Annotated in this window: 110 protein-coding genes, 1 tRNA gene, 3 rRNA genes, 2 pseudogenes and 1 riboswitch (2 of these 117 running past the window's edge); of the genes and pseudogenes, 61 read left to right on the top strand and 55 right to left on the bottom strand. The window is 40.4% G+C overall.

The genetic code is table 11. The features are described from left to right. The 3 genes and pseudogenes from IPZ59_RS05525 to IPZ59_RS05535 form a co-directional block, all read left to right on the top strand. Window positions 1-722 carry the 3' portion of an N-acetylglucosamine kinase gene (locus tag IPZ59_RS05525; RefSeq protein WP_236138884.1) on the top strand. The gene continues 121 nt to the left of window position 1, outside the view, so only the last 722 of its 843 coding nucleotides appear in the window; its start codon lies beyond the left edge, outside the window; the stop codon is at window positions 720-722. After that, entirely contained in the window at window positions 719-1531 is an 813-nt protein-coding gene (murQ, locus tag IPZ59_RS05530; protein WP_236138885.1) for an N-acetylmuramic acid 6-phosphate etherase, read from the top strand. The genes IPZ59_RS05525 and murQ overlap by 4 nt, the downstream gene beginning before the upstream one ends. A gap of 508 nt (window positions 1532-2039) precedes the next feature. Beyond that, window positions 2040-3206 (top strand): annotated as a pseudogene (locus IPZ59_RS05535) (pseudouridine synthase); the annotation flags it as partial. Window positions 3207-3283: 77 nt separating this feature from the next. Here the strand turns inward: IPZ59_RS05535 and IPZ59_RS05540 are convergent. From IPZ59_RS05540 to IPZ59_RS05575, 8 genes are all read right to left on the bottom strand, one after another. Continuing rightward, complete coding sequence (locus IPZ59_RS05540) at window positions 3284-3643, bottom strand: hypothetical protein (RefSeq protein WP_236138887.1); 360 nt, start codon at window positions 3641-3643, stop codon at window positions 3284-3286. Between the two features lie 220 nt (window positions 3644-3863). Beyond that, window positions 3864-4451 (bottom strand): hypothetical protein, encoded by a 588-nt coding sequence (locus IPZ59_RS05545; RefSeq protein ID WP_236138888.1) that lies wholly within the window; start codon window positions 4449-4451, stop codon window positions 3864-3866. Window positions 4452-4780: 329 nt separating this feature from the next. Continuing rightward, window positions 4781-5260, bottom strand: coding sequence for a DUF4252 domain-containing protein (locus IPZ59_RS05550; protein WP_236138889.1), 480 nt, complete (start codon window positions 5258-5260; stop codon window positions 4781-4783). Between the two features lie 8 nt (window positions 5261-5268). Continuing rightward, window positions 5269-5793 carry a hypothetical protein gene (locus IPZ59_RS05555; RefSeq protein WP_236138890.1) on the bottom strand — a complete coding sequence of 175 codons (525 nt, stop codon included), beginning with the start codon at window positions 5791-5793 and terminating at the stop codon, window positions 5269-5271. Window positions 5794-5836: 43 nt separating this feature from the next. Further along, entirely contained in the window at window positions 5837-6355 is a 519-nt protein-coding gene (locus tag IPZ59_RS05560) for a DUF4252 domain-containing protein (protein ID WP_236138891.1), read from the bottom strand. 5 nt (window positions 6356-6360) lie between these two features. Beyond that, a complete protein-coding gene (locus IPZ59_RS05565) occupies window positions 6361-6786 on the bottom strand; it encodes a hypothetical protein (RefSeq protein ID WP_236138892.1) in 426 nt (141 codons plus the stop codon). Continuing rightward, window positions 6783-7211 carry an RNA polymerase sigma factor gene (locus tag IPZ59_RS05570; protein ID WP_236138893.1) on the bottom strand — a complete coding sequence of 143 codons (429 nt, stop codon included), beginning with the start codon at window positions 7209-7211 and terminating at the stop codon, window positions 6783-6785. Before IPZ59_RS05570 ends, IPZ59_RS05565 begins: the two co-directional genes overlap by 4 nt. Window positions 7212-7478: 267 nt before the next feature. Continuing rightward, window positions 7479-7551 (bottom strand) — tRNA-Phe (locus IPZ59_RS05575). 103 nt (window positions 7552-7654) lie between these two features. Between IPZ59_RS05575 and IPZ59_RS05580 the strand changes: the two genes are divergently transcribed. The 4 genes from IPZ59_RS05580 to IPZ59_RS05595 all read left to right on the top strand — a co-directional run bounded on the left by IPZ59_RS05580 (window position 7655) and on the right by IPZ59_RS05595 (window position 11001). Then, a complete protein-coding gene (locus IPZ59_RS05580) occupies window positions 7655-8989 on the top strand; it encodes a 4Fe-4S dicluster domain-containing protein (protein WP_236138894.1) in 1335 nt (444 codons plus the stop codon). Window positions 8990-9110: 121 nt separating this feature from the next. Beyond that, the gene (locus IPZ59_RS05585) at window positions 9111-9902 is read left to right on the top strand and encodes a (Fe-S)-binding protein (protein WP_236138895.1); all 792 of its coding nucleotides are present in this window, start codon (window positions 9111-9113) and stop codon (window positions 9900-9902) included. Between the two features lie 152 nt (window positions 9903-10054). After that, entirely contained in the window at window positions 10055-10237 is a 183-nt protein-coding gene (locus IPZ59_RS05590) for a hypothetical protein (RefSeq protein WP_236138896.1), read from the top strand. Window positions 10238-10506: 269 nt separating this feature from the next. After that, window positions 10507-11001, top strand: a complete 495-nt coding sequence (locus tag IPZ59_RS05595) for a DUF4143 domain-containing protein (protein WP_236138897.1) — start codon at window positions 10507-10509, stop codon at window positions 10999-11001. Here IPZ59_RS05595 and IPZ59_RS05600 read toward each other — a convergent pair. Beyond that, the gene (locus IPZ59_RS05600; RefSeq protein WP_236138898.1) at window positions 10998-12047 is read right to left on the bottom strand and encodes a diaminopropionate ammonia-lyase; all 1050 of its coding nucleotides are present in this window, start codon (window positions 12045-12047) and stop codon (window positions 10998-11000) included. The two genes, IPZ59_RS05595 and IPZ59_RS05600, sit on opposite strands and share 4 nt — an antisense overlap. A 396-nt stretch (window positions 12048-12443) precedes the next feature. Here IPZ59_RS05600 and IPZ59_RS05605 point away from each other — a divergent pair, with 396 nt between their 5' ends. Together IPZ59_RS05605 and IPZ59_RS05610 are read left to right on the top strand one after the other, a co-directional pair. After that, entirely contained in the window at window positions 12444-12935 is a 492-nt protein-coding gene (locus IPZ59_RS05605; RefSeq protein WP_236138899.1) for a hypothetical protein, read from the top strand. 49 nt (window positions 12936-12984) lie between these two features. Continuing rightward, window positions 12985-14913: an OmpA family protein gene (locus IPZ59_RS05610; protein WP_236138900.1), complete on the top strand. Its 1929-nt coding sequence runs from the start codon at window positions 12985-12987 to the stop codon at window positions 14911-14913. A gap of 367 nt (window positions 14914-15280) precedes the next feature. Here the strand turns inward: IPZ59_RS05610 and IPZ59_RS05615 are convergent, their stop codons facing one another. Together IPZ59_RS05615 and IPZ59_RS05620 are read right to left on the bottom strand one after the other, a co-directional pair. After that, entirely contained in the window at window positions 15281-15808 is a 528-nt protein-coding gene (locus IPZ59_RS05615; protein ID WP_236138901.1) for a hypothetical protein, read from the bottom strand. Window positions 15809-15936: 128 nt separating this feature from the next. Next, window positions 15937-16539 (bottom strand): DUF2179 domain-containing protein, encoded by a 603-nt coding sequence (locus tag IPZ59_RS05620; RefSeq protein WP_236138902.1) that lies wholly within the window; start codon window positions 16537-16539, stop codon window positions 15937-15939. 123 nt (window positions 16540-16662) lie between these two features. Here IPZ59_RS05620 and IPZ59_RS05625 point away from each other — a divergent pair, with 123 nt between their 5' ends. After that, window positions 16663-16836 carry a PLDc N-terminal domain-containing protein gene (locus tag IPZ59_RS05625; RefSeq protein ID WP_236138903.1) on the top strand — a complete coding sequence of 58 codons (174 nt, stop codon included), beginning with the start codon at window positions 16663-16665 and terminating at the stop codon, window positions 16834-16836. A 1178-nt stretch (window positions 16837-18014) separates the two neighbouring features. On the opposite strand, the gene IPZ59_RS05630 is transcribed toward IPZ59_RS05625, so the two are convergent. Continuing rightward, window positions 18015-18908 (bottom strand): TIGR01777 family oxidoreductase, encoded by an 894-nt coding sequence (locus tag IPZ59_RS05630; RefSeq protein WP_236138904.1) that lies wholly within the window; start codon window positions 18906-18908, stop codon window positions 18015-18017. Window positions 18909-19004: 96 nt separating this feature from the next. Then, a riboswitch (Fluoride riboswitch) is annotated at window positions 19005-19071 on the top strand. A gap of 44 nt (window positions 19072-19115) precedes the next feature. On the opposite strand from IPZ59_RS05630, the gene IPZ59_RS05635 reads away from it, so the two are divergent. From IPZ59_RS05635 to IPZ59_RS05660, 6 genes are all read left to right on the top strand, one after another. After that, window positions 19116-20414 carry a voltage-gated chloride channel family protein gene (locus tag IPZ59_RS05635; protein ID WP_236138905.1) on the top strand — a complete coding sequence of 433 codons (1299 nt, stop codon included), beginning with the start codon at window positions 19116-19118 and terminating at the stop codon, window positions 20412-20414. Window positions 20415-20443: 29 nt separating this feature from the next. Beyond that, a complete protein-coding gene (locus tag IPZ59_RS05640) occupies window positions 20444-23251 on the top strand; it encodes a M16 family metallopeptidase (protein ID WP_236138906.1) in 2808 nt (935 codons plus the stop codon). Window positions 23252-23519: 268 nt separating this feature from the next. Then, on the top strand, window positions 23520-24137 hold the full coding sequence (pnuC, locus tag IPZ59_RS05645) for a nicotinamide riboside transporter PnuC (protein ID WP_236138907.1): 618 nt from the start codon (window positions 23520-23522) through the stop codon (window positions 24135-24137). Continuing rightward, window positions 24130-24654, top strand: a complete 525-nt coding sequence (locus tag IPZ59_RS05650; RefSeq protein WP_236138908.1) for an AAA family ATPase — start codon at window positions 24130-24132, stop codon at window positions 24652-24654. The genes pnuC and IPZ59_RS05650 overlap by 8 nt, the downstream gene beginning before the upstream one ends. 137 nt (window positions 24655-24791) lie before the next feature. Next, window positions 24792-25859 (top strand): fatty acid desaturase family protein, encoded by a 1068-nt coding sequence (locus IPZ59_RS05655; RefSeq protein ID WP_236138909.1) that lies wholly within the window; start codon window positions 24792-24794, stop codon window positions 25857-25859. Between the two features lie 1729 nt (window positions 25860-27588). Next, window positions 27589-27966, top strand: coding sequence for a GxxExxY protein (locus IPZ59_RS05660; protein WP_236138910.1), 378 nt, complete (start codon window positions 27589-27591; stop codon window positions 27964-27966). A 345-nt stretch (window positions 27967-28311) separates the two neighbouring features. Here the strand turns inward: IPZ59_RS05660 and IPZ59_RS05665 are convergent, their stop codons facing one another. The 6 genes from IPZ59_RS05665 to IPZ59_RS05690 all read right to left on the bottom strand — a co-directional run bounded on the left by IPZ59_RS05665 (window position 28312) and on the right by IPZ59_RS05690 (window position 31761). Beyond that, window positions 28312-28785: a hypothetical protein gene (locus IPZ59_RS05665; RefSeq protein WP_236138911.1), complete on the bottom strand. Its 474-nt coding sequence runs from the start codon at window positions 28783-28785 to the stop codon at window positions 28312-28314. A 4-nt stretch (window positions 28786-28789) separates the two neighbouring features. Continuing rightward, window positions 28790-29383 (bottom strand): hypothetical protein, encoded by a 594-nt coding sequence (locus tag IPZ59_RS05670; RefSeq protein WP_236138912.1) that lies wholly within the window; start codon window positions 29381-29383, stop codon window positions 28790-28792. A gap of 54 nt (window positions 29384-29437) precedes the next feature. After that, the gene (locus IPZ59_RS05675) at window positions 29438-30196 is read right to left on the bottom strand and encodes an SDR family NAD(P)-dependent oxidoreductase (protein WP_236138913.1); all 759 of its coding nucleotides are present in this window, start codon (window positions 30194-30196) and stop codon (window positions 29438-29440) included. 81 nt (window positions 30197-30277) lie between these two features. Beyond that, window positions 30278-30730: an RES family NAD+ phosphorylase gene (locus IPZ59_RS05680; protein WP_236138914.1), complete on the bottom strand. Its 453-nt coding sequence runs from the start codon at window positions 30728-30730 to the stop codon at window positions 30278-30280. A 10-nt stretch (window positions 30731-30740) separates the two neighbouring features. Then, a complete protein-coding gene (locus IPZ59_RS05685) occupies window positions 30741-31229 on the bottom strand; it encodes an antitoxin Xre/MbcA/ParS toxin-binding domain-containing protein (RefSeq protein WP_236138915.1) in 489 nt (162 codons plus the stop codon). A 55-nt stretch (window positions 31230-31284) separates the two neighbouring features. After that, entirely contained in the window at window positions 31285-31761 is a 477-nt protein-coding gene (locus tag IPZ59_RS05690; RefSeq protein ID WP_236138916.1) for a GNAT family N-acetyltransferase, read from the bottom strand. A gap of 110 nt (window positions 31762-31871) precedes the next feature. Between IPZ59_RS05690 and IPZ59_RS05695 the strand changes: the two genes are divergently transcribed. After that, window positions 31872-32660 carry a type III pantothenate kinase gene (locus IPZ59_RS05695; RefSeq protein WP_236138917.1) on the top strand — a complete coding sequence of 263 codons (789 nt, stop codon included), beginning with the start codon at window positions 31872-31874 and terminating at the stop codon, window positions 32658-32660. Here IPZ59_RS05695 and IPZ59_RS05700 read toward each other — a convergent pair. Next, window positions 32636-33322: a peptidoglycan DD-metalloendopeptidase family protein gene (locus tag IPZ59_RS05700; protein WP_236138918.1), complete on the bottom strand. Its 687-nt coding sequence runs from the start codon at window positions 33320-33322 to the stop codon at window positions 32636-32638. The two genes, IPZ59_RS05695 and IPZ59_RS05700, sit on opposite strands and share 25 nt — an antisense overlap. A gap of 126 nt (window positions 33323-33448) precedes the next feature. On the opposite strand from IPZ59_RS05700, the gene IPZ59_RS05705 reads away from it, so the two are divergent. Then, entirely contained in the window at window positions 33449-34396 is a 948-nt protein-coding gene (locus IPZ59_RS05705) for a pyridoxal-phosphate dependent enzyme (protein ID WP_236138919.1), read from the top strand. 56 nt (window positions 34397-34452) lie between these two features. Here the strand turns inward: IPZ59_RS05705 and IPZ59_RS05710 are convergent, their stop codons facing one another. The 5 genes from IPZ59_RS05710 to IPZ59_RS05730 all read right to left on the bottom strand — a co-directional run bounded on the left by IPZ59_RS05710 (window position 34453) and on the right by IPZ59_RS05730 (window position 39869). Next, a complete protein-coding gene (locus IPZ59_RS05710; protein WP_236138920.1) occupies window positions 34453-35229 on the bottom strand; it encodes a DUF3050 domain-containing protein in 777 nt (258 codons plus the stop codon). Between the two features lie 311 nt (window positions 35230-35540). Next, window positions 35541-36989, bottom strand: coding sequence for an aldo/keto reductase (locus IPZ59_RS05715; protein ID WP_236138921.1), 1449 nt, complete (start codon window positions 36987-36989; stop codon window positions 35541-35543). A gap of 23 nt (window positions 36990-37012) precedes the next feature. Beyond that, window positions 37013-38452, bottom strand: coding sequence for an APC family permease (locus tag IPZ59_RS05720; RefSeq protein ID WP_236138922.1), 1440 nt, complete (start codon window positions 38450-38452; stop codon window positions 37013-37015). A gap of 77 nt (window positions 38453-38529) precedes the next feature. Continuing rightward, window positions 38530-39207, bottom strand: coding sequence for a hypothetical protein (locus IPZ59_RS05725; RefSeq protein ID WP_236138923.1), 678 nt, complete (start codon window positions 39205-39207; stop codon window positions 38530-38532). Continuing rightward, window positions 39204-39869, bottom strand: coding sequence for a hypothetical protein (locus IPZ59_RS05730; protein ID WP_236138924.1), 666 nt, complete (start codon window positions 39867-39869; stop codon window positions 39204-39206). The genes IPZ59_RS05725 and IPZ59_RS05730 overlap by 4 nt, the downstream gene beginning before the upstream one ends. A 169-nt stretch (window positions 39870-40038) precedes the next feature. Between IPZ59_RS05730 and IPZ59_RS05735 the strand changes: the two genes are divergently transcribed. After that, a complete protein-coding gene (locus IPZ59_RS05735) occupies window positions 40039-42972 on the top strand; it encodes a DEAD/DEAH box helicase (protein WP_236138925.1) in 2934 nt (977 codons plus the stop codon). A gap of 44 nt (window positions 42973-43016) precedes the next feature. Beyond that, window positions 43017-43871, top strand: coding sequence for a formyltetrahydrofolate deformylase (gene purU / locus IPZ59_RS05740; RefSeq protein WP_236138926.1), 855 nt, complete (start codon window positions 43017-43019; stop codon window positions 43869-43871). A 267-nt stretch (window positions 43872-44138) separates the two neighbouring features. Here purU and IPZ59_RS05745 read toward each other — a convergent pair whose 3' ends face one another. Both IPZ59_RS05745 and IPZ59_RS05750 read right to left on the bottom strand, forming a co-directional pair. After that, window positions 44139-45278 carry an ATP-binding protein gene (locus tag IPZ59_RS05745; RefSeq protein ID WP_236138927.1) on the bottom strand — a complete coding sequence of 380 codons (1140 nt, stop codon included), beginning with the start codon at window positions 45276-45278 and terminating at the stop codon, window positions 44139-44141. 215 nt (window positions 45279-45493) lie between these two features. Continuing rightward, window positions 45494-46075, bottom strand: a complete 582-nt coding sequence (locus tag IPZ59_RS05750) for a hypothetical protein (protein WP_236138928.1) — start codon at window positions 46073-46075, stop codon at window positions 45494-45496. A gap of 304 nt (window positions 46076-46379) precedes the next feature. On the opposite strand from IPZ59_RS05750, the gene IPZ59_RS05755 reads away from it, so the two are divergent. Genes IPZ59_RS05755 through IPZ59_RS05770 form a run of 4 tightly spaced genes read left to right on the top strand, consistent with a single transcriptional unit; the run spans window position 46380 to window position 51531 of the window. Further along, complete coding sequence (locus IPZ59_RS05755) at window positions 46380-46940, top strand: sigma-70 family RNA polymerase sigma factor (protein ID WP_262912259.1); 561 nt, start codon at window positions 46380-46382, stop codon at window positions 46938-46940. Window positions 46941-46992: 52 nt separating this feature from the next. Beyond that, complete coding sequence (locus IPZ59_RS05760; protein ID WP_236138930.1) at window positions 46993-47961, top strand: FecR family protein; 969 nt, start codon at window positions 46993-46995, stop codon at window positions 47959-47961. Then, window positions 47955-50570 carry a TonB-dependent receptor gene (locus IPZ59_RS05765; RefSeq protein ID WP_236138931.1) on the top strand — a complete coding sequence of 872 codons (2616 nt, stop codon included), beginning with the start codon at window positions 47955-47957 and terminating at the stop codon, window positions 50568-50570. The genes IPZ59_RS05760 and IPZ59_RS05765 overlap by 7 nt, the downstream gene beginning before the upstream one ends. Beyond that, on the top strand, window positions 50554-51531 hold the full coding sequence (locus tag IPZ59_RS05770) for a DUF4249 domain-containing protein (protein WP_236138932.1): 978 nt from the start codon (window positions 50554-50556) through the stop codon (window positions 51529-51531). The genes IPZ59_RS05765 and IPZ59_RS05770 overlap by 17 nt, the downstream gene beginning before the upstream one ends. Window positions 51532-51618: 87 nt before the next feature. On the opposite strand, the gene IPZ59_RS05775 is transcribed toward IPZ59_RS05770, so the two are convergent. Beyond that, on the bottom strand, window positions 51619-54030 hold the full coding sequence (locus tag IPZ59_RS05775) for an ABC transporter permease (protein ID WP_236138933.1): 2412 nt from the start codon (window positions 54028-54030) through the stop codon (window positions 51619-51621). Between the two features lie 378 nt (window positions 54031-54408). Further along, a complete protein-coding gene (locus IPZ59_RS05780) occupies window positions 54409-54804 on the bottom strand; it encodes a DUF2846 domain-containing protein (RefSeq protein ID WP_236138934.1) in 396 nt (131 codons plus the stop codon). Window positions 54805-54942: 138 nt separating this feature from the next. On the opposite strand from IPZ59_RS05780, the gene IPZ59_RS05785 reads away from it, so the two are divergent. Continuing rightward, the gene (locus tag IPZ59_RS05785; RefSeq protein ID WP_236138935.1) at window positions 54943-55533 is read left to right on the top strand and encodes a hypothetical protein; all 591 of its coding nucleotides are present in this window, start codon (window positions 54943-54945) and stop codon (window positions 55531-55533) included. Between the two features lie 175 nt (window positions 55534-55708). Here the strand turns inward: IPZ59_RS05785 and arsB are convergent, their stop codons facing one another. The 4 genes from arsB to IPZ59_RS05805 form a co-directional block, all read right to left on the bottom strand. Next, window positions 55709-56737, bottom strand: coding sequence for an ACR3 family arsenite efflux transporter (gene arsB / locus IPZ59_RS05790; protein ID WP_236138936.1), 1029 nt, complete (start codon window positions 56735-56737; stop codon window positions 55709-55711). A 145-nt stretch (window positions 56738-56882) separates the two neighbouring features. Then, window positions 56883-57494: a low molecular weight phosphatase family protein gene (locus IPZ59_RS05795; RefSeq protein WP_236138937.1), complete on the bottom strand. Its 612-nt coding sequence runs from the start codon at window positions 57492-57494 to the stop codon at window positions 56883-56885. A 102-nt stretch (window positions 57495-57596) separates the two neighbouring features. Beyond that, complete coding sequence (locus tag IPZ59_RS05800) at window positions 57597-58139, bottom strand: DUF6428 family protein (RefSeq protein WP_236138938.1); 543 nt, start codon at window positions 58137-58139, stop codon at window positions 57597-57599. Window positions 58140-58334: 195 nt separating this feature from the next. Next, window positions 58335-58664 carry an ArsR/SmtB family transcription factor gene (locus tag IPZ59_RS05805; protein ID WP_236138939.1) on the bottom strand — a complete coding sequence of 110 codons (330 nt, stop codon included), beginning with the start codon at window positions 58662-58664 and terminating at the stop codon, window positions 58335-58337. A 396-nt stretch (window positions 58665-59060) separates the two neighbouring features. Between IPZ59_RS05805 and IPZ59_RS05810 the strand changes: the two genes are divergently transcribed. The 8 genes from IPZ59_RS05810 (at window position 59061) to IPZ59_RS05845 (ending at window position 65031) form a co-directional block, all read left to right on the top strand. Continuing rightward, window positions 59061-59369, top strand: coding sequence for an ArsR/SmtB family transcription factor (locus IPZ59_RS05810; RefSeq protein ID WP_236138940.1), 309 nt, complete (start codon window positions 59061-59063; stop codon window positions 59367-59369). Window positions 59370-59374: 5 nt separating this feature from the next. Then, on the top strand, window positions 59375-59608 hold the full coding sequence (locus tag IPZ59_RS05815; RefSeq protein WP_189584304.1) for a thioredoxin family protein: 234 nt from the start codon (window positions 59375-59377) through the stop codon (window positions 59606-59608). Between the two features lie 12 nt (window positions 59609-59620). Next, window positions 59621-60607 carry a permease gene (locus IPZ59_RS05820; RefSeq protein WP_236138941.1) on the top strand — a complete coding sequence of 329 codons (987 nt, stop codon included), beginning with the start codon at window positions 59621-59623 and terminating at the stop codon, window positions 60605-60607. A gap of 111 nt (window positions 60608-60718) precedes the next feature. Next, window positions 60719-62023 (top strand): FmdE family protein, encoded by a 1305-nt coding sequence (locus IPZ59_RS05825; protein WP_236138942.1) that lies wholly within the window; start codon window positions 60719-60721, stop codon window positions 62021-62023. Window positions 62024-62030: 7 nt separating this feature from the next. Next, entirely contained in the window at window positions 62031-62756 is a 726-nt protein-coding gene (locus IPZ59_RS05830) for an acetolactate decarboxylase (RefSeq protein WP_236138943.1), read from the top strand. 20 nt (window positions 62757-62776) lie between these two features. Next, the gene (locus tag IPZ59_RS05835) at window positions 62777-63214 is read left to right on the top strand and encodes a DinB family protein (protein WP_236138944.1); all 438 of its coding nucleotides are present in this window, start codon (window positions 62777-62779) and stop codon (window positions 63212-63214) included. A gap of 238 nt (window positions 63215-63452) precedes the next feature. Further along, complete coding sequence (locus IPZ59_RS05840) at window positions 63453-64649, top strand: GTP-binding protein (protein WP_236138945.1); 1197 nt, start codon at window positions 63453-63455, stop codon at window positions 64647-64649. A 154-nt stretch (window positions 64650-64803) separates the two neighbouring features. Then, on the top strand, window positions 64804-65031 hold the full coding sequence (locus IPZ59_RS05845) for a hypothetical protein (RefSeq protein WP_236138946.1): 228 nt from the start codon (window positions 64804-64806) through the stop codon (window positions 65029-65031). A gap of 72 nt (window positions 65032-65103) precedes the next feature. On the opposite strand, the gene IPZ59_RS05850 is transcribed toward IPZ59_RS05845, so the two are convergent. From IPZ59_RS05850 to IPZ59_RS05865, 4 genes are all read right to left on the bottom strand, one after another. Continuing rightward, window positions 65104-65340: a CobW C-terminal domain-containing protein gene (locus tag IPZ59_RS05850; protein WP_236138947.1), complete on the bottom strand. Its 237-nt coding sequence runs from the start codon at window positions 65338-65340 to the stop codon at window positions 65104-65106. Window positions 65341-65413: 73 nt separating this feature from the next. Further along, complete coding sequence (locus IPZ59_RS05855) at window positions 65414-66019, bottom strand: hypothetical protein (RefSeq protein WP_236138948.1); 606 nt, start codon at window positions 66017-66019, stop codon at window positions 65414-65416. Window positions 66020-66024: 5 nt separating this feature from the next. Continuing rightward, entirely contained in the window at window positions 66025-68427 is a 2403-nt protein-coding gene (locus IPZ59_RS05860; protein WP_236138949.1) for a TonB-dependent receptor, read from the bottom strand. Between the two features lie 196 nt (window positions 68428-68623). Next, a complete protein-coding gene (locus tag IPZ59_RS05865; protein WP_236138950.1) occupies window positions 68624-68983 on the bottom strand; it encodes a hypothetical protein in 360 nt (119 codons plus the stop codon). 158 nt (window positions 68984-69141) lie between these two features. Between IPZ59_RS05865 and IPZ59_RS05870 the strand changes: the two genes are divergently transcribed. After that, window positions 69142-69510 (top strand): hypothetical protein, encoded by a 369-nt coding sequence (locus IPZ59_RS05870; RefSeq protein ID WP_236138951.1) that lies wholly within the window; start codon window positions 69142-69144, stop codon window positions 69508-69510. Between the two features lie 126 nt (window positions 69511-69636). Then, window positions 69637-70320: a carbonic anhydrase gene (locus IPZ59_RS05875; RefSeq protein WP_236138952.1), complete on the top strand. Its 684-nt coding sequence runs from the start codon at window positions 69637-69639 to the stop codon at window positions 70318-70320. 93 nt (window positions 70321-70413) lie between these two features. Here IPZ59_RS05875 and IPZ59_RS05880 read toward each other — a convergent pair whose 3' ends face one another. Next, window positions 70414-72090, bottom strand: coding sequence for an amidase (locus tag IPZ59_RS05880; RefSeq protein ID WP_236138953.1), 1677 nt, complete (start codon window positions 72088-72090; stop codon window positions 70414-70416). Here IPZ59_RS05880 and IPZ59_RS05885 point away from each other — a divergent pair. Together IPZ59_RS05885 and IPZ59_RS05890 are read left to right on the top strand one after the other, a co-directional pair. Next, on the top strand, window positions 72082-72603 hold the full coding sequence (locus tag IPZ59_RS05885) for a hypothetical protein (RefSeq protein WP_236138954.1): 522 nt from the start codon (window positions 72082-72084) through the stop codon (window positions 72601-72603). The genes IPZ59_RS05880 and IPZ59_RS05885 overlap by 9 nt on opposite strands. 231 nt (window positions 72604-72834) lie before the next feature. Beyond that, window positions 72835-73193: pseudogene (locus IPZ59_RS05890) on the top strand (GxxExxY protein). A 279-nt stretch (window positions 73194-73472) separates the two neighbouring features. On the opposite strand, the gene IPZ59_RS05895 reads toward IPZ59_RS05890, so the two are convergent. The 3 genes from IPZ59_RS05895 to IPZ59_RS05905 all read right to left on the bottom strand — a co-directional run bounded on the left by IPZ59_RS05895 (window position 73473) and on the right by IPZ59_RS05905 (window position 75796). Then, the gene (locus tag IPZ59_RS05895; RefSeq protein WP_236138955.1) at window positions 73473-73790 is read right to left on the bottom strand and encodes a hypothetical protein; all 318 of its coding nucleotides are present in this window, start codon (window positions 73788-73790) and stop codon (window positions 73473-73475) included. Window positions 73791-73801: 11 nt separating this feature from the next. Continuing rightward, on the bottom strand, window positions 73802-75202 hold the full coding sequence (gene fumC / locus IPZ59_RS05900; protein WP_236138956.1) for a class II fumarate hydratase: 1401 nt from the start codon (window positions 75200-75202) through the stop codon (window positions 73802-73804). 102 nt (window positions 75203-75304) lie between these two features. After that, the gene (locus IPZ59_RS05905; RefSeq protein WP_236138957.1) at window positions 75305-75796 is read right to left on the bottom strand and encodes a hypothetical protein; all 492 of its coding nucleotides are present in this window, start codon (window positions 75794-75796) and stop codon (window positions 75305-75307) included. Between the two features lie 193 nt (window positions 75797-75989). On the opposite strand from IPZ59_RS05905, the gene IPZ59_RS05910 reads away from it, so the two are divergent. Continuing rightward, entirely contained in the window at window positions 75990-77153 is a 1164-nt protein-coding gene (locus IPZ59_RS05910) for a 6-bladed beta-propeller (RefSeq protein WP_236138958.1), read from the top strand. Window positions 77154-77347: 194 nt separating this feature from the next. On the opposite strand, the gene IPZ59_RS05915 is transcribed toward IPZ59_RS05910, so the two are convergent. Continuing rightward, complete coding sequence (locus IPZ59_RS05915) at window positions 77348-77728, bottom strand: RidA family protein (protein WP_236138959.1); 381 nt, start codon at window positions 77726-77728, stop codon at window positions 77348-77350. 145 nt (window positions 77729-77873) lie between these two features. Here IPZ59_RS05915 and kynU point away from each other — a divergent pair, with 145 nt between their 5' ends. Beyond that, complete coding sequence (gene kynU, locus IPZ59_RS05920) at window positions 77874-79160, top strand: kynureninase (RefSeq protein ID WP_236138960.1); 1287 nt, start codon at window positions 77874-77876, stop codon at window positions 79158-79160. Between the two features lie 24 nt (window positions 79161-79184). Beyond that, on the top strand, window positions 79185-80543 hold the full coding sequence (locus tag IPZ59_RS05925) for an FAD-dependent oxidoreductase (RefSeq protein WP_236138961.1): 1359 nt from the start codon (window positions 79185-79187) through the stop codon (window positions 80541-80543). A gap of 316 nt (window positions 80544-80859) precedes the next feature. Here IPZ59_RS05925 and IPZ59_RS05930 read toward each other — a convergent pair whose 3' ends face one another. From IPZ59_RS05930 to IPZ59_RS05940, 3 genes are all read right to left on the bottom strand, one after another. After that, window positions 80860-81480 carry a thioredoxin family protein gene (locus tag IPZ59_RS05930; RefSeq protein WP_236138962.1) on the bottom strand — a complete coding sequence of 207 codons (621 nt, stop codon included), beginning with the start codon at window positions 81478-81480 and terminating at the stop codon, window positions 80860-80862. Window positions 81481-81485: 5 nt separating this feature from the next. Continuing rightward, the gene (locus tag IPZ59_RS05935) at window positions 81486-81977 is read right to left on the bottom strand and encodes a TlpA family protein disulfide reductase (protein ID WP_236138963.1); all 492 of its coding nucleotides are present in this window, start codon (window positions 81975-81977) and stop codon (window positions 81486-81488) included. A 441-nt stretch (window positions 81978-82418) separates the two neighbouring features. Next, on the bottom strand, window positions 82419-83330 hold the full coding sequence (locus IPZ59_RS05940; RefSeq protein WP_236138964.1) for a M28 family peptidase: 912 nt from the start codon (window positions 83328-83330) through the stop codon (window positions 82419-82421). A 72-nt stretch (window positions 83331-83402) separates the two neighbouring features. Here IPZ59_RS05940 and IPZ59_RS05945 point away from each other — a divergent pair, with 72 nt between their 5' ends. Next, window positions 83403-84389, top strand: a complete 987-nt coding sequence (locus IPZ59_RS05945; protein WP_236138965.1) for an NTPase — start codon at window positions 83403-83405, stop codon at window positions 84387-84389. A gap of 72 nt (window positions 84390-84461) precedes the next feature. On the opposite strand, the gene IPZ59_RS05950 is transcribed toward IPZ59_RS05945, so the two are convergent. The 4 genes from IPZ59_RS05950 to IPZ59_RS05965 form a co-directional block, all read right to left on the bottom strand. Beyond that, on the bottom strand, window positions 84462-84719 hold the full coding sequence (locus tag IPZ59_RS05950) for a DUF6952 family protein (protein WP_236138966.1): 258 nt from the start codon (window positions 84717-84719) through the stop codon (window positions 84462-84464). Next, window positions 84700-85014 (bottom strand): thioredoxin family protein, encoded by a 315-nt coding sequence (locus IPZ59_RS05955; RefSeq protein ID WP_236138967.1) that lies wholly within the window; start codon window positions 85012-85014, stop codon window positions 84700-84702. The genes IPZ59_RS05950 and IPZ59_RS05955 overlap by 20 nt, the downstream gene beginning before the upstream one ends. Before the next feature lie 81 nt (window positions 85015-85095). Next, the gene (yjjX, locus tag IPZ59_RS05960) at window positions 85096-85668 is read right to left on the bottom strand and encodes an inosine/xanthosine triphosphatase (RefSeq protein WP_236138968.1); all 573 of its coding nucleotides are present in this window, start codon (window positions 85666-85668) and stop codon (window positions 85096-85098) included. 69 nt (window positions 85669-85737) lie between these two features. Continuing rightward, window positions 85738-86445 carry a YebC/PmpR family DNA-binding transcriptional regulator gene (locus IPZ59_RS05965; RefSeq protein ID WP_236138969.1) on the bottom strand — a complete coding sequence of 236 codons (708 nt, stop codon included), beginning with the start codon at window positions 86443-86445 and terminating at the stop codon, window positions 85738-85740. A gap of 144 nt (window positions 86446-86589) precedes the next feature. Between IPZ59_RS05965 and IPZ59_RS05970 the strand changes: the two genes are divergently transcribed. From IPZ59_RS05970 to serS, 10 genes are all read left to right on the top strand, one after another. Then, window positions 86590-87933 (top strand): NAD(P)/FAD-dependent oxidoreductase, encoded by a 1344-nt coding sequence (locus IPZ59_RS05970; RefSeq protein WP_394800731.1) that lies wholly within the window; start codon window positions 86590-86592, stop codon window positions 87931-87933. 161 nt (window positions 87934-88094) lie between these two features. Beyond that, a complete protein-coding gene (locus IPZ59_RS05975; protein WP_236138971.1) occupies window positions 88095-88304 on the top strand; it encodes a hypothetical protein in 210 nt (69 codons plus the stop codon). A gap of 84 nt (window positions 88305-88388) precedes the next feature. Next, window positions 88389-89156, top strand: a complete 768-nt coding sequence (locus IPZ59_RS05980) for a helical backbone metal receptor (protein ID WP_236138972.1) — start codon at window positions 88389-88391, stop codon at window positions 89154-89156. A 152-nt stretch (window positions 89157-89308) separates the two neighbouring features. Then, window positions 89309-90658 carry a Gfo/Idh/MocA family protein gene (locus IPZ59_RS05985; protein WP_236138973.1) on the top strand — a complete coding sequence of 450 codons (1350 nt, stop codon included), beginning with the start codon at window positions 89309-89311 and terminating at the stop codon, window positions 90656-90658. A gap of 2 nt (window positions 90659-90660) precedes the next feature. Next, complete coding sequence (locus IPZ59_RS05990; protein WP_236138974.1) at window positions 90661-91419, top strand: 3-keto-disaccharide hydrolase; 759 nt, start codon at window positions 90661-90663, stop codon at window positions 91417-91419. Then, window positions 91416-92018, top strand: coding sequence for a 3-keto-disaccharide hydrolase (locus IPZ59_RS05995; protein ID WP_394800732.1), 603 nt, complete (start codon window positions 91416-91418; stop codon window positions 92016-92018). Before IPZ59_RS05990 ends, IPZ59_RS05995 begins: the two co-directional genes overlap by 4 nt. Window positions 92019-92546: 528 nt before the next feature. Then, a 16S ribosomal RNA gene (locus IPZ59_RS06000) occupies window positions 92547-94069 on the top strand. A 154-nt stretch (window positions 94070-94223) separates the two neighbouring features. After that, window positions 94224-97104: ribosomal RNA gene (locus IPZ59_RS06005) — 23S ribosomal RNA — on the top strand. A 167-nt stretch (window positions 97105-97271) separates the two neighbouring features. Continuing rightward, a 5S ribosomal RNA gene (gene rrf / locus IPZ59_RS06010) occupies window positions 97272-97383 on the top strand. The 16S, 23S and 5S rRNA genes sit together here, the layout of an rRNA operon. Before the next feature lie 1361 nt (window positions 97384-98744). Then, window positions 98745-100016 (top strand): serine--tRNA ligase, encoded by a 1272-nt coding sequence (gene serS / locus IPZ59_RS06015; RefSeq protein ID WP_236138975.1) that lies wholly within the window; start codon window positions 98745-98747, stop codon window positions 100014-100016. Between the two features lie 54 nt (window positions 100017-100070). Here serS and IPZ59_RS06020 read toward each other — a convergent pair whose 3' ends face one another. After that, window positions 100071-100712: a GDSL-type esterase/lipase family protein gene (locus IPZ59_RS06020; RefSeq protein ID WP_236138976.1), complete on the bottom strand. Its 642-nt coding sequence runs from the start codon at window positions 100710-100712 to the stop codon at window positions 100071-100073. Between the two features lie 324 nt (window positions 100713-101036). Between IPZ59_RS06020 and IPZ59_RS06025 the strand changes: the two genes are divergently transcribed. Then, window positions 101037-102197, top strand: coding sequence for a hypothetical protein (locus IPZ59_RS06025; RefSeq protein ID WP_236138977.1), 1161 nt, complete (start codon window positions 101037-101039; stop codon window positions 102195-102197). 91 nt (window positions 102198-102288) lie between these two features. On the opposite strand, the gene IPZ59_RS06030 is transcribed toward IPZ59_RS06025, so the two are convergent. Together IPZ59_RS06030 and IPZ59_RS06035 are read right to left on the bottom strand one after the other, a co-directional pair. Continuing rightward, window positions 102289-102609 (bottom strand): DUF6787 family protein, encoded by a 321-nt coding sequence (locus IPZ59_RS06030; RefSeq protein ID WP_236138978.1) that lies wholly within the window; start codon window positions 102607-102609, stop codon window positions 102289-102291. Between the two features lie 7 nt (window positions 102610-102616). Next, window positions 102617-104359, bottom strand: coding sequence for a M14 family zinc carboxypeptidase (locus IPZ59_RS06035; protein WP_394800733.1), 1743 nt, complete (start codon window positions 104357-104359; stop codon window positions 102617-102619). A 200-nt stretch (window positions 104360-104559) separates the two neighbouring features. Here IPZ59_RS06035 and IPZ59_RS06040 point away from each other — a divergent pair, with 200 nt between their 5' ends. Beyond that, window positions 104560-105150 (top strand): hypothetical protein, encoded by a 591-nt coding sequence (locus tag IPZ59_RS06040; RefSeq protein ID WP_236138979.1) that lies wholly within the window; start codon window positions 104560-104562, stop codon window positions 105148-105150. Window positions 105151-105467: 317 nt separating this feature from the next. Here IPZ59_RS06040 and IPZ59_RS06045 read toward each other — a convergent pair whose 3' ends face one another. Further along, window positions 105468-105890: a nucleoside-diphosphate kinase gene (locus IPZ59_RS06045; protein WP_236138980.1), complete on the bottom strand. Its 423-nt coding sequence runs from the start codon at window positions 105888-105890 to the stop codon at window positions 105468-105470. 191 nt (window positions 105891-106081) lie between these two features. Here IPZ59_RS06045 and IPZ59_RS06050 point away from each other — a divergent pair, with 191 nt between their 5' ends. The 4 genes from IPZ59_RS06050 to IPZ59_RS06065 are packed head-to-tail and all read left to right on the top strand — an operon-like array spanning window position 106082 to window position 109141. Beyond that, window positions 106082-107122 (top strand): DHH family phosphoesterase, encoded by a 1041-nt coding sequence (locus IPZ59_RS06050; protein WP_236138981.1) that lies wholly within the window; start codon window positions 106082-106084, stop codon window positions 107120-107122. Then, window positions 107109-108044: an FKBP-type peptidyl-prolyl cis-trans isomerase gene (locus IPZ59_RS06055; RefSeq protein WP_236138982.1), complete on the top strand. Its 936-nt coding sequence runs from the start codon at window positions 107109-107111 to the stop codon at window positions 108042-108044. The genes IPZ59_RS06050 and IPZ59_RS06055 overlap by 14 nt, the downstream gene beginning before the upstream one ends. A gap of 3 nt (window positions 108045-108047) precedes the next feature. Next, entirely contained in the window at window positions 108048-108599 is a 552-nt protein-coding gene (locus IPZ59_RS06060) for an FKBP-type peptidyl-prolyl cis-trans isomerase (RefSeq protein WP_236138983.1), read from the top strand. Further along, window positions 108596-109141: an FKBP-type peptidyl-prolyl cis-trans isomerase gene (locus IPZ59_RS06065; RefSeq protein ID WP_236138984.1), complete on the top strand. Its 546-nt coding sequence runs from the start codon at window positions 108596-108598 to the stop codon at window positions 109139-109141. The genes IPZ59_RS06060 and IPZ59_RS06065 overlap by 4 nt, the downstream gene beginning before the upstream one ends. A gap of 11 nt (window positions 109142-109152) precedes the next feature. On the opposite strand, the gene IPZ59_RS06070 is transcribed toward IPZ59_RS06065, so the two are convergent. Further along, window positions 109153-109758, bottom strand: coding sequence for a methyltransferase family protein (locus IPZ59_RS06070; protein WP_236138985.1), 606 nt, complete (start codon window positions 109756-109758; stop codon window positions 109153-109155). Window positions 109759-109848: 90 nt separating this feature from the next. Here IPZ59_RS06070 and IPZ59_RS06075 point away from each other — a divergent pair, with 90 nt between their 5' ends. Together IPZ59_RS06075 and deoC are read left to right on the top strand one after the other, a co-directional pair. Next, window positions 109849-111057 carry an NAD(P)-dependent oxidoreductase gene (locus IPZ59_RS06075; protein ID WP_236138986.1) on the top strand — a complete coding sequence of 403 codons (1209 nt, stop codon included), beginning with the start codon at window positions 109849-109851 and terminating at the stop codon, window positions 111055-111057. A gap of 7 nt (window positions 111058-111064) precedes the next feature. Then, the gene (gene deoC / locus IPZ59_RS06080) at window positions 111065-111724 is read left to right on the top strand and encodes a deoxyribose-phosphate aldolase (protein WP_236138987.1); all 660 of its coding nucleotides are present in this window, start codon (window positions 111065-111067) and stop codon (window positions 111722-111724) included. On the opposite strand, the gene IPZ59_RS06085 is transcribed toward deoC, so the two are convergent. After that, window positions 111699-112904, bottom strand: a complete 1206-nt coding sequence (locus IPZ59_RS06085) for a Na/Pi symporter (RefSeq protein WP_394800738.1) — start codon at window positions 112902-112904, stop codon at window positions 111699-111701. The two genes, deoC and IPZ59_RS06085, sit on opposite strands and share 26 nt — an antisense overlap. Before the next feature lie 306 nt (window positions 112905-113210). Here IPZ59_RS06085 and IPZ59_RS06090 point away from each other — a divergent pair, with 306 nt between their 5' ends. Together IPZ59_RS06090 and IPZ59_RS06095 are read left to right on the top strand one after the other, a co-directional pair. Further along, the gene (locus IPZ59_RS06090) at window positions 113211-114344 is read left to right on the top strand and encodes a hypothetical protein (protein ID WP_236138989.1); all 1134 of its coding nucleotides are present in this window, start codon (window positions 113211-113213) and stop codon (window positions 114342-114344) included. A gap of 55 nt (window positions 114345-114399) precedes the next feature. Continuing rightward, a complete protein-coding gene (locus IPZ59_RS06095; protein ID WP_236138990.1) occupies window positions 114400-114843 on the top strand; it encodes a nucleoside deaminase in 444 nt (147 codons plus the stop codon). 46 nt (window positions 114844-114889) lie between these two features. Here the strand turns inward: IPZ59_RS06095 and tenA are convergent, their stop codons facing one another. Then, window positions 114890-115343: the 3' portion of a thiaminase II gene (gene tenA, locus IPZ59_RS06100; RefSeq protein ID WP_236138991.1), read on the bottom strand. It continues 203 nt past the right edge of the window; 454 of the gene's 657 nt are visible here — the last part of the coding sequence; the start codon falls outside the window, past its right edge — the gene reads right to left on this strand; it ends in the stop codon at window positions 114890-114892.

Consider the following 115343-nt stretch of genomic DNA (forward strand, 5'->3'; position numbering starts at 1 on the left):
TGGCTCAGGAGCTTAGAGTTGATTTTTTAATTAATTTGAATGAATCAGTTGAGTTGATTTTTTATTACGGCGCTGGGTGTACATCCCATAAAAATAGGATGCATGTGGAGTCAGCTTTGAGGAGCATTTTCAAAAAAGCAGAAATATTTGTGGATCACGATTTGATGGCTGCAGCACGGGCGACCTGTGGTAGTAGACCAGGCATTGCTTGCATCTTGGGTACTGGATCCAACTCTTGTGATTATGATGGTGAATTGATCGTAGCTAAGAGACCTGCACCCGGGTATATTCTTGGGGATGAAGGAGGAGGTGCTTATATTGGGAAAAAGTTTTTGGCTGATTTCATTCATGAAGAAATGCCAAAGAAGATACGGGATATGGTCATAGATAAATTTCAACTGGATAATATGCAAATCATTGAACAGGTATATCAGCGTCCTTTCCCGGGTCGGTATATGGCAAGCTTTTGTAGATTTATATCTGAGCACAAAAGTGAACCCTATTGCTACATGTTATACTATCAATCATTTGTCGAATTCTTCCAAAAGCATATTATGAAGTATGATGACTATAAAAAAAAGCCGGTAAATTTTGTCGGTTCTATAGCATTTTACAACAGTGATATCCTTCGAAGTGCTGCATATGACCATGATATTCACGTAAATTTGATATTGGAAGGCCCTATCTCTGGTCTTGCCTTGTACCATCAACAAATACTATGACTACAACAGAAAGTGCATCCTATTACGATAATTTAGAGCAAATGGAGATTTCCGAACTGCTCAAAAATATTAATCAGGAGGACCATAAAGTCCCTACTGCTATAGCCAAAACTATCCCCACATTAGAGAAATTGGTGGCAGCTATAGTGCCAAGAATGGAAAAGGGAGGTCGATTGTTCTATATTGGGGCAGGTACGAGCGGCCGCTTGGGGATCTTAGATGCCTCCGAATGCCCTCCAACCTACGGTGTCCCTCATGATTGGGTAGTGGGGATTATTGCAGGTGGAGATACTGCCATTCGAAAAGCCGTAGAGCATGCGGAGGATGATCCCAAACAAGCTTGGCTAGATATTCAAGCTTTTGGTTTCAACCCGCATGATACCATTGTAGGGATAGCAGCTTCTGGGACGACTCCTTATGTGATCGGTGGAGTCCAAGAAGCGAGGAATGCAGGCTTACTTACAGCTTGTATCACATGTAATTATCATACACCCTTAGCAGAAGCCGTCCATGTTCCTATCGAGGTAGTAGTAGGCCCTGAGTTTGTCACAGGTAGTACACGGATGAAGGCAGGTACCGCTCAAAAATTGGTATTAAACATGATTTCTACTACTGTGATGATCAAGCTAGGCAGGGTCAAGGGAAATAAAATGGTGGACATGCAACTTTCCAATGAGAAATTAGTGAAAAGAGGAACTAAAATGATTGTAGAGGCAACAGGTTTGGATGAATCCGTTGCAAAAGAAGCTCTTCTGACCCATGGTTCTGTCCGAGCGGCCGTTCAGGCATTTTACAACAAAGTAAATTAATCCAAACATTTTATCTACCTTTGCAGTCCATTTGCCTTAAGCTCTTGTAACTGAAAGTGAATGGGTTAAATTAATCCAGCAGAGATGCTGCATCTATATGAAAAGAGATAATAACAAAAGGCCATCTGGGGATGGTCAGGGTCGAAGAGGCTCAAACGGGGATAGTGCTAAAAGAAATTTTTCCAAAAGCAATTCCTCAGACAAACGTTTCAGTGATCGGAATTCAAATTCAAAGAAATCTGATAGTTTAGATCAACATTCATTTTTTAAGAAAAAAGCAGAAGGGCAAGAGAATTCTTATCCCAAAACTAGAGGAGGGGATGAGGGTGAGTCTAAAAAGCCCTACGGTAAATCTTCCGAAAAAAAGACCTACGGAAGAGCTTCTGATCGATCAAATGATGGGAAAAAATCTTTTTCTAAGTCAGGTGAATCTAAATCATATGGTAGTTCAGATGATAAAAAACCATTTGGACGTACAGATGAAAAAAAGTCCTATGGAAGGTCTGATGCGAAGAAAACCTATAGCAAATCTGATGGTGATAAGCCTTATGGCAGATCAGATGAGAAAAAAAACTTCAGTAGATCAGACGAAAAAAAGCCATACGGTAAGTCAGGTGAACGAAAGACTTACGGAAGAAGTGATGATAAGAAGTCGTTTGGAAGGACAGATGAGAAGAAAACTGAGGAAGGGAAAAGCTATTCTGCTTCCAGAGAATCAAAATCATATGGAGATAAGCCTTCTTTCAAGAAAGATGGAACTGTAGAAAAGCCTGAGGGTAAGGCAGTTTACAGAGGAAGAGGAAAAGATGAAAAACCGGTTTTTGATTGGGTCCCTAAGGATGACTCCTCCACTGAAAGACCTAGGAAAAAAAGATTCAAAAATCCATTTGAAAAAGGAGCTCCTTCCGAAAGACCGGAGTACAACTTTGAACGTTTGGAAAAAAATCATAACAGGGAAAAAAAATCTGATGACATTCGGTTAAACAAATACATTTCTAATTCAGGGATTTGTAGCAGAAGAGAGGCCGACGAACTTATTACCAAAGGTGAGGTGAAAGTCAATGGTCAAGTCATTACTGAGCTAGGCTATAAAGTTGCCTTGACAGATAAAGTAACGTATAAGGGGAAATTAATCAATCCTGAGAAGCCGGTGTACTTGCTGTTGAACAAGCCAAAAGACTTTATTACTACTACGGAAGATCCTATGGAGCGTAAGACAGTAATGCATTTGGTATCTAATGCATGTGAAGAGCGGGTGTTTCCAGTAGGAAGGTTGGATAGGAATACAACAGGGTTACTACTATTCACCAATGATGGGGAATTAGCGGCCAAATTATCCCATCCATCTAACCAAATCAAAAAGATCTATCAGGTTACGTTGGACAAGCCAATCACCAAAGGTGATGAGGAGGCTATACTAGAAGGCTTAACTTTGGAAGATGGAGAAGTGCAGGTAGATGATATGCAAGTGCTATCAAAAGACCGGACTATTTTAGGTTTGGAAATCCATGTTGGTAAAAATAGAATAGTTAGAAGGATATTTGCACACCTCGGCTATGAAGTTATAGGACTAGACCGAGTGATGTATGCAGGTTTAGATAAAAAAGATTTACCAAGAGGTAGATATCGATTTCTTTCTGAAAAAGAAGTAATCCGATTGAAATTTTTCTTATAAAATAGTAAGGCTGTCCCACTCGAAAAGGACAGCCTTTTTTAATTTACTTTTATTTCAACTGAAATTAGCAACTCGGATTAAAGCTGAAGTCTTTGGGAAAAACCATCATCTGTTTTTAAAATGACTTCAATCTTACTTCTTGAATTTACTCCTTTAATTTTGTAACGCTTCAAAAATCCGGTGCTATTCTCGACCTGATATTCATGAACCAATTTGTTGTTTTTATAGACATGTACCGTCATATCTTTAGGAAGTAGCGTGTTCACTTTCAATCGGAATTGGTTGAAGTCTATTTTTTCTAATTGCGAAAACACAACAGGTTGAGTGCTTTTGGCTGTAACATTTGGTATTGCACGAACATTTGCTTTGCCATCATCAGCAGTAAATAGGGGTGCGCTTAAGGATAAAGTGCAAATTAACAGAATGATAGTTTTCATAATTTTTTGAGTTTAGTTGGTTTGTCAGTTAATTTATTTGTGTACCATGAGTATAAAATAAACTAAAACAGTTGGTTGTTGATTAATAATTACGGTTGTATGGCTTTATAGTTTAGAATTGACTATCAAAGGTTTATATGCCTTATATAAATTTTGTTAATGAAAAAAGCCCCGAAATCAATCGAGGCTTTCATTAACATAGCAAACTTTCTTCACAAAATTATTTCACGGCTATCAGTTGAGAAAAACCATCTTCAGTTCTAACCAAGAATTCAACTTTTGCTCTAGGGTTCAGATTTTTAATTTTATACACTTTTTGAAACCCTTTGCTATCTTCAATATTTTCCTCGTGAATCAATCTGTTGTTTTCAAATACATAAACAGACATGTTTGAAGTCAATAAAGAATTTACCAATAATTTAAATTGATTATTTTCCGTGCGTTCAACTTTTGAGAAAACAACAGGCTTATTTATTTTTGGAGTTAAATCAATGAATTTTTGACCAACTAGATCAGTGCCATCCAGTACATCCATTCTATAAATACCTGGTCCTAAGTTGGAGAAATCGTAATACTTAGAAAAGGCTTGTTTTGTATTGATAACATCTCGCTGAATCATAGTACGGTTTTCATTATAGATTCTAACGACAAGGGTACTAGCGGTATTTTCTCCATACAATAGCTGTAGCTTGCCTTTTTCAATTTCCCTCAAAGAAACTGCACTTTTTTCTGGATTCCCTGATCCAGGATTTGCAACGGTAACCATACTTATCAGCATGGCAAACACCAATGAATACATTGTCTTCATAATAATAGTTTAATAGGTTTAATAAGTTTCGATTGGAATCGTCCTTGTAGTGGGGACGGGTTATTTGGGGGGACTTGTCAACTTTCTTGTCTTGTTAACGCTACAAAGTTGGAGGAAGTTTCAATTGAATACAAATAATTTAAAAAAAATATTGATTCATTAATAATATGGTAATGAATACTCGCTTTTGTTGCAAAATAAAAAATACTCTTTCTCCGCAATCGGTTTCCCAGAAAAAAATTAGTTCTTTGCAGAGGGCTTTACCAAAGAAAATTTTTTTCACTCACCGGCTACGAAATCGTATACCGGTAAGTGAAATTCTATGCTAATCAATTAAAATTTTTGCTTAGGGAAGCCAAAGAAGCACTGTCAAAGTCTCCTACTAGTTCAAATACCATGTGTTCTCCACTGTCTCCGGCTACCAATACTACCACATCTTTGATGCGATTGGATCCTTTGGTAAATACTTGGATATTGCTCGTTCTCTTTCCTGCCTCTATCATCAATTCAAAATTTTCTTTTTCAAGCCCTTTCGCCAATGCTCTTAACTCATTTGAAGCATTGGATGAAGGAAGTTTGAACATTTTGATGCGTTCTAAGGAGTTCGAGAGTAAGTTGGCCCCCTCATCATTTAATTCAATATTCATCCCTTTGGCAAAATTCATAAAGTTGCCGCCTAAATCAAGATGGAAGAAATCCGGGTTGGATTGATACTTTTGATACATATTGGCTACAGATTTACTCTGAGCAAAGCTCCTTTGCACAACTAGCAAACCGAGAATCAAGAGTAATATAAGATGTTTTTTCATAGTTGGTATTAGTTAGTAAGTGTTTCCTTTAATTGAAATTGAAGTCTGTCTTTTTCTTGTATAGCTGGCTTATATTTGAAGTACATCAGTTCATACTTTGTTGGTGTAGTTGCAAGGAAGTATACTTCTTCTTTTTTTGCTGAATTATTGGAGACCATGTAAAAAATTTCCTCTCCATTTATCTGTTCAAAAACCGATTCAAAATTGCCAGCAGTAGTTGTATTTAGTTTTTCCATAAGCATTTTTCCAGAAATCTGTTCTTTCAGATAAACGGCAGACTGCATCTGTTCAAAATTATTAAAATCGATTACCAACGCTGTGTTTTCTTCAAATGACAGCTTGTAGGATATTTTCATTTCCAGATTACTCATTCCAGGAATTATTTGATCACTTTCAAAAGGCCATAGAACCTTTATTTCCACAGGTGTGACTAGGTTTTCATTAATTGCTTCATAAGGATTGATCTGAGCTTGAAGAGTTGGGATAACCGCCATCAATATCAGTGAAGTCAGGATAAGCGCTTTATTTTTCATGGGGTTTTTAGTTATTCTATTTTATTTCACTCGTGTTTCTACGTTATTTCCCTTTGTACTTTTCCATCCCAGGGATACTTGTCTTATCCGCGAGAATATTCAAATCCTGGTAAGTAAAATTCCCTAGCATGCTCATTAATGTGAAACTTTCTTTGGAACCCGTAATCATTAATAATTCTCTCACACGACCATTTTCTTCCCGCACCATAAATTTGACGCTTGCGTCTTTGTCTTGTACGTCCATCAGGTCTTCATATTTATTTTTGGTCAATGTGCCCATGGCTTCTTGGTAGAATGATTTCCCATTAACTTTGTCAGCGGATAAAATTCGAATCCCCCGGATTTTGGAAATCAAGTCCCCTAGGTCTTTGGATTCTTGGTCAGAAACCTTATCCGACTTCAAAAAACCACCTGCCATTTGCATCATTTTTGGGCTTATATATACCCTTGAAAACCGATCATCTTCCATATATTTAGAAAAGAACTTGACGATGGCATCATCTTGTGCTTGCACAGATCCCATGAGGAAGAGGCAGAAAATTGCAAAGAAATATTTTTTCATATGTTCTATTTTTCAGTATCAAATAAATTAATGGGCGCTTGTAAGTGACGCAGTTCGTGCAAAACTTCCATGCTTTCACTTCCTTTTTGCATATTTTCTTGAATAAGTGATAGCGCTGCAATCACCTGTTCGTATGCCTCTCGTTCTGCTTTTCCTTGTTGATGCTGAAAGATTCCATAAGCCACACTTACAACGAAAGCTATACTCGCAGCATATCCTAGCCATGGTCTTTTCCAGATAGGTATGCTTATCATAGGTTGCTCAGGATTTTTTCCGTCTATTTGAGAAAACTCATAGATCCCCAAGAAAAATTCCTTGGCAGACTCATACCCATCAACTTGTCTCAGAAGCAGTTTCAGCTCTTTTTCTTCTTCCAAGCTCGTTTCTCCCTCCCAATATTTATGTATCAATAAGTCTATCCGTTCTTTCATTTCTTTCCCATTAAGTAGACTTTCAATTGCTGTCTTGCTCTAAATAAATTGACTTTTACTTGTTCCAAACTGATATCCAAGTAGCTGCCTATTTCTTCGTAGGTTAACCCCTCTACTTCCCTCAGCTGAAATACTTCACGTTGCTTATTTGGAAGTTTATCCATAAACCTAAGTACCATTTGGATTCTATCAGTCCGTTCATCTTCATCAGTTTTTGCAGGATCTTCTAGATCCAAATCCCCCAGTGAATCGATTTTCCTAGTTGAACGAAAGTGCTGCATGCTTTCATTTTTCAAGGTCTTTACCATCCATGCCGTAGGGTTATCCATACTTTCTAAGTCATTTTTCTTGACCCAAGCCTTTTCGAAAACTTGCTGTAACACATCATTTGCAACCTCTCGGTCCTTGACCCAGAGATACGCCATCCGATAGAGCTTGCTCTTTAAAGGCCAGATATGTGTTTCAAAAAATGACTTCATTCAGGAAGATGATACATAGGATGTAGAAATGTTACAGAAAAATGCGAAAAAATTATCAACTTAGAATGAATTTAAATTATTCCTTGAAAATAGTATGCAAGCAGACTATTTTGTATTTTGCGACAGTTATATTAGAAGAGAAATGAACAGGTGTCAAGTGAAAAATTTAGAAAGCCTAGAAATGAAAAAAGTCCCGAATTGCTTCGGGACTCGTGGTGATGAGTGGGCTCGAACCACCGACTCACGGATTTTCAGTCCGATGCTCTACCAGCTGAGCTACATCACCGTCTGATAAAGTGATGCAAAGGTAGGAATAAGAAGTTTTCTTGCAAATCATTTCAATAAAAAATTTATCATAAACCCAATCAAAAAACGCTAAAACGAACAATATGAGTATTTTACCTCAACTCCTATTTATCCTAATTTTAGGTGTGGCAGGGTACATTTTGTACAAACGTGTAACCTTTCTGCGCCGAAACATCTTTTTGGGGAAAAGAGAAACCCGAAATGATCAATCAGACAAGCGTTGGCAAACCATGTTACTGGTCGCCTTTGGACAACAAAAAATGTTCAAACGATTTGTACCTGCTTTTCTGCACTTGTTGATTTATGTGGCTTTTGTGGTTATTAATCTCGAAGTCCTAGAGTTCATCATTGATGGTCTAACTGGCTCTCATAGAATTTTTGCTCCTTTCTTAGGGGCAGCATATGGTGTAGCCATGAACATGTTTGAGTTTTTGGCCATCGCTGTATTGGTTTCTTGTGTGGCTTTCCTCATTCGTAGAAATGTGATGAAGGTGGAGCGCTTTACTAAACCTGAAATGAAAGGCTGGCCGGCTATGGATGCCAATTTGATTTTGGTGATCGAAATTATCTTGATGTTTGCCATCCTAACCATGAATGCTACAGACCAATTGTTAGCTGAGAGAGGTGTTGAAAAATACACCTTATTAAATGGATTGGTATTTAGTAGCCTGATTCAGCCGCTATTCGCAAGCATGAGCGATGGGGCTTTGATTGCAATTGAGCGTTTTGCTTGGTGGTTTCACATTGTAGGCATTTTGGCTTTTGCGATTTATGTAACCTATTCCAAGCATTTGCATATCTTCCTTGCTTTCCCGAATACCTGGTACTCCAACTTGAAGCCCAAAGGTGAAATGCAAAATATGGATGAGGTAACCAATGAAGTCAATATGATGTTGGGTATCGCAACTGAAGCAAGTGCTGAACCACCGGCAGAAATCGGAAGATTTGGCGCAAAAGATGTCAATGATCTCAGTTGGGTGAATGTCATGAATGCCTACAGCTGTACCGAATGTGGTCGCTGCACCTCAGAATGTCCGGCGAATTTGACTGGTAAGAAACTTTCCCCACGTAAAATCATGATGGATGTCAGAGACCGTGCTGATGAAGTGGGTAAGAGCATCGACGCAGGAGGTCCTGGTCTTGAGGACGGCAAATCATTATTAGGAGATTATATCACCAAAGAAGAAATCAACGCATGCACTTCCTGCAATGCTTGTGTGGAAGCCTGTCCTGTCAATATCGACCCACTGTCCATCATCCTGCAGATGAGAAGATACGTGGCTATGGAAGAATCCGGTACTCCTGCTCAATGGAATGCCATGTTCCAAAATATGGAAACCTCCTTCTCCCCATGGAAATTTGCCCCTACGGATCGATTCAACTGGGCAGATCAGGTGAAAAGTGAAGAAATAAAATAGATGCGAGAGTTTAGAAGCGAGAGATTAGAAAGTGTACTCTAATTTCTTGTTTCTCGTCTTTGTTGTCTCGCTTCTCGTCCCTGCTTGTAGCAGGCAAGTCTAATCTCTAAATGTCTAAAAAATGTCAACATATAAAGTTCCAACAATGGCCGAAATGGCCGCTTCCGGTGAAACCCCTGAAATCTTGTTTTGGGTAGGATGTGCCGGTTCTTTCGATGATCGATACAAAGCCGTCACACAGGCTTTTGTCAAAATATTAAATAAAGTAGGGGTAAGCTTTGCCGTACTTGGCCCTGAAGAAGCTTGTACAGGAGATCCTGCCAGACGCGCAGGAAATGAATTCCTTTTCCAAATGCAAGCTGTTGCCAATATCCAAGTGATGAATGGTTATGAAGTAAAAAAGGTGGTAACTGCCTGCCCTCACTGCTTCAACACGATTAAAAATGAATATCCTGCTTTGGGTGGAAATTATGACGTAATTCACCATTCACAGTTTCTGCAAGAACTGATCAACCAAGGCAGAGTTGTCTTGCAAGGTGGGGGAGAATTCAAAGGCAAAAAGATCACCTTCCATGATTCCTGCTACTTGGGTCGTGCCAACGATGTCTACGAAGCGCCACGTGATGTGATCAAAGCCTTGGATGTGGAGTTGGTAGAAATGAAGCGTTGCCGTACCAAAGGTTTGTGTTGTGGCGCTGGTGGTGCACAGATGTTTAAGGAACCAGAGAATGGAAAAAAAGATATCAACATCGAGCGTACCGAAGAGGCGTTAGCTACAGGAGCGTCTGCGATTGCCGTTGGCTGTCCATTTTGCTTGACCATGATGACTGATGGAGTGAAAAATAAGGAGCGTGAACACGATGTGAAAGTCTATGACTTGGCAGAGATGATTGCCAAGGATATGGGGATTTAAGAGTTTACGCTAAGGTTTAAACCCGGCAGGTTTTTAAAACCTGCCGGGTTTTTTGTGACATTTTCATGAATACCACTCATTAAAAGGCTTAATTACTTGTGCCTTAAGAGCCCAGCAAGTATTTTTATTGTGTACTAAAAAAAATTAGCCTAATGAAGCTCATTCTTTTTATCCTACTTCCCATGTTTGTTCCCTTGTTTATTCGAAGGCTCAAGTTTCTTTCCTTAGCGATACAATCAAGTCAGCAATCCTATATGAAAGCTCAATTGGCTTCCTTGTTACTTTTTCTAGTAGTTGCCAGTGTTCTTGCCGTCTTCATGGTGACTGTTTTTTAGCTAGGGATAATTTACCCTTATTTTGTCACAAGAAATCCTCAAAACTACCCTTATTCTGTTACAAATTTTTATAAAATTTACCCTTACTTTATTACACGAAAGACAAAAAAAAATGCCCTTACTTTATGACAAACACTTAGATTGATGAGTTTTAATAGGCAGATTTTCAGTAAATTGATAGAATGGAAGGATTCTTCCAATAGAAAACCTTTGGTACTCAGAGGAGCGAGGCAGTTTGGCAAAACTACATTGGTCAAAAGTTTTGCGGCTTGATACCCCCTGTACAATCGGATGTAAAAAAATCTCCAAGACTTCAATTCTTAGACACGGGTTTAGTCAATTATTCTTTAGGAATTCAAGGGCAACTATTGAAAATGGACGAATTAAGTGCCGCATTCAAGGGTGCACTGATACCACACTTGGTTACGCAAGAAATAATTTCAATACAGGATTTAACAGACCAAAAACCTAACTTTTGGACGCGTGCGAAAAATCAATCCAGCGCAGAGGTAGATTTGGTGTATCCTTATGAGGGTAAGCTAATTCCTATCGAAATCAAATCAGGTGCAACCGGCTCTTTGAGATCATTGCATCAATTCTTAGATGCAGCAGCCCACAGCTATGCGATTCGGGTATATGCAGGAAAATTGGAAGTCATAGAAACAAAAACTCCTGCGGGGAAACCCTACAAACTACTCAATTTGCCCTATTACTTAGGAACTCAGATTGAACAATATGTTGCTTGGTTTATAAAAAATCACTAGCGACCTACGATTGTATCAAAACTGTCGGTATCCGTATCTGCTTCAGTGTTGAAGAATAATATGTTGCTTTCCTCTGAGATTTGTAAATGATTTTTCAACACCTCAAAAGCTGGCTCTTCCATCAAAGCAAGAAAGCCTGCCAATCCAGCTGCCCCAGATTCTCCCGCCACAATACTTGGGTCACTCCCTGTTGAGTGATAAAGCAGTTGCATGGCTTTTTGAGCATACTCATCAGAAATTGATAAACAGGCATTTGCACCTGCTTGGATAATTTCCCAAGCACTCAAGGATGGCAATCCACAATTGAGCCCAGCCATGATTGTTTCAAAAGAGCATTCGGGTAGGATTCTTTTTCCTGCTTGAAAAGAAGCCCACACTCCATTGGCTTCCAATGGTTCTACTAACACAATTTTTGGCCTCCTTTTCCCATAGCGGCTGAGATAGTAATAAATGCCGGATGCTGCCCAGCTTCCTACCCCTGCTTGTAAAAACACATAGTCTATCGAGGGATCAGGTAATTGATGAATGCTATCTTCGAGTTCTTTGAAGTGAGTTAGATAACCCGCCATGATGTAAGCAGGGATTTCTTCGTATCCTTCCCAGGCTGTATCCTGAACTAAGGTCCAGTGATTTTTCTGACAAAGCTTTTCTGCTTCTACACATGCATTGTCATAAGTACCGTTGATTTGAATGACTGTAGCTCCTTCTGCTTCTATCGCTTGTATGCGCTTGGAGGTTGTATCTTTTGGGACAAGAATGACCGACTCCTTACCAGCAATTTTTGCAGCCCACGCCACTGCTCTCCCATGATTCCCATCTGTAGCTGTACAAAAGGTTTGAATATTTGGATTTTCCTGCAAGATTTTATGGATGGCAAAGGAAGCACCTAGGGCTTTAAATGCTTTCAAACCAAATCGCTGACCCTCGTCTTTAATCAAGATATTCTCGACACCAAATTGTTTTGCTAATCTAGGTAACTCAATTAATGGAGTTGGATAATAATTAGGTAAGCTTTGATGGTAAGTCAAGGCCTCGCTTTTTTCCATGATTTTTGTTGTCATTGATTTGGGTATCAAGTCTTTTGGCTGGTTGATAAAAAAAGGAAGCATAGGATAGTTTTTATTGAATTATGAATCAAGGTACAAGAAACTACGGAAGCAAAATTTTAAACACAGATAAAAAATCAAGATACTCACAGATTTACACAGTTTGTTTGCTGACGCAAAGTTTCTCTTCACCTTCATTTTTTTCAAAAAAGAGTTCACGGAACGGCGCCAAGAATGAACGCAGCGGACGCAACAGTTGAGTTAAATTCTAAAAATATAGCGTTTTCTTTACTCCAAACTAAACCGTTGTCAGTCGACTGTTGACTGTGGACTTTTCAAACCAAGAACTATTTTTCCCAAAATCAGCTTATTTTAGCAAATTATTACACTACTACTATGTATTTGGAATTTGAACAAATGCCAGAATATGCTCGGGTCTGGGTGTATCAGGCAGACAGGAAGTTTACAGCAGAAGAGAAAACTTGGATTTCGAGTAGATTAGAAGCTTTTTGTGCACAATGGAATACCCATGGCTCTATGATGCCCACATCATTTGAAATTTTCTTTGACCAGGTTATCGTCTTGAGCGTAGATGAAAGTAGACTTGGAGCAAGTGGATGTTCGATAGATAGTTCAGTTCGTACCTTGAAAGAAATTGAAGATAGATTTGGAGTGAATCTCTTAGATCAGGGCAAAGTTTCTTATCAGGTTGGAATAGATAATCTTGCGGTTACTTCAGCGTTTCAAATAAAAAGTCACATTCAGGAAGGAATGCTAACTTCTGAAACCCTTATCTTGAATCCTCTCGTTAAAACAAAGGAAGATTTGGGTAAGCAATGGTTGATTAAAGCAAAAGAAAGTTGGCTAAACAAATACTTCTCGAATTAATTATAAATTATGTTTTATATTTAGTCCTGCGAAAAATCTCAAGCAATCAATGAAGGCAATAAACCTGTTTTACAGTCTGCTACTGTTTTTGGTAGTTTCATCCTGCACCTCTGTTATGCAAAAAGGATTGAATCAGTATTCGGCAGGTGAATATCAAGTAGCCTTAAATACCTACACCAAGGTTTTGGAAAAAGACCCAGACAATGCTGCAGCTAATTTATACGTAGCTGAAAGCTACCGCCTATCCAATCGTATCGAACAAGCGATTCCCTACTATGAAAAATTGGTTGAGAAGGAAGAGACCTTTGATAATTTGTATAAGTTAGGTAGGGCCAAGAAGAGTGTAGGAGATTATACAGGGGCTAGGGAAGCTTTCGAAAAAGCAAGAGATCTGACACTGGATGACAATCATCAGAAATTATTGGCCTTAGACCTAAAAAATCTTGACGAGATCGAGGCGATTGAAGATTACTTTCCCTACCTAGAGCTTGAAAATTATCGGTTGTTAAATACCCCTCAAGCTGATTATGCTCCTTTTGTTAATGGGGGCCACTTGTATTTTTCTTCAGGAAGACAGAGCTCGGCGGTGTATAAAGGTACAGGCACTCCTTATCATAAATTATTTCGTACTCGAATAGAAGGGACAAGAGTAGATGTCCAAAATGTGCAGGCTTTACCAGAGTTTAGAAATGAGGAAGGTCTCAATCAGGCAGCCTTAACCATGACTCCCGATGGCAATACCATCATCTATGCTAGAGGGAATTCTACATCCAATAAAGATTTGCCAGAAGTACAGTTATTTGCTTCTTATTTTAGAGGCGGGGGATTTACTCAGCCGATTTGGATGCCAGTGAATGAGGATGAGTTTTGGCACAATACTTCGCCTATGATTAGCCCGGATGGCACTGAGCTTTATTTTGCATCGAATAGGCCTGATGGACAAGGTGGATTAGATCTATATGTAGCTACCCGATTGGCTAATGGTGATTTTGGAAATGCAAAAAACCTGGGACCTCAAATCAATACCCCTGGAAATGAAATGTTTCCTTACCTTGCTCCTGATGGAAAACTCTTTTTTGCATCGGACGGCCACCCTGGGTTTGGAAAGTTGGATTTGTTTGTAGCCGAGCGGACAGATAAAGGTTGGGAAGTGAAAAATCTTGGATCAAATGTCAATACAATTAAGGATGATTTCGGTCTATTCTTTACCAAGTATCCTACGGAGGGCTTCCTGAGTTCGGATAGAGAAGGGGGGATTGGAGATGATGATATCTATGTCTTTGAAGACAAGACTCCCAAACCAAAAATTATCAATGTATTGCTAAATGTAACTACGCTTGAAAATAAAGAGGATGGCACAACAGCTACTTTACCTCAAACACGCGTAGTCTTGTATGATGCGGCCAATAAAAATATGGGAGGAGATTTCTCCAACCAAAATGGGCGTCTACGATTTACTTTAGCGCCGGATGCAAACTTCACAATTATCGCGAGCAAATCGGGTTACTTCTCTAAAAGTATTACCTATGACACTAGAGGTAAAACTCCACGCGTAGAAGATTTGGTCCAAGAAGTGACCAATATTACCTTGGATACGACGATTGTGTTAGATCCATTGATTTTGGAGCGTTCGATCGTGTTAGAAAATATCTACTATGATTTGGATAGAGCTGAAATCAGACCGGATGCAGCATTGGAGTTGGATAAGTTGGTGCAGATCTTGAAGGATAACCCAGCTATTCGCATTGAGCTGAGTTCGCATACCGATGATCGAGCAACGGATGCGTACAACAATAATCTTTCTCAAAGACGTGCTGAGTCTGCTGTAGCATATCTTGTGTCAAAAGGAATAGACGCTGATAGATTGGTAGCCAAAGGATATGGTAAGCAGCAGCTCATCATCCAAAATGCGAAAACTGAAGAAGAGCATCAGGTCAACCGACGAACTGAGTTTAAGGTTATTGAGATTAAACAATAGGTTATTAAAATATCAGACAAAGGGGTGTTTACGAAAGTAAATCCCCTTTTTTATGGGCACAAAGGCAAGGTTCACGCGAATTTGTCTGTCGACAAACAGGAGCTCAAAGGCGCAAATTTTTTATGCTACCAAGGCACGAAGGCGCAAGGGGAGGTTTTTCGCTAAAGCAAGTTAGTTGATATGGATTAATTAGGGTCGTTTTGTCAAGCTGAATGCTATTGTAGAATGCGGTTTACCCGCTATTTCTTTGGTTACTTGGCGTAAGGCTTTGCTCGCTTTGCGGTTAATTAACTTCAGTTGGTTGGGAAAAAGAAAAAAAGGGGGGTCTTCCCCCTTTAGATTTCTTGAGCTGCAATATCAGCTTGGTTTACTTTCTTAACCGAATATTTCTGGTCAAAGAAATACCGATATTTTGAATGTTTTCCTGACTAGCTTCTTGAATTAAAACAACGTTGTAATATGCAAAAATATTCCAGTTATCTCCATGATAACCTGCATGTGGTCTTGCCATAATCCCTCCCTTGGTATTGGAAGAATTAATGATAAATGAATACCCAGCATCAATACCAGTAAAAAAACCAGTGGAAGCAGGGTAATATCTATACATAATTGCCAAAGGTATTTCGCCAATATCCTTGATGGTACTTTCAGATGAAAAATAATTGGAGTAGCCGGATTTGATACCGATGCCGGAAGATTTGGTTTCTAAGAATTGCAAACTAGCATCTAATCCTAATACAAAAGAACTTTGGATTGTGGAAAAGGGAACTCCTGCATTGATACCTACTTTAAACCATGTATTCTCGCTACTTACTTTTGAAAGATCTGGACTTTGTGCAAATGCTTTGCTTGTTATTAATATCAAAATCAATAACGTATAACTTAATTTTCTCATTTAAGTAAGGTACGTCTTTAATCATCAACAAAAGCTTTTTATTTTTTTGCTCGTTGCAAACCTTTGCTCCCCATGCCAAAAATTAAAATCAGCGTCCAATCTGCTCAATCTCCTATATCCGCGAGAGCTTACTTTCGGAGTCTACTCCACACCTTAGTAGTAAATCGAGGGCGATCTTCCATGACGTTTAGATCGTCTTCACTTACCCGCTTCACGCTTTCGATTGTGTAAAATGCTTTGTCATTAAGGGATCTTACTTTATCGATATATGCCTGGAGATCCTCTCTTTTCATGACCGTAAATAATAAGTTCACTTTTCCGTAGCGACCCTCTGCACCTACGCTGGTGAATCGGAAGTTCTTGTCCTTCATATAGTCAATCAACTCAGGCATGGGGGTAGGGGTAATTACGCGCACGAGTACTCTTCCTAAAGCTAATTTTTCTTCCAAAGTCATCCCCACAAATGTTCCCATAGCAAAGCCGCCCGCATAAGCGATGTAGGACATAGGGTTGTTGATGTTTTGAAAAATCTGGCCTATGGCCAACAACCAAATCATCGCCTCAAAGAAGCCTAAAATAGGCGCAACTTTCTTTTTTCCTGATAGTACAAACATGATCCTCAGGGTATTGATAGATACATCCATCACCCGTGCACAAAAAATCAATAGGGGCATGATGACAAAATCAAAAATTTCTTTGGGGATACCTAGGCTTAGAAAGTACTCTTGCATGGGGCTTCATTCATAGTGAATTGCAAAGGTACGGGCTTATTCTTAGGAGTAAAAATGGGCTCCAAAAAATTTGATTATATTACGCTTATGCTTTAATTGGCATAATACTAAATTTTAAAGCAAATGTTTGGACTAGGAATTATAGGCTTTTTGATTTATGCCTACACTATTTATGATGTTGTTACTGGTAGGTTTGGCAACTCTTCCGATAAGATTGTATGGATTTTAATTGTAATATTTCTTCCTCTATTGGGTACCATTTTATGGTTTCTGTTTGGTAGAAAAGGAAGGCTTTAATGAGGAAAACCACTATTCTAGGGTTTCGACCCTAGGATAGTGGTTTCTTGGATTTTTCCTCGCTACGTTCGCAGCGTATTCGCCACGAACGCAAGTTTTTTTTGATACGCCCCCAATATCCCATTATCCAAATATCAATCAATATCTTTTTTACCAATGATTTTCACAGATCACCACAGATCCTTCGCTGACGCAAATCGGTATTGGACCAGGATCCACTATTTCCATTTATTTCCACCTTATTTCACCTTATTTCAAAATACTAGTTCACGCCAAGCCCGCTACGAGTATCGCCACGAGCGCAAAGATTTTTTTTGATATGCTCCTCCAATATCTATAAATATCAAATATCAATGAATATCTTTTTTCACCACTGATTTTCACAGATCACCACAGTTGCTTTGCTGACGCAAATCGATATTGGACCAGGATCCACTATTTCCATTTATTTCAACCTTATTTCAAAATACTAGTTCACGCCAAGCCCGCTACGAGTATCGCCACGAGCGCAAAGATTTTTTTTGATACGCACCCCAATATCCTATTATCCAAATATCAATCAATATCTTTTTAAGCCACTGATTTTCACAGATCACCACAGATGCTTTGCTGACGCAAATTATTATTTGGCCACAATCCAATATTTCAATTTATTTCAATTTATTTTCACCTTATTTCAAAATACTGGTTCACGCCACGTCCGCTACGATTATTGCCACGAGCGCAAAGATTTTTTTTGATACGCACCCCAATATCCTATTATCCAAATATCAATCAATATCTTTTTAAGCCACTGATTTTCACAGATCACCACTGTTGCTTTGCTGACGCAAATCGATATTGGATCAGGATCCACTATTTCCATTTATTTCAACCTTATTTCAAAATACTAGTTCACGCCAAACCCGCTACGAGTATCGCCACGAGCGCAAAGATTTTTTTTGATACGCACCCCAATATCCTATTATCCAAATATCAATCAATATCTTTTTAAGCCACTGATTTTCACAGATCACCACAGATGCTTTGCTGACGCAAATTATTATTGGGCCATAATCCAATATTTCAATTTATTTCCACCTTATTTCAATTCAAACCGTGATCGTAATATCCACCAATATCCACCAATATCCATCAATATCCATCAATATCCCCCAATATCCATCAATATCAACAGATTACTGATAAATCTTCTCCAAGGCTGTGTCCAAATCAGGATACCTGAATTTAAACCCTTCTTGTTCGATTTTTTTAGAGGAAACTTTATTGCCACCTAGGACCATTTGGGCCATTTCGCCTAAAGCTAGCTTCAATCCAAATCCAGGAACTCCAAAATTCACAAATAATTTGCGGACTTTCTTGGCGGCTTTTTCAGTGAGTTCGGCGTTTGTAGCAGGTTTGGGGCCTACTGCATTGTAGATACCCTGTACTTTTTCATCTTCCAAGGCAAAGACAAACATGCGTGCCAGATCATCAATCTGAATCCAACTCATCCATTGGGTTCCCGAACCAAGAGGTGCTGCCACAGGTGGCTTCATCATTTCTTTGAGTGCGCCTCCATTTTTATCCAACACTATACCTATCCTGAGCATGATTGTTCGAAGGCCCAATTTCTCCATCATTTTCACCCGGTTTTCCCAAGCAATTACTACTTGAGCCAAAAAATCTTTTCCAGCCTCACTTTCTTCGACCTGTGTAGCATCGCCTGTATTGAAGCCATAATAACCAACCGCCGAAGCTGAGATAAACACTTCAGGTTTAGCAGTAGCTTTTTCTATGGCATTGTAAAGCATTTGAGTGGATAGAGTTCTACTCTCCAAAATTGCTCTTTTACGGGAGTCGGACCAGCGCTTATCCGCTACACCTTCACCGGCTAAGTGCAAGATTGCATCAGCCCATTCGATGGCTTCAGCATCCATTGTCTGTTTGTCCACATCCCAAAAAAATGATTTTTGATTGTTTTTATCTGGACTTCTACTCAACCAAGCTACTTCAAAGCCTTTTTTCTCTAAGAGTTGGGTAATTTTTTTACCGACAAGACCGGAGCCTCCTGTGATGAGGATATTTTTCATATGCATGGGTGTTACAGCTTTAATAATGCGTTTTTGCCAATGATTGTTTCTATTTTACTTAAAATTTAAGCATTTCAAGTAAAAACTTCTATTTTTGTTGTCAATGGTGATGGGGTTCCACCAGTAACCGCACATGTTCAGTGCTGATGACTCCTACTCTAACGAACAAATCGACTGGCCGTTTGGCCATAACCCATTTATTTCTTTATGTTGGAGAGGAAAAAAGTATTATCACCGATCAGATCTTTCGTATTTACCGAGTTTTTGCCAAATTTTCGGTTTCTTTTGAAATGGCTGCTGATAGCAAGTGTTGTGGGTTTTGTTGCGGGTTCCGCCTCAGCTTTCTTTTTAGTTTCCCTAGAGTGGGTGACCAACTATCGTGAGGCGCATGTTTGGATCATAGCATTTCTACCCATATCCGGCTTACTCATCGGCTGGAGTTATTACCGCTTTGGTGCCTCTGTCAGTAAGGGCAATAATCAATTGTTGGAGGAATTTTATCAACCCACCCAAACCATCCCCTTACGAATGGCACCTCTTGTACTGTTTGGGACTTTAGCTACGCATTTGTTTGGTGGATCGGCAGGAAGGGAAGGTACAGCAGTTCAGATGGGAGGAGCCATTGCCGATCAATTGAACAAATGGTTTACGCTGACGAAGGAGGATAGAAAAATTTTGATCACCATAGGTGTTGCCGCTGGTTTTTCTTCTGTATTTGGTACACCGTTAGCGGGAGCAGTTTTTGCCTTGGAATGGCTGATTGTGGGAAGGATTCGCTATGAGGCAATTTTGCCGGCCTTTATTGGAGCATATGTGGCAGATTATGCCTGTGCTGAGTTTTGGCAGGTGCATCATACACAGTATGCTATCACGGAGGTTCCTGCTATTTCGATGGTGAATTTCTTATGGTTGATTCCAGCGGGTATACTCTTTGGCTTGGCGGGCAGATTATTTGCAAAGGCCTGCCACTTATGGGGAGATGTATTTCAGAAATACATCAGTTACCCGCCATTAAGACCTGTGGTTGGTGGGGTCTTGGTGGCATTGATTGTCTGGGCCTCGGGTACGACCAAGTACATTGGTTTGGGAGTGCCTACGATTGTGGATGCATTTGAGCAAACCCTGCCTTGGTACGATTCTTTGGCCAAGATCTTTATGACTTCACTGACACTAGGTGCAGGATTTAAAGGCGGAGAAGTGACCCCTCTATTCTTTACAGGAGCGACCCTCGGTAATGCCTTGTCCATGATCATTCCCTTGCCCATGTCCTTGTTGGCAGGAGTGGGGTTTGTAGCGGTATTTTCAGGTGCAACCAATACGCCTTTGGCATGTACACTGATGGGTTTGGAGCTTTTCGGTACAGAAGCAGGTATTTTTATAGGATTGGGCTGTGTGTTGGCCTATTTATTTTCGGGTCATGCGGGGATTTACAATTCTCAAATGATTGGTAGTCCTAAAAATTTGAAGCAGGCCGAAAGGAAAGGGAGAAGGATTGGGGAAAGTTAGCTATTTTTAAGCATCCAATTTAAAAAACCATGAATTTCAAAAAGCTGGGATTGTTGATAAGCAGCTTGCTTATCGTCCAAACATTCGTTTTTGCACAAACTAATTTGCAGCAAGAAGTACCCCTCGATCCACGCGTGCGAACAGGTACTTTACCCAATGGCTTGGTCTATTATATCCAACAAAATCCAAAGCCTGCCAATAAAGTAGAACTTCGCTTAGCAGTCAATGCAGGTTCTATTTTAGAAGATGAAGACCAATTGGGATTGGCGCATTTTACCGAGCATATGGCTTTCAATGGGACCAAAAATTTTGAAAAAAATGAGTTGGTTTCTTACCTACAATCCATTGGTGTTTCTTTTGGAGGAGATTTGAATGCGTATACTGGTTTTGATGAGACAGTTTACATTTTACCGATTCCTTCGGATGACCCTGCTAAGTTGCGCTCGGGTTTTCAGGTATTGGCGGATTGGGCTGGTGGTGTCTTGATGAAAGATGAGGATATCGATGGTGAACGAGGCATCATCGTGGAAGAATGGAGGACAGGACAGGGCTACAGTCAACGGATGCGTGACCAATACCTTCCCTTCTTACTACACGATTCCAAATACGCAAATCGATTACCAATTGGAAAGATGGAAATTGTGGAAAACTTTGCATACGAAACCATCCGGCGCTTTTACAGGGATTGGTATAGACCTAATAACATGGCTGTAGTGGCAGTAGGGGATGAAGACCCGGATAAACTGGAAGCATTGATCCAAGAGTATTTTTCGGGCCTGACTAATCCGGCCAATGCTCCGGAACGAACTGCTTTTGAAGTGCCCGTGCATGAAGAAACCTTTGTGGCAATAGTGACCGACGATGAGGCACCGGGGATTCAGCTCCAATTGTTTTACAAACACAAGGCCCTACCCACTCAGACGATTCAGGATTACAAAAACTTTTTGATGCGGACCATTTATTCTGGCATGCTTTCCCAGCGTTTGGATGAAATCAGACAAAAGCCTGACGCTCCATTTATTTTTGCAGGAACGGGCTATGGTAATTTTGTACGCGATTTAGATTACTTCTCAGCAACAGCGGTAGTAGCTCCTGGTAAAACGGCAGCCGGGATTCAGTCCTTGATAGAAGAGAATGAACGGGTAGCCAAACATGGTTTTACCCAGGCTGAATTAGATCGGGTGAAAGTTAGCTTGCTCAACAGTGCCGAGCGTGCATATAAAGAAATGGATAAGGCAGAGTCTCGAGCCATCGTAGGGAGGTATGTCAATCATTATTTGGAAGGAAGTTTTGCCGAAGGGGAAGCTTGGAAGTATGAGTTTTACAAAGAAATCTTCCCTCAAATTACCCTTAAGGAAATCAATGCGCTTGCAAAGGAGCTCGTACGTGACGATAACCGGGTAGTTGTCGTAATGGCACCAAGTAGTCAAGCGGAAACGCTTCCTTCGCAAAAGGAGGTTGTGGCCTTATTTGATAAGGTATCTCAATTAGACTTGTTGCCTTATGAAGAAAAATTATTGGCAGCCCAATTGATTTCGACTCTTCCTACTCCTGGTAAAATTACCGAGGTAGTTGCCCATGACCAAGTCGATATTCAGGAGTTTGTATTGTCCAATGGAGCGCGCGTCTACGTCAAGTCCACAGACTTCAAAAACGATGAAATCATTTTCTCCATCAGAGGCAATGGAGGTGTTTCTGTATTTGGAGATGAAGATCATTACAGTGCAAGTTATGCCGGTGTCATGGTCAATATTATGGGTGTGGGAGATTTTTCACCTTCTGATTTGAGGAAAATGTTGGCGGGTAAGACTGTTTCCGTTACTCCAAACATTGGGACATATTCCCAAACGATTTCGGGTGCTACCAGCCCCAAGGATTTGGAAACAGCCATGCAACTGATCCATTTATATTTTACAAGTCCTCGAAAAGATGCGGAGCTTTTCCAGGTTTATGTGGATAACCAAAAGTCGCAACTGGCATCTGCACAAGTTAATCCTGATTTTCAGTTTAGTGTGGCACTTAATAAGTTGATTGCCAACAATAATTTGAGAGCATTGAGTATTTATGATCCGCAAGATTTTGATAAAATCAGCATAGATAGAGGACTCGAGATCTATCGAGATCGATTCAGCAACGCAGCAAATTTTGACTTTTTCTTCACGGGGAATATTGATGTAGAAAAGTTTCTTCCAATGGTTGAGCAGTATTTCGCAAGTCTAGCAGGAGATGCTTCAAATGTGGATAACTTCAAAGATTTGGGTATCCGCCCACCAAAAGGTCGTACAGAAACCATTCGGGTAGGAACGGATGAGAAAAGTCAGGTAATTTTATTCTTCTCAGATGAACGAACGTATGACCGAGCGTTAGCCACAGATGTTTCTTTCTTAGGTGAAATTTTAACTATCAAATTAATAGAAAATCTACGGGAAGAAATCGGTGGTGTCTATGGTGTAGGTGCCAGTGGAAGTATGAGTAATCAGCCAGTTGGGCAGTTGAGTTTTTCAATTTCTTTCCCATGCAGTCCCGATATGGTTGAGAAACTTACAGCAGCTGCTTGGGCAGAAGTAAAGAAAATCCAAGAAGAAGGGCCTAGCATAGAAGACTTGGAGAAGGTGAAGGAAAAGCGTAGGATATCCTATCAGGAAAATCTGAAAAGAAATTCCTATTGGAACGGGCAAATGGTGGCTGCAAAGCAATATGATTTTCTATTTGAAAGTCTTTTGGAAGCAGGGAAAAGTATTGATGCAGTTACTCAGGAACGTGTTCAGCAAATTGCTCTACAATTGCTTACCAAAGAAAATTTATTGGAAGTAATCAAATTGCCTTTAGAAAAATAGTGGTTTCATTCCGCTAAAGCATTTATGAGTTAGAGTGGTTGAAGGTCGCGTATTTTTCTCGTTACTTCAACCACTTATAGTTAACTACTTTCACGCCAATAGCTAAGCATATGACTCTATTCATTATATTTTTATGCATCTGTTGACTGTGGTCAATTATCCGCAATAGCCTAGCTTTTATTAGTTTGAAACTAGCGTTATTGCGGATAATCAGATTCTTTTGAGTATTTTTTCTATCATCTTCCCAATTTTTACCTTATTTCGCTGTATGGATATACAATGGATTTGGCAGGGTATTTTGGAAGGCTTAGCTGAAATGACCTGGTTGGAGGCAGTTGCTGTTTTTTTTGGGATTGCTTCAGTTTTTTATTCCATCAAAAAAAATATCTTGGTTTTTCCAACTGGGATGATTTCAACCATTATCTATGTGTATATCTGCTTGAAGTATAAGCTTTACGCAGACATGGGTATCAATGCGTATTATTTTGGGATGTCCATCTATGGCTGGTATCTTTGGAGTAGACCTAATGATGGGAAAGAAGATTTACCGGTTACTTGGCTATCCACAAAAGGAATTATTCAGTCCGTTGGCTTATTTTTGATTTCTTACGGAGTACTTTATACAGTGTTATCCAACTTTACCGATTCGGATGTTCCTTATTGGGATTCATTTACAACCTCTTCGGCATTTGTAGGTATGTGGTTGATGGCCAAGAAAAAGGTAGAGAATTGGATTGCTTGGATTATCACAGACATTGTTTCTGTACCGCTCTATTTTTATAAAGGACTTATGTTGACATCTTTTCAATTCTTATTTTTCACCGTGCTTGCTACTATAGGGCTCATTGAATGGATGAAAACCGTTAAAAAAATGCAGCATGCTTAAGAAAGTGGTGATCATCGGTCCTGAATCTACCGGGAAAAGTACATTGGCTCAACAGTTGGCAGCATACTTTCAATGTCCATGGGTTCCTGAATTTGCCAGAGAATACTTGGATGCCTTGGATAGATCTTATACGTTTGGGGATTTATTACCAATAGCAAAAGGTCAATTAGACTCAGAAGATCAATTGGCAGAGCAAGCAAAAAATATATTGATCTGTGATACTGATCTGCATGTGATCAAGGTCTGGTCGGAGCATAAATATGGTAAGCTAGATGCTTGGGTCGACGAACAGGTTCAGAAGAGAGTTTACGATTTATACTTACTTACGGCTATTGATATTCCTTGGGAAGAGGATCCGATGCGAGAACATCCCGATCCAGCGATGCGAGAATACTTTTGGAATCTTTATTTACGCTTAATTGCTCAAACAGGGATTCCGTATGAAGTGATAGCGGGAGATATGGATGTACGTCTTGAAAAGTCCATAAATGCTATTGAGCACGTATTGAAGGAATAAAGGGCTAGCTATTTTATAAAGACTGGAAAAAAATAAGCTTGGAATTATCTAAAATTGTTTTAACTTTATTGCAGAATGGGTTATAACATTTTAGTTTATTTCTCATTCTGAGTAACAATTTATCCCCTTAAGTACCCATGCGTCCCCCTCGATTTAGTGCCGCGTCTTCCTTTCACGCCGATTTGAAAGAAAGGATTAAGAACTACTTTGCTGAAAAAAATCTTAGCCCTACAGGGAATTTCTCTCTGTACTTCAAGGCTATTGTAATGGTAGTTGCGTTTATTTTCATTTATGTTCACTTGGTGTTTTTTACACCATTTTGGCCATTTGCAATTTTTGAATCCATTATCCTGGGTGCTTTGACAGCTGGTATCGGCTTCAATGTCATGCATGACGGAGCCCATGGAAGTTTTAGTAGAAAAGGCTGGGTCAACGAATTGGCAGGGATATCTATCAATTTCTTAGGCGCCAACGTTTTCATGTGGAAAACCAAGCACAACGTGGCACACCATTCTTTTACTAATGTAGAAGATCATGACGATGATTTGAATGCCGGTGTTTTTCTACGTTTAGGCCCTGCGCAAAAGCGGTATAAATTGCACCGTTTTCAACACAGATATTTCATCTTTATTTATTCTATCCTGTATTTCTATTGGGTGTTTTTTACTGATTATAAAAAATACGTCACCAGAAAAGTAGGTGAAACGCCTATCAAGAAAATGAATTTTATGGAGCATGTTTCCTTTTGGGGCTTCAAAGTTGTGCACTTGTTTCTTTTCATATTCTTACCGATCTACATGGTTGGCTTCTTGCCTTGGTTGGTTGGCTTCTTGCTATTAGGGTTGTCCACAGGGGTGATTATGAGTGTGGTGTTTCAATTGGCCCATGTATTGGAAGAGACGTCATTTCCTACCCCTCACGTAGAGACAAATAAGTTGGAAGATGACTGGGCGGTACATCAGCTGAAAACTACCGCGAATTTTGCTACTCAAAATAAAGTTTTGTCATGGTTTATCGGTGGACTCAATTATCAAATTGAGCATCATCTCTTTCCACACATATCTCATATTCATTATCCCGCCATTTCTCAAATCATTAAAGAAACCTGCAGGGAGTATGGAATTCCTTACATTGAACATCCAAAAATGAGAATTGCTTTTGCCTCCCATGTCAACCATTTAAGGCATTTAGGTAAAATGGATTGATAAGTTTTAGCCACTTACAAACGGCCTGATTCTCTTTGAAGGGTCAGGCTTTTTTATTGCTTTTGAGAGAGAGAAAAAGCTGTGGAGATTTGTGTTGATCTGAAGAGATCTGTGTTTGAAATTTTGACACAGATTTGGGAATGGATTTCCGCTGATTGACACAGATTTTATTGGCTGTCGCCAAGGAGTGGTGGATAGGAAGATGTTGGTTTATTTTGGGATTTTGTTGCTTTTGAGAGAGAGAAAAAGCTGTGGAGATTTGTGTTGATCTGTAGGTATCTGTGTTTGAAATTTTAACACAGATTAAATGGTGATTTTCACAGATTTACACAGTTATTTTGGCTGTCGCCAAGGGATGATGGATAGATAGATGTTTTGTTTGAGATTTTGTTGCTTTTGAGAGAGAGAAAAAAAGCTGTGGAGATTTGTATTGATCTGTAGGTATCTGTGTTTGAAATTTTAACACAGATTAAATGGTGATTTTCACAGATTTACACAGTTATTTTGGCTGTCGCCAAGTGGTGATGGATAGATAGATGTTTTGTTTGAGATTTTGTTGCTCTTGCGAGAGAGAAAAAAAGCTGTGGAGATTTGTGTTGATCTGTAGGTATCTGTGTTTGAAATTTTGACACAGATTTGGGAATGGATTTCCGCTGATTGACACAGATTTTTTTGGCTATCGCCAAGTGGTGATGGATCGGAAGATGTTGGTTTATTTTGGGATTTTGTTGCTTTTGAGAGAGAAGAAAAGCTGTGGAGATTTGTGTTGATTGGTAGGTATCTGTGTTTGAAGTTTTGACACAGATTTGGGAATAGATTTCCGCAGATTGACACAGATTTTTTTGGCTGTAGCCAAGGGATGGTGGATAGGAAGATGTTGGTTTATTTTGGGATTTTGTTGCTTTTGAGAGAGAAGAAAAGCTGTGGAAATTTGTGTTGATCTGTAGGGATCTGTGTTTGAAATTTTGACACAGATTTGGGAATGGATTTCCGCTGATTGATACAGATTTTTTGGCTGTCGCCAAGGGATGATGAATAGGAAGATGTTGGTTTATTTGAGATTTTGTTGCTTTTGAGAGAGAGAGAAAAAGCTGTGGAGATTTGTGTTGATCTGTAGGTATCTGTGTTTGAAATTTTGACACAGATTTGGGAATGGGTTTCCGCTGATTGACACAGATTTTTTTGGCTGTAGCCAAGGGATGGTGGATAGGAAGATGTTGGTTTATTTGAGATTTTGTTGCTTTTGAGAGAGAGAAAAAAAGCTGTGGAGATTTGTGTTGATCTGTAGGTATCTGTGTTTAAAATTTTAACACAGATTAAATGGTGATTTTCACAGATTTACACAGTTATTTTGGCTGTCGCCAAGTGGTGATGGATAGATAGATGTTTTGTTTGAGATTTTGTTGCTCTTGCGAGAGAGAAGAAAAGCTGTGGAGATTTGTGTTGATCTGTAGGTATCTGTGTTTAAAATTTTAACACAGATTAAATGGTGATTTTCACAGATTTACACAGTTATTTTGGCTGTCGCCAAGTGGTGATGGATAGATAGATGTTTTGTTTGAGATTTTGTTGCTCTTGCGAGAGAGAAGAAAAGCTGTGGAGATTTGTGTTGATCTGTAGGTATCTGTGTTTAAAATTTTTACTTGACTATGGTCTTATGCTTTGATTAAGTATTTACTTAGTCGACTATTTGGATAGAGGAATGTTGTTTACTTTTTATTTTGGTAACATGGATGATATAAATGACATTTCAAGACAGATAATTGGAAAGGCTTACATGGTTTACAATACCTTAGGTCCGGGTTTTTTGGAGAAGGTGTATGAGAATTCCTTGGCTTATGAATTGAAAATGAGCGACTTGTCCGTCTCTCAACAACAGCCTATAAATGTCTATTATGAAGAGCAACTGGTAGGTATTTATAACTGTGATCTATTGGTGGACAATAGAATTCTTGTAGAAATCAAGGCTATCAAAGAACTGGAAAAAATCCATTTTGCTCAAGTTTTAAACTACTTGAAAGCATCTGATTTGAACCTTGGACTATTAATCAACTTTGGTCCGGAAGGTATAAAAGTGAAACGGATAGTAAATGGGTGGGTAGTCTAGGAGTTAGACACAGATTAAATTATGATTTTCACAGATTGACACAGATATTTTGGCTGTCGCCAAGTAGTGCTCAGCTAATATGTTAATAATGGGTTTATTTTTGATTGCTGGACTGCTGGAGAAAAGACTGTGAAGATCTGTGTTGATCTGTTCAGATCAGTGTTTAATATTTTGACACAGATTTTATTGTGGTCTTCACAGATTTTTTTGGCTGTCGCCAAGGGGTGGTGGATAGATAGATGTTGGTTGATTTAAGGTTTTGTTGCTCTTGCGAGGGAAAAAAAACTGTAAAGATTTGTGTTGATCTGTAGAGATCTGTGTTAAGATTCTATCTACAACTGTGGCTTATGTCGCTTTTTTGGGAAGGGGAGCAAAGAAGTTTACTTGTTTGATATGCTGGGATAGCTGATTGATGGTGTCGATGAGTTCGAAGATATTTGTCGATTGAAAGGGATAGAGTTCAATGCGGTTTTTACCGTCGGTATCTTCCATGAGTTTGAGAGAATATTTTTTGCTAAGTGTGGATAAGTTGGAAGGCAGTTTTTGTGGGCCGTTTTGTAGGCTTAATCCTGTGCTCTTGAAACCAAATGTTTTTTTTTCTGAAATGTAATTTTTACGAATATACTCTTTATCAAAGCCTTTGTCATAGACAGACAAAAACCCTACGGAGGGGTTTTTCAAAGGGAACTTATAATCTAAAATCAAGCGAGGGCGAATGACTACGTAATGAATTACACCATCTACGTTGTAGATATCTAGGCGGAGATTGTTCTTCTGGCATAGGAATTTCCAGAGAGTCTCCAAACGAAACAGATCCATGGCTTTACTTGGGTTTATTGATCAGCCTAAAATAGTCGGAAAAAACGGTTTTTAGAATATCCCGCTCTTTTTCTTCTTCCAATATGGAGACCCATTCGTCTTGAACCTTCATTTGTAGCTGCACTCCTTCCTCAAATTTTTGAAAATATTCCATTGCAAAATTGAAGTGATCAAATTTATTGCCTCCATAAAAAGTAAGTTCTGAAGTAACCTCTTCAGCTGTAGTGAATCTCAGTTGCAAGGGTAACTCCTCAGGATAAGGCTCGATAAAAATGTAAGCCTCATCTACAACACGATTTAAAAAAATAGCAAAATTCAACGTCGGTAGTTCCTGTGATTTTTCCCGCTTTCCATGCCGGTAAATATTCATCTTGGCATCGTTTCTTCCTTCCAAGTCATAAGAACTTGCCCGTACATTTCGAAAGTACAACCTGTCGGCATCTGTAATCCTCATTTCCGAAGGCTCCAAACCAGAGTTATTGGCTCTTTTTTCATTGAAAAAAGACATGATAAACACAAATACCAGTGTTCCTATCCCAAAAATCTTTAGGATACGAATCAATTCAGGAGAAAAGGTCTCAGATTGTTTAGAAGCCATATGCTAGTAACAGTGGTCACTTTCCAAAAGTTTTGCTAAAACCCTAGAATGGCATCAGTGCACATACGAACCTGCATTGATATCGATGGTGCAACCCGTCGCATGATCTGCCAACCCCGAACACAGTAAGGTAACCATCGGGGCTATATCTTTTGGCTCGGTTAATTCTTTCAGCGCAATATCATTTAACGCATATGCCTCTCCATACTGATCCATAAAATCCTGAGCCATGTCGGTGCGCGTAAAACCGGGTGCAATGATGAAAGCTTTGATGCCGGATTTGCCATAGTAGCGTGCAATGGAGCGTGTGTAACTCACTATCGCTGCTTTGGAGGCAGCATAAGCAAGGTAATCCGGAGTATCTCCGCGGAATGCTGCTCTAGAAGAAATGTTGATAACTCTCCCTTGTTGGTTTGTAGTGGCATGTTCAATAAATTCTTTGGTGATGATCGCCAAGGCATTGATATTGACATTCATGGTTTGCAGCCAAGCATCTGTCCAATCATCAGTTGGGGCATTGTCAGGTATGGAGATTGCGATCCCTGCATTGTTGACAACTGCATCAATCTTTCCATAAGTTTCCGTCAATCCTCTAAACCAGCCTTTTACTGCATTCAAATCTGAAAGGTCACAAGGCACTAAATAGCTTTTGCCTACTAAGGATTCTTGAAGCTTTTTGGCCTCCGCTTCATTTCGATTGTAGTGCAGTAACAATTCTGCTCCTGATGTGGATAACTGTTCGGCTATTCCTCTTCCAATACCTCTGGAAGCTCCTGTCACCAAAATTCGCTGACCTTTCAATGATACATGCATAAGAATGTGGGTTGATTTTTCTGTCTGTAAGTTAAAGAAAAGGATTTACTTGTTTCAAATACTTTTCCACAAGTAAGCATACTAAACCAAAAAGTTAACCGGTTCTATTCCGATCAAATCCACCTGCTGCAAAAAATCCGGATGTAATGGATTCACTAGTAAGTTATGTTCCTGTGGATAATTCACGAAGGGTATCCTGCAAGAAGGCACTTTCAATGCAATAGAATCTTTTTGCTGAGCCCAATAAGTTCCCATATATTGAGTGCTTTTGGGATGGGGTCTATGTTTCCAATCTTCTGGAAGATCTGTGCTATCTACAAAGGGAACTTCCGCATGTACATCAAAAATAACCAAGGACCATTGGCTTTTTGTAACCACTGGTCCTCGAATACTTAGCAATTCCAGAAAATTGAGAGATGTATGGCTACAAGCATAGATCAAGGGGGTTCCGTATTGATTCCATCTTCCTGAACCCGGACCGTAACCTAAGGGTGTTCTCCCCGGTAGATTCTCAATAAGTCTGTAGTATCTCAATGTGGATAAATCAAAATACTGTACCCCAAGACATGGCATCCAATGCCTGATCCACCAAATCTATCCCCCGTGGATGCAATAAGATATCCACAGGCTTTTGAGAGCCTAAAGCCTCATTGATGGTATGAAGCCAAGTGGAAAACAACTCCTCTGATCCAAATATGCGAATACCTTTGGCAACTATCTTATCCATATCCTTGATACTTTTGGTGAGCAACTTGGTCAATAAACGATCATCTTTCTTCCAACGTACTAATGTGCTCGGGTCTACCTCCATCAATACAGCAATCTCTGCTTGGGTATATTGGAAATAATCAAACAAAACCATGGTCTCCGATAGACGAAAACGCTCCTCTACCAAAGACGGCTCTGCGACTGTAGCGTATCCTAAATCTTGCTTGAAAAAATAGTGCTCCTCACTAGCCTCCTGAAAGGATGAGATGCCCTGACTATCGGAAAGTCGTGAGGGAAATGAATATTTTTTTGATGAATACGCCATACACAAATTTAACCAAAATTATCTTAATTGCAAAATTTTATTATTGTATTTACAATCATTTAAGTATCTCTCTAATTTGATAATCCTGTAGGTTACAGTTGATCCACTCTCCATCAAGGTCAGCGCCGTATTTCTTATAAAAATTAATGGCGGGTTCGTTCCAATCCAGTACTTGCCATGTCATTCCAGAGCATCCATCATCCAAACATTTTTGCATGGTTTGGTCAAATAGCAGCTTTCCTGCACCATTCCCCCGTTCGGATTCTGTCACGACAATATCTTCTAGATACAATCGCTTCCCTTTCCAAGTACTGTAGCGATAATAATAGATGGAGATGCCTATGATTTCTTGAGTAGCTTCTTTGATAGCAACATAAAATCCAAAAACAGGCTGAGGTCCAAAGCCATCCTGTTCCATTTTTTCCACAGTGTTGATAACTTGTTCTGGGGCTTTTTCATATAAGGCAAGCTCTTTTACCAATTCCAATACCCTTGGCAGGTCCTCAATTTTTCCTTTTCTGATCTGATACATAGTGATTGATTTTGGTTGAAGGTGGGAAATATTTGAAAAAAATAAAAGTCTGATTGCATAATTGGAGGCATTCATACCTGATGGATGGCTTTTCTTTCTAACTTAGGGCCATGTTTTGTTCAATTGATGCAGGTAATTCCAATATTGTTTTTGGCTTTTATGACGAAGTCAAGAAGTCTTGGATTCACGAATTTCGAGTAAAGACGTCTAAAAAACTCACTGTGCTAGCATTAGAAAAAGCTGTACACTTATTTTTTCTAGAAAATGACATCAAAATTGACGAATTGTCGGGCGTTGGAATTTCCTCTGTGGTACCGGAAGTCAATCAGGTGCTACAACAATTTTGCTCAGAATACCTTGGAAAATCTTGTTACCTGATTGCTGCGGATTCTTATCCTCTATTATCCGTGAAAACAGGACGTCCCAACGAAATAGGCTCCGATCTGATGTGTAATGCATTTGCTGCATTTGAACGGATGGCTGGTCCATGTATTGTGGTAGACTTTGGCACAGCCCTTACTTTTACGGTAATAGGAGAAGATGGGCAGATTTTGGGTGTGAATATTGCTCCTGGGTTGAAGACCGCTATCAAATCTTTATTTTCCAATACTTCCAAACTTCCAGAAGTAGCCCTTCAATTGCCTGATTCCTTACTCGGAAAAGATACCGTGCATGCCATTCAAGCAGGAGTATTGTATGGCTATGTAGGCCTAGTCAAGGAAATGCTCAAAGGCATCCAATTGGAATTGGGGTACCGCTGTCATATCATAGCTACAGGTGGCTTATCTTCAATTCTTACCTCTGTTCAGCAAGAGTTTGATTTAGTAGACCGATATTTGACAGTTGATGGAATTCGCTTGATTACCTTAGCCAATCAAATTAAAAAAGGAATTAGATAAGCAGGATCTGGACAGATGGCCTGAAATTTTTCTTGTTCTCTGTGTGAGCAAACTCCTGGAAAGTCCCCCCAATTTCCCATCATATCCCACATGAGTTGGAAGTGCAAGTGTGGAGGCCAGTCACCATTTTCGGGAAAAGGGCCTATATGCGCTATTTTTTCTCCTGCCTTGATGACTTGTCCTGTGTGGATATCCCTCAAGTCTTCCAGACAAAGGTGGCCATAAAGGGTGTAAAGTTTTTGATCGTTGATTTCATGTTCCAGAATGATGGTAGGACCATAATTACCAAAGCCGGCATTATCCTGAAAACTGTGGATAACTCCATCTAAGGGAGCGAAAAGGGGCGTGAGAGGAGCAGCCCAAATATCAATGCCCATGTGAATATCTCTAAAATCCTCCGCTGCGGTAGCGAAGACCTGACTTCTGCTGTAAATAGCCCGGTGTTCGAAATAACCACCGATCCCAAATGCCTTCCCTTGTTTCCTGAGTTCATCGAAAACAAAAAAATTAAATGCTTCGGTATTTGATAGATCAACTGTTCTCAAGCGTTCATTGCTAGGTGAAAAATCCAATTGGGCAGTATTTTCCAAGGTAAGCGCTTTGCCTAAAACAGGATATACACTGGTATTTGCAAGAAATTGTTTGATCGAAGGATATTCCATGGACTCAAAATTAAAACAAGATGGCTTGAAACAGTTGCCACTACTGTAAAAAATTGTACCTATAGCCCTTCTCTCGTACAAGATGTACCCAAGTATTTTGTAATTTTCAGCACTAATTTGATACCTATGGAATTTCCAAGTTTGGCGGCTATCCAAGCAGCACATGCACGCATACAGCCCTTCATTCACCATACTCCCATCCTGAAATCAGATGCCATTAATGAGCTTGCTGGCTGTGAGATTTATTTCAAGTGTGAAAATTTTCAGAAAGTTGGGGCTTTCAAAGCAAGAGGTGCTGCCAATGCTGTGATGAAGTTGACTCCAGAGCAAAAGGCAAATGGTGTAGCCACCCATTCTTCAGGTAATCATGCAGCAGCCTTGGCGCGAGCTGCTACGGTAGCGGGTATTCCTTCTTACATTGTCATGCCTTCTAATGCTCCCGAAATCAAAAAGAAGGCAGTCAAAGGATATGGAGGTGAAATTATCGAATGTGAGCCCAACTTGATGGCTCGAGAAACTACCTTGCAAACGGTGGTTGAAAAAACTGGGGCTACGTTCATCCCTCCTTACGACTTTATGGATGTGGTGGAGGGACAGGCAACCTGTGCCTTAGAAATGTGGAGCGAAGGTATAGCTTTTGATACGATCATGGCTCCTGTCGGTGGAGGTGGCTTGCTAGGAGGAACTGCGCTGACTACCAAGTATATTTCGCCAACCACACAGGTGATCGCTGGAGAACCCGCAGGTGCTGATGACGCCTATCGTTCGTTTCATGCCAAAAAACTGATACCTATGGAGGGCCCAAAGACTATATCTGATGGCTTGTTAACTTCCTTAGGCAAAATTAATTTCGAAATCATCATGGAACATGTAGACGACATCTTGACGGTCAATGATGATGAAATCATCGAAGCCATGCGCTTGATTTATGAGCGGATGAAAATTGTTATCGAGCCCAGTTGTGCTGTTCCTCTTGCCGCATTGTTAAAAAATAAAGAACGTTTTACTGGTCAGAAAGTGGGAATTATTTTATCCGGAGGTAATGTGGATTTGGCCAAACTGCCATTTAAATAAAAATAGCGCATGTTAGTGCGCTATTTTTATCTTGTGTAAAATTTAATTTATCTCAATTAAACTGTCTGAAGGATCTGCTCATGTATACCATCCCATAGGACTTTACGGACTTTCAATGCTTCGATAGCAGCTTGTGTGGTTTCCTCCCACTTTACAGGATCGTTACCGCAAAGGTCTTCCAGCATGCGCATTGCCAAAGGTCCATGATGGTCTTCGTCTAAATGGATGTGTCTTTCAAAGTAATATTCTAGGGTTTGCAATTCACCTGGTTTGGTTTGAATCAGGTCATTGACAAGTTTTCTAAACATATCGGGAATTAAATCCTCTCTTCCCAAGGTAAAGGAAGCCGCTATTTCATGTGCTTTCCCTTTTTCAATTAATGCAAAGTTCGTCAAGAGGAATTGTTTGGTGCTTTCAGGGATTTCCATCCACATCAATAAGTTTCGGAAGTCTTTTCCAAAATCCAAATCTTGTATCAATCGATCGATTTTCTGTGTATTGGCCCCCGCTTCTTTCATAGCAGTAAGATACAGTTCAAAATGACTGCAATACCCTCCTTTTCCATCCTCATCCGACTCTTCAGCCAATACGATATCGTTAATCAAACGGGTTACCAAGGGATTACCAGAGGGTCTCCACGGCAGACTGCTTCCCGTCAATCGAAGTTGCAAAGCCTTCAACAAGCTCATAAAGTCCCATACAGCATAGACATGTTGTTCCATGAACAGCTGAAAATCTTCCAAGGTCTTCATGTCTTGATAAATCGGATGTGCAAGCAACTCTTCTCTGTGTGGCGCTATGGCCTTCATTAAGTTTTCAATATTCGGATTCATATTTCAAGGGGTAATTCCAGTTGTAAACCTGAAATACGGAAAAATGATTTCCAAAGGATGAGACTTTGGGCACATTTTTCGAGGAATTGAAATAAACGGTATCACTTCTACAATGAAATGCAGAGGGATTCAGCTAGTTCAACCAATTTTACTTAACTATAGTACCCGAATACTCACCTTAAAGAGACTGTTTCTCGCCACGATCGCAACGAATAACGCAACGCACACAAAGTTTTATTTCAATTTATTTCCACCATATTTCTACGTTATTTCAATCTTTGTTGCCGAACACTATCCCAATAGCTAACTTCTTACAAAACAGCATCCGCCTCGATTTCCACCAAATACCCATCTCCAACCAATTTTGCCTCTACCAACGTATTAGCAGGCTGAATATGGCCAAATTTTTTCCCATGAGCACGGGCAACTGGCTCCCAATCCAGAATGGAATTGACAAAAATTCTTGTCCGGACTACATCTTCCAACTTTCCCCCCAGGGACTCAATGGCTGCTTCGAGTTTATCTAAAACAAAAGCTGCTTGTGCCCCTGCGTCCGACCCTCCAATAAGCAGGGAACCGTGCGTAGCAGTCGTACCGGATACAGCTATGGTGTTTCCCTTTCTTACAGCTCTACAATACCCTGCCATTGGTTCCCAAGGAGTACCGCTAAATACTTTCAAGGATTGATTGGGGCCCTCCACTGCTTCAAAAGTTTTTGGAATATACTCTAAATGGTGGCTGAGATCCCCGGAAGCAGTCAAGAATGGTGGCTTGCGATATTCGTCTCCACAATCCCCTGGAATAGGTTTCAGCAATTCCCTTGCGGTGGATAAGTCACGTTTGTCAACAGCATCCAGTTCAAATTCGAATAGCCTTAAAGTATCGTTTATATGCGCACTCTCACCCAATCTAGCACCAATAATCACCCCTGCCACATAAGGTCTGTCCATGATATACTTGGTAGCTACATTAGCGATCGATGCTTGATGTTTTTTCGCCACTTCATGCAAAATATCCAAGGCTTGCTGATAGGCCTGCCAACCTCCTGCCGCATCTATGAAGCGCTTATACTTCATCTGTGACCAAGTAGCAGTTGTGGATAAGTTTGGTTCAGGACTATTGAGCCATTTGTTGCTCAAAAATCCACCAGCCAAAGTTCCATAAGCCAATAATTTGACACCATAGGAATTGCAGACAGTGGACATTTCCAACGATGCCCGCTCATCCAAGATCGAATGAGAAACCTGATTACTAACTAATGGAATACCTGAAGCACAGGCAATCCTTAGGTGGGCAGCATCAAAATTGGTAACGCCCAGTTGCCCTATCAATCCCTCTTCCTTCAACTCTTTCAACCAAAACAGCTGATCCAACCAAACAGGATCCAGATAATTCCATGCGTGGTATTGAAGCAAGGGTATTTGGTCCAATTGCATACGCTCCAAGGCAAGTTCAACAGCAGCTTTGGTTTCTTGAAAGCTTGATTTCCCCGGTTTAGGTACCCATTTGGTGAAGAAAACAGCATTTTTTCCAAGTGGATGCTTTTGTCGGAAAGTTCCTGCAATAACCTCAGCCGATCCGTAATGGTCAGCCATATCGAAGGTGGTCAGCCCAGACTCCAAATAGGGCGCCATGTGAAGACTCGTAGTCAACGGATCCAACACGTTTCCTGAGCGTTCCAAATCTGCGATTTGCCATAATCCTGTCAAGGCTCTTGAAATTGTCAATCCTGGAGCTAATTCTGTGTATAAATTTTGCATGGTGTTGGGTTGTATGCTAATGTTCAGTGAATCTTTTTGAGCTTTCTAAATTTAAGGAAGAAAATCAAGGAGGCAAGTATCATGACCAAAATCCAAACATAGGTGGAGTGAAAATACCAGGCCTCGACTTCGGTAATGAGATCCTTGTAGGTGTGGACAACCAGAAAAAAACTTAGGGTAGCGACACCAGTCCAAGCTATGATTTTACGTGTGGATACGTTTTTGGCAAGAAGGAGTTTGGATGAAATGGAGGGATTAATGCTGTCAATTTTTGCCAAGGTGAGACAAATCAACAGAAAATTGACCATCATAGAAGTCACCATGATATCGATACCCAAAAAGAAATTGCCTGCGAAATGACTTCCCAATACACCCACGCTTGCAACAATTCCACTTAAGATTAAGGCATTGTATGGAGTTTGGTTGGTAGTATGCAAGTTTGACAAAGTTTTGGGAAAAATCCCATCTTCAGACCAAGCGAAAACTAACCGTGATACCGAGAGCAACATCGCGGGCAGATCGTTGATCAATGCTACTGCCGCGCCTGCCACAATCAATAGGATGAGGTAATCAGGTAAAAGTGGTGCAAGGAGCCCAGGGGCGGTGATGTCCCGCTGATTGGCTTCCTGTGCTACATATTCCCATGGAATGGTATTATAAACAGCCATGGTGAATAATACATAGTATAGCCCCACAATTCCAATTGTCAAGCCTATGGCGACGGGTAAATTCCTTCCCGGATTTTTAGCTTCACCCCCTGCCTGTGCAATGGAATCAAAACCAATAAAACTCGCAAACAAGAGTGCTCCTGCTGAAAGGAATGTGGATAACTTAAAATCGGAGGATTTCTCCATCAGAGGAAAGCTGCCTGTTTTATCCACAACTGCTTGTGTGAAATCATCTTGATTGAAGAAAAATCCGGTGATGATGACCACTCCTCCCATTCCAAACATCAATACCATTAAGGGGATAATTGACTTTTGGTAGGATTGAAGACCGCGGATATTTATCCACACATAGGTCCAAATCAAGGCTAAGGCCAGTCCTATCCTGACCAATCCTGTTTCCAGGCCTAGAGCTAAACCTTCCCATTGAAGTGCTTCGGCAATATCTCGTAGAAAGGGTATAGTAACATACGCTACCACTCCAATTACAATAGATAATCCAAACCACTGGGAAAATGAGGCTACAAATCCCAGATACGGATGCAGACCTCGACTAGCATAAATATAACTTCCACCTGCTTTGGGCATGCCGGTCGCAAGGGCAGCATAGGCATATGCTGCGAAAAGTGCCGGGATGGCTGCAAACAAAAACGCAGGCAACACCCAGGCTCCTATACCAGGTACGTGTTTTTGAATCATAAATGGCACTACATTGATGGAAGCTCCCAACATGGAGCATACACCTGTGGCCACCAAACCAGTGAGTCCAAGTTGTCTTTGGAGAGTTGTGTTACCCATGTACCGATATTCTAAGCAAGCAAAATCTTAAAAGTTTGATTCAAATCAAAGCCATCCCACCATGTATTTCTAGGGATTTAAAAGACAAAATTAAAACCTATGCCAATGGCCTGTCCGAAAGAAAAGCCAATTCCTCTATTGATTTGTTTATCGGGCTCAGGTCGACTATCGAGGGCAGGGAAATCAATTTCTTGTCTATTGATTGTAAGGAAGGGTACAGCTATTTCTAGGCTCAAATTAGGTAGCATCCAATAATGTAATCCCACAGATAATCTGCCTTCGTAATTTTTCACCGTTTGATTGGTTTGTACAGTAGTGGTAGTATTATTTTCAAATCGTTGCTCCCACCAAGAATATCCTATTCTTCCTTCTGCAAAAATTTGGAGATTTTCATCCATATCGAAAAACCCTCGGGTAAATATACCCAGCCCATTACTATCCACCCAGTCTTGTGAGGATGTTGGAATAACTCCGGAAGTTAATTGTTCACTAGCGAATTTTAATCTAGCAAAGTTGACATCAACGCCCACTAACCACTTGTCGCTTAGCATATATCCTAATCTTGGAGAAAAATCAATACTTCGGGTAAAATTCGAGCTTTCATAAAGTACACTGGAAGAAGTAGAAAACCCATCATTAGAGATTCCTACACTTGCATTTACTTGACCGCTGATTAGCCATAAGCCTTTCTCAACCTGTGCCATAGAGGATGCTAACAATCCAAAGAAAATCAAGATCAAAAGTATGTATCTCATCTCGGCTTGCTGATAAAAAAGTTAAAACCCAAGGATAAAAAATTACCATTCAATCCTGTAGAAAATGAATGTACACGTTCTTTTCGTTCACCAGTTCCTTGCGGAGTTTTTGAAATTTCAAATAGGTAATTCAATGGATTGACAGCTCCCTCTATGGCAATCCACCTTCTTGGGAAGTAAGTAATACCAGCTCGAGTGTTCAAGCTTATCCCGCTATTTTTGCGTAAGATCGGATTATTTTCAAATTGAATAGTTTCAAATGTTCCAAAGGTGTAGGCTACCCCTGCTTGAAGATGAAAAAATACTTGTTCATTGATTGGTATAAATTTCCTAGTGAAGATTCCCGCTTGACCTGACCTTTGATTTTGTTGATTGATGTTAGCTCCAGTTTGGTTGTTTGTAAGTGTTGAGTTAGAACTCTGAAATCCAATATTCCCACCAAGTACCCAGTTCTTTTTAAAGAAATATCCAATGCTCGGTTGTATAGCATATGTGTTCGAAGTAGACCGGGTATCAGGAAAATTGGCAGAACCAATCCTAAGATTGTTGCCTGAGCTTAAGCTCACCTGCCCACCAATCATCCAAATTCCTTCTTCTGTTTGGGCAGATAGGCTTGCTGTGATAAGGAACAATAAGAGTAGACTTACTAAATTTTTCTTCATGCAACAATGATAAGCAGATTCAACTACATAAAAAATAGTTGATTGAACTTCTGCCTTTAAGTTGCCATCCTTTTTTATTTTCTTGATTTATTCCGTATTTTTCGAACTAGTTTCAATTGAAAAAACCCAAGTAAACTCATTTTCAGCCTCTTTGTGAGGGATTCAGCCTATGAAAGTTTCTGCCGAGCAACCTTTTGAGATTGTTTATTCCCTGTTTAGTCATGAGTTTTTAGGACTATTGTTTGAGTCTTTTGCCGTGCAACTGGATGAAAAAGGACGTTTGTCGTTTGCTTATCAAAATATCTCCCATGTCAATGCCAAAGAATTTGCATCGGGCTTGGATGCAATGGACTACAAACTCATCCAGTGGATGGATGACATGCAGCAAGATGCAGTAGTGAAAAAGTTTAACACAAAAAAGCTGAAAGCTAAGGAGTACCTCAGGAAGGTTTATGATCCAAAAACTGGAAATAAGGTAATTCAAGAGCAAATCGACATTAAATTAGAGCATATACGCGCCAAGATTTTAGAAAAACTTCAAGGAAAAAGGCTGTTTGAAATGGGGAATGATGGTAACCCTACTTGGCGGGAGATTGAAATCATGCCAGAGAAGGCTTCCGTGTTATTTCATTTTCGAAGAAATGAGGATAATACACACTATTTCCCAACAATCAAATATGCAGGTGAAAAGCTTGAGTGGCAATATAGAAATGCTTATCTGATTTGTCATGAACCTGCTTGGATGGTTTTGAATGGACAACTATATAGTTTTCAAAAAAATATTGACGGCCACAAGCTTCAACCATTTTTGAACAAGAAATTCATTGTCATCCCCAAGTCGGTGGAAGAACAATATTATAAGAAATTTGTCAAGCAGCTTGTTACTTCTTTTGATGTGTATGCCGTAGGTTTTGATATCAAAGTGGAGCGGTCTGCTCCTATTCCTTTTTTGTGTTTGTCAGAATTGGCAACAGCCCCTAAAAAAGATTTGTTTGGGAATGACATGGGTGATCAAGAGGAAGATCGAATCGTATTTGATCTTCAGTTCAATTATGGAGAATATACCTTCCGTGCTGAAAATAAGGTAAGTACAAATGTTGAGGTAGAAAAAATTGAAGACAATTATATTTTTCACAAAGTAATTAGAGATCTCTCCAAAGAAAAATACTATACTGATTTCCTGGATAAGTTGGGTCTTCAAGTGAAAAATGGTCGAATCTCCCAACCAAAGTCCATTGCTTTTGGATGGATCAATGCTAATAAATCTGTCATTGAAGACTTGGGAATAAGTATCAAACAAGCAGTCAATGCACAGGGGAAACGCTATTTTATTGGATATGCGCATATTTCGGTAGAAGTAAAGGAAAACATCGATTGGTTTGATGTAAATGCATTGATAAAGTTTGGCCCTTTTTCCATCCCCTTCCAAAAAATAAGGAAAATTTTATTGCAAGGTAAGACTGAGTTTGAGTTACCAAATGGGGAAATTGCTGTCATTCCACACAGTTGGTTTGTCAACTATTCGGAAATGTTTGCTTTTATGGAGGACTCTCAAGTAGAGGATTCAGAAGGACAGATGATTCTCAAAAAGCATCACATTTCATTAGCTCAGCAATTACAAGAGGATAATTTGGTACAACTGACTTTGAGTAGAAAGTTGGAAAAATTGCGTGATTTCAGTCAGATAGAAGATTACCCTTTATCCCCATTATTCAAAGGCAAACTAAGACCATATCAAAAGGCTGGGTATAATTGGTTACGTTTTCTCAACGAATACAAGTTTGGCGGTTGCTTGGCAGATGATATGGGGTTGGGTAAAACTGTTCAAACCTTGGCTTTGTTAGCCCATGAAAAAGAAAACAACCCTGGCAGCACCTCTCTCTTGGTCATGCCTACTTCACTGGTATATAACTGGGAGTTGGAGGCTAAAAAGTTTACTCCGAAACTCAAAATTCTGACCTATACAGGGACGCACCGAATCAAGGATAGCAAGCGATTTGCCAAATATGATTTGGTATTGACGTCTTATGGTATTACCCGTATGGATGTAGATGTCTTGAAAGAGTTCTACTTTAATTACATCATATTAGATGAATCTCAGGCGATCAAGAATCCAGGGAGTATTATTTCAAGGGCTGTAAATGAATTGCATTGCAGGCAACGACTGATCTTGACAGGTACACCTGTAGAAAATGGAACTATGGATTTGTGGTCCCAAATGAACTTTATCAATCATGGATTGCTTGGAAGTCAGGGTGTATTTAAAAAGCAGTTTTTGCTTCCGATAGAAAAGCATAGCGATGTCGAGAAAGCAAGCAAGTTACATGCCATCATCAAGCCGTTTATTTTGCGGAGGATGAAATCTCAAGTCGCTACTGATTTGCCTGAAAAGGTCATCAATGTCAAGTACGCGACGATGACTCCTGAACAAGAGGAAGCCTATGAGCAAATAAAGAGTTATTATCGAGAAAAAATTGTTTCCGAAATGGGACTGCCAGGGATGAAAAATCAGCAATTCACTTTATTGCGAGGATTGACACAGCTTAGACAGATTGCCAATCACCCTAAGCTAACCGATAAGGACTATTCAGGAGATTCAGGGAAGTTGGAAAACATTATTCACATGGTGCGCGAGACGGCTTCGGAGGGGCATAAAGTGCTGATATTTAGTCAATTCGTTAGGCATTTGGCGATAGTTCGAGAATTTTTAGATCAAGAAGGAGTCAAATATGCCTATTTAGATGGTATGACAAAAGACAGACAGGCACAAGTGCAATCTTTTCAAGAGGATGATTCTGTAAAAATATTCCTGATTTCTCTAAAAGCTGGTGGTGTTGGGCTTAATTTGACCAAGGCAGAATATGTCTTTTTGTTGGATCCATGGTGGAATCCTGCGGTAGAAGCACAAGCTATTGACAGAGCTCATCGAATTGGACAACAAAATAAGGTTATCATCTATAAGTTTATTACTAGAAATACTGTAGAGGAGAAGATTATGGCCCTGCAAGAACGAAAAATGGCATTGGCAGGTGAGTTGATCAGTACGGAAGAAAGTTTTATGAAGAGTCTGAGTAAAGATGATATTGAGGCGCTCTTGGAGTAGTGAAAATTAAATTAAGTTTAGGTATAATTTTTATGATGTAAATTATGAACAAAGCAATCATCACCATTCAATGCCAAGACCAGAAAGGAATTGTGGCAACTGTATCTGATTTTTTATATAATTATCAGGGCAATATTTTGGAAGTAGATCAACATGTAGACGAGGAGGTCGGCATGTTTTTTATGCGGGCGGCCTGGGAATTGGATAGCTTTGCCTTAGCAAAAGAGTCCATAGAAAGCGCCTTTAGGGAAGAGGTGGCAAACAAGTTTGGGATGAGCTTCGACTTGTACTTCAACACCCAAAAGCCTCGGATGGCGATTTTTGTTTCCAAACTCAGTCATTGCTTGTTCGATATCCTTAGCCGATATTATAATGGACAGTTTGATGTAGAGATTCCGTTGGTCATTTCTAATCACTTAGATCTTAAGAAAGTTGTTACGGCTTTTCGTATTCCTTTTTACCACCTACCAATGGATAAATCCAATAAAGCATCGGTAGAACTGCAACAAATTGAGTTATTGAAGCAGCATCATGTTGACTTTGTTGTCTTAGCGCGTTACATGCAGATTTTGAGTGGAGATTTTATCAAGACTTTCCCTAATCAAATCATTAACATCCACCATTCCTTTTTGCCAGCTTTTGTTGGGGCCAAGCCTTATCATGCGGCTTATGAACGAGGGGTGAAAATTATTGGCGCTACGGCGCACTATGTAACAGAGGAACTTGACGCGGGCCCCATCATAGAGCAAGAAGTTGCCCGTGTCAGACACCATAATTCTGTAAGTGATTTGGTTCAGATTGGTCAGGATGTAGAAAAGGTCGTACTCTCCAAGGCAATCAAGTACCATTTGGAGCGAAAAGTATTGGCTTACCGGAATAAGACTGTTATCTTTTATTGATCAATACGATTATCCGCAATTGCATCAGAGTAAATAATATACAGCGTGTTGCGGATAATCGACCACTGTCTACGGTCTACAGTAAACATGTCCCCTCATGAAATAGGTTGACAGGTCATTGACCGAAGACCGAATGGTGTGGACAATCAGTTTGATCAAAATTCTAGTTATATAAAATACATTTTCTAAAAATTAGGCCTAAAATTTAGATTATAATCGAAAAATTAGGCCTAATTTTTAGAATAGGACAAACTGATTTTATTCAACTTACTCTAAACCAAGGAATACCTCAAAGTTTGTTTTGGAAACGACCGCCGTACTATGTTCAGGATATGTCTGTAAAAAGGAAGATGGAAATCTGGCTTTCTGTTCTTTCCATTTGAATTCGAAGGCATGTAACATACCATCCACTTCCTCTATATAGTCAATTTCAGCCTTGTCGTGTGTCCTCCAGAAGTAAGAATTGACAAATCGTCGCTCGTAATGATTCAATTTCATGCGCTCTGCCATGAGAAAGTTTTCCCAAAGTGCGCCTTTATCCAAACGCATTTCAGGCAAAGCAAAATTACTCATCAATACATTCCGAATGCCATTGTCATAGAAGTAATACTTTTTGCCTTTTTTGATTTCATTTCTTAGGTTTCTACTAAAGGCTGGGAGTTTAAAGATTACAAACGCTTTTTCGAGCATATCGAGATACTTCTCCACCGTTGCCGTATCAATATTCCCTACTGTTTGAGCCAGTTCATGGTAGCTTACTTCACTCCCAACCTGAAAAGCAAGCGCTTTTAGCAACTTTTCTATATGGTTGGGCTTCCGAATGTTTTCAACTTTTAAGACATCCTTATACAAGTAACTTTGAGCAATTTCAATCAGCACTTCCTTTTCTTGACCTGGGTTAATGATCACTTCAGGATAGGTGCCATACACAAGGCGTGTATCCAGAAGCCTTCTACTTTCAATAAGTGAAGTATTTTGCACTAGTTCACGATAGCTTACCGGGAACAGCTGATATGTTTTCTTTCGTCCGGTTAGTGGTTCCGCGGTCTTATCTTGTAATTCAAATGAGGAAGAACCCGTAGCAATTACTTGAATGGGTAACTTACTATCATAAACTAGTTTCAGCTTTTTACCTATATCATCAATCTGCTGTGCTTCATCAATGATGATCAATTGATTTTTCGGTCCCATTAAGTTTATCAATTGGGAGCTGGTTTTTGCAGAATTAAAAGCTTCCAAAATATCAGATTCATCGGCATTCAGCCAAGCAGTTGGCACATTGAATTTGCTGACCAAAGATTCCAATAAGGTTGTCTTACCCACCTGTCGGGCACCAAAAAGTAAAATCACCTTTCCTTGAAAGCAATTTTCCTTGATTCGTTGCAATAGCTCTCTTTGTAACATCATTGCTTGCTTAAAGCTACGAATTTACAATAAATTCAAGAAAATCGAAAAATTAGGCCTAAAATTTAGATTACAATCGAAAAATTAGGCCTAAAATTTAGAATTAGAAATGAAAGTCTTTGTCCCTTCCTGAAATTACTTGGTACTTTTTTAATTGTTATTCATTTGTTTTCAATCTTCTTGGTACTTTATACTTGGTACAATTTCCCAATTCCCCACTATTTTCTACTAGGCAACGTACCCGAAAAAGAAACTCCGACGGAATTTCCAGAGAAAACTTCTCCCTGTTGATCTTTATAGCTCATTGGTGTATAAGTCAACGCGACCCACTTATATCCAAATTCAAATCGCGGGTTAGCCGTACTTGTATAAGACACATCTGGGAAAAAGCCATCTCCTCTTAATTTTGGGTTTAAATGAGTAGTAATACCAACCCCAATGCGAAAGTCATCATTGATTTTCCAAAATGGAGTCAAATGAACAGGAAACCTTAAAAACATAATGTTTGCATCATCAGCTGCTGTAGGAGTCCACTTTAAACTTATGGCAGAGCGAACCATAAACTGCTTTAAGTTGGCAAATTGAAATTCGCCCCCTACGCCAAGATTGATGCCTTGCCCGGCCCGCATCTTTTGATCACTACCATTGGTGAAGAATACTTGCAAGATTTCATCACCACCCCAATCGAAACCCACATCAATTAGAAATTTAGCGGTAACTGGTTTCTCAACGTTTTGTGAGAATACCTGTGTTGCACTAAATAAAAGTGCAACGCACAAAGCAATAGATACTTTTTTCATGTAGTTGTAATTGTTTTTTAGGTTGATAGAGGTTGTAATCGGCGAATAAAAATCAGGATAAATAGATAAAGAATTCTCTTTCTAAATTTCGGATGATTCTTTCGAAAGCTATCGAGAAATTTAATCATTTTCAATAGGCATATGTCAAATTATTTTTACCTGTAAAGGTCTAAGATCAACTCCCTATTTCCTCGGTTTTTGAAGAGTTTGGTTAGCTTAAAATTGTCCCATTGCTTCGGTTTTGGGTATATGACTTAAACAATTCCATTGTTTTTAGCTTATTGATTGATAATGAGCCAAAATAATGGGAAATAATAAACAATCGCCCAATCAATCTACGGTTTTTGACCAAAAAACCTTTCGAAAATTTTTTGAAGCTCATTTCAATTCAGTCTACATGAGACTTTTTTTTCTGTTGAATAACCAAGAGGAAGCCGAAGAACTCACGCAGGATATTTTTATCAATATATGGAGGAGGAGAAGCGAGTTGTTGCACGTCGAAAATTGGAATGCTTACCTACTGAAAGCAGCCACATTTAAAGCGATAGATTATCGAAGAAAAAGGAAGGAAAACATTATTTACCGTGATCAGCTGGACCTTTGCGAAATAGTACAAGAAGAAATGGAACAGTCAAGTGAGGAGGATCGATTGGACTTATTGCAAAAGGAGATCGATTTACTTCCTGATCGTTGCCAAATAATATTCAAGCTCAGTCGCTATGAGCAAATGAGCTACGCCGAGATCGCCAAAAATCTGGATATCAGCCCCAAAACAGTAGAAAATCAAATTGGTAAAGCGCTCAAAATTTTAAGAGAAAAGCTACTTCCACAACTATTTTTCGGATTGCTACAAATTTTTCAGTAACCCGATGGGGGTTTTGAAGCCACTTCTCGACTTATAGGGAAAGAGGAAAGCAATGGAACCCACAGATGAACAATTGGCAAGATGGCTCGAAAGTCCGAGTCAGGATGATATCCAGGATTTACAGGAATGGCTGGACAAAAGCCCTGAGAATCTTCAGAAATGGGAGAGCTACCAAATGCTTTGGCTAAATTCAGCAAACTTGCCTTCCAAGGTTCCATTGCCTGACAGGGAAAGGATTTGGTCAGGAATTGAAGCAGATATTAGAGAAAGAAAAACCTTTACGATTTCAGGCTTTTTCAAATATGCAGCCGCCGCGGCTGTCATATTGACGATTTCTGTATCCGTTTTCCTTTCGATTTCATCCAAGCAGGAACATTACATTGCAAGCAATGGATCCATGGAAATTTGGTTGTCTGATAGTTCCCTCGTGGTATTGAAGGAAGGATCTGAATTGAAAGTTTCGAAGGACTATTTGGTGGAGGAGCGAACGGTTTTTTTGCAAGGCGATGCATTTTTTGAAGTAAAAAGAAATGAACAAAAGCCATTTTTGGTCCAAACTGAATCACATTTTGTCAAAGTATTGGGAACATCCTTTTTGGTCCAATCGACTCAGCCGGAAGAAGCCACAGTCTCTGTTTTCTCCGGTAAGGTTAAATTTGGAGTCCCTGCAGGTCAAAGCAGTATCCTGACAAAGGATATGTCATTGACCATTTTGGGCGATCAGTTCATAGAAAAGAAAAAAAGCGCCAATGACCTTGCTTGGTGGACAGGAGAACTGAAGTATGACAATGCGCCATTGTCTCAGTTTGTCGCAGACATGGCCTATAATTTTGGAATTGAGGTAAAGGTCTCGGCTACTTCTTTGATGGGCTGCGAACTCACGGCCAAGTTTGAGGGATTGACTCCCGATGAGATGGTGCAGGCTGTGGCCATGACCTTTAGAAGCCAACTGAGACAATCCTCCCAATCAAGTGTGGAAATGCAAGGTGGAAATTGTGAAACGGGAGGTGCCTCATGGTAAGGGTATTCTTGATTTTCGCTCTCTGTTTTTTGTCTTTTTGGGCCAATGCTCAGGAACGTATGCGTTTGAATGGACAATATTCCTCTGAGCAACTGATCGAAAGTATAGAGCAGCAGACGCCTTTTCGGTTTGTCTACCAAAGCCAAATCCTCCCAAAAGGGAAGGTGATCACACTAAATTTTGAGCAGGCTAAACTCGAGGAAGTCCTTGCTTTTTGGACAGCTGCCCTGCAATTGGAATATAAGATTCAGGGGAACCTGATAGTATTGTCACCTGCCTCACCCTCCAGAAGAATTCTCAGCGGCTATGTGATCAATCAGGGTGATGGAGAAAAGCTCATCGGTGCCAACATTCAGGTTTTGGGTACAGGAATCGGAATTACTACCAACGAATATGGCTACTTCGCACTATCCATTCCACAGGGCAACTACATGATAAAGATTTCTTATGTGGGTTTTCAGACCTTGACCGAAGAGATTGCTTTATTCCAAGACACTGCCAAGAATTTCCAGCTTCAAATTGCCAATGTGCTATTGGATGAGGTATCCGTAGTCTCGGTGGAAGACAAGGTGGAGGAAATTCAGATGAGTACCTTCAAGGTAAATATGGCCTTGGTCCGAAAGCTGCCTGCAATCGGCGGAGAGGTCGACCCCCTGCGGATTCTTCAACTGCTTCCGGGAGTGCAGTTTGGTACCGAAGGCACCTCGGGATTCAATGTACGTGGAGGCTCTCAGGATCAAAATCTGATTCTGTTGGACGGCGTGCCTATGTACAATGTCTCCCATCTTTTTGGCTTTCTCTCGGTATTCAATGCCGATGCAATTCAGAATATGGACTTGACCAAAGGAGCTTTTCCTGCTAGATATGGAGGAAGACTTTCCTCCGTCTTGGACATCAGCATGAAAGAAGGCAGTAAGGAAAGGATCTCGGGGAATGTCGGACTCAGTACCTTTGCCTCAAAGTTCTTTTTGGAAGGACCTTTGGCGGGGGAGAAAATGACCTTTATGGTTTCGGCCCGGAGAAGCTTTCTGGATCCTATTTTGATTCCTATTACCAGAAGGCAAAAAATCGAAAATGGTGCCAGCGGAGGCCAAAGCAATTATTCCTTTTACGATATCAATGCCAAGGTCAATTACACCTTTTCTGCCAAGGATCGGATCTACCTGAGCATGTATCAGGGAAATGACCGATACAGTGACAATACCCTAAGAATAAGCACCTTCGGAAACTCCAGAGTAGAAAGTGAACAAGATGTCAAACTTGGTTGGGGCAATCAGGTAGCCTCTTTGCGATGGAACCATGTCTTTCAACCAACCCTTTTTTCAAATATCAATCTTTTTACGAGCAGGTATCGGTTGAATAGTGTTTCGGATAATTATGTAGAAATCAGATCAGGGAGTGAACGGATATTCAGTGAGGACTTTTCGGACCAGCTATCCTCTATCCGGGATTATGGAGGAAAAATTGATTTCAGCTATTTCCCAAACCCAACCCACTTTGTGAAATTTGGCGGACTTTTACTCAGACATCGATTTGTAAATCAGTTTCAGTCCAACTTCTCCATCACTCGCAACACCCAACGGGAGGAGGATTCTTCCAGCTTGAGGGAAGAAAATAACGCATGGGAGGGATTTGTTTTCGTGGAGGACGAGATTACGATCAACCGACAGTTGGGGGTCAATGTCGGTATCCATGCCAGTAATTTTTGGTCGGGTGGGGTAAGTTATCCTTCCATTCAGCCTAGGGCTTCCATTCGATGGGCAATCAATGAATCAAACGCCATCAAAGGAGGGTTTGCAAAAATGACCCAATACCTCCACCTCCTGACCAACAGTGGCATAGGGCTGCCAACAGATCTTTGGCTGGGGTCCAGCCCGGAGATAGGCCCACAAAATGCCAATCAGTGGTCATTGGGGTATACCAAAACGTTTTCCAGAGGGGTTGATTTTACGGTAGAAGGTTTCCACAAGAAAATGCAAGGCCTACTGGATTTTAAAGACGGGGTAACATTTTTTATGAATACGGGAAGCACCAGTGAGAAGGTGACCAGCGGAGATGGATTAGCCAAAGGGGTGGAAATGATGCTTCAAAAGCAGGTGGGGAAAACACAGGGTTGGATATCCTATACTTGGTCAAAATCGGACCGAATTTTCCAAGAAATCAATAACGGGGAACCGTTCCCGTTCATTTTCGACAGAAGACATGATTTTTCAGCCTTGATCAATCAGCAAGTTGGTAAACGATGGAACCTCAGTGCCACTTGGATTTACCTGACAGGAAGGGCGGTGACCTTGCCCATTTCTACCTTTGTTGAAAATGTAGTGATCCCGGGCGATAGGATAGGAAATAATGCAGATCTCATTGAGTACAGTGCCCGAAATGCCTATCGCTTCAAGCCCTATCACCGATTGGATATTTCTGCCAATTACGAAAAAATCACCACATGGGGAGGGCACCGCTTTTCAGTCAGTGTGTATAATCTATATAACCGACAAAACACCTTCTTCCTATCCCAAGATCCTGGAGCAGCATCTGACGGATCTATTCAACTCATAGACAATCCCCTATTTCCACTTATCCCCGGTTTTTCTTATGGAATATTCTTCTAGTGTCATCCGAAATTTAGTAGCGCTTGGGTTGCTTTATGCGACCAGTTCCTGCCTGTTTGAGTCTCCTTCCCCAATTGAAATCATTGATTCCCAAAAGAAATTGGTAGTCAATGGTCATATCAGCCCCGATGTACCTTTGCTGATATCCGTGACCAATAACATCCCATTTACCACTGCCATGTTTGCCTTGCAGAATATTCCGGATGCCAGAGTAGAACTTTGGGAAGGAGGCAGGAAGTTGGAGGAGGGGGTGTTTCAACCTTCAGCAACTGTCACTGTGGGCTTGCCTGAAATTGAAAAAAAGTTTCCAAATCATTTTGCTTACAGGGCCTTTTTTGCATTTGAGTCCGTGCCTGAGGCAGGTAAGTCCTATTCGCTCAAAGTCAATGCTCCCGGATATCCGGCTGTGGAAACCACGGATCGGGTCCCTGAGAATGCAGCAGAGGCACCCACATTCCGAATCCTATCCATCAACAGGTCCAATGGCCTAATCACAGTAGAAGTGGATTTAGAGCTTTTGGATGAAAAAAATTACTTCCATTTGCAGTTTTTTGTCAGGACAAACGGATTTAATGACGTTGAACAAGTTGAACAAGTCAAGGTGGTGTTGGACAACGAAGGATTGTTAAATGTCGATAATAATGGTGTGGCCTTCGAAGGAGGGCTAAATTCAGGTATTATGTATAATCCCAACGTCTTTGGATCAAAAAGCAACAAGCGAATCATCGTGTTGGAATATTTATCGGTTATTTTCTTCCCCGAGATTCAATTTGAACTAAGTGCAGAAATACGGACCATCAGCAAAAGCTACTATGACTATTATGTGGCTGTAATCCAGCAAAAATATTATGGTGACTACCCGTTTGTTACCTCTATTAGGATTCCTAACAATGTGCAGGGTGGCTTGGGTAACTTTTCTGCCTTTACAGCTAGAAAATCAGGATGGGTGGATTTGAGATAATGCTAGGATAGTATTTTACTTATGAAAGCCCTTACCTGAGCAAAATGCTTTACACTTTGCCCTGGAGGCTTTTCAAATATTTCAGGACTATTCTGTTTTCAAGCTTTCCACAGGGTTTTCTTGTGCCGCTTTATAAGCCACAGTTCCTACCAATATACTGACGACCATAAGGGTGATAATGCCCACTACCACAAAAACCCACTGTTGAATCGAAATCCGATAAGCAAAATTGGAAAGCCAGGAATCAGCAGCCCAATAGGAAAGGGGCCACGCAATGAGTAGTGCCAGGCCCACCATCCCGATGTATTCCTTACTGGTACCGCGTACAATGGAAAGAGCCGAAGCGCCAAGAACTTTCCGGATACCGATTTCTTTTCTCCTTGCCAAAGTCAAAAACAAAGTGACGCCGATTATGCCAATTCCTGCCAGAAAAACAGCTATTGCATTAAAATAAAACAGCAAGTCAGCAGTGCGATTGTCTTGTTGGTAAAGGGATTCCAAGTTTTCAGAAAGAAATTCCAGTTCCAATGGAAATGATTCCTTTAGCTTAGCATAGACAGATTCAACTGCTGCAACTACTTCTTTTTCTTTGGCAGGATCATAGGACACTATACTTCTTCCATCCATCACCAAGTTTTCCTGAACTGTCAAAAAATAAGGTTCCATTCGCTCATGAAGAGAAAATAGATGAATGTCTTCAAAAATACCGGCAATTGTAAACGGTATGCCTGATTGACCTGTTTCTTCATTGGTATAGTCAGGTTCAGTAATCACCTGTGTCCCGATCAGATCCTCAGGAAGAACCCCCTTTACTTTGGCAAATTTTTCTGCCGCTGTTTTGTTTATCAAAGTCAACCTGCCCATAGGAATTTCGGTAAGCGTGGATTGGATCTCATACGCTTTCAATCCCTCTTGGTCAAGATAAAGTTGATTGGAATCGTCAAAAACCGTTTCTAACCCTTCTATGCTATAGGTGCCCTGATTAAATGTCTGTATTCCAAAGGAACTTCCATTTCCGACAGCGAGTACCCCAGGTATTTGTCTCAGTTTTTGCTGAAAAAATCCCAAATTCCCTTGGGAGGTGTAAGCAAAGAGAAGACCCTCTTTTTTATACCCAACATCCTTTTTCTTTACAAATTCGATCTGTTTGGAAATCAATAAGGACACACTTGACAACCCTATTAGTATTACCAATTGACTAATAATCATATACTTTCTTCCAAAAAAAGTCTGAAAATTCAGTTGATTCAAGTCCCCCTTAAATAAACTTACCACACTTCTCATTCCCAAATACAAAGCAGGGATCAAGCTTGCCAAAAATCCAATTGCGATGGCCAAAGCAATTAATCCCATAAAGGTAAATGGGTCTGAAAAGAGATTTGGAGAGATGGCCGTTCCCATCAATACATTAAAATATGGAACAGATAATGAAACCAAAACTGCTACAAATGGAATAGATATCAGGGATAATAGAATCCCTTCCAAAAAAAACTGAAAAGCAATCGTTTTACTCTGAGCGCCTATTGCCTTTCGGATTCCAATAGATTTGCCGGCTTTGGATTTGATCGCAAGAGTAAGGTTGGCAAAATTAAACAATGTGATCAACAGAATCAGGATCGCAAAAAATCCGATCAGGGAGATATATTGTTTGTTGCCAGGGGTTTTTGATTCATACAATATATTTGAATTCAAATGTATGTCTTTGATAGGCTGAAGAAAGTGCCCACCATACAATCCATCCTGGGATAACCTCGGGTTAAAGGATAAAATGGTGGCGTTTAATTGCTTTTCTACTTCGTTGGGATTAGCGAGAGGATCAGCTTGCACATAGACCCTGCTTCCCCAATAATTAATCCGGTCAGTGCTCAATGCAAGATTAAACCTAAAATGGGTATTTGCCGGAACATCCTCAATTACAGCTGCCAATTCATAAGGATCAGTGCCGACCAAGATCAAACTTCCAATCAAGGCATCTTGGGTATGAAAACCTGCACCGAATAATTTCTCTGCCATGGAAGCGCTCAACAATACTTTTTTATTTCCTGAAGAAAAGTTTTCAAGGGTGCCCAATTTTGCTTTCCAAGAAAACATCTGAACAAAGCCCGCCGGCGTATTGGTACTTAATATATCAGACGAGGCAATTTGTTTTTCACCGGCTTTAATGAATTCTGAATAAGGAGAAATGATGAATTGGGAAACATCCTTTACCCCCATAGATGATTTCAATGTTTCTGACTGAAGGACTTGGTCTTGAGGAGAAGAATCAGTCCAGGAAGGAAATCCGATTATGCTGTAATCTTGGGAGCGATAAGTCCTGACCAGCCTATAAATATTCCCCGAATCATTGTGAAAGCTTTCATAGCCTGTTTCAAAACGGATATAAGCCATTCCCATATATGCCACAAAGAGTCCAGAAACTAAACTCAATAAAATGAGAAAAGTGAATTGCCTATTTCTGAGATAGCCCCTGAAGGCGATTTTAATATAATTTCTAAGCATATCCAGTCAAATTAACGGCATTTTATCCCAACCTTCTCCAATTCTATGCCATATGAATATGCTTTATTTTAGTCAATAAAGCCATTTATCAATCTAATCTGTGAAAATCTCCGAACATTTTTGAACGTATTCGGACAAAATAGAAAAATGAATTTGAATAAAAGTTTACAGCTGTTTATGATTTACTAGGGGAAACCATTCCTGAAACACACTACCCATGGAGTTTGCACGAAACAATCCTCCAAATTCATCTGTAAATTCTTTGGTAGTGTAAGCTGTACAAGCCTATGTATATGCAATTTCAATGTAGGAATCTGAGGTGTTTTCTAACTTGACATTATCTCCAGGTCTCCTACATTGAACTTTTAAAGACATTCTTTATTTTTCAGAAGACCCTATCATTTCTTTCCCTTCTTCTTCGGATATTAGATTACAATAAAACTTCCCTTTTCCAAAGGCTTTTGTTTTTGTCGTAAGGGTAATATAATAAGTTTGGCCTGCATCAATGTTCAATGAGAGAACTGTTTCAGGGTCTGGCTTGATTTTCCCTCTGTATTGGGTGTGAATTTCATAGGCACCCGGGTCAATTTGATGAACAGAATACTTTCCCTCGCCCAACTTGCTGATTAATTTTTGATTGAAATAGGTGTAGTAGGGGACAAAATCATCAAGTCCATCAGGTCTTAACAAGTAAACCGTGGCTTTTTCACTTTGAGCCTGGATTTGAAATTGGACTGCAAAAATCAAGGCTAATAGGTAAATAGTTTTCTTCATAATTTTAAGAATATCGTACCGAAATCTAACGAGAAATCATAGCATTGACAATAGCCATTTGTTAATCATTCTTAACCAACTTTTTAATTAAAGAATGCGTAGTTACTTTTAGTCTTTAAACGTAAATTTCCAGAGAACATGAACAAATCCCTACACATCTCGCTCATTTGTATCCTATGCCTATTGCCAATTATAAGTTTTTCACAGGATAAAGCATCTAAAATCCACTATTCGTTTGGAGGGGGAACTACCATTGATAATAATAATTTGCTTTGGGGTTTGAATATGGGAACTGAATTGAATTACCGATTGGCCAAACGTTTCTCGTTAAATACAGGCGTGTCCTTTTTTCAGTCTTTAGGAAATTTCGAAAACAATCCATTATCCGAGATTGATCAATCCTCCGGGATTTTTATTAGCCCAACTTTACGATACGACATCATTCAAAAAGACTCTGGTTTTAAGTTAGCTTTTGGCGCCGGTCCTTCTTTGCAACTTGGAGGCGAGTCTGTTAGGGTAAGAAACTTCTTCAATCCCCAAGACCCTATCCCTTTTACGATCATCAACAAGTACCAACGTGTCGGTTTATTGTTGGAATTGGAGGCCGAGTGGAAATCAAAGAATCCTAATGTTCGAAATGCAGTAGGGATTTCTGCTTATGGAGCTGATGGCTTTTTCCCGTGGTTTATCGGTGCTACATACAAAGTACGATTTCAGGCAGGGAAGTAAATTTAAAATAAGGTTGAAATAAAGTTGAAATAAATTTGAAGAATTTGCACAATTTATTACAATAAGCATCTTTTGTTATTCAATGAAACTGTTCATTAAATGGTATGAGATAGCTTAATTCCTATTTATTTCACCCATTTATTTCCACCTTATTTCACAAAGTATATTTCAATCCTCAGTACCTCCACTTATTCGCCAAACTAACCAAATGTAGCATCACGGGTACCTCTACAAGCACACCCACGACAGTGACCAATGCTGCGGGACTATCCAACCCGAATAATGCAATCGCAACCGCTACCGCCAACTCAAAGAAATTGCTTGCACCGATCATGGAGGCTGGTGCACATACAGCATGTCTAAGTTTGAGTTTTCTTCCACCGTACCAAGCCAAGAAGAAGATAAAATAGGTTTGGATAATCAGTGGGATAGCGATTAGTAAGATGATCAATGGGTTGTTCAAGATATTGGGTCCTTGAAAGGCGAAAAGTAAAATCAAGGTCAGGAGCAATGCAATAATGCTAACTGGTTTGAATTTGGGGAGAAATTGGTTTTTGAACCATTCCTCTCCATTCTTACCTACCAAAATTTTGTTGGTAATGATCCCTGCAACTAATGGAATGACTACAAAAATCACTACGGATGCAACCAACGTTTCATAAGGAACAGTCACATTGGTAATCCCCAACAGAAAACCCACTAAAGGCACGAAGGCGACTAAAATGATTAAATCATTCACAGAAACTTGCACCAAGGTATAATTAGGATCTCCGTCTGTGAGGTATGACCAAACAAATACCATAGCTGTACATGGGGCCACTCCCAAGAGGATAGCACCAGCGATATACTCCCCAGCCATGTCAGGATCTATGTAAGCTGAATATAGCTGGTCAAAGAAAATCCATGCGAAAAATGCCATGGTGAATGGCTTGATCAGCCAGTTAATTACTAATGTCCAAATCAAACCCTTCGGTGCTTTGCCTACTCCTTTGATACTACCAAAGTCAATTTGTAACATCATGGGGTAGATCATCAACCAGATCAAAATAGCAATTGGTAGATTGACATTGTAAATCTCCAAATCAGACAAGACCGAAATATCTTCCCCAGCCAAATGACCGATCAGGATTCCAACTCCAATACATAAGGCAACCCATAAGGTCAGGTATTTTTCGAAAAAGGCGATTTTTTTGGTTTCTGACATTGCTCTAAGTTTTATTGGCAACTGTTTTTATCATTCATTGTATTTATCCACTCACTGATACTTATCGATATGAGCTCCGCGATATTGATAGATATTTGGTTTGGTCCAGAAACAATATCAATCAATATCCAATATCTACCAATATCTATTTTTTAATTTTCGAAAAGACAAATAACATCTCTGAACAAATCTGTAATGATCTTGTATCATACATCTCAGCCTCCTTTTCCGTATCATCAAAGGCTTTTGGATCTTCATAGCGCACTGGGATTCTTGCTTCCGCACCGGGAATAAATGGGCAGTTTTCATCTGCATGGGAGCAAGTCATCACAGCGGCAAATCCTTTGGGAGTATTGGCAGGGTCATCATAGACTTTGCTGAAGTTAACAATGGGATCCTCATCATCTGAAAAGGAAACAAAGTATTTCGGATTACCCTCTCCTTCGCTGCTGACCTGAAAGCCAAATCTCTTGATAGAGTCCACGGCTCGTTCATTGAAGGCAGTGACTTCCACTCCACCAGAGAAAGCGTTCATGTCTATGCCATGATAAGCTCCGGCTACTTTTCCCCAAATCTGTGAAAACTGACTTCTACGGGAATTGTGAGTACAGATATAGTTCAGGTTGATTTCTTCCTTCTGATCGATTTTTTGTTGGACATAGTCAATGAGTACCTGAAGAACAGCTTTGCGTTCATCGGATATCGGCAGCGTTTGCGCTTGCTCGATGTAGGTTTGGAGAGTAGGGTATAGATTCATTTCTTTAGAGTCAAGAGGCAAGAAGCAAGAATCAAGACACAAGAGACAAGACGCTAGAGTTGAAAGTATGTCTAATCTCTCGCTTCTCGTCTCTCGCATCTCCTAGCAACATCCCGATCCAGGTTCGCAGCTGTTGGCTGCTTGGAGGGAGGCTAGGGAAACACGGATTTTTGGTTTGTCGGTGACAGGTCCGCAACAAGCGGCCGCCTTTTCCTCGGGTGTCGTAGCCCGATCTTTGGCTTTGCAGGTAGTTTGATCAGGCGTGAGTTGCACGATTAGCGCATTTCCTGTGTCTTTCAAGTGATGGACTGGTAGCACGGCAGTTGGGAATACTGAATTACCATACTCAAACTTGATCTCTGCATCTGGATAAGTTTCCCTTACACGATTGACCACATCAAAAATTTTCATAGCCTTGCTAGTGTCTACTGCATGATTCGGCTCGGGGATTTCATTTTCCCATAATTGCACATGCACTTCTGACCATTGGTTGCGGATACCGCCACAATCCACGGTATCGAAGTTCACATTTTTGATTTCTGTGATGTGGTAATCAGTTCGGACATATTGCCCGGACTGGTATTCGAAGAAAAGTGCCTTTTCAGGGTTTTCTTGAAGGATGTTAGTGAATTCTGTTGTTTTCATTTGTTTCTCGCAAAGGCGCAAAGGCGCTGTTTTTTATTGATGTTAGACGCTAGATATGAGACGCTAGAATTTTTAAGCTTGTTAATTATGGCCATACCATAATTTGTTTTTGAGAGCAATTTTTAAAAAAAGACAATAACGATGATTGCACACGAATTTTGTCTTGTGTCTTGCGTCTAATGTCTTTTTTCTTAATCAACAGCATCCCGATATCTTTGGAAAGCCGCTGAATAAGTCTTGAAATAGGTTCTGTACTTCGGCCCACCGGATAGGGTCTATGCAATAATTTACAGAAACCCCTTCTATATTTCCTTTGATGAGGCCTAGCTCCTTGAGTTCACGGAGGTGTTGGGAAATGGTGGCTTGTGCCAGACCGAGTTCCTGTACTAAATCTCCATTGATACAAGAATTGGATTGGATTAGATATTCAAGGATAGCTATCCGCGCAGGATGTGCAAAAACTTTGGCAATTTTTGCCAGTTCGTTTTGCTTTTCTGTAAAGAGATCTGTTTTGGTTACACCCATGGTTTAGATTTTTAGATCTGCCTTCCGGCAGACAAGTGCGAGAGATTAGATTTTAGAGGCAAGAGGCATGAGACAACACTTGCCTGCTGAGCCTTTCGACAGGATCAGGGACCGAGATTAGATTGTATAAACAAGGCCTGTCCCGAAGCATGGAAATAAGGTAGAAATAATATGTTGCAATGTTCTCCACTATATAGTCAAGCTTGATGGCAACCTTACTTCAATTTCACTTTGCGAAGCTTATCTCAGCAATGCCAAAACTCATTAATACATCGCAATATTACGATGAATTGTTTATCTTGCAAAACTTTTGAAGAAGAATATCATGGGGAGGGGTGACCAAGGTCACCTATTATCTTTTTTTATCATCGTACTTTTACGATGTACATTGAAATTATGGAAAGAACAGCAGTAAAAATGGATTACTCCTTGGCGGAACAAAAACTTGCCCTCTATGCTAAAGCATTGGGACATCCAGTAAGGATACAGATCTTGAAAATTCTTAGTGAGCAAGCCTGTTGCTTCAATGGAGACTTAACTGAAATTATTCCTCTGGCTCAATCGACGATTTCCCAACACCTGAAATCTTTAAAGGAAGCTGGACTGATCCAAGGGGAAATCATGCCTCCAAAAATTAAATATTGCCTCCATCAAGAAAATTGGTCAGAAGCATCTCAACTATTTGAAACATTATTTAAATCCTAAGTTCTATGAGAACCATAAAAATTTTAGGCACAGGTTGTGCCAAGTGTAAGCAAACAGAAGCGGCTGTTAGAGATGTCTTGGATAAAGAAGGTATTGTGGCTGATGTAATCAAAGTGGAGGATATCCAACAAATCATGGCTTACAATATTCTTTCTACACCAGCGGTGGTAGTGGATGAAGTGGTCAAAATCAAGGGGAAGGTTCCTTCGGCACAGGAGATTTTGGCGGCTCTTTCTTAAAAAATCAACGTCATGTTTGATTGGCTACAAAGTTTTGCGGATTGGTTGATCTATCAGGTCATTGGGATAGCGGCAGAAAGCCAACTAGGAGTGGCGTTGAATTTCTTTGTCTACGATGTGCTGAAAATCTTAATTCTTCTCTTCCTTATCACAGTTTTGATGGGCATTGTCAATGCTTATTTCCCCGTGGAGCGATTGAGGGATTTTCTGAACAAGCGCAAACTCTATGGCTTGGAATACTTCTTTGCATCTTTCTTTGGAGCAGTTACCCCCTTTTGTTCCTGTTCTTCGGTGCCCTTATTTATAGGTTTTGTACAGGGGGGAATTCCCTTGGGTGTTACTTTCGCTTTCTTGATTACTTCGCCCTTGGTCAATGAAATTGCACTGGCGATTTTTTTAGGCATGTTCGGAATAAAATTTACATTGATTTATGCCATCACAGGAATTCTTTTAGGAATGCTTGGAGGAATGGTATTAGGTAAATTGAATTTGGAACGCTACCTCAGCGACTGGGTGCAGCAGTTGATCCAAAACAAAAATAAAGTTCAGCAAGGATTCGAAGCAGAAAATACACCTTTCTTGAAACGATTGCCTCATATTACCCAAGAAGCATGGGGGATTGTAAAAAGTATAGTGCTATATGTAATCATCGGTATAGCCATAGGGGCTTTTATGCATGGTTATGTCCCTGAAAACTTCTTCGAGCAATATCTTGGAGATGGACAATGGTGGACAGTACCATTAGCGGTAATACTAGCAGTTCCACTCTATGCCAATGCGGCGGGTATCATTCCTGTCATACAGGTCATGGTGGTGAAGGGTATTCCTGTGGGAACAGCCATTGCCTTTATGATGGCCACCATCGGTCTTTCTATACCAGAGGGAACATTACTTAAAAAAGTCATGAGCATGAAGCTGATTGCTATCTTCTTCGGAACAGTTGCTTTCTTTATCATCCTATCAGGATTTATTTTCAACATGGTATTTACCACATTATAAATAAATTATCATCTGAAGTAACTTTTCATAAGTTCTCTTAGACAACATCTAAATTGGGTGATGGATAAACTTTGGAAAAGTTAATCACGACTCTTCAACCATATATCAAAAATGAAAAATCTCAGTTTTCTTATTCTTTCAATATTCGTTTCAATCTCTACTTTCGCCCAGTATGGACAAGTAAAGTCTGTCGGTTCCATGAGCGAAATGGGTAAAACAGGATTTGCTCCTACCATTTCCACTGACTCTCTCCAGAAATATCCTAGGATTTTCGGAATGGGTCCATTGGGCAAAATGCAAGGGGAAATCACATTTGCCAATGGAATTCCATATTCAGGCTTTGCTGATTTGGATGGCAATCCTTTTATTCAAAAGAATTGGGATATCCAATCTCCATTCTTTGTTTATGGGGAAGTGGAGGAATGGGTGGCCTTTCCCCTTAATGGTGTAATAACGGATATGGCCGCTATGGAAAAATTAGTGGAAAATACTGCTTCCCAAAACGGATATGACTTGAGCCAACCTTTCTTTTTTAAGTTGGTAGGTACTTTTGATGAAATGGTTACACACATCGTAACCCCAAGGTCTCCTGAGGTAGAAGGTTTTAAACCTGGCAGAAACCAGGAAAATTACGAGCATCAAAATGAATCCGGTGAATTGATTGGGGTTTATTCCCAAGTGGGAAAAGGCATCTATACACCCCAAAGTAGCCATCTTCATGTGCATTTAATAAACAAGGAACAATCCTTCACCGGACACTTGGACAAAATCCAGACTGACCTGAAAGACCTGACTCTATACCTCCCCAAATCCAAAAATTCCCTCAGTTTCAAAACTAACGACACAGATTTCTCTAAGGGCCGGCTGGGTTTTCAACAAAAAATAGAATTAGATGATTTGGTAAAGTTTCATGGTCATCTTTGCGACGGACTCGTGGTAGGAGCTATGGGTTTGAATGAAGCATTGGAAGTGCTTTATCCTGATGGGACAATTGATAGAACAGACCTTAGAATTGTGTCTAAATCCTCTCCTTGTTTAACAGATGTAGCCGTTTACTTGACTGGTGGAAGGTATCAGTTTGGAACTTTCTATGTGGATGATGCTATCGATGGGATGTATGTGGTACAGCGGATTTCTGATGGCACTGCTTATCAGGTAAACCTGAAGAAAGGTGTAAAACCGGCTATTATTGATGAAATGGGTAAAAAAGCTGTAAATCTGGAATTATCAGGCTGTGAATTGGATGCATTGAAAGGCATCGAGGATGATTTTACAGATTATCTACTGAAGGCCGATACCAAAGAAATCTTTCAGCTTACGCAAATAGAGGACTTCCAATGGAATCCTGTATTGAAAGGAGATTTTGTCAAAACAGATGTCTTGAATAAGCATGCTGCTACCTGTACCGTTGAATGATTCTAAGATGAAAAAATACTTCATACTTTCTCTTTTATTAGTTCCCTTTGTTGCACAGGCCCAACAAATTGAGCTCATTGGTTCTACCGCCCAGATCATGAAAGAGAATAATCTATCTGCCAATATCAACCTGGATACGATCACAAACAGGAAGTTTCTTTATGCCATCGGCGCCATGGAAAACCTGCAGGGTGAAATTATTGTATTCAACGGCAAACCTTTATATGCGGGTTTGGATGAAAACCGACAGCCTTACTGGGAACAGACTTTTGATAAAAAAGCCATTTTTCTAGTGAGAAGCAATGTAGCCGCCTGGCACAAAACTGTTTTTAAAGATGTGCCAATTTCCAACAGGCAAGAATTGACCAAAATCATCATGCAGGAAGCTTCAAAAGCCGGTTTGGATACGGTGGGAGGATTTCCTTTTAGAATCAGGGCAAAGGCAGATCATATTCAAGCTCATATTGCTTATTTGAGATCAGAGACAATTACTAATTTCACCCCACAAGGAAAAAAGAAGGACGATTACCCACTCACGTTGGAAGATCAAAATGTCTGGATCATTGGATTTGCAGGAAAAACCGCAGGTGGACGCTTTGCCATGCCTGCAATGGGAAATAATCCTGCAAGTGAACTACATATGCATTATATTAGAAATGATAAGCAAGAGGCAGGACATATTGAAGACCTGATCATCAATGGAACCTGGCAACTTTGTTTACCCATTCAATAATAATCTAAAACTACACTATTATGAAAGCATTGATCGAACTCTGGAAAGAAGGCCGCACCCGATTGACCAATCAACTCGAAAGCATAAAGCCGGAAGATCTTACCAAGAAACTTGGGGACAGTTCTAATTCTGCAGGATTCTTAATCCGGCATATTGCTGAGGTGGAACTCCTTTTCGCTAAAAATGTCTTCGGCAATACGAATGTAAAAGTGGATGCACAAACCCTGAAAGCTGGTAAAGATACAGGAGAATGGACTGATCTAGACGAACTTTTGGCCCTTGTCACTGATGCAGGCGAACAACTTAAAAAAGCCATCGACAGCCAAGAAGATTGGGATGCCGTTATCAAAACTCAGGAATTTGGAGAAAAAACCAAGGCGGCTGCTTTGGGCAGGATTACTACCCATACAGCTTATCATGCGGGGCAGTTGGCAATAGTGATTAAGTATGGAATTTGAAAAATTCGAATAGAAACATTTTTAATACTCAATGATTAAAGCCAGTCCTTCCCTGTGGCCCTTGGGGAATAAGAATCATTTTTCCATCTATTTTTTTATTACCTGATTTCTTTTCATATTTGCAATAAAGTTGCAAATAATGCGGGTTTTGATCAGGATTAAACTAATTTAATTAACGAGTCTTCCCCTTGCAGTTTTATTAACCAATCGAAATTCTACTTTTCTTACCAATCAAATCATGGAAAAGAAATTACCTGTAACCGTACTCAGTGGCTTTTTGGGAGCCGGAAAAACAACCTTGCTAAACCATATTCTTCATAACAAGGAGGGCCTCAAAGTGGCCGTGATTGTCAATGACATGAGTGAAGTCAATGTGGATGCTCAATTGGTGAGAAGTGAAAATACCCTTTCCAGAACAGAGGAAAAGTTGGTAGAAATGAGCAATGGTTGCATTTGTTGTACGCTCCGCGAAGATTTGATGCTGGAAGTAGAGCGTTTGGCCAAGGAAAATCGCTTTGATTATTTGTTGATAGAAAGTACGGGTATATCAGAACCATTGCCTGTTGCTCAGACCTTCAGTTTCGTAGATGAAGAAAAGGGGATTGACCTCTCTAAATTTAGCCGTTTAGACACTTTAGTGACCGTGGTAGATGCCTTTAATTTTCATAAAGATTTTGGTTCGGCGGATACGGTATATTCCAAAATGCTTAACGATGATCCAGAAGATCAGCGATCCATCGTAAATCTATTAACAGATCAGATTGAGTTTGCCAATGTGATCATTATCAACAAAGCTGATTTGGTTTCCAAAGAAACCGTGGAGGAATTGGCTGCGATCATTCACAAGTTAAATCCAGGTGCAAAGATCATCAGCACTTCCAATAGTAAAGTAGATCCTAAAGAAATTCTCAATACTGGTTATTTTGATTTTGAGGAGGCTTCCAATTCTGCGGGTTGGCAAGAAGAACTCCAAAAAGACCATCATACGCCAGAAACGGAGGAGTATGGAATTTCTTCCTTTGTTTTCAGAAACAAGAAACCGTTTCATCCCCAGCGATTTTGGAAGTACATCTCAGAAAACTGGCCTGCCGGAGTCATCAGAAGTAAGGGACTTTTCTACATTGCTTCCAGAAAAGATCAGGCACTTTCCTGGTCCCAAGCAGGAGGTTCCTTGAAAGCAGAACCTATAGGGGTTTGGTGGGCTAGCATGCCTTTCAAAGAACGAACAAGCTATGCTTCCTACATTGAAAATCAGGAATACATTGAATCCAAATGGGATAAGATCTTCGGAGACCGAATGAACGAGCTTGTCTTGATCGGACAGGACTTGGATCAGGTGCAGATTATCAAGGAACTAGAAGGATGCCTGTTGAATAATTTGGAACTAGCAGAATACCTTAAGGGTAAAAAGTTTACGGATAATTGGCCGATTTAAGTAGTGTTCGATAATGTATTTGTTTCCAAGGAAAGTTAAATTTTGGAGGTTATTGCTAGCAAGTTTTTATTTAGTTTGATTTCAAATTATTGAAATTCAAAACCTTAAGGGCTCTTTTTGTGTATTTGGAGTAGCAACCAAAAACAAAAAAATCATGGAAAATACTTGTTCAAACTGTAATCACTGGGCGCCAAATGCACCCGTGGTAGCCAAGAGAGAAAATTATGGCGAATGCAATAAGCTAAGCCATCTTGAGTCAGAAATGGATCCTGACTTTATTATCCCAGTCCTGAATGATGGCAAACCATTGGCTTCCAATACCAAATCAATTGAATTTATTACTGGAGCAAGTTTTGGATGCAATCAGTTTGCTAAAGCTTAATTTTGATTTTACCATGGCTGTAGAAGGCCATGGTTTTATTTTTATTTTAAACTCCACATAGCTTTTTTGAGCTTAAGCAGTCGCTTGAGCTTTATTCGCAATAGTTTTAGCAAGAATCCTTTCTAAGCCATTTCTTTCGATCCCTTTTCCAATAAAGACCAGTACATTTGGGCTCTTTTTCTGAGTGTCAAATTTGGAGAAACTCACGGTATTTCCAGTAGATTGCACAAGGATAGGATGATCTTCTCCAGCTACCTTCACAAATCCTTTGACTCTATACACTTGGTGATAGGAAAGGAAAAGTGTCATGGATAAGGTTGCATATAATTTTTTTCAAATGAGAAGAGCCACCCTTAAAATCTCTGGGTGGCTCTTTATTTTTTTATTCCACAATCGTCAAAGGAAATGTGATATCCCAATCCACATCACCATCTTGAGCAGAAGAGGTGGCTGTTTTTACTCCAGGCTGATGCGCTAACCATACGCGGAAGGTAGCGTTGGTGCGCGGTCCAGCGGTAGTCCAGCTGGTACGAAGTCCAAGCGGTAAGCCATTTCTATCAAAGTCTAGATAATTGACAGCTCCATTTCTATTTTGGATATTACCGTTTCCTGTTGGGCTTGAGAACGCATTAGTAGTAAACTCAAAGAATACCTGATGCTCATCATCTTCTTCTGCAATTTCAAGTTGTACATCTTCCACAGGAGTTACCAAGCGGTTGAGCATCTCGAAAGTCAAGGTATACGTTGTGTTAGCTTTCAAGGTGATTGGCTGTATAGTAAAGGAAGAATTAATTCCTAGACCTCCGGTGGGATCTTCAGCAAGCGCACGTACCACTGTACCATCTTCTGCAGTGAAGATTAACTCGATATCGGTAAATATTTCTGTTTCATTTTCTTCTTCTGGTGCTTCTGCTTCTGTGCACGCTGCAAATACGAAGATGGATAGGATCAAAATCCATAGGGGACGAAGTTTGTTTGTTTTGTACATTTTGATTAGAATTTATAGTGAATTGTTAACATAATATTTCTACCTAAATCGTCTGCGAAGAATCGCATGGCGTTCAAATAATCCCTGTATCGGGTATTCAAAGCATTATGAACTTGTAAGCTTAATCCAAAATCTCCCTTCTCAGCTTTGGCAAAGCCATTCAAAAGGAAGTATCCTGGAGGTGGTGCCAAGAAATCAAAGATTTCAGAATCAAGATCAATGGTTACATTACCTTCGATTATATCACGAATTGTTACTTCCCGCGGTGCTTGAAATTGTCTGAAAGTGTACATGGGCTGCAAGGCAAGTTCCAGCCTATCAAAAGGGCCTACATTTCTTTTGTCGAAGGCTAATTGATAATTTATGTTGATGGGTGGTTGATTGATCAATGGTTCATTTCTTTCTACATTCTGTGACCAAATGTAGCTTCCACCAATTTTGCTACTCCAATTGGGAGAATGTTCCCATTCGTAAGTGAGATCCAATCCCGTAAAGAAGGCATTGGCTTGGTCAAAAATATAGGTTGGCATGGGACCTCTCAAAGTACCGACTACTCCTATTGGTCTCCAGAAAATAAAATTGGCAATGTAGTTGGCATAAAAAGAAGCGCTAAACCTACCTTTGCTTCCGTTAATTTCGATTTCATTGACCCATTTATAGCTTTGTTCAGCTTCCACTCCGCTTTCTGACATACTTACAACGCGATCATTCTGTAAATTCCCCTCTGCATCCTCGTAGTATCGCAGCAATCCAAAGAGTTGTCTAGCCTCATGCTGCCCAAAGCTATATAGTTCAGCCATATTGGGTGGTCTCCAACCGGTGCCAACATTACTTCTGAAAGTAGTTTTCTCATTAATCTCATGGACAAAGCCAAGAGCAGCAGTGAAATTGGAAAAAGAAAAAGAATCGGAAAAAGATGCTTGGGTTCGTTCTCTTCCAGCTACAGAGTTTCGCTCATAATCATAACGGATGCCTAGTTCCCATTCAGAATTTCCTCGCTGAAGGGTTTCTACCAAAAACATACTCGCTCGAAAACCTTCGTAATTTGGGATAAAAGGAGTAATACCTGTTCCAGGATTATTAGCGTTGGATTGCATAAGTATTTGACCTCCCACAATTCCATGAATTCGGTCGCTAAGTTTGTGACTGTAATCAGCTTGTATATCTTGCGTTGTGAGATTTAAGTCTATGATTGGCAATTCTGCATTTCTCCGTACATCAAATTCCTGTCTGCCATTGGATTGAAAGGCATAGCGAAAACTAACATGGTTGTCTGGATCAATACTCCAGTCCAATTTCAAGGAAGCCAAATGATGGCTTACAAACTGATTGGGTTCATTGATATCATAGGAAAAATCCCGAATGATAACTGGCCTTTCTGCTTCAAAATTTCGGATTAAAGCAGCTCCACTACTGCCAATGGAAGCTCGTAGAATCCCTAGATTCTGACGCATAAAACTGTAATTTGCTTTTGCGATCAGGTTATCGCTGATTTTGAATTTTGCTCCGCCAAAGGCGCTGTATTCTCTTGCACCTGTATTGGTAAGCATATAGTCAGGGGTATGTCGATCGCCGACGATGTTGACATTACCTCCAAGATGCCAGCTAAAGTTTCCATACCCTTCAGATAGATTGATACCTGTATTAAAACCACGACCATTGCTCTGAAATCCAGCAACTGCTGAACCATTCAATTCGCTGTTAAAGGGCATGCTGTGGGATTCTGTGACTACCGCTCCCCCAAGTGCGTCTGGACCAAAGCGAACTGCGGCAGCACCTTTGATGACAGAGATAGATTCCGCACTTTGAATATCTATCTCAGGTGCGTGATCAGAACCCCAGTTTTGAAAGCCATGTTTAAACCCATTATTGAGAATAAGAATTCGGTTACCGTATAGTCCATGGATAATCGGAAGTTGAATATTTGATCCAAAGGAAGCAAAGGTCACACCTTGAATATTCCCTAATAAAGTCCCAAGAGAGGCTGTTTGATTGCGGCTAATAAGTTCTCGATCAATGCTTTCAATACTCAAACTCTTGGTGCCTTCGGTGCGGATTCGATCTCCCCGGATTTCTACCGCCCCCAAGCTTTTTTCATCCGTTTCAAGATTGATAACAGCTTTTTCTCCTGATTTAACAGTCGTTTGGACTGGTTTAAAACCCACATAGGTTATCCGGATTTCCCCCTTGTCAGCTGCTCCTATGGGCAACACAAATTTTCCTTGTTGATCAGTTGCCACTCGGTTAGATTCTTCTCCTACAAGGCTGATGATAGCACCGGCAAGAGGAAATTTACTTTCGGCATCATAAACTGTTCCTTCAATAGTGTGATCAACCCGCTGAGAGGCGAATGAATTAGACCAAAGAAACAGACTCAATGCCGCAATGAATGCGGTTAGCTTAGTCATATGAATAGATTGATGGTTCGAAACAAGTACTGAAAGGCTTAATCCCTTCACAAAATTTTCATAGAGATGGGTTGCCTTACAGAATTTAGTACGGAATCCTGCTTTCTTGGAAGAATTAAAATCAACGTCAGATATCCTGTCTAAGAAAAATAGACCGGTCTCAATGAATGATTTTGTTTTCTGTAAGCAGACAGACTTATGATATAAAAATTGGTGGGCCCCGAAGGCTTGAAGGAGTTTTATCAATACAGTCAAAAAATGATTCAATGGATATTCCCTTTAATTCAATAAAGGATGTAGCGATGTTATCAGGGATAACAACTTCAGTAGCTACTGAATGAAAATGAGCATTTGAAATTATATCCCAAAAGATATATTCTTCCTCTGTATGATCATGGTCAGTCTCCCCATTTTGAAGTGGGTGCGCATGAACAATCAGGTGGCCATTTTCTGTAAGATGAACATGCTTATTATTAAAGTTATTCCAAAATATCAAACACCATAGACCTAGCATAGCTATGGAAAGAGCTTTCATATGTTGGATTTGTGCAAGCATGGGTAAAAATTAACAGAATTTCGTTAGTGCATCACTATTGCAATAATGATGTAATCTACATGGCTTAAAACTCTGAAATGGAATATCAGGTTTCATAAATGTTAGTTTTTTTTAAAAAAAGTTTTTACTTTTCTACACTAACCATGAATTCCAATCTAATGAAAAAACTAATTTCTCTATTTACGATGCTTTGCTTAGCGATGACTATGGCAGTAGCAGAAGGTTCCAACAATCCTGATTATTTTGTGGGTGAGTGGGATCTCATGATTGAAGGTACACCTCAAGGGGATGTTCGGGTGATTATGGTACTTGAAAAAGTGGAGGGGAAACTTAAAGGCAAGTTTACAGTAGCTGGAACAGATCAAGAAACAACGCTTTCTTCTATTTCCGAAGGAACAGATAGTATTAGTTTTTCTTTCTTTGCAGAAGGATACGATCTGTATATGAGTTTGAATGCCAATGGGGATGATGCAGTTAAGGGCTATTTAGTAGACCAATTCCCTGTTTCTGGAAAGCGCTTGAAATAAGAATATCAAAGGGGGAGATAGTTCCCCCTCATTTTGATTTCAACGGAATAATTTTTGAGATTATGTGATATTTGACACCATTTCTTGAGTTTAAGTTGGGTGAATTTTGTAAAAAATAACAGATTCATGAAAGCGATATTCTCCAGTTTGATACTAACCTTTTTTATCATAGCCTGTAAGCCAACCCCAGTAGATCAACATTTAGAAGAAGTACCCAAAGAAAATTTATTGGAGATTTTATTAGAAGGGAATCAACGTTTTGCAGAGGATCATCCCATACATCCCGATCAAACCTTGACCAGGTTAAGAGATCTTGCAAAAGGCCAGCATCCTGTGGCAGCTATCGTAAGTTGCTCGGACTCCAGAGTTCCACCTGAACTGGTTTTTGATCAAGGCCTAGGGGATTTATTTGTCATCAGAAATGCAGGAAATATAGTTGGAGATTATGAAATTGGGAGTTTGGAATATGCGATAGAGCATTTGGAAGTTCCACTTGTAATTATCTTGGGACATACCAATTGTGGCGCAATTGGAGCATTTGTGGATCATCAGCATGATCATTCGCATCATTATTCAGAGTATATTCAAAAAATTATTGATTTCATAGAATCTGAAGAGGAGGAGCAAGCATTACCCCGTGATATCCCTGATTTTTACGAAAAAGCCATTGAGGCCAATATCTTGCACGGGGTCCATGCATTGAAAAAAGCCCTACCTTCTGTTGACTCGCTGGTTGCCGAGAAAAAGCTTCGCATAGTAGGAGCTATCTATGACATGGAGACAGGAAAGGTCAGGGTATTGGAAGATTAGAAATCTGACCTAGAAAACTTACAACTAAAAAACGCTACCATTTCTTTTCAATCATTGAGAAATAGTAGCGTTTTTTGGTATAAACCTTATGAATTAGCGATCAAACAACGGCGGCCTTTTTTTCTGCCAATCGGTAGCTTCTTGATAGGCTCTCCCAATCATGATAAGCTTTTCTTCATCAAACAAATTCGCTAGGAAGGTGATGGATGTTGGGCTACCATTATCATCAAAGCCATTGGGTAAGCACAAGGCCGGATGACCAGTTAGGTTCGTTACCTGTAATTGATTGCCTCCATAACTTGGCGTTACGATTACATCAAACTCTTTGAAAATTTCATGGACTTCTTCGATTAGAACCGAGCGGAAGCGACTGGCCTGGATATATTCTACTGCTGGAATAAAGCGGGAAGAGCGAAATAGATTTGGCCATGCATTTTTTCGTTGGTTGACGAGCATATCATCGAAATCCAATCGGGTCATGTCATCAAAAGCTGCCGCACCTTCTACATAAAGTGAAATTAGCATGCTTGGTACATGTACAGATGTTTTCAATTCTACCGGATGTAATTCTACTCCGAGTGCTTTCAATTCATCTAAAACTTTTCTATCTCGAATATTCCCAGCTCTTTCCCCTTCAAAATAGCTAGCGAAATAGCCTATTTTCAAGTCTATTAGATTCTTCTTAGCGTCATAATTGAATGCTGCAGGGATGGTGCTTTTATCCTTTGTATCCAAGCCGTGGATGGCAGCTAATACAATCCCATTGTCTAAGGCTGAGCGTGACATAGGGCCGATTTTATCCATACTCCAACTTAAGGCCATGGCCCCATGACGACTTACCCGCCCGAAAGTAGGACGAAGACCGGTAACACCATTTCTCGTGGAGGGTGACACAATACTTCCCAAGGTCTCGGTGCCAATGGCAAAAGGTACTAATCCCGCAGATACGGCCGACCCAGAACCAGCGGAGGAACCACTGGCTCCTTGATTCAAGTTCCAAGGATTTTTGGTTACCCCACCATACCAAATATCGCCCATGGCCAAGGCTCCCAAGGTAAATTTACCTACAAGCACGGCGCCTGCTTCAGTCAGTTTTTCGACCAAGGTGGCTGTTTCGTCGATTTCCTGATCTTTGTAAGGCATGGCGCCCCATGTGGTTTTGGTACCCTTGACAGCCAGCAGATCTTTGATTCCATAGGGAATTCCGTGAAGTGGACCTCTGTATTTTCCTTGGGCCAGTTCAGCATCCATCGCTTTTGCCTGTGTAAGTGCTTCATCTTCCATCAAGGTAATCAAGCACTGTAAAGTATCTCCATACGTTTTGATCCGTTCTATATAGATGTTCGTTAGCCGCACGGAACTGATTTGGTTGTTTTTGATAAGCACGGATAATTCAGCTACGCTCAAGTAGGCGATGTCTTTTTCAGCCTGCGGGAGTTGTACCGAAGCAGGTAGGCCCCAGTTGTATGCTTCCTGTTGTTGATTTGGGATAAACCCATGTGGGAGTGGATTGAATCCTATACTTGGGCTTACACTGTTAGGAAGAGATTGCTTGCGCATTGCTTCAAAGCTTGCACGGTGACCTTGAAGGTTTTGAATCATGCTGTCCCGTTCGGCTGGTGAAAACTCTAATCCTGCCAAGGCTTCAGCACCCATGATGCTTTCATGGTTGATTTCTCCTGTTTGCCTTCCGATGATAAAACCTACGAACAGAAATCCTGCTGCTAAGAGAAAAATTCCAACCGTCGATCGTTTATTAGAATGCTTCATGTAGTTTTGTGTTTGGGTGAAAACCTATTTGACAACCTAAAAGTTATCCTTGAAAGATACCAAAAAGTAACGATGCAAGAAAATACGCTTACACCAACATTTCCCATGCCCATGCGAGGGCTGCTTTTACTTACAGGAATGTACAGCTTTGCCTGGTCAGCCTTCTTTCGGTATTTTGGAGAGGACTTATTGAGATGGCTATCCATGGAAGCCACTGCTCCTGATGGGCTAAGTGCACGAGTGTTTGGTACTGTGGGTATGTTGGTAGGCTTTGTAATTTTTCTATCAGCTTTTTACCCGATTAGTTGGCGCTATCTGATACTTGCTGGAATTGTGGGTAAGCTGGTCATGATTTCCTGGTTTATACTGGCATTTATACCTGCATTGGATTGGAATAAGCGAACTATTTTCCATGTAGTATTTTCAGAATTGCTGTGGTTGATTCCTTTGACGGTGATTTTATTACGGTCTCTAAAAGTTGCCAAATATATCGCAAGTTTGCCGGAGGAGTGATAATCGGGATTATGCTGAAATGTAGAGATTACATGTTCAAATTCCTGTTAAATAAAAACCTTTGGTTTTCAATCTTCAATGATGAGGAAAACGTATGGAGTATTGATTCACCTGTTAAAGATATCCACTAGGTTCATTTCTTAAAATTGTCTGAATCAGAATTTTCACGATTAAAAGATGCTCAGGATGAATAATTACGATAGTATTACATACAAAATAAATGGTTGTGCCATGAAAGTGCACAATACATTAGGCAATGGTTTTCAAGAAGTAATTTACCAACGATGCTTGGCCATTGAACTAGAAAGAGCAGGACTTGGCTTTGCCCGAGAATTAGAGCAAGATATTTTTTATGATGGTATTCATGTAGAGGTACTCGAAGAGCTGATTTTATTGTTGAAAATGACGTTGTTGTAGAACTTAAAGCGGTCATTAACTTGGAAGATGTACACTTAGCCCAAGCAAAAAACTATTTAGTCGCATACAATAAGCCTATTGGACTCTTAATCAATTTTGGTTCAACAAGTTTACAAATCAAAAAAGTGTTCAATAAGAAGTATCAACTGAATTCTGAAAATCCTAAAATCTAGTAAATCAAGATTCTGACAAATTATTACTTAGACGTACTCGCTTCACTCGCCAATTTGAGCATTGACCTACTATTCATACCCTCAAATTCGGTGAATGATATTCTGGATTTGGTACTAGCCAAATTGTGGGGCAATCATAATGACAAGTTTTTAGATGCTGTTTCTAAAAGTGGCGTTTTTGCGTGAAACAATAAGATGAACACAAAAAGAATCACCTTACAAAACAAAAAAAATGGCTGCTGGAAAGCAGCCATTTTTTTTGTGTTATTTCAGTATCAATTACAAGAGGATAATCAACAAAAGGATGATGATGATTGCACCTGTTGAAATATAGATTCCACCTCCAGCCATAGATTTTGCCTCTTTTTCCAGAGACTTCAATTCAGCTTTCACTGCTTTTTTCTCTGATCTTTCTAGGGAAGAAAAGTCCATTTCCTGAATCTCTGCTACGCGCTCTTCAATTTCTGAAAGTCTTGCAGTCTCTTCTGCTGTCAGTTCTTTAGGCTCTTTGGCCTTGAAAGGTGATGCCTCTACTGTTTGGCTGCCAAAAAACATCATCGTTCCAGCAGCAGCTAAGGTTAATACGTATTTTTTCATCTGGATTAAATTTATTTTAAACTACCAATCATGTCTTCGGGCTTCACCCATTCGTCAAACTGCTCATTTGTGAGCAATCCTAATGCCAAAGCTGCTTCTCTCAAGGATGTTCCTTCCTTGTGCGCTTTTTTGGCAATCGCAGCAGCATTTTCATAACCAATATGGGGGTTCAAAGCAGTAACCAACATGAGGGAATTTTCTAAATGCCTTTTGATAAATGCTGTATTGGGTTCAATACCAATCGCACAGTTTTCATTGAAAGATACACAAGCATCGCCAATTAATCTAGCAGATTGCAAGAAATTCGCAATCATCATAGGTTTGAATACATTCAATTCAAAATGACCATTTGATCCACCTACGGATATTGCCACGTCATTCCCCATAACCTGCGCAGCGACCATGGTAATCGCTTCCACCTGAGTAGGGTTGACTTTCCCTGGCATGATGGAAGATCCTGGCTCATTTTCAGGAATCAAAATCTCACCAATTCCGGAACGAGGCCCAGAAGATAGCATCCGGATATCGTTGGCAATCTTCATCAAGCTTACAGCCAATTGCTTCAAGGCACCATGGGATTCTACAATCGCATCATGTGCCGCTAAGGCCTCAAATTTGTTGGGAGCAGTGACCAAAGGTTGACCGGAGAACTCAGCTATTTTCTTGGCTACTAATTCTGCATACCCTTTCGGCGTATTCAATCCTGTACCAACAGCAGTTCCTCCCAAAGCCAATTCAGAAAGGTGTTCCAAGGTATTTTTCAAAGCTTTTAAGCCATGATTCAATTGGGCTACATAACCAGAAAATTCCTGTCCCAACGTCAATGGAGTAGCATCCATGAAGTGTGTTCGACCGATTTTTACCACATTCATGAAGGCTTCAGACTTTGCCTGTAGCGTATCTCTCAGCTTTTCCACACCAGGAATGGTAGTTTCTACCACCATTTTGTAAGCAGCAATGTGCATAGCGGTAGGAAAGGTGTCATTGGATGATTGGGATTTGTTTACGTCATCATTTGGATGAATAAGCTTTTTGGCGTCTTCTAAAGAACCTCCCAACAATACATGCGCACGGTAAGCAATGACTTCATTGGCATTCATATTGGATTGGGTACCCGAACCTGTCTGCCAAATCACCAATGGGAATTGGTCATCGTGCTGACCTGCTAAGATTTCATCACATACTTGTGCTATGATTGCTGCTTTATCCTGTGCCATCACTCCCAGTTCAGCATTGGTCAAGGCAGCGGATTTCTTTAATATAGCAAATGCTTTGATGATTTCCAGCGGCATGCGGTTACGTTCACCACCGATTTTAAAGTTATTGATAGAGCGCTGTGTCTGTGCTCCCCAGTACTTGTCAGCAGGTACCTCTACAGGCCCCATGGTATCTTTTTCGATTCGTATGCTCATGATATGTACAGATGTGTTTTTCAGATTGCTAAATTAATTCTCAAATGCTAGATTCCATACGAAATTCTGTTCAAAGGGATGCTTTTCTGCTAAGTTCCATAGTTACTTGCTTGGATCACTTGACTCATTGAGCAATTCATAGAATAAATTTTGGGAAATCCTGACCTTCCTCTTAAAGTGCGCCCAAGCAAACCAATAATTGAAAGCTCCAATCAAAAATATAGCCGTTGCCAGTTCAGGCTTTGGAATCAATGAGCTGAAAAGCCCACTTAAAGCCAAGCAGATCACAGACCAAAAAGCCAAAAAAAACACAGATCCCGGAAAAAGGGTATAGTCTAAAAATAGAATGATCCCTGTTTTAGTACTTTCAATTCTCCCTTTGATTAATGGAAGAAAACTATCTGCTTTTTTAATGATCAATGAAATGGAAAACCCATTTTCCTGGATTACCCCATTGAATTTGTAATCGTCTTCTTTCTGTATCTCCATATCCAAGTAATTGACATTTTTAGTGACTTTTTCCAGTCTATACAGTGCTTCTTCTTTGTCCAAAGAAGAAACCAAGGTCTCAGAAAAATTAGGAAACAGTTGCATGAGAAATAAACGCTTACACTACCACAAAGTTAAAAAAAGCCCAAACTTTTCTATTAGCACATTTCAATGTTTACTTTTAATGAATGAAATGCTGGACTTTTTAAATATGATTTAAGAAAAATGTCTGCTAGTCCCTAAAACCTTGGATATATATATTAGGTGCTTAACTAATTTAATGCGAAATACCAATTATATGAGAAAGGGAGTTTCCTTAATCTTTTTATTGTCGATACTCATGTATGCCTGTTCGTCAAATAAAACAGAGGATACAGTTCGTACAACTGTTTATCCTATGGAGATAAAAGTCGAAGCGAAGTTTTCAGACATTTTTGAAAAAATAAGTTATACCAGCCTTAAAATCCCTTATCACCTCAATATAACCAAAATTGATAAAGCGATTTTTACAGGAGATCATTATTTAATTGGTGATTATCTCGATGGGTTAAAAATATTTATCTTCAACCAACAAGGTGAACTTAAAGGACTAATCAACAATTATGGAGAAGGGCCTGGAGAGTATACAGCAATTTTGAACTTTGTCTTTGATTCAATAAACAATCAAATAGAAGTGCTAACCGTTGAGAGAATAATAAAGTTTGATCTTGAGGGAAATTTTTTGGAGGAATTCAAACTCCCAATAAAAATAGAGAATTTTATAGTTACAGGTCAAAATGAATATTTAGCGTTTATTCCCCCTTACATTTTTAATGAGTCATTGCCTAATGGTGGAAAAGACTTTGATTTATTCTCAATGGATCTCGAGGAAAAAAATATAGATCCCATTGTTCCAGATGTGTTTTCACAGAAAGCTTTTCATTTCATAGAAAAAGGCAACTTATTTGTTAACGGAAATGATTCTTATTTTTCAACTACTTCAGTAGATACCATTTACAAAATTGTAAATGCAAAATTGGAACAAAAAATTGTTCTTGATTTTGGGAAGTTCCAATTGAACCCTAAGGATTTTCATGGATTAAGTTCGCAACAAAAAGCCTTTAAACGCAATCAAGAAGAGTTTATTAACAAGACTTTTTGGCACTATCCACATCTTAGTACTGATGGCAATACGTTAATCACGACATATTTAAACAGGAAGGGATATAAATTAACCGTGGTTGAGTTAGACCAAGGAAAAGCATGGACTTCCCCTAGTTGGATCAATGATATCGATGGAGGATTGGAATGGTTCAATTCCCCATTTATTTTTGAAAATTCGATATTCTCTTTTATGTCCAATGAAGTAATTTTGGACCATTACAACAAAAAAAATTGGAATGGTTCCACTACTCATTTTACAGAATTGGCGGAAAATTTAAGTGATGAGCTGGTCGTGATAAAACATGAATTGAGAAAATAAATTTTCCAATTTTGTCAAATTACACAAACACAGCTCATCACTAAGTCATGTAGACCAGCTGTGATGGCCACGTGGAATTAGCCTTTCCTCCAACTTTGGCAATGCAAGTAAACTTCTACTAGCGAAACGGTAAAATTTGTTTAGAAAAGGTCTTATTTTAGGAAATTAAATCAACTGTATGCTCTAAACCCCCATTAATTAACAGCAATACAGGAAATCTCCACATTAACATCTTTCGGTAAGCGACTGACTTCTACGGTTTCTCTTGCGGGAGGATAGCTTTTGAAGTATTGACCGTAAGCTTCATTGATGGTGGCAAACTGGCCCATGTCTTTGATAAATATGGTGCATTTGACCACATGTTCAAATCCATAACCTGCTGCACGGAGTACCGCTTCCAAGTTTTTCATCACTGCGTGAGTTTCTTCCGTAATGTTTTCATTGATCAATTCACCTGTCTCAGCATCTAGGGGAATTTGACCTGATACATACAATGTGTTTCCTGCTTTTACTGCCTGACTATAAGGCCCTATGGGTGCCGGTGCCTCAGATGAATAGATAATTTCCTTAGACATAGTTTTGTATTTTTTCGCAAATTACATAATCATGGAATTCTCTTGCCTCGAATTCCCCTTTTTTTCCATCGAAATAGTGTATGTTTGGGGGTTTTATCAAACTTAAAACACACCTTTCCTGTTCAAGTATAGTCAATACTGAAATATGAGCACCACCGCATATCAATTTACAGAAGCATTTGCCCGCAGCATGGATGCGCAGGATCCTTTGAGCAATTACCGTTCAAACTTCCATTTTCCAAAAGTTGATGGGAAGGAGGCGATCTATTTTTGTGGGAATTCTCTCGGGTTGCAGCCAAAAACAACAGCGTCTTACATACAGCAAGAGCTTGAAAATTGGGCAGAAAAGGCAGTGGATGGGCACTTTCATGGAGAAGATGCTTGGTACCATATCCGCAAAAAGTCTAAGCCTGCGCTTGCGCATATTTTGGGAGCACAGGAGCATGAAGTAGTGGCTATGAATAATCTGAGCACTAATCTACATTTGTTGATGGTGTCCTTTTACAGGCCTACTGTTCAGAAATTTAAAATTATCACGGAAGCAGGTGCATTTCCTTCCGATATGTACATGTTGGAGACGCAGGTACGATTCCATGGTTTTGATCCTGATGAAGCCATTATTGAAATTGGACCAAGAGCAGGTGAGCATACGATTCGCACGGAAGATATTTTAAATGCCATTTATACGCATCAAGAAGAGCTTGCATTAGTGATGATGGCAGGTTTACAATACTATACTGGCCAGGTTTTTGACATGAAAGCCATTAGTCAAGCGTGTAAGCAAGTGGGAGTGCCCGTGGGATTTGACCTGGCACATGCTGCTGGAAACGTTCCTTTGCAGTTACACGATTGGGGAGTGGACTTTGCTACTTGGTGTTCGTATAAATATTTGAATTCTGGACCTGGAAATATTTCTGGAGTATTTGTTCACGAGCGCCATGCAGAAAATCCGACTCTACCACGTTTTGCCGGATGGTGGGGACACGATGAAGGAGAGCGATTTAAGATGGAGAAAGGCTTTAAGCCCATGTTTGGTGCCGATGGCTGGCAACTGGCAAACTCCAATGTACTGGCATTGGCAGCGCACCAGGCAAGTTTGGATATCTTCCATGAAGTTGGAATGTTAGAGTTGAGGAAAAAAAGTGAGCAACTGACAGGTTACTTAGAATTTTTGATTCAAGAAATCAGCGGTGATACAGGAGTATTGGAAATTATCACTCCATCATCGGCCCAAGAACGTGGCTGTCAATTATCTTTGTTGATTCATAAAGGAGGAAAAGCCGTCTTTGATGAGTTTTACAAACATGGTGTAGTCGGGGACTGGAGAAATCCGAATGTAATCCGGTTGGCTCCTACGCCACTGTACAACAGTTTCTTGGACGTGTACAGATTTGCCAAAATACTTGAACAATCCCTAAAGAAATTCGCTTAACTAAGGGGTTACAATCTCAAACCTATGAAAAAGAATCAAATCAGTATCCTTGGCTCCGGTCTTATCGGGTCATTGTTGAGTATATATCTAAAAAGACGGGGCTTGGATGTAGCGATGTACGAAAAGCGCGCAGACAACCGCAAAGGTCCTTATCGCGAGGAAGGCAGATCCATCAATATGGCACTGTCAGACAGGGGATGGAGAGCGTTAGAAAAAGCCGGTTTGAAGGAAAAAGTCACACCGTTGACTATACCTATGTACGGAAGAATGGTTCACGACGAACATGGGAAAACAACTTTTTTGCCTTATGGAAAGGAAAATCAAGCCATTTACTCCATATCAAGAGGTCGATTTAATCAGTTGTTGGTGGATGAAGCCGAAAAGGCTGGTGTACATGTTTTTTTCGACTCGAAGATAGAAGACGTCGATCTCAAAAATTTTCAGATTCAATTGAGTTCAACGTCTACAGGAGAAAAAGAAACTATACAATCGGAGGTAATCATTGGGTCAGATGGAGCCTATTCCAGTTTGAGGAATGCGATGCTAAAACAAATGCGTTTCGATTACAGACAGAAATATATCAGCCATGGGTACAAGGAGCTTAGCATCCCTCCAACTAAGGATGGAGAATTTGCCATGGAACCCAATGCCTTGCATATTTGGCCACGAGGCAATTTTATGCTGATTGCCTTGCCTAATCCCGATAAATCTTTCACCTGTACGCTTTTTCTCCCATTTGAAGGAGACAGAGTTTGTTTTGAAAATATCAATGATGAGCGAGATGTTGTCGGAGTATTTAAAACCTACTTTGATGACGCCTACGAATTGATGCCGGAATTGACCAAGGAATACTTAGCAAATCCCACATCTTCATTAATTAACATTGAATGTTTTCCTTGGATGCTAAAAAACGCACTCTTGATCGGAGACGCTTGTCATGCTATGGTGCCGTTTTACGGGCAAGGAATGAATAGTGGTTTTGAGGATTGCTTTGTGCTGGATGAGATTCTTGAAAAGTATGGGACAAATTCTTGGGAGCTGGTTTTTGCAAAATTTCAAAAAGTCCGAAAGCCAAATACTGATGCTATCTGTCAGTTGGCCATGGAAAATTTTGAAGAAATGAAAAACGACGTGGCAGATCCTAAGTTTATTTTACGCAAAAAAATCGAAGCAAAACTGCATCAGCTATATCCAAAGGATTGGATTCCTTTGTATACCATGGTTACCTTCTCCCATATACCTTACGCGGAAGCATATTATCAAGGTAAGTTACAACAGAAGATCATGGACCGGGTAATGGCTCATCCGCTGATCACCCAAAATTGGGATAAACTGGATTACGAGGATATTATTAACCAAATGGATAAAGCAAGGGCGGTTTAGAAATGCTATTGTAAGGATGAGGGAAGAAGGTTGAACCAAGTACCAAGTAGGGAATCGTCTAGAAAAAGCGAATCTTTTGACAAGTTCGAAGAAATGAAAAACTAGAACGTTAGAAAGTTTGCTAGTCTTATTTCTATCTTTTTTATCTATCCTCTAGTTGAGTTTAGACCTGGCAGGTTTTTGAAACCTGCCAGGTCTATCACCTCTGTCCACTGACTTCGACTCCGCCCAGCTACCGCTGTACTCACCGATAACCACTTATAGTCAGCTGCTCATTGTACATTGTTCACTTTTCACTGCTCACTGTCAACTGCTACTACTCCGTTTTCGTCCACTTAATAGTGCAACCAATCGCTTTGGTAGTGGTCAGGGCAATGGATTTACCTCCCATGATTGCGGACATGGCATCTTCTACATAGCGCTCCGTGACTGCACTAGCGTCTTGGTAGTTATTATCAATGGCACCGATGTATTTGACGATGAAATCATTTCCTTCTTTGTTGAGTAAATAGACGTGTGGCGTACGAGTACCTCCGTAAGTCTTGATCACTTCCTGTGATTTGTCATAGACATAGGGGAAGGGGAAGTTTTTTTCCTTTGCTCTTTCCTGCATTTTTTCAAAGCTGTCGCCAGGAGAGACTTTTTCATCGTTGGGGTTGATGGCAATTACTGGATAGCCCATTGCAGCATACTTGTTGTGTAGGTCTATCATGCGATCTTCATAAGCCACCACATATGGGCAGGTATTACAGGAGAAAATCACGATAGCACCTTTGATATCAGACATTCCCGCTAAAGAAACCATGCTTCCATCTACATTTTTTAAACTAAAATCACTGGCTTTGTCTCCAATTTTATAGCCTGCTTCTTGGGCTTGGATTTGAAAGATCACTGCTAATGCCAGTGTTAGTGAAAATAGAATACGTAACTGTTTCATAGGTTTTACTTGAGTTGTTGTATGATTGTTTTTAATTCTGACTCATCTACTTCTCCTTCATGGAAATATTTACTTCCATCAGATTTAATGAATAAAGTAGCAGGGATGGCGCCTGACCAGCTTGGATCGACTTTATCAATCCACTTGTTATAGTCCACGTCGTTAAGTAGGTATACAGGTGCTTGTACGTTTCTTCGTTCAATAAAGTTAGTTACTCGCTCTGGTTTCCTCCCGTCATCCATGGAGATAAAGATTAATTCAATGTCACTATTTTCTGCCTGAACCTTCTCGAAATAGGGCATCTCTTTTACACAAGGCGCACACCAAGTGGCCCAAAAGTTGAACACCCTGAGTTTAGAGCTTGATTCTCCCATCATTTTTTCAAAATCTTCGAAGGTGATAATCTCAAAATTAGTAGGATCCTGATTGGTGGGTTGAATCTTGAATCCATCTCCCCATACCCCGAAAACGAGGAAGAGTGAAAATAGTATTTTCATCGTTAAAATTGTATTTTTTGAATTAACATTTAGATAATATTCTAGCCATAGAAAGCATACTTCAAAAAGCTACCGACAGAATATGTAAGGTAATAGCGTTCCTCCAAATTTTATTCTTTTTCTGAAATCAAGAAGCAATTAAAAAATAATAACGTATGTAGCCGTAATAAGTTTGACCGCTCATAAAAAGGCCTTCAAATCGCTGAATTCGAAGGGTGAAAAAAGCAAGAAAAAATTATCCACATTTATCCACAGTTATCCACATAGAAAATTTTAGGAGGGTTAACTGCCTGTTAATCAAGTATTAATGTGGTTGAGCTTATGGGCTGTTTTGTGGATATCTTGCTGTAAATGAGATTTTTAAAATTTCAAAATTCTTTGCGCGAGTGGATAAACTGTCCAATCAAAATTTTATTTGTTTTCGCCATTTCTTGGATAAATCTAAAGTTTTTCATCCATAGAAATCAAGGTTTTTAAAATCAAATTTACTGCATTCACAAAGAACTCAGGTTGAATGTTTTCAAACGTATCGGTCACTTTGTGATAGTCTTCATGATCGTCTACGCCGAAATAAATAAACGGAACTCCTTTTCTATGAAAAGCAGCATGATCAGAGGAAAAAGTCCAGTCTTGCAACCCATCAAGTTCTTTGTTATCATGACCCATTTTTAGCTGAACAGGCTGATCTTTGGTGAATGGTTCAATAAGTGGTTTTAATTGAGGATACCTATTGGTTCCTACAGCCCATAATACATTGTCATCACTTCGGCTGACCATATCCATATTGATACAAAGGGCAACTTGTTCCATAGGGAATGGAAAATCTTGGACTAGAGCCTTAGAACCATGATGACCCATTTCCTCTGCATCCACTAAAGCAAATAACATGGAATGTTGAGGTCTATTGGTCGAAAAGTATTCAGCTAAGGCTAAAACTGCCGCAGTACCGGATGCATTGTCGTCAGCACCGAGGAATACTTGATCGTTGATTTTCCCTAAATGATCATAATGAGCCATTACTACGATGATTTTTTCACTCAAAGCACCTGGAATAAAACCTATGATATTGGCAGCACCCTCATAACTAGTCTGAACTCCTCCTCTAGAAGAAACAAAATCAAAAAACTGGGTATAGTCTTCGTATTGAGAGGTCAGTTGTAATTCTTTAAATCTGTCCCTTATGAATTCTCTGCTCATCAGACTTCCTTGGGATAAGGGTTTTCTCCCTTCCAGTGTTTCGGAGGCAAGGTATTTCAAATCCGCCAATAAGCGCTCTGAATCTACTTGTTGACTGTGTACCTCGCCACTCATAAAGAAAAGTACAAATGATAGATATCCGATTATTCTGTACATATGGTTTGTTTGTTTTATTCGTTATGTATATTCGTAAAATTACTGACAACTTCTAGTTCTGCATACTTCGCAATGAAATATCTTTTGATAAGTATTTTTCTTTTCGGTTACACTTGCCAAATTCATGCCCAAGGTACTATTCCTGATGAATTTTTTGCCGGGAAGTCCGTTGTACTTGTTTCCAATGCTCCACAGGCTCGTCCACTAGCAACATGGCAAGAATTGGCAGAAGCGCTACACCCTGCTTTGATGGATGCAGGAGGGGATCCTGTTGGGTACTATGAACTAGAACAATTGACGCTTTCAGAAGAGACCCAAGCAGGCTATGCAGCAGCATTTATAAAGCGCCAAATCAATACCGTAATCATTTTGACACGAAAAGCTAACGGGACTTTGCACCTACATATCGGTCCATTTAGTAATTCCAAACAAATCATACAATCATCTGTTCTGTGGGGCATAGATGCCATTAGCATGGATAATTTAGCCGAACAATTGAGTGCTTTTGGAAAATCTACTCGAAGTAAAAATTACCTGGTGCTAGATGTACCAGAATTTTTGGGAGGAGAGCAGGCGGTTGCTTCTTCTACTTCCAGAAGGTTTTTGGCCCGTAATCCTTTAAACTTAGATGTATTCAAATTGGGTGTTCGATTGGCAAGTGGGACTTCAGAAGCTGTACTATCTAATTTCCGATATGACTTGTTAGGTAAAAGCGAAGAGCGTATAGCAGCTGAGCAGGCAGAAGAACGAAATAGTCTGGAACAGATTTTTGAAGAATACTATCCGCATCAAGTTGCTTACCTAACAACGGCTAAAACAGATCAAGAGCTGATTGCTGATCGAGTGCAATTTCAATTGATCAGGGTCGAAGGTAGAGAGGCTGATTTATTGCAAAGTATGGGGTTACCTATCCAAGATCCGGAAAAAAACACCCGTATAGTGGTTAAATTCTACATTAGACTGATTGTAAGAGATGAGTTGTACATTGGACCTACTTGGGACGCGGATCCCAACTGGCGAATAGCATTGACCAATTTTCTTAAGAATCTAGCTCTTTAAAAATGAAAAAGCCCCTTAGTAGGGGCTTTACAGCTTTCATTGTGTATTAGGGTGACGAAACAACTTCAGCTTTTATTTATCAATAGCTCCTGTAACACGTTTCATGAATGCGTTCAAGGCTTCTTTTTTATCCTGACCTTCTTTGATCATTTGATTAACTTCCAAAGACCCATATAAGTTTGAAATAAGTTCACCAATTACCTCCAGTTCTTCATCCTTCAATGATGGACTATCGGCCAAGTGCTCCAATAACTCCAGTGTTTCGTGTACATAGTCTTCGTCATTGGATTCGACGAAGCCCAAAATATGCTTAATTAGTGGCAATCTCATCGACAAGGCTTTTAAGTACTTCTTCCTTATTGGTTTGGTTTTGATTGACCAATGTACCGTTTTTGAATGCAGCAAAGGTAGGCAGATTTGTAACCTGTGCTAGTTTTCTTGACTCAGGAAATTTTTCAGCGTCTACATATACAAATGTCACGTTGCTGTATTCTCCTGCCAAGCGCTTCATTTTCGGTTTCATGATTCGGCAAGCCCCACACCAAGTAGCTCCATATTGTACAATCACCTGCTCGTTTTCAGCAATTACTTGCTGCAATGTATCGTTTTCTAATTCTTGTAACATCTTCTAATTATTTAATGATGCAAAATTAACTGTTATGGAAAGGAAAAACCAATTGATAAAATCTATCCTTTATAGTTGGGCTTAAGAATAAATATCTGGATTCATAAATGGAATCAATGCCAAAATAACGGCAGGTGAGTAATAATCTTTACGATCTATCCGCTGTTGTGTAAGAATTCCTACGGCTCCATTCCCAGTTTTTGAACTTTCTCGGTTAAAGAATTGATCATCTGCATCTCCCAACTCCATTCCTCCTTTAACGAGTGCTACTATGGCTGGTGGAAGAAAGAAAGTAGCTGTTTTGGCTTTTCCAATTTTTCCTGTCTTGTCCAAAATAACTACCCAAGCAAAGGCCTGCATTTCCTCTCCCATCGTCTCAATGCCTCCCTCTATTCCTACCCAATAATCTGCTTCAGGAAAGACAGTTTTAGAATTTTTAGCACGGTTGAGAGCACCTTGGTAGGTCTCTTCATCCCCAATGGGTTGGTTGGATACACCTGAACCTACATTGAGACCTTCTATGAGAAATGCATCGTCAAAGGCTTGATGAAATGCGATGTCTGTGCAACTGATCTTGACGGGGTTTTTACTGCCTACAATGATTAAAAACTGCCGTTTATCTGATTGAATATTTTTCCGTTTGGGAAATGCCATGAGTATAGTGTACTAAAGGATAGTATGAGACATTGGTAGATTTACCTAAGTCATCCATCCAAGTTAAAATTAAGCCATATTTGTGAAGACTTGATTGACGTCGTCATCGTCTTCTAGCTTTTCTATCAATTTGTGAATATCTTCTTCTTGTTCTGGAGTTAGCTCTACTGTGGTTGCTGGAAACCACTGAAAGTCAGCATTGGTGATTTCTATGTTGCGGTCTTCCAAGGCTTTTTGCATTTTCCCGAAATCCTCAAACGCCGTGTAAACAAATATTTCTCCCTCATTTTCATCAATTTCATCCAGGCCGAAGTCAATTAGGTCTAGTTCCATTTCTTCCAGATCCATTGCTCCTTGCGCAAATCTAAATACTGCTTTTTTGTCAAACATAAAACTTACCGAACCAGATGTTCCCAAGGATCCATTTGATTTGGTAAAATAGCTTCGGATGTTGGCCACTGTTCGATTGATATTGTCGGTAGAAGTTTCGATAATCATCGCTATACCATAAGGCCCATAGCCTTCGTACACAATTTCTTCGTAATCCTTTTCATCCTTGTTGGAGGCGCGTTTGATGGCTGCTTCAATCCTATCTTTAGGCATGGCAGCTCCCTTGGCGTTTTGAATAACAGTCCTCAGCTTGGTATTATTGGCTGGATCCGGCCCGCCTGCTTTGACAGCCATGACAATTTCCTTTCCCAAGCGGGTAAAAACCTTGGACATTTTACTCCAACGTTTAAACTTTCGTTCTTTTCTGAATTCAAATGCTCTTCCCATCGTGTATATTTTTTTAAAAGCTCGGTAAAATTAAGAAATCTTTTATATTTGTTAAGGAATATCCGCAAATCTACACCTGTCAGTTAAAAAGGCATCATGGTCCAAGATATTCATTAGCTTATTTTTCTACCATTAAACCGTACCATGATGAGTACTGAACTCCTTCCGATTCCAAATATCAGTAAGCCAAGCCATCAACGTATTGTAATTGTGGGAGGTGGTTTTGCAGGATTAAAGTTGGCGCAAAAATTATCTCATACCGACTATCAAGTGGTGCTGTTGGATAAAAATAATTACCATATGTTTCAGCCTTTGCTTTATCAGGTCGCAACAGCCGCTCTGCCTCCAGATGCGGTTTCTTTTCCTCTCAGAAGGGCTTTTCATAAAACGCCCAATGTGGTTTTTAGAATGGCGGTGGTCGAAGAAATTAAAAAAGAAGAAAACCTTTTACTCACAAATCTTGGAACCTTGACCTATGACTATTTGATTTTAGCGCAGGGTGCCAGTACAAATTATTTTGGTAATCAGAATGTGCACAAATATTCAGCTCCGATGAAATCAACTTCGGAAGCATTGTACATTCGTAATAAAATTATCTCGAATTACGAGCGGGCAGTCAATATAGCCGATCCTGAGGAGCGCAAACCTATCATGAATGTGGTCATTGTGGGAGGTGGAGCTACCGGTGTGGAATTGGCGGGTTCTATCGCTGAATTAAGAAACAAGGTACTACCAAAGGATTACCCACAGCTTAGTTTTAAAAATATGCGGGTTATCTTGATAGAAGCGGGACCTTGTTTGTTAGCAGGGTTAAAGGAAAAATCCCGGGATAAAGCCTTGGAGTATTTACAAAAATTGGGTGTAGAAGTCATGTTGCATACTATGGTGACAGATTACGACGGGTTTACAGTTCAGTTGAAAGATAAACCTTGCATCCAAACGGTTACACTTTTATGGGCAGCGGGTATCAAAGCCAATTCATTGATCGGTATTTCTGAGGGGCAAAAAGCTCCAAATGGCCGTTTGTTAGTCAATGAGTTTAACTTACTCAAAGACATGAAAAACATTTATGTGGTAGGAGACCAATGTGTACAAATGAATGAAAAATACCCTAAAGGCCATCCACAAGTTGCTCAAGTAGCTATTCAGCAAGCGGCTAACCTTGCCTCCAATTTAAAAGGTGAGTTGAAGAGAAAATCTTGGAAACCGTTTCAATACAAAGACCTCGGGTCCATGGCCACTGTAGGCAAAAGTATGGCTGTGGTAGATTTGCCTTTTATAAGTTTCAGAGGATTTTTCGCTTGGTTTGTCTGGTTGTTTGTTCACTTGATGGCTATTTTGGGGGTTCGCAACAAACTTGAAATTTTACTGACTTGGGCATGGAAATACCTGTCCTTTGATCCAAGTTTACGATTGTTGATCCGACCACGGTATGTCAAGGAATTTAAGCGTAAATGGATGACTGAAGAGCCGGATTATGAAGTGTGATGATATTTACAATTCAACTGATCGAAAAACATACGAGCGTAAATATTTCAGCATTCTACGAAAAAGTCAGGCATAGATAAAAATTTAAGCTACTGTTTTTCAAACAAGTAGGTCAATAGTTGGGTTAATATTTTCCCCAATAATTTGGTACACCTTTTATTATGCGTGATTACATCCTTTCCCATCCATTGTATATTCCATTTGTTTTATTAAACATCTTCATTATATATCAGGTGATCAAATTGTATGTGTGCGAAGATAAGAGAAACGATGACGATGACGAGGGGGGCTCTTCTTTCAATGATGATCCCATTTTAGATCTTCCTCCTGGTGTAGGATTACCTACGAAGGAGCCTAGTTTGAAAGATTAAAAGGTTGTTGTATTAAATTTTTCTTTCTTGAATTTTAGAGGCAATAGGGATTTTTTGTAGTTTTCTTCCATAAAACTATCCTACATGCCATTCTACACCGACCAAATGAAGCGCTCCATCCACATCTCTGCGTATCCTCAGCGGATTGTTTCGCTTGTGCCATCGCAGACGGAGTTATTAGTGAACTTGGGTTTGGAAGATAGGTTGGTCGGGCTGACCAAGTTTTGTGTGCATCCCCAAGGGCTCAAAAAGCAAAAAACCATTATTGGAGGGACTAAGAATTTTCATTTCGACAAGATAGCTGCCCTTCAACCTGATTTGATAATTGGAAATAAAGAGGAGAATTATCAAGAGGGAATAGAATTTTTAGAAAAGAAGTATCCCGTTTGGATGAGTGATATCTACACCTTGGAGGATGCTTTGGAGATGATGAAGGGAATAGGAGAAATTACGGGAACAGTTGCTCAGGCTGATAATTTGATACATGAAATCTCTCAAGATATGGCTTCTCTTGCAGCACAAAACAAGGGTACAGCTGTGTATCTGATCTGGAAGGATCCGCTCATGGCAGCAGGACTACAAACATTTATCCATGATATGTTGGGTAGAACAGGATTTACCAATTTGGTACAGGAGCCTCGTTACCCTGAACTTTCCATGGAGGATTTAAAAAAGCTTTCCCCTGATTTTCTTCTGCTAAGTTCCGAACCTTTTCCCTTTAAGCAAAAACACATCGATGAATTTGCTGCTCAATTGCCGCAAACGCATGTACAGTTGGTGGATGGGGAAATGTTTTCTTGGTATGGGAGTAGGTTGAGGTGTTTTAAGGAGTATGTGAATAAATTCACGTAATGAGTGTTGAATTATATTCCTCATAATTTTTTTGAATTCCCATGTAGTTTAAATGAAAACGCTACCGACTGAAAAATTTCTATAATTTAGATATTCTTTTATAAAAAATTCGATTAACTTTTACGCTTAATTGCTAATTGATCGAATAATATATGAAGCAACATCGCCGTCATTTTCTCAAAAAACTAACTGCCACTAGTGCAATTGCTGCACTAAGCCCCATGGCACTGGAAGCATCCTCACAGGAAAAGTCATTATTAACCAGAAATTTTCCCAAGTCCACTACGGAACTCAAGACTATTCGTATTGGCTTGATTGGTGCAGGAGGCATGGGAGTAGAAGATACGCAGACAGCCCTGCAACACTCAACTGTAGAACTTGTAGCGGTATGCGATTTATATAAAGGTCGGTTGGATGCAGCTAAAAACCGTTGGGGAAGTCAGCTTTTTGTTACTCAAGATTACAAAGAATTACTGAAAAGAAAAGATGTAGATGCTGTGATTATCGCAACATCCGATCATTGGCATAAACAGATCAGTATAGATGCTTTACATGCTGGCAAGCATGTGTATTGTGAAAAACCAATGGTTCACTCGGTCAAAGAGGGTAAGGAAGTAATCGATGCTTGGAAAAAATCCGGAAAGGTGATGATTGTCGGTAGTCAAGGGGTATCTTCCTTAGGCAACGAAAAAGCCAAAGAATTGCTCGCACAAGGGGCCATTGGGGATATCGTCTATGCAGAAGGATTTTGGGCGCGCATGTCTCCCGAGGGTGCCTGGCAATATGCCTTACCCAAGGATGGAAATGAGCAGATGGTGGACTGGAAACGCTATATCTCCAACACCAACCAACTCCCATGGGATCCGATGCGTTTTTTCCGATGGAGAAATTACTTGGATTACGGCACAGGCATGTCAGGAGATTTGTTTGTCCACTTATTTTCTAGCTTACATTTTATTACTGACTCTTATGGACCCAACAAGATTTCAGCCATGGGTGGCCTGAGGTATTGGAAAGATGGCAGGGAAGTACCGGATGTATTATTGGGGAGTTTTGACTATCCCGACACACCACAGCATCCTGGGTTTAATCTATCCTTAAGATGTAACTTCGTCGATGGCACCTCAGGCACTACTTATCTGAGAATCGTTGGTACGAAAGGGTCCATGGATGTCAAATGGGAGGAAGTTGTTGTAAAAATGAATCAATCCCTCGCATCTGATGATCCTTATCTACAAGAACAGGCACGTTTGAGAGGAGAATCCCAAGCGCGTGCCTCCATATTACCCCCTAAAGAATTGGTGTACACAGCAGAAAGAAATTGGAAAGGGGCGCATTATGATCATTTTGGAAACTGGTTTGAAGCGATCAGAACAGGAGGTTCCGTTGCTGAAGACCCGGAGTTTGGCTTCCGTGCAGCTGCTCCGGCACTGCTCTGCAATGACAGTTATTTCCAAAACAAATTTATAACTTGGGATCCCGTAACTATGCAATTGATATGAATATGAAATGGAATAACTTATGGACGGCCCTCTTGGTTAGTGGCCTTTTGCTAGCTTGTGCATCTGAAAAGGAAGTAGAAACAGAAGCAATCGAAGAGGAAGTTATAGTCTTGGAAAATGCCTTGACCGAGGAAGAAAAGGAGGTAGGTTGGATGTTGTTATTTGATGGGGAAGATCCCTTTGGCTGGAGAGCCTTCAATGGGACGGAGTTTCCTGAAGGATGGACGGTGGAGGATGGAGCATTAAAAGCACTTGGCTTGGGAGGTGATATTGGTGGGGATATTGTATTTGGTCCGGTAGATTTTGATGAATTTGAGTTGGAGTTTACTTGGAAAATTGCTCCGGGTGGCAATAGTGGTGTATTTTATCATGTGGTAGAAGGGCCTGCATACAAAGCTCCATATGAGACAGGGCCTGAGTATCAGGTGATCGATCAGTTGGGTTTCCCTGAAAAGCTAGAAGACTGGCAGTCTTTGGCAGCGGATTATGGGATGTATCCACCGGATTTGGAAGGAGTAGTCAAAGAGGCTGGAGAATGGAATACTTCCAAAATTATTTATACTAAGAGTGGTGCAAGTTATTGGCTGAATGGAAAGCAGACAGTTTCCTTTGTGCCTGGATCAGAGGATTGGACTGCTCGAAGAAACAGTGGCAAATGGGATGCTTTTCCTGATTATGCCAACGTCACTAAGGGTTTGATCGCCTTACAAGATCATGGAAGTGAGGCGTGGTTTAAAAATATCAAGATTCGCCAATTATGATCAAGCAATTTTTCTTACTTGTACTTTTACTTTGCATTGCCAAAGTGACCTATGGACAAGATAGTTTTAATAGCCTCTTTAATGGTAAGGATTTGGAAGGATGGCAGGTTTTCGGAACTGAGCAATGGTATGTTGAAAATGGACTACTGATTTCCGAAAGTGGTCCGGACAAAGACTATGGTTATCTAGGTACGGTGCAACAGTTCAAGGATTTTGAATTGGAAGCTGAATTCAAGCAGGAGGCTGATGGGAATAGCGGTATTTTTATTCGATCTACTGTTGATGGCACGAAAGTTTCCGGTTGGCAGGTAGAGGTAGCCCCTCCTGGGCATGATACAGGAGGAATTTATGAGTCATACGGAAGAGGATGGTTAGTGAAACCAGCTCCAGAAAAAGATGCTGCTTTGCGTTATGGAGATTGGAATCACATGCGCATTGTTGTAAAGGGAGATCGGGTTGTGTCTTATTTGAATGGAGTTGAAATGGTGAATTACGCGGATGAGCAAATTGGAAAAGGTGAAGGAAGTATACTCTTGCAGATTCATGATGGAGGGGGGATTAAGATTTATTGGAGGAACATTCGTGTAAAAGAATTGTAAGAATTAAGCAGTAAAGTATTTTGATGGATACGCTGAATACGATTAATTGACCCGCATTACATCTGCTATGTTTATCCCCAATGTTAAGGTTATCGCCAATCATTGGGGATTTTTTTAAATTTTTCTCCTTGACTTTCAGCTTCTTTAACTGGGTTTCTAAATTATTTTGAGTTGGTATTTTGTGAATGCGAAAAAGAGTTGCACTTTTGCAATCCCAAACGGGGGTAAAGGATGAAAAGACAGGTACAAACTGTTTTTAAATTGGCATAAAGTAGGGAGGAATCGAAATAAAATTTTTTAAAATTTTGCTTTGGATTTAAAATATTCTTCTTACCTTTGCAATCCTGTTCGGGAAAACAGAAAAGATTTAAGAGTGCAAGATGAGTGGTGAAGGCTACTTACGAACTATCGAAAGTGATAGAGAAGTTCTTTGAAGTATTGGACGAATGAAAGAAATTTAAACAGCAAAAAACCTGAGATCTTATAGGAATAAAAATGACTATAGGAATATAAGTCGGAACTAACTTTACAATGGAGAGTTTGATCCTGGCTCAGGATGAACGCTAGCGGCAGGCCTAATACATGCAAGTCGAGCGGCAAGTCGAGTAGCAATACTTGACCTAGAGCGGCGCACGGGTGCGTTACGCGTATGCAACCTACCTTAGACTGGGGGATAGCCCGGAGAAATCCGGATTAATACCCCATAGTATTATTGAGTGGCATCACTTGATGATTAAAGATTTATCGGTTTAAGATGGGCATGCGTAGGATTAGCTAGTTGGTAAGGTAACGGCTTACCAAGGCTACGATCCTTAGGGGTTCTGAGAGGAAGGTCCCCCACACTGGCACTGAGATACGGGCCAGACTCCTACGGGAGGCAGCAGTAGGGAATATTGGGCAATGGTCGGAAGACTGACCCAGCCATGCCGCGTGCAGGAAGACGGCCCTCTGGGTTGTAAACTGCTTTTATCAGGGAAGAAAAAGGCCATGCGTGGCAAATTGCCGGTACCTGATGAATAAGCACCGGCTAACTCCGTGCCAGCAGCCGCGGTAATACGGAGGGTGCGAGCGTTGTCCGGATTTATTGGGTTTAAAGGGTGCGTAGGCGGCTGCTTAAGTCAGTGGTAAAAGGCACGGGCTCAACCCGATGTAAGCCATTGATACTGGGCAGCTTGAGTTCTCTGAGAGTACATGGAATTGATGGTGTAGCGGTGAAATGCATAGATACCATCAGGAACACCGATAGCGAAGGCATTGTACTTTGGAGCGACTGACGCTGATGCACGAAAGCGTGGGTAGCGAACAGGATTAGATACCCTGGTAGTCCACGCCGTAAACGATGATTACTCGCTGTTATTCTGTAATGGAGTAGCGGCTTAGCGAAAGCGTTAAGTAATCCACCTGGGGAGTACGCCGGCAACGGTGAAACTCAAAGGAATTGACGGGGTCCGCACAAGCGGTGGAGCATGTGGTTTAATTCGATGATACGCGAGGAACCTTACCTGGGCTAGAATGTGAAGGAATGATGTAGAGATATATCAGTCTGCAAAGACCTGAAACAAGGTGCTGCATGGCTGTCGTCAGCTCGTGCCGTGAGGTGTTGGGTTAAGTCCCGCAACGAGCGCAACCCCTATTGTTAGTTGCCAGCATGTTAAGATGGGGACTCTAACAAGACTGCCTGCGCAAGCAGAGAGGAAGGAGGGGACGACGTCAAGTCATCATGGCCCTTACGCCCAGGGCGACACACGTGCTACAATGGCGCATACAGCGGGTAGCTACCTGGCAACAGGATGCCAACCTCTAAAAGTGCGTCTCAGTTCGGATTGGGGTCTGCAACCCGACCCCATGAAGCTGGAATCGCTAGTAATCGCGCATCAGCCATGGCGCGGTGAATACGTTCCCGGACCTTGTACACACCGCCCGTCAAGCCATGGAAGTCGGGTAGACCTGAAGGCGGTAACCGCAAGGAGCCGTTAAGGGTAGAACCGGTAACTGGGGCTAAGTCGTAACAAGGTAGCCGTACCGGAAGGTGCGGCTGGAACACCTCCTTTCTGGAAGGGTTTCAGGTTTTGTTTAAAAGAGATTGAGTTCGTTCATACTTCACTTTTGAATCCGATGGGGTTCATAAGTTCTTTGACATGTTGAGTAGAGAATGCAATAGTAATAAGAGAGTTTATAGAGTTTGCAAAAGGGCTCTATAGATATAAGTAAGTGAATAAGGGCGCACGGGGGATGCCTAGGCTCTTGGAGGCGAAGAAGGACGTGCCAAGCTGCGAAAAGCTGCGGGGACCTGCAAGGGGGTTTGATCCGCAGATGTCCGAATGGGGCAACCCATCTCAATTTATTGGGATATATCGAAAGATAAGCGAACCTGCCGAACTGAAACATCTAAGTAGGCAGAGGAGGAGAAAACAACAGTGATTCCGTGAGTAGTGGCGAGCGAAAGCGGATTAGCCCAAACCGGAGTTGTTACGGCAACTTCGGGGTAATAGGACCTACATGAGGGATATGAATGAGACCGGAACGCACTGGGAAGTGTGGCCATAGGAGGTGAGAGCCCTGTACGGGAATCATGATTATTTTGGTGGGTATCCTGAGTAGGCCGGGACAGGAGAAATCCCGGTTGAATTATCCGGCACCATCCGGAAAGGCTAAATACTCCCAAGAGACCGATAGTGAACAAGTACCGTGAGGGAAAGGTGAAAAGTACCGTGAATAACGGGGTGAAATAGAACCTGAAACCGTGCGCTTACAAGCGGTCGGAGTCCTTTAGTGGGATGACGGCGTGCCTTTTGCATAATGAGCCTACGAGTTACTCCTCACTGGCGAGGTTAAGGATATAGATATCCGCAGCCGGAGCGAAAGCGAGTCTGAATAGGGCGTATAGTCAGTGGGGTAGACGCGAAACTTTGTGATCTACCCATGGCCAGGTTGAAGGTGTGGTAACACACACTGGAGGACCGAACCGATAAGCGTTGAAAAGCTTCCGGATGAGCTGTGGGTAGGGGTGAAAGGCCAATCAAACTGAGAAATAGCTCGTACTCCCCGAAATGTTTTTAGGAACAGCGTCGTGGAATGTATTGATGAGGTAGAGCTACCGATAGGACTAGGGGGAGTCACATCCTACCAAATCCTGACGAACTCCGAATGCATTGATACAGTAACGGCAGTGAGGGCTTGGGTGCTAAGGTCCGAGTCCGAGAGGAAAGAACCCAGACCTACCGCTAAGGTCCCAAAATCCACACTAAGTTGAACAAAGGTGGTCCAGCTGCTTAGACAGCCAGGAGGTTAGCTTGGAAGCAGCTATTCCTTTAAAGAGTGCGTAACAGCTCACTGGTCGAGCGGCAGGGCGTCGATAATAAACGGGCATCAAGTGTGGTACCGAAGCGTAGGATTATCCGCCACGAGCGGATGATGGTAGGGGAGCATTCCAACGGCGGCGAAGGTACATGGTAATGTGTGCTGGAGCTTTTGGAAAAGCAAATGTAGGCATAAGTAACGATAATGCGGGCGAGAAACCCGCACACCGATAGACCAAGGTTTCCTGATCAACGTTAATCGGATCAGGGTTAGTCGGGTCCTAAGGATAACCCGAGTGGGGATTCCGATGGCAAATGGGTTGATATTCCCATACTGTATATACAGGTGACGGAGTGACGGAGTGATGAAAGATCCGCGCGGTGACGGAATACCGCGTTAAAGCGAGTAGGTATTGGTTTTGTGTAAATGCGCAAGATTAGCCGAACGTGATAGTACCGGGAGTCTACGGACGACTGGATAGTGATCCTAAGTGCTTCCAAGAAAACTTCTAGCGTTAAGCGTATATGCACCCGTACCGCAAACCGACACAGGTGGTCAAGGAGAGAATCCTGAGGTGCTCGAGTGAGTCATGGCTAAGGAACTCGGCAAAATGGCCCTGTAACTTCGGGAGAAGGGGCGCCTACCCAAGTGATTGGGAGGCCGCAGTGAAAAGGCCCAGGCGACTGTTTAGCAAAAACACATGGCTTTGCGAACTCGAAAGAGTATGTATAAGGCCTGACACCTGCCCGGTGCCGGAAGGTTAAGAGGGGATGTTATCGCAAGAGAAGCATTGAATTGAAGCCCCGGTAAACGGCGGCCGTAACTATAACGGTCCTAAGGTAGCGAAATTCCTTGTCGGGTAAGTTCCGACCTGCACGAATGGTGTAACGATCTGGGCGCTGTCTCAGCCATGAGCTCGGTGAAATTGTAGTCACGGTGAAGATGCCGTGTACCCGCAACGGGACGGAAAGACCCCATGAACCTTTACTGCAGCTTAGCATTGGTATCGGGTAAACGATGTGTAGGATAGGCGGGAGACTGTGAATTGGCGTCGCCAGGCGTTGAGGAGTCGCTGTTGAAATACCGCCCTTTGTTTGCCTGGTATCTAATCCCGCGTAGCGGGAGACATTGCTTGGTGGGTAGTTTGACTGGGGTGGTCGCCTCCAAAAGGATAACGGAGGCTTCCAAAGGTTCCCTCAGCACGCTTGGTAACCGTGCGTGGAGTGCAATAGCATAAGGGAGCTTGACTGTGAGGCCTACAAGCCGAGCAGGGTGGAAACACGGGTATAGTGATCCGGCGGTACTGTATGGAAAGGCCGTCGCTCAAAGGATAAAAGGTACTCTGGGGATAACAGGCTGATCTCCCCCAAGAGCTCATATCGACGGGGAGGTTTGGCACCTCGATGTCGGCTCGTCACATCCTGGGGCTGGAGAAGGTCCCAAGGGTTGGGCTGTTCGCCCATTAAAGTGGCACGCGAGCTGGGTTCAGAACGTCGTGAGACAGTTCGGTCCCTATCTGTTGCGGGCGTGGGAAGTTTGAGGAGCTCTGACCTTAGTACGAGAGGACCGGGTTGGACTGACCGCTGGTGTACCGGTTGTGGTGCCAACTGCACTGCCGGGTAGCTACGTCGGGAAGGGATAAGCGCTGAAAGCATCTAAGTGCGAAACCCCCTCCAAGATGAGACTTCCAAACAGGGCCGTCAGAGACGATGACGTTGATAGGCTGCAGGTGTAAAGTCAGAGATGACATAGCCGAGCAGTACTAATTGCCCGAAAACTTACTTTCTCGAATGCTGTTGCATTCTCTGCGAAACATGATCAACCTAGAGGCTAGAGTCGAGAACCAAGAGTCAAGACCGGGTTACTCCAGAGAACAAAGATATTACAGATTGAAGACAGAAATACAGGATGGGTTAGTCTCATGTCTAGTGTCTTATGTCTCACATCTAAAGATTAGGCGGCCTAGCGCAGGGGTCCCACCTCTTCCCATCCCGAACAGAGAAGTTAAGCCCTGCAGCGCCGATGGTACTGGGGTTACACCCGGGAGAGTAGGTCGCCGCCACATTATTGAACCCTCAGATGAAAATCTGGGGGTTTTGTGTTTGTAGGCTGTTAGGATAGATTTTTAGGGATAGCAACTGATATATGCTGACGCGATATAAATGGATATATGCCTCCTACCTTTGGTAGGCAGGATCGGCGATATAAAGGGGCAGGAAGTAGAGGAGATAGTTTTTTGTGTATTACTTTACATCGTAGCGTGGCGTTCTTTGCGCTTTATCGTTGCGGCCCTTGCGTGAAACTTAGCGGCTTTGCGCCTTTGCGAGACACCCAAAGTTACGGTTTACTGATGTTAGAAAATTTTGAATGATGAACTGGTGGTTCACTGTTCAGTCCCCCTTTATCCTTTCACCTTTACCCTTTTTCCTACATCACTCAATCAACCATTTACTCAATTTACCAATCAACTTGAGAAATGGTTACACCCGGGAGAGGAGAGCCTGTCCCGAGGATCGGGATCGCCTCCACATTATTGAACCCTCAGATGAAAATCTGGGGGTTTTGTGTTTGTAGGCTGTTAGGATAGATTTTTAGGGATAGCAACTGATATATGCTTGCGCGATATAAATGGATATATGCCTCCTACCTTTGGTAGACAGGATCGGCGATATAAAAGGGCAGGAAGTAGAGGAGATTGTTTTTTGTGTATTACTTTACATCGTAGCGTAGCGTTCTTTGCGCTTTATCGTTGCGTCCGTTGCGTGAAACTTCGCGGCTTGGCGCCTTTGCGAGACACCCAAAGTTACGGTTTACTGATGTTAGGAAATGTCGAATGATGAACTGGTGGTTCACCGTTCACTCCCCCTTTATCCTTTCACCTTTACCCTTTCTCCTAAATCACTCAATCAACCATTTACTCAATTTACCAATAAACTTAACAAATGGTTACACCCGGGAGAGGAGAGCCTGTCCCGAGGATCGGGATCGCTGCCACATTATTGAACCCTCAGGAAAAATCTTGGGGGTTTTGTGTTTGTAGGCTGTTAGGATAGATTTTTAGGGATAGCAACTGATATATGCTGACGCGATATAAATGGATATATGCTGACGCGATATATTCGGGGGCAGCAAACAGAGGAGATAGTTTTTTGTGTATTACTTTACATGGTAGCGTGGCGTTCTTTGCGCTTTATCGTTGCGTCCGTTGCGTGAAACTATGCGGCTTGGCGCCTTTGCGAGACACCCAAAGTTACGGTTTTTCTGATGTTAGAAAATTTTGAATGATGAACTGGTGGTTCACTGTTCACTCTTCCTTTATCCTTTCACCTTTACCCTTTCTCCTAAATCACTTAATTAACCAATCACCAATCACCAATCACTCACTTTCTGTATATTTGCATACTTTAAAAAAAACAGCAAAGAAATATGTTACTCGTCAATACGATTAGAGAAAATTTTGAATTGGTGCTGGAAGGTTTGCATAAGCGTAATTTGGCTAATGCAGAGGCTACCTTGCATGAGGTGTTGGAACTGGATAAGAAAAGGAAAGAAACCCAAACAGAAAGAGACAGTCTTCAAGCCGAATCTAACGCAATCTCTAAACAAATCGGTCTATTGATGAGAGAGGGCAAAAAAGAAGAAGCAGAGCAAATCAAAACCCGTACAGGAGAGATCAAAGAACAGATTAAAGCACTGGAGGAATCCTATAATACCTATGAAGCGGATTTGAGGCAATTGCTTTATACCTTGCCTAATGTGCCGCATCACTCTGTACCAAAGGGTAAATCAGCTGACGATAATGAAATCGTACTGACTAACGGAGAAATTCCTGTCTTGCCAGCAAGTAAAAAACCGCATTGGGACCTTATTAAGGAATATGACATCATTGACTTTGACTTAGGAGTGAAAATTACCGGTGCTGGATTCCCTGTTTACAAAGGACGAGGGGCCCGACTGCAGCGTGCATTGATTAATTTCTTCCTAGATGAAGCCATGAAGGCAGGCTACATAGAGGTTCAGCCACCTATTTTAGTGAATGAAGATTCTGGTTATGGTACAGGACAACTTCCAGATAAGGAAGGACAGATGTACGAGGCTACTATGGATAAGTTGTACCTGATTCCTACTGCGGAAGTTCCAATTACCAATATCTACCGAGATGTAATCTTGGATGAGCGTGCATTCCCTATCAAAAATGTTGGCTATACACCTTGTTTTCGAAGAGAAGCTGGTAGCTGGGGAGCTCATGTAAGAGGTCTCAACAGACTGCATCAATTTGATAAAGTCGAGATTGTACAGATTGTTCATCCGGACAACTCTTACCAAGCACTGGAAGAAATGAGTGCCTATGTTCAGAGCTTATTACAAAAACTGGAATTACCATACCGAGTCCTTAGACTATGTGGTGGAGATATGGGCTTTACTTCTGCATTGACGTATGATATGGAAGTATTCTCAGCGGCTCAGGAGCGTTGGTTGGAAGTGAGTTCTGTCAGTAACTTCGAAAACTACCAAGCCAATCGCTTGAAATTGCGCTACAAAGGAGAAGATAAAAAAACGCAATTGGCGCATACCCTGAATGGAAGTGCCTTGGCATTACCTAGAATAGTGGCATCCATTCTAGAAAATAACCAAACGGAAGATGGTATCCGAATGCCACAAGTATTGGTTCCTTACTTGGGATTTGAGTGGATTTAATGATTTCAATCCAAAAAAATATAAATTTAAGAGGTTGTCCGTAAAAGGCAACCTCTATTTTTTTGTCAAGTAATCGTAAACCGTTTTTGCCATGATGCCCAAACCTTCTTTGTTAGGGTGAACGCCATCGGGCAATAAATCGCCTCTTCCTTGCAATGGTGTATAAAGATCGATCATTTCTAAGCTAGACTCTTCAATAATCTGCAGCAGGATTGGCCTCATTTCTTCCACCATCACAGACTCCCGGATTCCAAAATTATCCTCAGTAACCGGTACAGGAATGAGAATGATAATCCTTCCTGTTTCTGAAAGAGAGCCTTTGAATTCCTTTATGAGATCCAAGTAATCTTGTTTGAACTCATCTTTATACTGCCAATTTTGTGGTTTGGAGTCGTTTGTGCCAAGTTTTACCAATAAAATATCGGGTTGGAAGTCTTTGACCCGCTCCATTTCTGGCTCATTCCAATAAGGGAAATCTCCTTTTTTGAGCAGCGTCCGTCCACTGACTCCGAAATTTTGCACGAGATAGTTATCTCCAAGCATGACTTGTAATTGCATTGGATAGCTATCTTCATGCGTTTGTCCTGGACCTTGAGTGATGCTGTTTCCCACACTTGCGATTTTTATAGGTTGTTGAGCCATAAGCGTAGCACTAACTGAAAAGTAAATGAGTGCAAAGATGATTAGCGGTTTCATAGGTTTGGATTTGTCCTTCCAAACTACTTAAAATTTCTGTAAAACTTTCCAAGTCGAAAATATATTCTCCTTTCGGGCTAACATCAAATGGAAGAATACTGTGTATTTCTTGAGCAATCCCTTCTTGGTCTAAGAAAATGTTTTTGCGCAAATGTCATGGTAGTAAAGAACCACCATGGAAGTACAAAAAAGCTACCAAGATGGTTTTAGCTTGAAACGTCATTTTAATGATTAGTTGCTAAAAATAAGGATGATACATTCAAATCAGTTGTAGCTTTATGCATAAATTGATATTTTTAGAAGAAAAACTTTTATCTATTGGCTATGGTACGACTAGTTGTTTTGTCATGTTTAATTCTGTTTTTCTCTTGTGCTCAAAAGTCAGAGGAACAAGCAGGCCTAGACTCTCATCTAGAACTAATGGATTCCTTGCGTGTAGATCATTTAGGTGAAATGATGCTTTTGGATATTAGTCCCAATGGAAAGTATTTGTTGACGGCTGACTATCAAAAAAATCGCTATTATTTAGTGGATGAAGTGGGTTCAATCAAGCTAACTTATGATAAATCAGGAGACCAACCAGATTCGTTTGGGTTTGCTTATTCCGAAATGGCTTTTTGGGATGATGCATCTGTTTTTGTGATTGGTTCTAAAGGGTTGAAATGGTACAACCTAGAAGGGCAAGAGGTAAAATTTGCTCCTTTTAACCCTTCTTACCAATTAAAGGGCATTCTGCGCAACACTGGAGGAGGGCCCATGGTATTGGAAACAGCTGAAGGAAATAAAATCTTGTATCGGGGAGGTGCCAGTGCAGGTAAGCGAATTGAGCGTGGATATTATGAAAAAATCAGAGGTGGTGTATTGATCGACCCTGATGATTTTTCTTTAGAACATCTATTCCCTCTGGATAAGGAATCCCGTTTCTTTGATGGGAAACACTATGATGATGGAGATTTATATTCCCGATTGGCAATTGGTCCAGATTATATCTATGTAACCTATGATGCCAATCCTGTTTTATATGCCTATGCGAAAGAAGCGCCTTATTCACTTCAGTTTAAGAAGCCGTTGGTTTTGAAAGATGTACTGCTAAGTGAGGGAATGCCTGAGGAATTTTTGGACTATGATGTGTATTTGGATGCCTCAAAAGGTGGTTTGAGAAATTTGCAGACCGATGATCAATATATCTACTTGATGTATTTTGAAGGCATAAGTAAAGAGCGAGTGGCAGAATTGGATGCTATGTATGAAGTTGACGAGAACAAAGGGGATGCTGCATACGAACAAGAATTGGCTTCAAAGTTTAAACGACTCAAGGTGTTTGATTTACAGGGCGAAGAGCTAGCAGATATCCTCTTACCATCGTATCTTGATAGCTATTGGGGTTTTATAGCAAGAGACGGGGTTCTATACTTCAATAAATCAGCTAACCTAGAAATGGAAGAAGACTTTTATACCTTGTACAAGTTGCGGTTAGTTCTATAATTTGGTTCTTACGAGCTTACGTCCTCCGCACACACCTGTGGTTCCTTTGCGGTTAAGTAGTGCCAGAACACAAGTGAACGCTCCAAACTCTTCAATTTTTTTTCCCTACTATCCTCCGAAAAAATTTCTTTTCATGTTCCCAGAAAAACGAGAACTGTCCAAATACAAATCCCCAAAGCAGCAATACTGCCTGATACAATGGTAGTACAAGAAGCAGGTAAAGGATTGTTTTCCATACACCACCTTTTTCCATGCTGATTCCTAGGAGATCAAAAATTGGTTGCTTGATGAATAATATGGTGAATCCTGTCAAGGCAAATACTAGCAATACTAACAGCACCTGCTTGATGCTATTCAGCTGCCATTTGCCTTGAAGTTTTTGGAGAAAATTCTGCTTGTTTGAAGAATCCATGCTAAGCTTATTTTTCTAGACGATAGACAGGGTAACGGTTATGTGCTTGTTCCTTCCAGGGAGAACGCTCATACACCCACCGGAGTTGGGCTGCGGCATTGTTTCGAAGGTTTTCATCGCTCTCTTTGGCTTCTTCCAAGACTTTTCTAAGAGATGGGTTTTCCTTCAAGAATTCTGCTGCCAAATCCTCAAAAACATACGCAGAATATCCTTCTTTGGATTGCAAAATGGTATCAAAGAAATTCCAGTTAAAAAAGGAATCTTCTGATTCAGGTTCAAGCACTTCCATGACGAATTTATTCCGCTCCTGATTCATGGGAATGATGATATCTCCAGCTCGGAATGAAATAGTCGCAATACTTTTACTGATGCTTGTATTGCTGTGCAGATAATGTCCTTCGAAGGGTCTCTGGGCAGTTTGAAAATCTTGAATATGGTATACCGTAACCTCTAGTGTGCTGTCTTTTTCCAGCGTATGTATGCTTACCCCATTTCTTTTCAGGTTTTCGATCACATGGTGCCAGCCTTGAGGGATAATATAAGCGGTCGGTTTGCTAATCTCCAATTTAGCCTCATAGGTTTCGAAAAACTTGACTTCCGTGCTGAATGGTTGATTGCGGTCGTAATATAAGCGCGGCAAACCTGAAACTTCCGAAGGTTTCTGTGCTGATTGATAGCCATGGAATGGAATCATTCGGTATTTGCTGCGATCCAAAGTGTGTTGAAATGCGAAGGTTTTTTGTGATTTAACAGCTGCTCTATCCTGTTGATAGGCTTTTACGATAGAGCTTCCATCCTCCCCCATCAGTTGGATAAATATCTTCAACAATTCATAGGTAGATGCTACTCGATCCTTGTATGGTTTCAACATGTGGGTCTCCGGCATAAAGGATGCTGTACCAAATAAAGAAGCATAGCCACTTGAGTATCTTCCTAAGTCTTTAAACTGACTCCAACCATCTTCTGGCTTTCCTCCGTAAGCATTGACATAAGGGATCATAGGATATCCGGCAACATCCATCCGCTTATATAGTTCAGGGTCTAGACGTTCGCGCAGATAATTTCCCATCGCTCCTCCTAATCTGTTGGACTCGGTAGAGATCAAGGTCATAACATGTTGATAGTCTGCTCCATTACTGACATGGGTATCAACAAATACCTGCGGACTTAACCACTGAAAGATTTGTTGGAATGATCTGCCATTACGGGTATCAGCTTTGATAAAGTCACGATTTAAGTCATAATTCCGTGCATTCCCACGAAAACCATGTTCCTCTGGACCATTTTGGTTGACTCTACTGAAGGAATTTCTGTTCAAATGCCCTCCGATATTATAGACTGGAATGATAGCCAATGCCAACTCCTCGGGATATGGAATTTTTCCTTCCAAAATATCTCTCAACAGCATCATGGAGGCATCGATTCCATCTGGTTCACCCGGATGAATGCCATTATTGATAAAAAGTATAGGGCGATTACTTTCGTGCCACTGTTTGGGATCAAATATGTGTGCTTTGTCTAATAGAATCACATGAAAAGGCAGCCCTGCATCCGAAATTCCCATTTCAACCATCTTTACCTCTTCAAAATCGGCGCTTAACTGCTTGAAATAGCTAATCACTTCGTGATATGGAGGGGTTTGTTTACCTTCTGTCTGTTCAAATAGCATTGGATATTTGGTCTGTGCTAGTAAGGAAAATCCAAAACTTAAACAAAGAAATAGGGTGAATGCAAGTCTTTTAGCCATCATAGGAAATTTAATACAAGAATAGGCCGAAAGGAGGAGAGATGCAAGAGAAATGAAGGGAGGAAAATAGAAGCAAGAAGCAAGAATCAAGAAGCAAGAGGCTCGCAGAATACACAGAAAGCGCGGAAAAATGAACAGATAAATCTTTTTGGGAGATTTATTCGTCTATATGTTGATTTTTCAACCTAAAACTATGGAAGTGGATGAAAAGGATACACCTGATTTTGATTATTTGTGGATTGTTCCATTTTTCTTCTGTTCAAGCCCAAAATTATATAGGAGATTTAACTCCTTTGATGAAATACGGGGCCTGGGAAGTTGGTTTTCATGGAGTTAACTTGGTATATTATATACCTACTAGTAGTCAGACATTATTAGAGTTAAAATCAGGCCTTGGGCCCGGCGCACAAATGAGAAGTGATGGTGTTTTTGATTATTCTTGGATATTACCTGAGCTCGCGGGGTTCATCTACGCCACCCAACGGTTTTACCTTAAAAGAGGTAATTTGGTAAGGCGTCATGTAAATTCATTTAATAATGCGGGAAATTATATAGGGGTTCGCGGCATTTATTCTCATCCACTGATCAACTATAAGGATTTCGGTATGGAGCCATGCGCTATGTTTAATATTCATTATGGCATACACCGTTCTTCTGGCAATGGAAAAGGAGCTTTTACCCTACATGGGGGAATGGGTTACGGTTATTCCTTAGAGAAAAAATCTGGTGGGACTTATCCAGCAGTAGGATTTACAATGCAATGGAAGTTAAAAGGTCGTTTGGATAAGAGTTAAGGTGAAATTTGGTCCAATAGGCATCTCCTTTCCAATAATAAGGCCTCACAGAAACCGAGGATTTAGCAGATGGGACACAGATCAATTTTTTTAGATTGAATCGCTGGATGTACTGAAACAACTATACCCTAAAGTTGAGCATCTCTAGTTTTCAAATTTACACTCGCTAATCTCCTCATGACTGAATCAACTAATTGATTCACGAAGTGTCATGGAAGGTTTAGACCTGGCAGGTTTTAAAAACCTGTCAGGTCTTTCAACCCTATCACCAACCACCAATCACTAAAAAAGGCAGCCTTTTGAGCTGCCTGAAGATATTATCTGACTCTTTCGAGCTGACTGAAGTAGAAGTTGCCTTCTATTGTTGCATTTTCATCGGAGTCGGAACCGTGCACGGCATTTGCTTCGATAGAAGTAGCAAAGATTTTACGGATGGTGCCTTCTGCAGCATTTGCAGGATTGGTAGCACCGATCAAGGTACGGAAATCTTCTACTGCGTTTTCTTTTTCCAAGATTGCGGCGATAATAGGTCCTGAAGACATATACTTGCAAAGATCAGTGTAAAAAGGTCTTTCTTTATGCACCTCATAAAATTTGCCAGCTAATTCAGGAGTTAGCTGTGTTGCTTTCATTGCTACAATTTTGAAGCCTGCCTCTTCAATCATTTTCAATATTGCACCTGAGTTGCCTGCACCAAATGCATCAGGCTTAATCATTGTGAAAGTTCTGTTACCTGCCATTTTCTTTTAAATTAAGATGGATTTAAATTCGGGTGCAAAAATACCTTATTTCGGGAGAAAGTCACATAAAACCTTTAAATATTCCGTTATCTAATTATGAATAAGCCGCTTAGCCTCATTGGGAAAATTCAAAAATATTCCTCACCTTTGCAGACCGTGTTAGCTATATGCTATCCGACAAAAGCAATAAAATGCAAGAATTAGAGTCATTAAGAAACCTATTAGCCTCTCCTCAAACAGTAGTCATTACCACTCATCATAAGCCTGATGCGGATGCTTTGGGTTCAAGTTTGGGATTGGCTAATTATCTCAAGAAAAAGGGACACGATGTCACTGTGGTCACGCCATCGGATTATCCGACTTTTCTCCATTGGATGAAAGGTAATGAGGATGTGCTCAATTTTGAAAATGAGAAACAGGCTGTAGTAGCGAAGGAAAAGGTAAAAAAGGCCACTTTATTGATTGGCTTAGATTTTTCGTGTCCAAAGCGGATGCAGGATTTCATGCCTTTTTTTATAGAAAGTAAAGCTTTTAAAGTTAATATAGACCACCACCAAGACCCCAAAGATTTTGTGGATTTCCGCTATTGGAGTACACAAGCAGCGGCCACCTGTGAGCTGATTTTTGAAGTGATTTGTCAACTTGGGGACAAAGACCTCATTGATAAGGATATTGCAGACTGCTTGTATGCTGGAATTATGACTGATACCGGTGGGTTTAGGCACCCAAATACGACTAAAAATGTTCATTTGATCACTGCTGATCTTATTGAATTGGGCGCAGACAATACACGAATATCCAGATTAATTTATGATAATAACTCAGTCAATCGGCTCAAGTTTATTGGCTTTGCCATCAGTAGAAGGCTAGTTATTTTACAAGATTTAAAAACTGCCTATTTCGCAATTAGCAAAAAGGACCTTAGAAAATACAATTCTCAAACTGGCGATACAGAAGGATTGGTGAATTATGCACTTTCGTTGGACGGTATCAAGGTAGCAGCCCTCTTTACTGAGCGAGAAGATGGCATAAAAATATCATTCAGATCGGTGGAGGAAGTAGCGGTCAACAAATTTGCAGCAGAGCACTTCGATGGGGGTGGACATAAGAATGCCTCCGGAGGTAAATCAGCCCTTCCGCTCAAAGAAACAACAGATAAATTCGAACAATTAATACAAGAAAATCAACACACCCTTTTCAATCAATTAGAACTCATCCATGAAAAAAATTAAGAGTACCCTTTTATTAGCTGTTATTTTGACAGCTTCTTTTGGTTTGATATCATGCAAGAAAACCAAAACAACTTCTGACGGAATTGAGTATACCTACATCAAAGAAGGTAAGCAGTCTCCCAAAAACGGCGAATTTATTCTGTACAATCTAATTGTTTCTACAGAAAAGGATTCGGTGTTCATTTCTACTTATGAGCAGGAAATGCCAGGCTATTTGCAGTACAACGATTCTATTCCAAGAGAATCAGGTATGGATGAAATCTTCTTGAATTTGAAAAAAGCAGATAGTATCTACATCGAAACTACGGCACAAAAAGTGTTCAGAGATAATATCCCATTTTTCTTGACTACAGATCAAAAAGTCAAAATTCAGATTGGTGTCATTGATGTACTGGATCAAGAGGGAGTAGAGGCTTACTTTTTAGCCTTACAGGATGCTCAAGTGAAAAAAATGGCTGAAAGTTCCGCAAAGCAATTGGAAGTAGATGTTCAGTTAATTGAAGAGTACTTAGCTGAAAAAAATATTCAGGCGACCAAGACAGAATCGGGTCTCTTTTACGTCCTAGAGAAAGAAGGTACAGGCCCAGCAATTGATTCAGGAGATTTAGCCTTTGTTCATTATGCAGGATACCTGTTGGATGGTACGCTATTTGATACAAGTATCAAAGAAGTTGCTCAGGCGAATGGCTCTTTCAGTGAGCAAAGAGATGCTGTAGGCGGATACGCTCCATTTGATGTTATGGTAGGTCAAGGAAGAGTAATTCCAGGATGGGATGAGGGTTTGGCTTTGTTGAAAAAAGGCGATAAGGCGAAGTTATTCATTCCTTCTCCACTGGCATATGGTGAAAGAGCAGCAGGTGGAGCGATAGGACCAAACTCTATCTTGATTTTCGACGTAGAAATCACAGATGTACAAAAATAATTTATGAAAAAGTTTAGCTTAGGGATTCTTTTACTTACACTCTTTTTTTCTGCGTGTATTTCTGATTCTGAAAACACGTCAAGTAGATTCGAGAAAGAACTTGATAGGATAGAGGAGTTTCTAAGAACGAACGATATTCCTTCGGTCAAAGAACTTTCAAATCCCGATCAGGGAATTTACATGTTCTGGCAGGAACTATCTAACTCTGGCTTGCAAACCATCGAAGGAGACTCTGCTTTCGTAGACTATACAGGCCGTCTTTTGGATAAATCAGTCTTTGATACTTCTATTGAACAGGTGGCTAGGGATAACAATAGGTTTAATCCGAACAGAACGTACGAGCCTTTGGCAGTATGGATGGGTTTTAGGAGGGTAATTCCAGGTTTTGAGTTTGCTATCTCTCAAATGGAAGAAGGTGACAAGGCAACGATTATCTTTCCTTCTATCTTTGGATATGGAGATGATCCAAGAGCAGGAGAATTAAGAAATGAGCCATTGATCTTTGAAATTCATTTGATTGAGGTGAGGGGGAATAGAGAAAACGACGATATATGATCAGAAAATCAACATTTTTGGGATTAGCTTTCCTTGTAATCATCAGTTTTGCTTGTGAAACCCCTAACCCTTTTGGTCCAGTATATGATGTGGAAGGTAACTTGGCAAGGGACCGTGCATTGATAGATCAGTACTTAGAGACTGCACCGATTGATAGCTTGTATCGTATTCATGATGCCAATGGAGTCATCATCATCGTTCAGAAAGACGGAACAGGTGCTTTTCCGGTGGATAGAAATCTAGTGTACATGAATTATACAGGGATGCTATTGGACGGCACTGTGTTTGACACCAATCAACAAGATGTAGCAATTGCCAATAACATTTTTGATGAAAACCGAACCTACAGAATCTTTGATTTTACAATAGGTCAACGCGATGCTATTGAGGGTTTTAGTATTGCTTTTAGAAGAATGAGAAGTGGTACGAAGGCGGTAATTATTATTCCTTCTCCATGGGCATATCGGGATAATGAAAATCTGGAAAGAATTCCACCCAATTCAATTTTAAAATTTGAGGTTGATTTCCTAGGAATGGATTAAACTTAAGCCGGCTAATTAGCCGGTTTTTTTATCCCTGTCGGAATTAATGCTGGCACCTGACGCTTATATGTCAGGTAATCATTGCCAAATACCTGAATTAATTTTTTCTCTTCGAAATGTATTCCTATTGGCAGATAGAGCATAAGCATAATCATATGAATCAACGAACCCAAAGTGGGGGAAAACAGGAAGTATCCGATAAAAATCAAGACCAATCCAGCATAAATAGGATGCCGGATAACCCCATGAATCCCTGATTGGATCAAGGTATCTTTCTGCTCGAGGTCGTCGTGTGGAGTAAGTCCTGCAAATCGCTTACCACTAAAATTTTTGAAGGATTTTACTAGAATGATTGTTCCAAAAGCCGCTAGCATGTACCCAATGTAAGTAAGTATATCACTCGTTTGCAAAAGCATTATAGGCTTCAATGTTCCTGCATAAATGAAAATACCTAAAAATAAGGCTCCAGAAATGATGCTATAGGATAATCGATTCCATAAATACGCCTTTTTTACCAAAGCTTTTATTTTTCTTTTTATATTCAAGCTTGCAAACAGCGTGTGATGCGTATAGAAAATTATCCACAACATAATCAGGTATAGGTATGAACCATCCATAGAGCGTATGATTTTAGCTAATAAACACACAAAGTAGAGAGAAAGTCGCAATCAAATCCAATAACCGAATATTTTTTACCCAAACCCAGTATGAAAATAGGCATTATTAGAGAAGGAAAAATTCCCCCAGATAAAAGAGTTCCACTGACCCCTAAGCAAATAGCGGCCTTACAACAGAGCTTTGTAGGAAAACTTTCCTTTGAGGTGGAAAGCAGTTCTATCAGGTGTTATCATGATCAAGAGTATGTGGATGCCGGTGTTGCAGTGGTAGACGATATTAGTTCCTGTGACTTGCTGATGGGGATTAAAGAAGTGCCTGTTCCACAATTGATCTCCAATAAGCGATATATTTTTTTTTCGCATACCATCAAAAAGCAGGCATCCAACCGGAAGCTCCTTCAAGCAATACTAGAAAAAGGGATTAGTTTGATGGACTATGAGATTTTGGTAGATGATCAAGGAAACCGTACCGTTGCTTTTGGCAAATGGGCTGGAATTGTTGGAGCTTACAATGGTTTATGGACCTACGGAAAAAAATCAGGACTCTATGATCTAAAACGTGCGTTTGAGTGCTTTGATGTACAAGAATTGCACGAAGAGCTCAAAAAGGTACAACTTCCACCAATTAAAATAGTGGTGACTGGTTCAGGGAAAGTAGGTCAAGGAGTAGTGCAAATTTTGGAGCAGATCGGCCTAAGAAAAGTTTCTACTTCTGATTTTCTCCATACCTATTTCGATGAAGCAGTTTATACAGTTTTAGGAACAGCGGATTATAACCGAAGAAAAACAGATGGAGGATTCGACAGACAAGAGTTTTATGCTCGGCCAGAAATTTATGAAAGTCATTTTTTAAAATATGCTGAGGTGAGTGATATCTTTATAGCTGCTGCCTATTGGGATAGGCGGGCACCTCGACTATTCGAACTAAAGGACATTCAATCTGAAGATTTTAACATTTCAGTCATAGCAGACATCACCTGCGATGTGGATGGGAGTGTTCCCACTACTGTTCATCCAAGCAGCATGGCAGACCCCGTGTATGATATAGATAGGGCTACGTTGGCAGAGATTCCCGCGTTTGGTAAGCAGACAAGTATATCCGTTATGGCCATAGATAATTTACCTACAGAATTACCAAGAGATGCCTCCGAGGATTTTGGGAATCAACTCATCCGTCATGTTATTCCTGAGCTGTTCAAGTCTCCGTCAAAAGTGCTTGACAAAGCTAGTATAACAAAAGAGGGTGACTTGACGATTGAGTACATTTATTTAAAAGATTTTGTAGAAGGAAATGAATAATAAAATTATGAAAAACCTAAACCGATATATAGAGCAAACGGTCTTACGCGCCACACTCGTAGATGCAGACATTGAACAATTGGTAGCCGAAGCAAAAAAACATGCGTTTGTAGGAATCTGTGTTCCTCCTTTTTGGGTGAAAAAAGCTAAAAGGGAAATTGGAGATGCGCCTATCCAATTAGTAACCGTAGTTGGATTTCCTTTAGGCTATAATATGACTGAAACCAAGGTTTTCGAAACAGAGCTTGCTATTAAAAATGGAGCAGATGAGATCGACATTGTGTGGTCATTAACGGCCTTCAAAGCTGGGATGAATTGGCCAAAAATTGAATTGGCTAAAGTTGCCCAGCTTTGTCATGAACATGAACGGATTTTGAAAGTGATTATTGAAACGGCCTATTTGAGTGATGAGGAAATTATTCAAGCATGTAAAATTTGTGCGGAAGCTGGTGTTGACTTTGTCAAGACCTCTACAGGTTTTGCACCGGAAGGGGCTAAGGAAAAGTATATTAAGCTGATGAGAGAAAATCTCCCAAGCAATGTTGGGATCAAGGCTAGCGGCGGTATCAAAACCTATGAACAAGCAGTAAAATTAATTCAGGCAGGTGCGGATAGAATAGGGACGAGTTCAGGAGTACAGCTTATGGAAGCTGCACAACTGGAATAGAAGATTCAGATGTATTTTGCATCACCTGCTCTTCTTTGGGTGTATACCAACCCATATTGGTCACGCTTTCATCTTGGTTAAAATAAATCAATAAAAAAGGGATGATAAAAAAGGTAAATAGAATGTAAGCAAATCCAATGAATCGCGTCTTTACAGATTCCGTGCCTATGTAAGTTGAAATACGTACCGGAATATTGCGTAAGGGAGTAAAGGGTAAGAATATCAATGCTCCAATAATGTTGAATAAAAAGTGCATCATTGCCAATGCAATAGCGGCCTCGTTTTTATAGAGTGCTGCAATTGCTGCAGTGATGGTGGTTCCTATATTTGCTCCAATGATAAAAGGGAATGCCTTTAACAGCGACACTTTTCTATTGGCTACTGCCGGCACGATCAAAGAGGTGGTAACTGTGCTTGACTGTACCGCAGCAGTGAAGAAAACACCGTAAAAGAAAGCCCAGAAAGGTTGCTTAAAGATAAACTTGCTTACCTTATTGTAGTTTGTTGAAATATAAGATTTGAATACAGTGTCGGAGAGAAATTTGATAGCAATGAAAACCAAAACTACGCTGAACAAAAGGGTAAACACTGGAGATCCTATCAATTCTGATAGCCACAAGGACAGTGGGCGTGTAAATACCACATTGTAAGCGTAATCAGATGCGTATTTTGTGTTGTTTTCAAATAAAGCATGTGTCAGAAATGATGCTGCCGAACTTAGAAAGCCAAAATATACTTCTAATGGGAAAAGAATTAAGACAGTCAAAATATTGAAAACATCATGAAGCACACCTGCTGAAAGAGCCTTTTTAAATTCATTCTTTTTCATAATGTATGAAAAAGCAACCAAGGTACTAGTGATAGTTGTTCCTATGTTTGCACCCATTACCATGGGCACTGCCTGTTGTAAACTAATGCTTCCCGAGGCTACTACTGCTACAATCATGGCAGTGACGGTGGAGCTGCTTTGGACCATAGCTGTTATCAGCAAGCCCACAAAAAGACCAACAAAAGGATTATTGGTAGCTTGAAAAATTTCATTCGCTAAGTCAGAATTTAACTTAGTCATGGAAACAGAAAGCATATCGATCGAAAAAATAAAAAGCAATAAGCCTAAAAATAGGATACCTATTTTAAAAACTTTACTTCGTACAGATTCTGTTCCGACTGAATGGGACATGTATGTGGTAGGCGCCTTCGCCTCAAGGATGTGTAAATTGAACGCAAAATAAATACCTATGGATTTAACAGGCGGACTTTTCATGTGAAGATTTTGTTAACATTAGCGTAGGTACGCCCACTGTATTGGCCAAATTCTTTAGAATGAAAGGCTAAATCTTTGATTTTGACCGATTAGAATTCATGGGTTAAACTTTGATTGGAACTGGTCTAGAAAAAGATTATGCATTACTTAACAATAAATTAATATGCCTACCAAAGAATCTTCGCTAACTTTGCGTCGAAGTGTACCTTCTTAAGCTCAATAATGGCCAAGAAAATCGATCAAAACATTAATCAGGATGCATTATCTAAAGTGTCCTACTCACTTTTTGATTTTACCAAGCGGGAAAAGACTTTCCTCATTGTTATCTGTATTCTTGTATCTTTTGCAGGAATCATCACCCAAAATACATATGTTGCCATGTGGTTTGGATTTGCCTTAGCGGCTTATTCAGCGATTGCAAATGATAGTATTCAAACTATTGGGACGTTTATAGCTTCCAATCAGCAGCGTAAATGGTATTGGTTGTGGTTGTTTATGGGATTGATTTTTGTAGCCACCGTTACGTATAGTTGGATAGTATTTGACGGAGATGTGTCGTATCAGCGTTTGCAAGTTCCGGGATTGGACAAAGCACCTGAAAGCTTTGTGTTTTTGCAATTAGCAGCGCCAATTGTGCTCTTAGTCATGACGCGTATGCGTATGCCTGTCTCTACCACTTTCTTACTTTTAAATGTATTTACATACAAAGGTGGAACCATCATCGATGTGATGAAAAAAAGCTTTTTGGGATACCTCTTGGCTTTTGGCATTGCTATCATTGTTTGGTTTATCGTAGAACGATTCGTAAAGAGCTTTCTAAAGGGTGAAGCCAAACCCTTTTGGTACATCCTTCAATGGTTTACTTCTGGTATTTTGTGGTCTGTATGGATCATGCAGGATGCAGCTAATATTGCGGTTTTTTTACCAAGGCAATTGAATATCTATGAGTTTATTGGCTATGCTGGATTTATTTTCATTGGGCTAGGATTCTTATTTTACATGAAGGGGGATAGAATTCAGTCTATTGTCAATGAAAAAACTAGAGTTACAGATGTCCGGGCTGCTACCTTAGTAGATTTCGTATATGCTATTATCTTATTCTACTTCAAGATGGCAAGCAATATCCCGATGAGTACCACTTGGGTGTTTATAGGTTTGTTGGGTGGTAGAGAGTTAGCCATTGCTTATGCCAAATCTCCCAAGTTGAAAAAAAGGAAAGCGAGAATCTTCAGAGCGTATACCTTAGCTAGAAAAGATATTTTAAAGGCTTCTCTTGGATTGTTGGTATCGTTAATCCTGACACTGATCATCAACGAAGGAGTACGTAAAGAATTTATAGATTTGTTCAGATTTTAAATAAATCATCATCAAAAGGCTCTTATATTGACGGGAGCCTTTTCTATTTTTGGGTATGGAATATCAGAGTGATGAGTTTTATATGAATGAAGCTCTCAAGCAAGCAAAGATTGCTTTTGAGGAAGGAGAGATACCCGTCGGTGCTGTAATTGTATGCAGAAACAAGATCATTGCACGCGCCTACAATCAAACTGAGAAGTTAACTGATGTCACTGCCCATGCGGAGGTGTTAGCCATTACAGCGGCCTCCAATGCTTTAGGAGCAAAATACCTTACCGAGTGTAGGTTGTTTGTTACATTAGAGCCTTGTGTCATGTGTGGAGGGGCGCTTTTTTGGTCACAAATTGGTGAAATTAACTTTGCGGCAACTGACCCTAAACGGGGATATTCTCAACTAGAAAAATCCATTTTGCATCCCAAGACAAAGGTAAATTCAGGGATCTTAGCCCAAGAGTCTAAAGATTTATTGGACACTTTTTTCAAAAACTTACGGAAGTAAGCGCTTCTGATTTTTGATAAGCCAAAAATAGTAAAAGAAATGCCGGCTAAACCGGCCATTCCTCTAAGCGATAAGCACTGTCCCAAAACATCCATTCCAAGCGACTAGCCATTTCAAAGGCATTGTACATGTCTTCTTGGGTTTTTGAGCCTACTTCTGATGCCAATTCGTCTGTAATATCAATAGCCTTGTGTACAGATGCTGCAAATTCTTCACCAGCATACGTATCAATCCAATTTTTGTAAGGGTTATTTTCAATCTCGTATTGTTGATGATAAATATGATCCCCCACTTTTTTATATATCCAGAAACAAGGAAGTATAGCGGCGACTGCTACTGCTACATCCGCATACTTTGCCTCTTTTAGTAAGTAATTGGTGTAAAGCAGGCAGCTTGGACTGGGTTTTATAAGGTCTGGAATGCCAAGGGTTTTGAAATAACTTTCATGAAGTGCTCTTTCTACCACGATGGCCCCAGCTGCAAATTGGGAAAAATCCAAG

Source organism: Mongoliitalea daihaiensis, from assembly GCF_021596945.1.
GTDB classification, from domain to species: domain Bacteria; phylum Bacteroidota; class Bacteroidia; order Cytophagales; family Cyclobacteriaceae; genus Mongoliitalea; species Mongoliitalea daihaiensis.

Bases quoted from the DNA above. Each gene is read 5' to 3' on its own strand.
- murQ (WP_236138885.1), top strand. From the start codon at position 719: ATGACTACAACAGAAAGTGCATCCTATTACGATAATTTAGAGCAAATG.
- IPZ59_RS05540 (WP_236138887.1), bottom strand. From the start codon at position 3,643: ATGAAAACTATCATTCTGTTAATTTGCACTTTATCCTTAAGCGCACCC.
- IPZ59_RS05545 (WP_236138888.1), bottom strand. From the start codon at position 4,451: ATGAAGACAATGTATTCATTGGTGTTTGCCATGCTGATAAGTATGGTT.
- IPZ59_RS05550 (WP_236138889.1), bottom strand. From the start codon at position 5,260: ATGAAAAAACATCTTATATTACTCTTGATTCTCGGTTTGCTAGTTGTG.
- IPZ59_RS05555 (WP_236138890.1), bottom strand. From the start codon at position 5,793: ATGAAAAATAAAGCGCTTATCCTGACTTCACTGATATTGATGGCGGTT.
- IPZ59_RS05560 (WP_236138891.1), bottom strand. From the start codon at position 6,355: ATGAAAAAATATTTCTTTGCAATTTTCTGCCTCTTCCTCATGGGATCT.
- IPZ59_RS05565 (WP_236138892.1), bottom strand. From the start codon at position 6,786: ATGAAAGAACGGATAGACTTATTGATACATAAATATTGGGAGGGAGAA.
- IPZ59_RS05570 (WP_236138893.1), bottom strand. From the start codon at position 7,211: ATGGCGTATCTCTGGGTCAAGGACCGAGAGGTTGCAAATGATGTGTTA.
- IPZ59_RS05580 (WP_236138894.1), top strand. From the start codon at position 7,655: ATGAGTATTTTACCTCAACTCCTATTTATCCTAATTTTAGGTGTGGCA.
- IPZ59_RS05585 (WP_236138895.1), top strand. From the start codon at position 9,111: ATGTCAACATATAAAGTTCCAACAATGGCCGAAATGGCCGCTTCCGGT.
- IPZ59_RS05590 (WP_236138896.1), top strand. From the start codon at position 10,055: ATGAAGCTCATTCTTTTTATCCTACTTCCCATGTTTGTTCCCTTGTTT.
- IPZ59_RS05600 (WP_236138898.1), bottom strand. From the start codon at position 12,047: ATGGAAAAAAGCGAGGCCTTGACTTACCATCAAAGCTTACCTAATTAT.
- IPZ59_RS05605 (WP_236138899.1), top strand. From the start codon at position 12,444: ATGTATTTGGAATTTGAACAAATGCCAGAATATGCTCGGGTCTGGGTG.
- IPZ59_RS05610 (WP_236138900.1), top strand. From the start codon at position 12,985: ATGAAGGCAATAAACCTGTTTTACAGTCTGCTACTGTTTTTGGTAGTT.
- IPZ59_RS05615 (WP_236138901.1), bottom strand. From the start codon at position 15,808: ATGAGAAAATTAAGTTATACGTTATTGATTTTGATATTAATAACAAGC.
- IPZ59_RS05620 (WP_236138902.1), bottom strand. From the start codon at position 16,539: ATGCAAGAGTACTTTCTAAGCCTAGGTATCCCCAAAGAAATTTTTGAT.
- IPZ59_RS05625 (WP_236138903.1), top strand. From the start codon at position 16,663: ATGTTTGGACTAGGAATTATAGGCTTTTTGATTTATGCCTACACTATT.
- IPZ59_RS05630 (WP_236138904.1), bottom strand. From the start codon at position 18,908: ATGAAAAATATCCTCATCACAGGAGGCTCCGGTCTTGTCGGTAAAAAA.
- IPZ59_RS05635 (WP_236138905.1), top strand. From the start codon at position 19,116: ATGTTGGAGAGGAAAAAAGTATTATCACCGATCAGATCTTTCGTATTT.
- IPZ59_RS05640 (WP_236138906.1), top strand. From the start codon at position 20,444: ATGAATTTCAAAAAGCTGGGATTGTTGATAAGCAGCTTGCTTATCGTC.
- pnuC (WP_236138907.1), top strand. From the start codon at position 23,520: ATGGATATACAATGGATTTGGCAGGGTATTTTGGAAGGCTTAGCTGAA.
- IPZ59_RS05650 (WP_236138908.1), top strand. From the start codon at position 24,130: ATGCTTAAGAAAGTGGTGATCATCGGTCCTGAATCTACCGGGAAAAGT.
- IPZ59_RS05655 (WP_236138909.1), top strand. From the start codon at position 24,792: ATGCGTCCCCCTCGATTTAGTGCCGCGTCTTCCTTTCACGCCGATTTG.
- IPZ59_RS05660 (WP_236138910.1), top strand. From the start codon at position 27,589: ATGGATGATATAAATGACATTTCAAGACAGATAATTGGAAAGGCTTAC.
- IPZ59_RS05665 (WP_236138911.1), bottom strand. From the start codon at position 28,785: ATGGATCTGTTTCGTTTGGAGACTCTCTGGAAATTCCTATGCCAGAAG.
- IPZ59_RS05670 (WP_236138912.1), bottom strand. From the start codon at position 29,383: ATGGCTTCTAAACAATCTGAGACCTTTTCTCCTGAATTGATTCGTATC.
- IPZ59_RS05675 (WP_236138913.1), bottom strand. From the start codon at position 30,196: ATGCATGTATCATTGAAAGGTCAGCGAATTTTGGTGACAGGAGCTTCC.
- IPZ59_RS05685 (WP_236138915.1), bottom strand. From the start codon at position 31,229: ATGGCGTATTCATCAAAAAAATATTCATTTCCCTCACGACTTTCCGAT.
- IPZ59_RS05690 (WP_236138916.1), bottom strand. From the start codon at position 31,761: ATGTATCAGATCAGAAAAGGAAAAATTGAGGACCTGCCAAGGGTATTG.
- IPZ59_RS05695 (WP_236138917.1), top strand. From the start codon at position 31,872: ATGTTTTGTTCAATTGATGCAGGTAATTCCAATATTGTTTTTGGCTTT.
- IPZ59_RS05700 (WP_236138918.1), bottom strand. From the start codon at position 33,322: ATGGAATATCCTTCGATCAAACAATTTCTTGCAAATACCAGTGTATAT.
- IPZ59_RS05705 (WP_236138919.1), top strand. From the start codon at position 33,449: ATGGAATTTCCAAGTTTGGCGGCTATCCAAGCAGCACATGCACGCATA.
- IPZ59_RS05710 (WP_236138920.1), bottom strand. From the start codon at position 35,229: ATGAATCCGAATATTGAAAACTTAATGAAGGCCATAGCGCCACACAGA.
- IPZ59_RS05715 (WP_236138921.1), bottom strand. From the start codon at position 36,989: ATGCAAAATTTATACACAGAATTAGCTCCAGGATTGACAATTTCAAGA.
- IPZ59_RS05720 (WP_236138922.1), bottom strand. From the start codon at position 38,452: ATGGGTAACACAACTCTCCAAAGACAACTTGGACTCACTGGTTTGGTG.
- IPZ59_RS05725 (WP_236138923.1), bottom strand. From the start codon at position 39,207: ATGAGATACATACTTTTGATCTTGATTTTCTTTGGATTGTTAGCATCC.
- IPZ59_RS05730 (WP_236138924.1), bottom strand. From the start codon at position 39,869: ATGAAGAAAAATTTAGTAAGTCTACTCTTATTGTTCCTTATCACAGCA.
- IPZ59_RS05735 (WP_236138925.1), top strand. From the start codon at position 40,039: ATGAAAGTTTCTGCCGAGCAACCTTTTGAGATTGTTTATTCCCTGTTT.
- purU (WP_236138926.1), top strand. From the start codon at position 43,017: ATGAACAAAGCAATCATCACCATTCAATGCCAAGACCAGAAAGGAATT.
- IPZ59_RS05745 (WP_236138927.1), bottom strand. From the start codon at position 45,278: ATGATGTTACAAAGAGAGCTATTGCAACGAATCAAGGAAAATTGCTTT.
- IPZ59_RS05750 (WP_236138928.1), bottom strand. From the start codon at position 46,075: ATGAAAAAAGTATCTATTGCTTTGTGCGTTGCACTTTTATTTAGTGCA.
- IPZ59_RS05755 (WP_262912259.1), top strand. From the start codon at position 46,380: ATGGGAAATAATAAACAATCGCCCAATCAATCTACGGTTTTTGACCAA.
- IPZ59_RS05760 (WP_236138930.1), top strand. From the start codon at position 46,993: ATGGAACCCACAGATGAACAATTGGCAAGATGGCTCGAAAGTCCGAGT.
- IPZ59_RS05765 (WP_236138931.1), top strand. From the start codon at position 47,955: ATGGTAAGGGTATTCTTGATTTTCGCTCTCTGTTTTTTGTCTTTTTGG.
- IPZ59_RS05770 (WP_236138932.1), top strand. From the start codon at position 50,554: ATGGAATATTCTTCTAGTGTCATCCGAAATTTAGTAGCGCTTGGGTTG.
- IPZ59_RS05775 (WP_236138933.1), bottom strand. From the start codon at position 54,030: ATGCTTAGAAATTATATTAAAATCGCCTTCAGGGGCTATCTCAGAAAT.
- IPZ59_RS05780 (WP_236138934.1), bottom strand. From the start codon at position 54,804: ATGAAGAAAACTATTTACCTATTAGCCTTGATTTTTGCAGTCCAATTT.
- IPZ59_RS05785 (WP_236138935.1), top strand. From the start codon at position 54,943: ATGAACAAATCCCTACACATCTCGCTCATTTGTATCCTATGCCTATTG.
- arsB (WP_236138936.1), bottom strand. From the start codon at position 56,737: ATGTCAGAAACCAAAAAAATCGCCTTTTTCGAAAAATACCTGACCTTA.
- IPZ59_RS05795 (WP_236138937.1), bottom strand. From the start codon at position 57,494: ATGAATCTATACCCTACTCTCCAAACCTACATCGAGCAAGCGCAAACG.
- IPZ59_RS05800 (WP_236138938.1), bottom strand. From the start codon at position 58,139: ATGAAAACAACAGAATTCACTAACATCCTTCAAGAAAACCCTGAAAAG.
- IPZ59_RS05805 (WP_236138939.1), bottom strand. From the start codon at position 58,664: ATGGGTGTAACCAAAACAGATCTCTTTACAGAAAAGCAAAACGAACTG.
- IPZ59_RS05810 (WP_236138940.1), top strand. From the start codon at position 59,061: ATGGAAAGAACAGCAGTAAAAATGGATTACTCCTTGGCGGAACAAAAA.
- IPZ59_RS05815 (WP_189584304.1), top strand. From the start codon at position 59,375: ATGAGAACCATAAAAATTTTAGGCACAGGTTGTGCCAAGTGTAAGCAA.
- IPZ59_RS05820 (WP_236138941.1), top strand. From the start codon at position 59,621: ATGTTTGATTGGCTACAAAGTTTTGCGGATTGGTTGATCTATCAGGTC.
- IPZ59_RS05825 (WP_236138942.1), top strand. From the start codon at position 60,719: ATGAAAAATCTCAGTTTTCTTATTCTTTCAATATTCGTTTCAATCTCT.
- IPZ59_RS05830 (WP_236138943.1), top strand. From the start codon at position 62,031: ATGAAAAAATACTTCATACTTTCTCTTTTATTAGTTCCCTTTGTTGCA.
- IPZ59_RS05835 (WP_236138944.1), top strand. From the start codon at position 62,777: ATGAAAGCATTGATCGAACTCTGGAAAGAAGGCCGCACCCGATTGACC.
- IPZ59_RS05840 (WP_236138945.1), top strand. From the start codon at position 63,453: ATGGAAAAGAAATTACCTGTAACCGTACTCAGTGGCTTTTTGGGAGCC.
- IPZ59_RS05845 (WP_236138946.1), top strand. From the start codon at position 64,804: ATGGAAAATACTTGTTCAAACTGTAATCACTGGGCGCCAAATGCACCC.
- IPZ59_RS05850 (WP_236138947.1), bottom strand. From the start codon at position 65,340: ATGACACTTTTCCTTTCCTATCACCAAGTGTATAGAGTCAAAGGATTT.
- IPZ59_RS05855 (WP_236138948.1), bottom strand. From the start codon at position 66,019: ATGTACAAAACAAACAAACTTCGTCCCCTATGGATTTTGATCCTATCC.
- IPZ59_RS05860 (WP_236138949.1), bottom strand. From the start codon at position 68,427: ATGACTAAGCTAACCGCATTCATTGCGGCATTGAGTCTGTTTCTTTGG.
- IPZ59_RS05865 (WP_236138950.1), bottom strand. From the start codon at position 68,983: ATGCTTGCACAAATCCAACATATGAAAGCTCTTTCCATAGCTATGCTA.
- IPZ59_RS05870 (WP_236138951.1), top strand. From the start codon at position 69,142: ATGAAAAAACTAATTTCTCTATTTACGATGCTTTGCTTAGCGATGACT.
- IPZ59_RS05875 (WP_236138952.1), top strand. From the start codon at position 69,637: ATGAAAGCGATATTCTCCAGTTTGATACTAACCTTTTTTATCATAGCC.
- IPZ59_RS05885 (WP_236138954.1), top strand. From the start codon at position 72,082: ATGCTTCATGTAGTTTTGTGTTTGGGTGAAAACCTATTTGACAACCTA.
- IPZ59_RS05880 (WP_236138953.1), bottom strand. From the start codon at position 72,090: ATGAAGCATTCTAATAAACGATCGACGGTTGGAATTTTTCTCTTAGCA.
- IPZ59_RS05895 (WP_236138955.1), bottom strand. From the start codon at position 73,790: ATGAAAAAATACGTATTAACCTTAGCTGCTGCTGGAACGATGATGTTT.
- fumC (WP_236138956.1), bottom strand. From the start codon at position 75,202: ATGAGCATACGAATCGAAAAAGATACCATGGGGCCTGTAGAGGTACCT.
- IPZ59_RS05905 (WP_236138957.1), bottom strand. From the start codon at position 75,796: ATGCAACTGTTTCCTAATTTTTCTGAGACCTTGGTTTCTTCTTTGGAC.
- IPZ59_RS05910 (WP_236138958.1), top strand. From the start codon at position 75,990: ATGAGAAAGGGAGTTTCCTTAATCTTTTTATTGTCGATACTCATGTAT.
- IPZ59_RS05915 (WP_236138959.1), bottom strand. From the start codon at position 77,728: ATGTCTAAGGAAATTATCTATTCATCTGAGGCACCGGCACCCATAGGG.
- kynU (WP_236138960.1), top strand. From the start codon at position 77,874: ATGAGCACCACCGCATATCAATTTACAGAAGCATTTGCCCGCAGCATG.
- IPZ59_RS05925 (WP_236138961.1), top strand. From the start codon at position 79,185: ATGAAAAAGAATCAAATCAGTATCCTTGGCTCCGGTCTTATCGGGTCA.
- IPZ59_RS05930 (WP_236138962.1), bottom strand. From the start codon at position 81,480: ATGAAACAGTTACGTATTCTATTTTCACTAACACTGGCATTAGCAGTG.
- IPZ59_RS05935 (WP_236138963.1), bottom strand. From the start codon at position 81,977: ATGAAAATACTATTTTCACTCTTCCTCGTTTTCGGGGTATGGGGAGAT.
- IPZ59_RS05940 (WP_236138964.1), bottom strand. From the start codon at position 83,330: ATGTACAGAATAATCGGATATCTATCATTTGTACTTTTCTTTATGAGT.
- IPZ59_RS05945 (WP_236138965.1), top strand. From the start codon at position 83,403: ATGAAATATCTTTTGATAAGTATTTTTCTTTTCGGTTACACTTGCCAA.
- IPZ59_RS05950 (WP_236138966.1), bottom strand. From the start codon at position 84,719: ATGAGATTGCCACTAATTAAGCATATTTTGGGCTTCGTCGAATCCAAT.
- IPZ59_RS05955 (WP_236138967.1), bottom strand. From the start codon at position 85,014: ATGTTACAAGAATTAGAAAACGATACATTGCAGCAAGTAATTGCTGAA.
- yjjX (WP_236138968.1), bottom strand. From the start codon at position 85,668: ATGGCATTTCCCAAACGGAAAAATATTCAATCAGATAAACGGCAGTTT.
- IPZ59_RS05965 (WP_236138969.1), bottom strand. From the start codon at position 86,445: ATGGGAAGAGCATTTGAATTCAGAAAAGAACGAAAGTTTAAACGTTGG.
- IPZ59_RS05970 (WP_394800731.1), top strand. From the start codon at position 86,590: ATGATGAGTACTGAACTCCTTCCGATTCCAAATATCAGTAAGCCAAGC.
- IPZ59_RS05975 (WP_236138971.1), top strand. From the start codon at position 88,095: ATGCGTGATTACATCCTTTCCCATCCATTGTATATTCCATTTGTTTTA.
- IPZ59_RS05980 (WP_236138972.1), top strand. From the start codon at position 88,389: ATGCCATTCTACACCGACCAAATGAAGCGCTCCATCCACATCTCTGCG.
- IPZ59_RS05985 (WP_236138973.1), top strand. From the start codon at position 89,309: ATGAAGCAACATCGCCGTCATTTTCTCAAAAAACTAACTGCCACTAGT.
- IPZ59_RS05990 (WP_236138974.1), top strand. From the start codon at position 90,661: ATGAAATGGAATAACTTATGGACGGCCCTCTTGGTTAGTGGCCTTTTG.
- IPZ59_RS05995 (WP_394800732.1), top strand. From the start codon at position 91,416: ATGATCAAGCAATTTTTCTTACTTGTACTTTTACTTTGCATTGCCAAA.
- serS (WP_236138975.1), top strand. From the start codon at position 98,745: ATGTTACTCGTCAATACGATTAGAGAAAATTTTGAATTGGTGCTGGAA.
- IPZ59_RS06020 (WP_236138976.1), bottom strand. From the start codon at position 100,712: ATGAAACCGCTAATCATCTTTGCACTCATTTACTTTTCAGTTAGTGCT.
- IPZ59_RS06025 (WP_236138977.1), top strand. From the start codon at position 101,037: ATGGTACGACTAGTTGTTTTGTCATGTTTAATTCTGTTTTTCTCTTGT.
- IPZ59_RS06030 (WP_236138978.1), bottom strand. From the start codon at position 102,609: ATGGATTCTTCAAACAAGCAGAATTTTCTCCAAAAACTTCAAGGCAAA.
- IPZ59_RS06035 (WP_394800733.1), bottom strand. From the start codon at position 104,359: ATGATGGCTAAAAGACTTGCATTCACCCTATTTCTTTGTTTAAGTTTT.
- IPZ59_RS06040 (WP_236138979.1), top strand. From the start codon at position 104,560: ATGAAAAGGATACACCTGATTTTGATTATTTGTGGATTGTTCCATTTT.
- IPZ59_RS06045 (WP_236138980.1), bottom strand. From the start codon at position 105,890: ATGGCAGGTAACAGAACTTTCACAATGATTAAGCCTGATGCATTTGGT.
- IPZ59_RS06050 (WP_236138981.1), top strand. From the start codon at position 106,082: ATGCAAGAATTAGAGTCATTAAGAAACCTATTAGCCTCTCCTCAAACA.
- IPZ59_RS06055 (WP_236138982.1), top strand. From the start codon at position 107,109: ATGAAAAAAATTAAGAGTACCCTTTTATTAGCTGTTATTTTGACAGCT.
- IPZ59_RS06060 (WP_236138983.1), top strand. From the start codon at position 108,048: ATGAAAAAGTTTAGCTTAGGGATTCTTTTACTTACACTCTTTTTTTCT.
- IPZ59_RS06065 (WP_236138984.1), top strand. From the start codon at position 108,596: ATGATCAGAAAATCAACATTTTTGGGATTAGCTTTCCTTGTAATCATC.
- IPZ59_RS06070 (WP_236138985.1), bottom strand. From the start codon at position 109,758: ATGGATGGTTCATACCTATACCTGATTATGTTGTGGATAATTTTCTAT.
- IPZ59_RS06075 (WP_236138986.1), top strand. From the start codon at position 109,849: ATGAAAATAGGCATTATTAGAGAAGGAAAAATTCCCCCAGATAAAAGA.
- deoC (WP_236138987.1), top strand. From the start codon at position 111,065: ATGAAAAACCTAAACCGATATATAGAGCAAACGGTCTTACGCGCCACA.
- IPZ59_RS06085 (WP_394800738.1), bottom strand. From the start codon at position 112,904: ATGTCCCATTCAGTCGGAACAGAATCTGTACGAAGTAAAGTTTTTAAA.
- IPZ59_RS06090 (WP_236138989.1), top strand. From the start codon at position 113,211: ATGGCCAAGAAAATCGATCAAAACATTAATCAGGATGCATTATCTAAA.
- IPZ59_RS06095 (WP_236138990.1), top strand. From the start codon at position 114,400: ATGGAATATCAGAGTGATGAGTTTTATATGAATGAAGCTCTCAAGCAA.